Origin of the sequence: Pseudomonas sp. B40(2017) (assembly GCF_002112855.1) — a bacterium.
GTDB classification, from domain to species: domain Bacteria; phylum Pseudomonadota; class Gammaproteobacteria; order Pseudomonadales; family Pseudomonadaceae; genus Aquipseudomonas; species Aquipseudomonas pharyngis.
Genome location: NZ_NEIT01000004.1, coordinates 568,652 through 680,166 on the forward strand (window position 1 = coordinate 568,652; position 111,515 = coordinate 680,166).

Genomic DNA, 111,515 nt, shown 5'->3' on the forward strand with positions numbered 1-111,515 from the left:
GCGGTCTGCGTGGTTTACGCATGGTGCGGCCATCCCGACTTGATCGGGGGCGCGCTGGTTCTGGCTGCGGCTGTCGCCGGTTTTCTTTGCTGGAATTTCCCGCCTGCGCGGATCTTCATGGGGGATGCGGGTAGCGGGTTTCTCGGCATGGTGCTGGGAGTCATGGCGCTTCAAGCGGCGTGGGAGAAGCCGGAGCTGCTGTGGAGTTGGTTGATTCTGTTGGGTGTTTTCATTGTCGATGCTACCTGGACGCTGGTCCGGCGGTTGCTAAGGGGCGACAAGGTGTATCAGGCTCACCGTAGTCATGCCTATCAGCATGCCGCGCAACGCACTTCGAGTCATCTGGCCGTTACATCGGCTGTGGTGGTGATCAACGTGGTCTGGTTGTTGCCATGGGCGTTGCTGGCTGGAACCGGCGTTGTGCCAGGTGTTCTGGGCTGTATGATCGCCTATGTGCCGCTGGCATTTATCGCCTGGAAGTACAGGGCTGGCCTGGCAGCGTAAATCGCCGTACTGACGGGCGCGGGCCCGTCAGTCGTCCGCTTAGATCTTGTTCATCAGCGTAGCGACGATCAGGCTGATGTTGCCTTTGAGTGTCTGGCGGTGGACTCCGCTTTTCCGCATCCGGTAAAGCCGTGCCGGCAGGCTGCTGCGTCGAGCGGTTTCGAACAGCTCCAGTACCTGCCTGTTTCTGTCGGTCAACCGGTCGCGAACGGTATGCAGGATACTGAGGTTCTGGGTACTCCACTGGCTGAAGCGTCCCGTGAACATTTTGCGCAGTCGCAGGATCTGGTTTTTCAGGTCGGCGTTGGCGCCGATCAGATTCCCTTCATGCTGACGGTAATGGAGAGAGGGGGTCGGGTCGTAGATTACCCGTCCGCCGCAGCCGGTGACCAGCAGGTAGGTCAGCCAGTCATGTGCGACGACCGGAGCGTCATCGGCTACTCGCAGCAAAAGTGCGCGGGCCGCATTATTGATCAGCATTGTGTTGGCGCCGGCGATGCTTTGAACCAGTGCGTTCTCGAAGCAAGGCGTTCGCAGAAACAGAGGTGAATAGCCGATAGGCTCGAGGCTTGAATTGACCAGTGCAGTTCGAGAGCAGTACAGGGCGGGGGTATTCCCTTCTTCAGGCAGCAAGTCGAGACTTCGGCTAAGTTTGTTTTTAAACCATATATCGTCTTGGTCGCTGAAACAGAAATAGTCGGCAATGATTGAAGGGTTTTTCACAAGCGACAGAAAGTTTCTGGCAAACCCCTTTCGAGGTCCCTGCAGAATGACCAGTCGCTCATTGCCCAGTCGAAGTTGGTAGTCTTTCAATATATCCAGTGTTTCGTCAGACGAACCGTCATCCGAGACGTAGATTGCCCAGTTCTGATGGGACTGTTCAATAAATGAATCGAGTTGCTCTTTTAGAAAGCGCGCGCCGTTATAGGTACACACCAGAATTGCAATTTTCTTGTTGTTTTGATCAAGCGTACCGGGTGCTGAAGAGTGCTGTGTTTCAGGGTTTGATTCTTGGTTCGGCTTGTCCATGAATTTGATCTCTGGCTCCCTGATCATGCAGCGATTCGACATGAAGATATGACGGAAAGAAAAAGGCGGTAATGGCTGACTTTGATATCGGGAGGGGTCGCGGAGCAGCAGGCGTCGAGCGCCGGTAAAGGGTTGCAGCTTAACAGACGCGCCGGGGTGCTGACGAGCGGTCAGGGCGCAGATGGCGTAACGCGGGCGCCGGCCGGTCACTTGGCAGTCGTATTCTCTGGTTGAAGGAGGATACAATGCCGGTTGGTTTATAGTTCATGGAGTGGGACGGTGATCGGGCGATTCAATGGATAAAATGCGAGCATTTCTGCTGGGTTTGCCGCGTCGTCAAAAACGACTGCTGCAGGTGGCCACCGACGTTGTTCTCGTCTGGGGGGCGCTGTGGCTGGCATTCATCGTTCGCCTCGGAATCGATGACATGTACAACCCCATCAAAGTGCACGCCTGGCTTTTCGTCTGTGCCCCGCTTGTTGCAATCCCGCTGTTTATTCGATTTGGCATGTATCGCGCGGTCATGCGCTACTTCGGCAATGATGCACTAATTGCCATCATCAAGGCGGTCAGCCTTTCTTCACTGATACTCGCGGTAGTTGTCTACTGGTACAGCAATCATGAAAGTGTTGTCCCCAGATCCATCATTTTCAATTACTGGTGGCTCAGTCTGGTGATCATTGGCGGATTGCGCCTGTGCATGCGTCAGTATTTCATGGGTGACTGGTTCACCGCAGCCCAGCACGTACCGTTCACCAGTCGCGACGATGGCCTGACCAAGGTGGCGATCTATGGTGCCGGAGTCGCCGGTAATCAGCTGGTCGCGGCGCTGCGAATGGGGCGGGTGATGCGCCCGGTGGCATTCATCGATGATGATGCGAGTATCGCTGATCGGGCTATTTCTGGCCTGCAGGTCTATAAGCCCAAGCACATTCAGCAAATGATCGACGTGACGGGAGCACAGGAAATTCTCCTGGCGCTGCCTTCATCGACCCGTGCCCGTCGCCGGGAAATCCTCAACCTGCTGGAAGGATTTCCTCTGCATATTCGCAGTGTTCCAAGCTTTACCGACCTCGCCAGCGGCCGGGTGAAGGTCGATGACATTCAGGAAGTCGACATCGCGGACCTGCTGGGGCGCGACTCGGTGCCGGCCCAGTCCGATCTGCTGGCTCATTGCATTACTGGCAAAGTGGTGATGGTGACAGGCGCGGGCGGGTCAATCGGTTCGGAACTCTGCCGGCAAATCTTTCTGCTGGGGCCGATTACGCTTCTGCTGTTCGATCACAGTGAGTTCAATCTTTACAGCATCCTGTCCGAGCTTGAGCAGCGCATCGCGCGCGAGTCTGTCTCCATTCGTCTACTGCCGATTCTCGGTTCCATCCGACATCCCCACAAGCTCCTGGATGTCATGAAGACGTGGGGTGTGGACACTGTCTATCACGCGGCCGCCTATAAACACGTGCCCATGGTTGAACACAATATTGCCGAAGGTGTGCTCAATAACGTGATCGGCACCCTCAATACGGCGCAGGCAGCATTGCAGGCAGGTGTTTCCAACTTTGTTCTGATTTCCACCGACAAGGCTGTACGCCCCACCAATGTCATGGGCAGCACCAAGCGACTTGCCGAGCTGACCCTGCAGGCGCTGAGTCGTGAGCTGGCCCCTGTACTGTTCGGCGACAAGGCCAATGTGTCTCGCGTCAACAAGACGCGATTCACCATGGTGCGTTTCGGAAATGTGCTGGGTTCGTCGGGGTCGGTGATTCCGCTGTTCCATAGCCAGATCAAATCCGGCGGTCCGCTGACGGTCACTCATCCCAAGATCACCCGCTATTTCATGACGATCCCGGAAGCTGCGCAGTTGGTGATCCAGGCCGGCTCCATGGGGCAGGGGGGGGATGTATTTGTGCTGGACATGGGAGAGCCGGTCAAAATTGTCGAGCTCGCTGAAAAGATGATTCACCTGTCCGGGCTCAGTGTGCGTTCGGAAAAGAATGTGCACGGCGATATTGCAATCGAATTCACCGGGTTGCGACCAGGGGAAAAACTCTATGAAGAACTCCTGATCGGTGACAATGTTTCGGCGACGCCACACCCCATGATCATGAGTGCCAACGAGGACCTCATTCCCTGGGAGGCGCTCAAGGTTCGGCTGTCGGAATTGCTGGCCGCGGTCGAAAAGGACGACTACTCCCGCGTTCGGCAGATTTTGCGCGAAACCGTCAGTGGCTATGCGCCTGATGGAGAAATTGTCGACTGGATCTATCAGCAGCGTCGCCTCGACCCTTGAGCGTGCGGGTATGAGTAAAGAACGCGTTGCGAGTGATATCTGAATCCGGCCTGTAAGCGTCATTGCAGGGCGCCCCGTTGGTGGAACCCCAGCCGGTGCGGCGGTGTTCTTCGATGGCGTTTTACGGTATCCTCGGCGGGCATTTCTGGCTGGGGTCAGGGCGCTGTTTTTTATATTTGCACAGGATTGCGCGGATGTTCGGATTCAACAAATCTCATGCCTCTCATTGATATTGAAGGCATGGGTTTTTCATATTTCGAGAAACTTTCGAACTGTAAAACTTTAGATACTATTTCGTGGCCATGGACTGCAATCAATAGGGCGGCGTTGTTGTGATTGTCCCGTTTTTTGTCGTTCGTTTTTGTATTCAAAGAATGGAAGATGTTTAGTATGACGGGCAGTGCGGTCCAGCGTAAGTTTGGTGTCAATTCAGAGGCCATTGCCTGATGCAAGATTTTTCTACATTACCGCGTGAAATGGTTGCCAGTCTGGTTCGTAACCGGACATTGATAAGGGCATCTATCAAGCGGGAGGTACTGGGGCGCTATCGTGGATCGGTTCTGGGTGTGCTCTGGTCGTTTTTCAACCCGGTCTTCATGCTGGCTGTCTACACATTTGTGTTCAGTGTTGTATTCAAGGCGCGCTGGAGCGGTGGCAGCGATTCGAAAACCGAGTTTGCCCTGATCCTGTTCGCCGGTCTGATGGTATTCAGCCTTTTTGCGGAATGCATCAACCGGGCGCCGGGCCTTATCGTGTCCAATGCCAACTATGTGAAAAAGGTGGTGTATCCCCTGGAAATTCTTCCTTGGGTAAGCCTCGGCGCAGCCATGTTCCATGCGTTGATCAGCCTGGGTGTGTGGATGCTGGCCTACCTGATTTTCTTCGGTGTGCCACACCTGACGGCTCTGTATCTGCCCCTGGTGGTCATGCCCCTGGTATTGGTGATGATGGGGCTTTCCTGGGGATTGGCGTCTCTGGGAGTCTATTTGCGGGATATCGCGCAGTTCATCGGTATCCTCACTTCCGTACTGATGTTTCTGTCGCCTATTTTCTATCCGGCGAGTGCGTTGCCTGAGGCATATCGGCCGGTACTGATGCTCAATCCGTTGACGCCTGTCATCGAGCAGGCCCGGGACGTACTGTTTTTTGGCCGTGCTCCGGATTTTTCAATTATCGGTATCTATTTCCTTATAGGGCTGTTGGTCATGTGGTTAGGCTTTGCCTGGTTCCAGAAAACACGCAAGGGGTTTGCCGATGTCCTCTGATTCGGATATTGCGATCAAGGTTGAAAATCTGAGCAAGTGTTATCAGATTTACGACCAGCCCCACGATCGTTTGAAGCAATTCCTGGTGAAGGGCCGCAAATTCTATCGAGAGTTCTGGGCACTCAACGACGTTTCCTTTGAAATCAGGAAGGGTGAGACAGTCGGTATCATCGGGCGTAACGGCAGTGGCAAGTCCACGCTGTTGCAGATGATTTGCGGCACGCTCAATCCCACCAGCGGCAGTGTACAGACCCATGGTCGTATCGCCGCGCTTCTGGAGCTGGGTTCAGGGTTCAACCCCGAGTTCACCGGGCGCGAAAACATCTACATGAATGCTGCGGTGCTGGGTTTGAGCACCGAGGAAACAGACGCCCGCTACGACAGAATCGTCGAGTTCGCGGACATTGGCAGCTTTATCGAGCAGCCTGTCAAAACCTATTCCAGCGGGATGATGGTGCGCCTTGCGTTCTCGGTGGCGATTCACGTGGAACCGGACATCCTGATCGTCGATGAAGCGTTGTCGGTCGGCGACGCCTACTTCCAGGCCAAGTGCGCAAAAATGATCCAGGGGATCATCGCGGCTGGCTCGACGGTCCTGTTCGTCAGCCATGACACCGCCTCAGTCAAGTCACTTTGCAGCCGGGCCCTGTTGCTCGAATCAGGGCGAAGTCAGTATCTGGGCGATGTGAACACGGCAGTGGAAAAGTATTACTCTGCCCTGATCGAAAGCCAGCGTGTGGACCGAGGCCCCGAGGAAGCTGTCAAGCAGACTGCGGCAGTGGCGTCGGAATATACCGATGGGGTCGAGTCATTCCAGTCCATGGCCAGTTTTCAGCGGATACAGAACGGTGTTGCCGAGTTCATCAACGTAGCGTTGCTGAACGAAAGCGGTCAGATGATCGACGTGGTGGACTTCGGGCAGACGGTGGTGCTGCGCCAGGTGGTGCAGGTCCACAAATCTGTTCCCAGCCTTGGCCTGGCTTACCACATCCGTGACAAGAATGGACAGGACATCATCTACTCCGATACCGGTATCGAAGGTAACCGGCATCTGGTCGATGTCGAGGCCGGCAGTGTTCATGTGATTGAATGGAGGTTTACCGCGCATCTGAGAGAAGGGCACTACTCTGTTTCTTCCATGCTCGCAGAACCGGTGAATCTGAATATCGGTGAGGTCGTCGTGGCGGACTTTGTTCCCATTTCGACGAAGTTCTCACTTTCCAGCGCGGGACATCCACAGATTTACGGAGCCGCGTACTGGAGTAACAAGGTAAGCATGCGAGAAATCAAAAATGGCACAGACTGATCAGAAACTTCACCTCGGATGTGGCTCGGTCACATTCCCCGGCTGGATCAATATCGATCTTGACTCCCCCACGGCCGATCGATTGCTCGATCTCACTGAGCCGTTGCCGTTTGCGGATTCCTCGGTCAGCCATATTTTCAACGAGCATTTCATTGAACATGTCACTCGGGAACAGGCCGTAGCGTTCCTGAAAGAATGCTTTCGGGTACTGACGCCTGGTGGCGCGATTCGTATCACCACGCCCAACCTGCGCTTTCTGACCCACTCCTACTTTTCGGACAGCAAGAACGAGTGGGGTGATCTCTGGCAACCGAATTCGCGATGCCAGATGATGAACGAAGGAATGCGTTCCTGGGGGCATCAGTTTGTCTACGATGCGGAAGAGATGACCCGGGCGATTGGTGAGGCCGGATTCAAGTCCATTGTCTTTCAGTCGTATCGCAAGAGTGCCGATGAGGTCTTTTCCGGCCTTGAGTCCCGTCCGTTTCACAACGAACTGATTGTCGAGGCACGCAAGTCTTCGGCCGTTGACGTGGACGTCGATTTTTCCGCTGTCACTGAAAATGAAGCGACCTGGCTTTCAAGCGGCGCCGGCAGCGTACAGGCCAATGAACACGCTTCGGTGAAAACGGCGCTGGAGTCTGCTGCACGCGCGGAGTTCATCGAAGTTCAGTCCGCGCGCATCCGCGAGGTCGAAGCGGAGTTGCTTGCCCAGCAAGCGCTCGTTCAGCAACAGGCCGGCAATGCCGATGCAAGAGTTGCGGAAGTTGCGAGCATCTCCCAATCGCTTGCGGCTCAAGTGCAGGTGAACGAAGCGCTCAAGTCGCAACTCGATGAGGCCAGGGCGGAGCTGCAGGCCTGTCAGACGTCCTGGTGTGGACGCATCAAATCTTTCTTTAACAGAACTGCACAATAAGTTTCGATTTCGGGGCGCGCATGAATATTACTGTTACCAAGCCGTTTGTTCCTCCTTTCGACGAGTATGAAAAGTACCTGCGAGGGGTTTGGGGCCGTGAATGGTTCACCAACAATGGACCATTGGTTAACGAGCTTGAATTGAAGCTCAAGGAAAAGCTCGACGTCGATCATCTGCTGTTTCTGAGTAACGGTACCATTGCCCTGCAAATCGCAATTCGAGCTCTGGAACTGAAAGGTGAAATCATCACCACGCCTTTCAGCTACGTTGCCACGACGTCCAGCATCGTCTGGGAAAATTGCACGCCGATCATGGTGGATATCTGCCAGGACACGCTGAATATCGATCCGGCGAAAATCGAACAAGCGATCACTCCGCGAACCACGGCCATTCTGGCTACCCATGTATTCGGCAACCCCTGCGATGTCGAAGCGATTGATGCGGTGGCCAAAAAGCATGGCTTGAAAGTCATCTACGATGCCGCTCACGCCTTTGGCACGACCCATAAAGGGCGTTCCCTGCTGGCCTACGGCGATATTGCAACCTGCAGCTTTCATGCAACCAAGCTTTTTCACACCATCGAAGGTGGCGCGGTCGTTACTTCCGATCCTGAAATCCTGAAAAGCATGGCCATGAAGAGAAACTTCGGCCATACCTCGTTGACTGATTTCGGTGGCGTCGGCGTCAATGGCAAGAACTCGGAAGTTCACGCTGCCATGGGGCTGACGAATCTGAAGTACGTCGAAGAGATCCTGGAGAAGCGCAAGGAACTCTGCGACTACTACAAAGAGAACCTGACTGACCTGCCTGTCGAGTTCCAGAAGATTGCACCGGATACGCAATACAATAATTCCTACTTTCCGGTGATCTTCGAAAGTGAAAAGGTGCTTCTGGCTGTCATGGAAGTGCTCAACCTCCACAATATTTATCCTAGGCGCTATTTTTACCCGTCGCTTTCCGAGCTTCCGTACGTCGAGGGGCAAAGTTCTCCGATCTCGGAGGATGTTTCCCGCCGCATCATTTGCCTGCCGCTCTACCACACCCTGTCGCGGGAAGAGATCGACATGATCTGCCGACTCATCAAGCGCTCTGTCAGGTATTGAGTGAATTTTCGGATCAGGAGATTTTGATGAAAAAGTATTACGGAATCATCGGTGCAGGGGGGTATGGCAGAGAGGTCATTCCCCTGGCGCGTGCTTCTCTTTCAGCATCGCTTGCAAGCGGTGACGCGGAGCTGTTTTTCGTTGTTGAGGGCGAGGGTTCGGCCGAAACGGTCAACGGTTTTCCGGTGGTGAGCATGGACGCGTTCCTGGCGCTGCCCGGGGAGCGTTATTTCAGTATCGCCATTGGTGCTTCCGATGTCAGGGAACGTATCGCCCGGCTGTGCGAAGACCAGGGCGCGATGCCTTTTTCCGTGATTGCTCAAAACGTCGTGATCCTCGATGCCAATGAAATCGGTGAGGGGGCGGTGCTGTCCCCGTTCGTGACCGTGACATCGAACGCGAAGATCGGCAAACATTTCCACGCCAACCTCTATTCCTATGTGGCGCACGACTGTATGGTCGGCGACTTCGTGACCTTTGCCCCCGGCGTCAAATGTAACGGCAATGTCGTCATCGAAGATCATGCCTACATCGGTACTGGCGCCGTGATCAAGCAAGGCACGTCCAAGCGGCCCTTGACGATCGGGCGTGGGGCCATTGTCGGGATGGGGGCCGTGGTGACAAAGAGTGTCGCGCCAGGCGACACGGTCATCGGCAACCCCGCGCGGCCTCTGCGCGAGGCGCTGCGCAAATGACAACACTGAATGATTTTCTGAGCGGGCTCTCCATCGAGCAGATTGAAGTCGGGATGCAGGTTTCCTATTCCCAGACCATCACGGACGCCGATGTGAAAGCCTATGCCGGGTTGTCCGGAGACAATAACCCGGTGCACATGAGCGACGAGTACGCGAAGGACTCGCGGTTCAAGGCGCGTATTGCTCACGGGCTGTTTTCCGCCGGGTTCTTTTCCGCATTGTTCGGCACCCGATTGCCGGGTCCGGGTTGTGTGTATGTCTCGCAGAATCTGGTGTTCAAGGCGCCGGTCTATCTGCAGGACACCGTCGTTGCCATCGTCTGTGTCAAAGACGTCAACGTGCGCAAGAGAATTGTCACGTTCCGTACCTACTGCACGGTCAAGGACCAACTGGTCATTGATGGTGAGGCGCAAATCTATGTTCCGAAGAAACCAGCAGCTGCAGAGGGTTCGGTAAGTGCTTAAGGAAAAGGTTGCTCTCTCGGTTCTACTGGTTTCCTACAACCATGAAAACCATATCCGTCAGGCGTTGAATGCCTTGTTCGGGCAGGTTTTCGACGGGCCGATAGAACTGGTGGTCGCGGATGACAAATCGACGGACAGTACGCTTTCCATCATCAGGGAATATGAAGGAATCGACAGTCGCTTTACATTCAAGTATCTGGATTACAGCGAAAACCTCGGTATAACCAAAAACTATAAACGCGGCTTCAATGCCTGTTCCAATGAATACGTGGCAGTGCTTGAAGGCGACGATTACTGGGTCAGTCCGCACAAGTTGAGTCGCCAGGCAACATTCCTCTCGGAACATTGGGAATCCGACGTGTGCGGGGTCAACTACTTTGTCTACGAAGAAGACCGCGCACAGCTTACCCCGCGGGTGCCTGTTTCCACCGGGCACCGGTTCATCACCGCCAGAGAGCTGATTGCCGACAACATCATCGGCAATTTTTCCACTTGCATGTATCGCCGCTCGGCGTTTGCCAGGCTGCCGGACGCCTTGTTCGATATCAAATCCTACGACTGGATTACCAATATCGTACTGGCACGCACCAGCGTGATCGGTTTTCTACAGGAGCCCATGTCTGTCTATCGTCTGCACACCGCCGGCGTCTGGACGCAAACACCTCACGTGGAAAAGCTCAAGGCCCAGCTCGATGTGTTGCCTGCGTACGATGAACTGACCGACGGCGTTTTCCATGAGGACTTTGAACTGCTTGCCAGTCGTCTGCGCCACGTCATTACCGCGTCGCAGATCGGACACGTGGCCGAGACGGTCAGTCAGCCGGTCATTCGTGCCGTGCCGACGTTGCTCAACTTCATGCCGCCGATCCTGATTGTCGTGATCAAGGCGCTCATGCCTGTTGCGCTTAAAAATCTTATTGTCAGAGTTGTGAAACGGAGTCGGTCGGTATGAGTTCCCCTACAGTTTCCGTGATCATGGCGACCTATAATCACGCTCCTTTTGTGGCCGAGGCGATCCAGAGTGTCCTTGGGCAGGCCGGTGTGGATTTCGAGTTCCTCATCTCTGATGACGGCTCTGCCGACAACACGCGGGACGTGGTTGCGTCCATCAAGGACGAGCGGATCAGGTTCTATCCCAATGAAGTCAACCGCGGCGCCGGTGTCGTCACCAATGAACTGATCCAGCGTGCTTCGGGCGAGTTCATCGCACTGCTCAACTCGGACGATTACTGGTGCGACAGCGACAAGCTGGCTGTCCAGGTTCAGTTCCTTCGGGATAACCCACAGGTAGGCGCCTGCTTTGGCCGGGCTCGTTTTGTCGATAAGGACGGGCGCCCAATGGACAAGGCGAGCATTCCGTCCGGCGATGTATTCGACCAGCCGAACCGCTCTCAGGGTGAATGGCTGCGGCGGTTCTTCGAGCTGGGCAACTGCATCTGTCATCCGACCATGCTCATCCGCAAAGCGTGCTACGACGAGTTGGGCATGTACAGCAACAGGATGCGCCAGCTTCCCGACCTGGATATGTGGATTCGCCTGCTCAAGCATTACCAGATCCATATCTTCGACAAGGAAATGATTACGTTCCGTTTGATGCCGGGTGAAAACGCCAGCAGCCAGACCGTGACCAACTCGATCCGGACCATCAACGAACACTACCTGATTGCCGAGAATTTCTTTGACGACGTGACGGCCAAGCAACTGACTGAGGGATTCTCGGATCTGTTGCGCATCAAGACCATCGCGTCCGATATCCACCTTGATATCGAAAAGGCGCTTTTGTATCTGGCTCACAACCAGTGGCTCGGAAAGCCTTACCAGATGATCGGAATCCTGAAGCTCAATGCACTGCTGAACAGTCCTGAGCACCACAAGGTCATGGTCGAGCAATACGGGATGGATGACCGCTGGTACCAGAAGGAGCTGGGGGAAATCGATGTGCTGCGGCCCCGGGTCGTGGCGGTCATGAGTCAGCAGAAATCCCGGGCGAGACATTTTCTGCAGCGTTTTTTCCCCAAGGGATAAGTGCTGATGATCGGGTTTGCTTGAAGATCTGATTGTTACATAAGCGGTAACAGATGCGTTTTTGACATCGCCCAACCATCGCCTAAGTTTGAGAGGCAGCTTCGGAAAAGCTGCTTTCTCAAAACATGTCATGGAGCGTCAATTATGCGTACCGGTTATTTCTACTCGTTGCTCTTCGCTTTTCTCGCCAGCGCCTCGATTGCCGCCGTTGCGGCGCCAGGGGTGTCTTCCGAGAACATCAGGGCGCCATTGGTGCTTGACGCTGCCGCTTCATCCCAAAGCGAAAAGGTCGATCTCAACGGTGCCGATGCAGCGACGCTGCAAAAGGAGTTGGCCGGGGTGGGAGAGGCGAAGGCAAAAGCGATTGTTGCCTATCGTGAGGCTAATGGGCCTTTTGCATCGGTGGACGAATTGCTTGAAGTGAAAGGTATCGGCAAGGCGATCCTCGATCGCAATCGCGACAAGCTGGAAGTGAACTAAGCTGATTGTTCAACGCCAAGGGGCCGGTCATTGACCGGCCCTTTTTGCTTCCAGCTTCTTTGAAACGTCGCAGGAGGGCGATAGCCTTTCCGTCGAAGGATAGAAAATTACGGCTATCATATTGCTTTTAGATTATGCCTATAATAATTTCAGTCGCCACTGAAGCCCTCTGCTTTTTCAGCGGTCGCTCATTCCTCACGCATTCCAGGAGTATCGTCATGAATTCCCCGAAATCCCAAGGCACGGCGCTGGTCACTGGCGCTTCTTCCGGCATCGGTGCGGTGTATGCCGAGCGGTTGGCGGCACGTGGTTTTGATCTGTTGCTGGTGGCTCGCGATCAGGAGCGTCTGGAGTCCGCAGCCAGCAAGCTGCGGGATGCCCATGGCGTTCAGGTCGAAGTGCTGAAGGCCGATCTGACGCAAAAGGATGAAGTGATCAAGCTTGAGCAGCGCCTGCGCAGCGATTCCAGTATCAGCCTGCTGGTCAACAATGCGGGGGTGGCAGTCAATGGCTTGCTGGCCAACGCCGATCCCGATGTGCTGGAGCAACTGATTCAGTTGAACGTCACCACGCTGACCCGGCTGGCAGCCGCAGCCGCCTCGGCGTTCACCCGCGCCGGGCGTGGCACGATCATCAATATCGCGTCCGTGGTCGCCCTGTTCCCCGAACGTTTCAACGCCACCTACAGCGCCAGCAAGGCTTACGTGTTGAGCCTGACTCAATCGCTCAATACCGAACTGGAAGGCACCGGGGTCAAGGTGCAAGCGGTATTGCCCGGTGTGACCCGGACCGAAATCTGGGAACGCTCCGGTTTTGATGCCAGCGGCATTCCGGCGGAAATGGTCATGGAGGCGGGCGAGATGGTCGATGCCGCGCTGTCCGGCCTGGATCAGGGCGAATTGGTCACGATTCCTTCGCTGCCCGATGCCGGGGAATGGCAAGCCTTCGTCGCCGCGCGTCATGTGATGGCGCCCAATCTGTCCCATAGCTCTGCCGCCAGCCGATACAAGTAAATCAAGTCGAGAGAGGTCAACCCGATATGGATCAGCGTCGAGTAGTTGTCACGGGTATGGGCCTGGTATCGCCCTTGGGAAGTGGCGTCGAAGTCGTCTGGCAGCGCTTGCTGGCCGGGCGTTCGGGATTGCGTAACCTGCCGGAAGCGGTGATTGCCGATCTGCCGACCCGGGTCGGCGGCGTGGTGCCGACGATGGAGGAGGACGCCGAAGCGGGTTTCGATCCGGATCGCGCCACGCCGCCCAAAGAACAGAAGAAAATGGATCGGTTCATTCTGTTCGCGATGGAGGCTGCGCGGCAGGCGCTTGAACAGGCCGGCTGGCATCCGACCGAATCTCAGGCTCAGGAGCGCACCGCGACCATCATCGGCTCCGGTGTCGGCGGCTTCGGCGCGATCGCCGATGCGGTGCGCACCACCGACAGCCGTGGCCCGCGACGTCTGTCGCCGTTCACCATTCCATCGTTTCTGGTCAACCTTGCGGCGGGGCATGTCTCGATCCAGCACGGTCTCAAGGGGCCGCTCGGCGCGCCGGTCACCGCGTGTGCCGCCGGCGTGCAGGCGATCGGTGACGCTGCGCGATTGATTCGTGCCGGTGAGGCCGACATCGCGGTGTGCGGCGGCGCCGAGGCGTCAATCGATCGAGTCAGTCTCGCCGGCTTTGCGGCGGCGCGGGCTTTGTCCAGTGGCTACAACGACACGCCTGAGCGCGCCTCGCGTCCGTTCGACAGCGGACGTGACGGTTTCGTGATGGGCGAGGGCGCCGGGCTGCTGGTGATCGAGTCGCTGGAGCACGCACTGGCGCGCGGCGCACAGCCGCTGGTCGAACTGGTCGGATATGGCACCAGCGCCGACGCCTATCACCTGACCGCCGGGCCGGAAGACGGCAGCGGTGCACGGCGGGCGATGACAGTGGCGCTGGCCCAGGCCGGTATAGCGCCGGATCAGGTGCAGCATCTGAATGCGCATGCGACCTCGACCCCGGTGGGCGACCTCGGTGAACTGGCGGCGATCAAATCGGTTTTTGGCGCACAAAACTCAATTGCCGTGACCTCGACCAAATCCGCGACGGGGCATTTGCTCGGTGCGGCGGGAGGTCTGGAAGCGATCTTCACGCTGTTGGCGATCCGCGATCAAATCGTTCCGCCCACCCTTAATCTGGAAAATCCCGATCCGGCCAGCGAAGGCGTAGACATCGTTCACGGCCAGGCGCGGTCAATACCGATCGAATATGCGTTGTCCAACGGGTTCGGCTTCGGTGGGGTCAATGCCAGCGTGCTGTTCAAGCGCTGGCAGGCTTAGTCTTCCGAGCGTTTGAGGTGTTCGCGGGTGACGTCCAGAATCTGCTGCGCAAATTCAGGATCCGCGACACTGCGTGACAGCAGGAGCGCCCCGGCCAGTGTCGCCATGATGACGATGCTGCGCTCGGCGGCGTTCTCGCCTTCAAGGGTGCCTTCGATCTGGTCCAGGCGAGCCTTGAGCACTTCATCGCTGGTCGGGCTCGGCTGGCCGCGCAATCCCAGCTCCGATGAAATGGTCAGCAGCGGGCAGCCTTCATGCGGCGTGGTCTGGTGCCATTCGGACAGGTAGGTGTCGATGAACAGCTCCAGCGGGTTTTTCTGGGCGAAGATCTCCGCACACAAGCCAGCCACTTGATCTCCGGCCGCTTGCAGTGCTTTTTCAACGAGTTCGTCCTTGGACTTGAAGTGCGAGTAGAAACCGCCGTGCGTCAGGCCCAGCGCTTTCATCAATGGCTGCAGTCCGGTCGCACCGATGCCGTCCTTGCGAAAACGCTCGGAAGCTTCCTTGATGATGCGCTGATGGGTCTGGGCTTTATGATCCTGCGAGTAACGCATTTAAACTCTCCGCAACAAGATCGCCATCTTAACCAATGCAAATTGAATGGTGACTGTACTTCTACTTCTAAAAAAACGGCCGGTGACTCCGACATGTTCGTAACAGCCATCAACGGTTGGCACGGATAGTGGTTGCAGCTTGCAAAGTTGCCATCACTTGAGGAGCAGGAGAATCATGTACAAAGACTACCCGGCCGCCTATCAGGTCAGCAAAGGCTCGGCGTTACAGGTCAATACACCTTTCTATGAACGGATTCGCGATCGCAAGGACGGGCGCACGCTGATCGAACAATTCGAAGTGCCGATCCGCACCGGGCGGGCCTGGCACGTGCCGGCGGGGCATGTGTTTCGTGTCACCACACCGGTCGGGCCCCAGGTGGGCGATTTCAATGTGTGGAACGCACACGATCCACGTGAACGGATGTGGGCGGCGCGCACCCGGCAACTGCAGGGCGCGCATGTCAGCACCCACGACCGGTTGTGGTCGAACCTGCCTTTTCTGCGTCCGCTGGTGACAATCACTGATGACAGCCTCGCCGACTATGGCATCGACGAGCACGGTGGGCGCCTGCACGATTTGCTCGGCACGCGCTGCGATCCCTATGTAAACAAAATGCTCACTGGCGAGGATTTTCATCATCACTGCCATTCCAACCTGACCCGCGCCGTGTTGCCCCATGGCCTGACCGAGTTCGATGTGCATGACGTGCTGAACATCTTTCAGTGCACCGGCCTGAATCACGATGATCTGTATTTCATGAAGGCCTGTCCGGCGCAGAAAGGTGACTACCTGGAGTTCTTCGCCGAAATCGACTTGCTGTGCGCGTTGTCGACCTGCCCGGGTGGTGATCTGTCATTGGCGATGTGGGGGCCGGACGCGCAGGATCCATTGACCGTGTGCCGCCCGCTCGGTGTGGAAATTTATCGTCTGGATGAGGCGCTGCTCGAAGGCTGGAGCCAGCCGGAACGTGCAGCGTACAAAGGCCTGCATGGCTTGCACATTGCCAAGGCCGAGTGGGAAAAGTAACCGCGACAAAAAACAAACCCCGCCGATTCAGGCGGGGTTTTTCGTTCAGCGGTCCTGCGCGTCCTTGATGTCCGCTTCGGCGTTGCGTTCAGCGACGCGCTTGCGTTGTTCATCGGTCAGTTCGACCTTGTTGGCGGTGTCACGCAACATCATCAGACCGCCGACGATCGAGCCGATTGCAACGACCAGAATCAACCAGGCATACCAGGGCATAACGGCTCTCCTTAAGGGCAGGTCGACGGGCGAGGGTTTCGTCGTGCAACGCTGCATACCACTTTGAGCGAAGTGCATTCGCGGTGGTTCCATTCTAGGCCGGTTATGCCCGTCGAGGTTTACAGTCCGGTGAGCATGGCGTCTGCCGGGGCGTTGGCGCGCAATTGGCCGGTCAACAGGAAGTAGCCGAAACCGACGGCCATGAAACCGAGGAAGATCAGTCCGATCAACGCATTGAACCAGGCCATCGCCACCAGGCACACCAAGGCCAGCGCCAATGCAATCAGCGGAATCAGCGGATAGCACGGCGCACGGAAGGTACGCTCCAGATTCGGTTCGGACTTACGCAGTTTGAACAGGCTGAGCATGCTCATGATGTACATCACGATTGCGCCGAACACGGCCATGGTGATCATCGCGGCAGTGAGGGTCATGCCGCCGAGGTTGATCAGGCCGTCGCTGTAGATCGCTGCGATGCCAATCACGCCGCCGGCGATGATGGCGCGGTGCGGGGTCTGGAACCGCGACAGCTTCGCCAGCGAGGCGGGCAGATAACCGGCGCGGGCGAGGGCGAAGAATTGCCGCGAGTAGCCAAGAATGATCCCGTGGAAACTCGCCACCAGCCCGAACAGACCGATCCACACCAGCATGTGCAGCCAGCCGGAGTTGTCGCCGACCACCGCTTTCATTGCCTGAGGCAGCGGGTCGTTGATGTTCGACAGGGTGCGCCAGTCGCCGACACCGCCGGCAAAGAACATCACGCCCATCGCCAGCAGCACCAATGTCAGAATGCCGCTGATGTAGGCCTTGGGAATCGTGCGTTTCGGGTCCTTGGCTTCTTCGGCCGCCATGGCTGCGCCTTCGATGGCGAGGAAGAACCAGATCGCAAACGGAATCGCCGCGAACATGCCCGCAATCGCCGGAGCGCCGAAGATGTCCGAGCCGGCCCAGCCATTCAGCGCGAAGTTGCTGAAGCTGAACGCCGGGGCGACCACGCCCATGAACACCAGCAACTCGGCGACGGCCAGGACGCAGACGATCAGTTCGAAGGTCGCGGCCAGTTTCACCCCGAGAATGTTCAGACCCATGAACACGATGTACGCGCCGACCGCCGCGTGTTTCGGATCGAGGGCCGGAAACTGCACGTTCAGGTACGCACCAATCGCCAAGGCAATCGCCGGCGGGGCGAAGACGAATTCGATCAGCGTCGCCAGTCCGGCGATCAATCCACCTTTTTCACCGAACGCCCGGCGGCTGTAGGCGAACGGCCCGCCCGCGTGGGGGATCGCCGTGGTCAATTCGGTGAAGCTGAAGATGAAACAGGTGTACATGGTCGCGACCATGAACGAAGTCACCAGGAAACCCAGGGTTCCCGCGACGCCCCAGCCGTAACTCCAGCCGAAGTACTCCCCGGAAATCACCAGCCCCACCGCGATGCCCCACAGGTGCAAGGTGCCCAGCGTGGGTTTGAGTTGTGTGTTCATGTGTTTGCTCCCTGAACGGATTGGAAAGCTCGGGGGAAGGGCGTGTGCAGTGGCCGTGCCATTTTGTATTGGCGGGTCGTAATAGGCTGAAAGCTGTCGTATCGGGGATGTTCGCGGCGCAATGCCCACAAAATTGTGCGCCAGTTGGGTGCGATGTTGTCTGTGCTGCCGTCTTCGCGGGCAAGCCCGCTCCCACAGGTATCAGCGGTGTCTGGGCGCGCGCATTTCAAGTTGTGGGAGTGGGCTTGCCCGGGAAGCGGCCCGTCCACACGACGCAAAACTTTGCTGTAACGCCCGCGTAAACCCACTCTTTACGCTTTCTTTATGCCCCGCCCACACCCTCGCTCTCGTTCCTTTACAGCCTCCTTTCCGACAATGCCTCCACACGCGGCAATACGCCGTAACACGGAGATCTTCCATGAGCGTTCTGGACGGGGTGTCACTGCTGCTGGCAGTGGGGCTGTTCATTTATCTGTTGGTTGCGCTGTTGCGCGCGGATCGGACTTAGGAGCGGCTATGCACAGTTATGACTATTGGCTGATCCTCGCTTTCTTCGCGGTGGTCTTGCTGCCGGCGCCGTTCCTCGGGCGCTTCTACTACAAGGTGATGGAGGGCCAGCGCACCTGGCTGACGCCGATTCTTGGCCCGGTCGAGCGCGGCTGTTACCGCATCGCCGGGGTCAATCCGCAGGACGAACAGAGCTGGCAGAAGTACACGCTGGCGCTGCTGGCGTTCAACCTCGCCGGTTTTCTGCTGCTGTTCGCGATCCTGCTGTTCCAGGATCACCTGCCGCTGAACCCGCAAAACCTGCCGGGTCAGGAGTGGACCCTGGCGTTCAACACCGCCGTCAGTTTCATGACCAACACCAACTGGCAGGCCTACAGCGGCGAGGCGTCGCTCAGCTACCTGAGCCAGATGGTCGGGCTCACCGTGCAAAACTTCGTCAGCGCCGCCACCGGCCTCGCCGTGTTGGTCGCACTGTGCCGTGGCATCGGGCGCAAATCCACCAAGACCCTCGGTAACTTCTGGGTCGACATGACCCGCGCCACCCTCTACGGCCTGCTGCCGCTGTGCCTGCTGCTGGCGCTGTACCTGGTGTGGCAGGGCGTGCCGCAGACCTTCGCCCAATATGTGAATGCTGTGACGATGCAGGGCGTTGATCAGGTGATCCCGCTCGGCCCGGCCGCCAGTCAGATTGCGATCAAGCAACTGGGCACCAACGGCGGTGGCTTCTTCGGCGTCAACTCGGCGCATCCGTTCGAGAACCCGACCGCCTGGAGCAACCTGTTCGAAGTCGTATCGATCATTCTGATCCCGGTGGCGCTGGTGTTCACCTTCGGCCATTACGTGAAAGATTTGCGTCAGAGCCGCGCCATCATCGGTTGCATGCTCGCGCTGTTCATCATCGGCGGCGCCACTTCGCTGTGGGCCGAGTATCAACCGAACCCTGCCTTGAACAACGTCGCCGTCGAGCAGACCGCGCCGCTGGAAGGCAAGGAAGCGCGCTTCGGCACCACTGCCACTGTTCTTTGGTCGGTGACCACCACCGCGGCGTCGAACGGTTCGGTCAACGGCATGCATGACAGCCTCAACCCGCTCAGCGGCATGGTCGCGCTGGTGAACATGATGGTCGGCGAAGTGATCTTCGGCGGCGTCGGCGCGGGGCTCTACGGCATGTTGCTGAACGTGCTGATCGCGGTGTTCCTCGCCGGCCTGATGATCGGCCGCACCCCGGAATACCTCGGCAAGAAACTCCAGGCTCGTGAAGTGCAACTGCTGGTCGTCACCCTGCTGGTCATGCCGGTCGGCGTGCTGGTGCTGGGCGCGATTGCCGCGAGCCTGCCGGGCCCGGTGGCGGCGGTGAGCAACCCCGGCCCGCACGGTTTCAGTCAGTTGCTCTACGCCTACACCTCGGCCAGTGCCAACAATGGTTCGGCGTTCGGCGGCTTCGGCGCCAACACTGCGTTCCACAACCTGATGCTCGGCCTGGGCATGTTGATCGGCCGTTTCGGTTACATCCTCCCGGTACTGGCCCTGGCCGGCAGCCTGGCGATGAAGAAAACCGCACCGATCGGCCAGAACAGCTTTCCGACCCACGGCCCGCTGTTCGTGACCCTGTTGACCGTGACCATTTTGCTGGTGGGCGGCCTGACCTTTTTGCCGACCCTCGCATTGGGCCCAATCGCCGAACATCTGAGCATGGGCTTCTAAGGAGTCAATGATGAATATGCCCGCAATCAAACCCGCCGCCGTCAAGGCGCCGGAACAAGCGAAAACCGCGATCAGCGCCCTGTGGCGCCCAGCGCTGGTGCAAGCGTTCGTCAAGCTCGACCCGCGCCAGTTGCAGCGCTCGCCGGTGATGCTGGTGGTCGAACTGACGGCGATCCTGACCACCGTGCTGTGCTTCATTCCCGACAGCAGCGTGCCGACTTTCGTTGCCGCGCAAATCGCCCTGTGGCTGTGGTTCACCGTGCTGTTCGCCAACTTCGCCGAAGCGCTGGCCGAAGGTCGCGGCAAGGCTCGCGCCGACAGCCTCAAGGCTGGCAGCGAAGGCCTGAGCGCCCGACGCAAACTGGCCAACGGCAGCTTCCAGGTCGTACCGGCCACCAGCCTGCGCAAGGGCGATGTGGTGCGTGTCGAAGCCGGGGAAATGATCCCCGGTGACGGCGAGGTCATCGAAGGTATTGCGGCGGTCAACGAAGCCGCGATCACCGGTGAATCGGCTCCGGTGATCCGTGAGTCCGGCGGCGACCGTTCCGCCGTCACCGGCAACACACGGCTGGTGTCCGACTGGCTGCTGGTGAAGATCACCGCTAACCCTGGTGAATCGACTCTGGATCGGATGATCGCGCTGGTCGAAGGCGCCAAACGCCAGAAGACCCCGAACGAAGTCGCGCTGGACATCCTGCTGATCGGCCTGACCCTGATCTTTCTGCTGGTGGTCGTGACCCTGCAACCGTTCGCCCACTTCGCCAACGGCAGCCTGCCGCTGGTGTTCCTGGTGGCGTTATTGGTCACGCTGATTCCGACCACCATTGGCGGGCTGCTATCGGCCATCGGTATCGCCGGGATGGATCGTCTGGTGCGCCTGAACGTGATCGCCAAGTCCGGCCGTGCGGTGGAAGCGGCGGGTGACGTGCATGTGTTGCTGCTGGACAAGACCGGCACCATCACTTTCGGCAACCGTCGTTGCAGCGCGGTATATGCGGCGCCGGGCGTGAATGCCCGTGAGCTGGCCGAAGGCGCGCTGTTCGCTTCGCTGGCCGACGAAACTGCCGAAGGCAAGTCCATCGTCGAGTACCTGCGCGGCTCCAATCCGCAGCCGGAACCTTCGCCGGAAACCCTGACCGCCGTACCGTTCAGCGCGGAAACCCGCTTGTCCGGTGTTGACTACCAGGGCCGTGTATTCCGCAAGGGCGCGGTGGATTCGCTGCTGGCCTTCCTCGGTCAACAGCGCAAGGATCTGGCCCCGGCGCTGTCCCGGGAAATCGACAAGATCGCCCAGAGTGGCGGTACCCCGTTGCTGGTCTGCGCCGACGGCAAACTGCTCGGGGCGATCCACCTGAAAGACGTGGTCAAGCCGGGTATCCGCGAGCGTTTCGCCGAGCTGCGCAAGCTGGGAATTCGCACGGTGATGGTCACCGGCGACAACCCGCTGACTGCTGCCGCGATTGCTGCTGAAGCAGGCGTCGACGACGTGCTGGCCGAAGCGACACCTGAGAAGAAACTGGCGCGCATCCGTCACGAGCAGAACGACGGTCGGCTGGTCGCGATGTGCGGCGATGGCGCCAACGACGCACCGGCGCTGGCCCAGGCTGACGTCGGCATGGCGATGAACGACGGCACGCAAGCGGCGCGCGAAGCGGCCAACATGGTCGACCTCGACAGCGACCCGACCAAGCTGCTGGACGTGGTGCAGATCGGCAAGGAATTGCTGGTGACTCGCGGCGCGCTGACGACTTTTTCCATCGCCAACGACGTGGCCAAGTACTTCGCGATCCTGCCGGCGCTGTTTGCCGCGATCTACCCGCAACTGGGCGTGCTGAACATCATGCAGTTGAGCAGTCCGCAGAGCGCGATCCTGTCGGCCATCGTGTTCAACGCTTTGATCATCGTGGTGCTGATTCCGTTGGCCCTGCGTGGTGTGCGGGTGCAGGCGGCGAGTGCGGCGGCGCTGCTGCGGCGCAATTTGCTGATCTATGGTCTGGGCGGGATTCTGGTGCCGTTCGTGGGGATCAAGGCGATCGACATGCTGTTGACGGCGTTGCATCTGGTTTGAGTGAGCGGTGTTTGCTGGATCTCTACACGGCTTGAGATCCAGCCCTCATCGGAACGCCGCCCGCCTAACCCTCTCCCGGAGGGAGAGGGGACTGACCGAGGTATTTGTAAGAGCTACATCGACCTGAGATATCGAGCCGAACTCAGGATTTGAAAAGCACAAAGATTGGCTCCCTTTCCCCCTCGCCCCCTTGGGGGAGAGCGCTGGGGTGAGGGGGAGGGATCTTCCTGACACCCCACCAAAGTTTGCCCAATGAATTCGAGGATTTTGAAATGTCCACAATGATCCGTCCGGCCCTGAGCCTGCTGGTGCTGATGGCCCTGGTCACCGGCGTTGCCTATCCACTGGTGGTGACCGGCGTTGCCCAGGTTGCCTTCCCCGAGCAGGCCAACGGCAGTCTGGTGCGCGACGCCGAAGGCAAGGTGCGTGGCTCGTCGCTGATCGCTCAGGATTTTGTCGGCGATGCCTGGTTCCATCCGCGTCCATCGGCCGGTGCCTTTGCCACCGTGTCGAGCAGTGCGAGCAACCTGTCACCAAGCAATCCGGCACTGGCCACTCGGGTGATCGATGACGCCAACAAGCTGCAGGTGCCCGGCCAGGGCCCGGTGCCGCTGGCGCTGCTGACCACCTCCGGCAGTGGGCTCGATCCGCACTTGCCACCGCAGGCGATTGCCTATCAACTGGCGCGTGTTGCAGCCGCGCGTAATGTGCCGGTAGCGACTTTGCAGCAACTGCTCGACGCGCACATCGAACAGCCGTTGGTGGGCCCGCCGGTGGTGAATGTGCTGGCGCTGAACATGGCGCTCGAAAAGCTCTGAATCGGTGGCGCGGCCAATCGCTGGCAAGCCAGCTCCCACAGGAGCACGCATTCCCCATGTGGGAGCTGGCTTGCCAGCGATGACGGCAGTCCAGGCAATACACAAACATCAGGAAGAGAGCTTCAAGCATGAGTGACTCCGGCCGCGCCGACGCGCTGTTAGCAGACTTGCCCCGCGACGGACGCGGCCGGCTCAAGGTTTTCCTCGGCGCCGCGCCGGGTGTAGGCAAGACTTACGCAATGCTGCAGGCGGCCCATACCCAGTTGCGCCAAGGGGTGAAAGTCATTGCCGGCGTGGTCGAAACCCACGGCCGCGCCGAAACCGAAGCGCTGCTTGGCGGCTTGCCGCAACTGCCGCTGGTGCGCTCGGAATACCGCGGCGTGACGCTCGAAGAAATGGACCTCGACGGTCTGCTCGCGGCCAAGCCGAAGCTTGTGCTGGTGGATGAACTCGCCCACAGCAACGCCCCCGGCAGCCGCCACGCCAAACGCTGGCAGGACATTCAGGAACTGCTCGCCGCCGGCATCGACGTGTACACCACGGTCAACGTCCAGCACCTGGAAAGTCTCAACGATCAGGTGCGCGGCATCACCGGCGTGCAGGTGCGCGAAACCCTGCCGGACTGGGTGCTGCAAGAGGCCTACGAACTGCTGCTGATCGACCTGCCGCCCCGCGAACTGCTCGAGCGCCTGCGCGAAGGCAAGGTCTACGTGCCGGAGCAGGCACGCGCCGCGATCGATGCATTTTTTACCCAGACCAACCTCACCGCGCTGCGCGAACTGGCGATGCAGACCGCTGCCGCGCAAGTCGATAACGATCTCGCTCAGGGCTATCGTCAGCTTGGCCAGGCCGCGCCAGCGGTGCGCGGGCGCTTGCTGGTCGGCGTCGATGGCGATGCCCAGGCCGAACGGCTGGTGCGTCATGCCAGTCGGGTTGCCCAGCGTCGGCATTTGCCGTGGAGTCTGGTGCACGTCGACAACGGCAGTGTGCGTGACGAGCAATCGCGCCTGCGCCTGCAAAGCGCCCAGCAACTGGCCGAACGCCTCGGCGGCGAAGTGGTGCTGCTGCGGGCCGGCGAAGTGGCGAAAACCCTGATCCAGCATGCGGCGGAACGGCGGGCGAGTCTGGTGCTGGTTGGTCAGTCGCGGCCGCGCCTGCGCAGGCGTCTGTTCGGTGGTGGGCTGGCGGCGCGTTTGCTGCGTCAGGCCCATGGTCTGGAAATCAACGTGCTGGACAGTGATCAGGAACAGCATCAACCGCGCCCGCGTGTCGCGCCGACGCTGGTGTGGTTCGACTACGCGCTGGCGCTGGACGCGACGCTGTTGGCCAGTGCACTGGCGTGGGCGGTCTCCAGCGTGCTGCCGTTGCCGAATATCTCGCTGGTGTTTCTTGCGGCGGTGCTTCTGGTGGCGGTGCGCAGCAGTCTCGGCCCGGCGCTGGCCTGTGCGGCGCTGTCGTTTCTGACCTATGACTTTCTGTTCATCCCGCCGAATTTCTCCTTCAGCATCCAGCGCGAAGAAGACGTGCTGACCTTGCTGTTCTTCCTGCTGATGGCGGCGCTCACCGGCAATCTCGCGGCGCGTCAGCGGCGGCAATTGCAGGCGCTGCGCGATACCCAGGAAGAGACCACTGAACTGCTCGACCTGTCGCGCAAACTCACCGCCGCCACCGACCGTCAGGCCGTGGTCAGCGCCGCAGCCCAACACCTCAATGGCTGGAGCGATCTGCAGCTGTGCCTGCTCAATCGCGACGGGCAGGGCGGCTGGAAAGTCGAAACCGGCGGGCCGCTGCAATTCACTGAATCCGAGCGCGCCGCCGCCGACTGGGCCTGGCAACACGATCAACCGGCGGGCATGGGCACCGGCACGTTGCCGTTCGGGCGCTGGTGGTGGTGGCCACTGTCGGTGGAAGACGGGCCGCTGGCGCTGCTCGGTGTATGCGCCAAAGAAGGCCAGACCTTGAGCGGCCAACGCCGGCGTTTGCTGACCGCATTGAGTCAGCCGCTGGCGCAGGCACTGGCCCGGGCGCAACTGGCCGATGACCTGGAAGCCGCGCGCCTGCACGGCGAAACCGAACAACTGCGCAGCGCCTTGCTGGCCTCGGTGTCCCACGATCTGCGCACGCCGCTGACTTCGATGCGTGGCAGCATCGACAGCCTGCTGGCGCTCGGCGAAGCGATCCCGCTGGAGGATCGCCGCGAGCTGCTGGAAGGCACCCGCGATGAAGCCGAACGTCTCGACCGCTACATCCAGAACCTGCTGGACATGACCCGTCTCGGCCACGGCGCCCTGAAGCTGGCTCGGGACTGGGTGTTGCCGGCGGACATCGTCGGCAGTGCGCTCAATCGTCTGCGGGCGGTGTTGTCGTCGTTGCAAGTGAGCACCGATGTACCGGCCGAGTTGCCGCTGTTGTACGTGCATGCCGCGTTGATCGAGCAGGCGCTGGTCAACGTGCTGGAAAACGCCGCCCGATTCTCGCCATCCCACGGCCGTTTGCAACTGCGCGCCGGGGCGGATGACAGCGAAGTGTTTTTCTCGGTCAGCGATGAAGGGCCGGGGATTCCGGTTGATGAGCGGGCGAAGATTTTCGACATGTTCTACACCGCCGCCCGGGGTGATCGGGGCGGGCAGGGCACTGGCCTCGGGTTGGCGATCTGTCAGGGCATGGTCGGCGCCCATGGCGGGCGGATCAGTGTCGGCGACGGCATCGACGGGCGCGGCACCTGTATCACCTTGCACCTGCCGTTGCAGACGCAACCGGGGATGGACGGTGAAGCCTGATCCGCGCTGCGCTACTCTCTTGCCACTCTTTTGTGTTGATGTGAATTCATGAGCCAGACCGCGACCATTTTGGTCATCGATGACGAACCGCAGATCCGCAAGTTCCTGCGTATCAGCCTCGCTTCCCAGGGCTACAAAGTGCTGGAGGCAGGCACCGGCGCCGAGGGCCTGGCCCAGGCGGCGCTGAATAAACCGGACTTGCTGGTGCTCGACCTCGGCCTGCCGGACATGGACGGCCAGCAGGTACTGCGCGAGTTTCGCGAATGGGCCACGGCGCCGGTGCTGGTGCTGTCGGTGCGCGCCAGCGAAGGGCAGAAGGTCCAGGCGCTGGATGGCGGCGCCAATGACTACGTGACCAAGCCGTTCGGCATTCAAGAGTTTCTCGCCCGGGTGCGCGCGTTGCTGCGTCAGGCACCGGCCGGCGAAGCGCAGCAAGCCGCGTTGAATTTCGGCCCGCTGACCGTGGACCTGGCGTATCGCCGGGTGTTGCTCGACGGCGTCGAAGTCGCCCTGACCCGCAAGGAGTACGCGGTGCTGGCGCAACTGGCGCGGCATCCGGGGCGGGTAATCACCCAGCAGCAATTGCTCAAGGACATCTGGGGCCCGACTCACACCGAGGATAGCCACTACCTGCGGATCGTGGTCGGGCATCTGCGGCAGAAGCTGGCAGACGATCCGACCCGGCCACGCTTTATCGTGACCGAGGCGGGTGTCGGTTATCGGTTGTTGAGCGAGAGCGGCCTTTAGTTCTGCTCGCTCTCGTAGCGATCCAGCGTATCCCGGGCAATCTCCCGGCCCAGCGCGATCAATTCGGGCGCCTTGTAGAACTCGAAGAACCGGCATACCCGCTTCGGCACGTTGATCAGGATGTCCGGCGGATACCCGGCGATCTTGTACTGCGCCAGCGAGGTCTGCATCACCTCGAAACTCTGGTTGATCAGATCGAGCAATGAAGCCGGCCCGACGTTATCGACGATGAACGATCCGGTGGCGGATTTCGGTGCGCCATCGCGTTCCGGTGCGGCGGCCGGTTGCTGGGCTTCCGGCTCCGCGCCTTCGACCCAAGGATTGATGTCCGCCGCCTCGGCACGCAGCGCTTCCTGTTCCAGCATCAGCAATTGCTCGGCCTGTTTGCGGCGGAACGGCATCTTCGAGCCGAGCGAACTGATCAGGCTGTCGAAGCGCGTACGGAACGCGGCGGGCCGCTGGATCACCGGCAGTTTGTAATGGCGCTGGTTGGTCGAGTTGAGATTGACTGCGATGATCAGGTCGCAATGGCTCGACACCACCGGCACGATCGGCAACGGGTTGAGAATGCCGCCGTCCACCAGCATCCGGTTGCCCTGCATCACCGGAGTGAACAGGCTGGGAATCGCTGCCGAGGCGCGCATGGCCTGATGCAGGCAGCCTTCCTGAAACCAGATTTCCTGTTGGTTGGTGAGGTCGGCGGCCACCGCCGTGTAGGGAATGCGCAGATCTTCGATGTTGATCTCGCCGACAATCTTGCGGATCTGGCCGAAGACTTTTTCGCCGCGGATCGCACCGAGACGAAAGCTGACGTCCACCAGGCGCAGCACGTCGAGGTAATCCAAGCTTTCGATCCAGTTGCGGTACTCGTCGAGCTTGCCGGCGGCGTAGATCCCGCCGACCACGGCCCCCATGGAACAGCCGGCAATACAACTGATGTCATAGCCCCGTCGTTCGATCTCTTCAATGACCCCGATATGGGCATAGCCCCGGGCGCCACCGGAGCCCAGCACCAGTGCGACACGCTTTTTCATCAAACTTCCTCCCGACAAGGTTGCACAATGCACCCATCGAGGGCCGGGCTTCAATCGCCGGGGTCGCTCGGGGCGGCAATGGCGTCGTTTTTTCGATACTTCATGACCCGTTGGCGTTATCTTTTGCAGAGCGGTGCAAATGCGGGACACAAGGCACTTTTTCGCTGGCGCACCGTCTTACCTGCACGACTGTTGACCTATCTCTGAGGTGTGAGTGATGAAAGCCTGGATCTGTGTGCCGTTGATGGCGCTGGCATTGGCCGGTTGCGCCGGCAAGACCGCTTATCGTGACAGCTGCGGCAGCCAGCTCGACGCGGCGTGGCATGAACTGGATCTGGCCAAGGCCGAGGGTTTCGCCGGCACGGTCAGTTACTCCAAGGCGTTGTCTTTGCTGACAGCCGCCAAAACCCAGCAGCAATTCGAGGGCTTCGAAGGCTGCACCAAGAAAGCCGAAAAAGCACGTTTCTACATTCGCGAGTCCCGCGCCGGGCGCTAAGCTGCTGACGTAGCGCAAGGGCAGGTCGCTTGCGCTGGCGCACACTCGTGCAAAGTCATTGAATTCAGGAGCAAGCGATGTCTGCGTTGGTTGATCGGCTGGTGGCTCATGTCCTGAGCCTCGAAGTGCGGCTGCTGGCCTGTCAGGCGCGTCTGACCGCGCGGACCGACCCTGAAGCGCTGCACGACCTGCGCACCACCGTACGGCGCTTGCGCAGTCTGTTGCGACCGTTGCGCGGCTTGCCAGGTGTCGAACAGCTGGAAAGCGCGGCGGCCAGCGTCGGGCAACTGACCACGCCGTGGCGCGACCGCGAGGTGCTGGCGGCCTGGCTGATCAAACATGATCAGCCGGAAGCTGCACAGCGCCGAATGGTGCAGATGGCCGAGGCGTACCCGACGCTGGCGGCCAGCGCCGAAGTGGCGTCGCTGCTGATGATCCTCGATGCCTTTCCGCGTTTCCTGCGCGCGTCCCAGCGCCAGGGATTGCTCAAGCGCCTGGACAAGCGCATTGAAAAACGTCTGGGCAAACAATGGAAGAACCTCGACGTGGCGCTGCACGATCCGGCCCACGACCGTCATCGCCTGCGCCTGCTGATCAAGCGCGTGCGTTACGGCATCGAGGCCTACCCGGAACTGGATCGTCTGCCGGAAGCCGCATTGTCCCGTTTGAAATCCGCACAAGGCGCACTTGGTGACTGGCACGATTGCTGGCAATGGCTGGCCCGCGCCGAGCTGGAGCTGGATCTGCAACCCTGCGTCGCCACCTGGCAGGCGACCATGGCCAAGGCCGAAATCAAGGCCGACCGGGTGCTGGATAAGCTCAGCGCGGCCTGCTTCAAGTCCTGAAACCCGCTGGCGCGCAGCACCGCTGTCTTATCTGTCAGTCTCTTTGACCGGAATGGACGCTGCGCCGCTCTGCGGCGCTGGTTAAGATCCAGTCATTCCCTTTTTCGTGTCCGAGGTTTCCATGCGCTTTTGCGATCTGATCGATGCTGTCCGTCGTCAACCGGAGGTCACGATTCCGGCGGAGTGGGGCCAGGGCCGGGCCAGCTTTGGCGGCTTGGTGGCCGCGCTGCAATTTGAAGTGATGCGCACTAAAGTGTCGGCCGATCGACCGGTGCGTTCGCTGGCGATCACCTTTGTCGGCCCGGTTGAGCCCGAAGTGCCGGTGAGCTTTGAAGTCGAGGTGCTGCGCGAAGGCAAAGCGGTCAGCCAGGTGCTGGGGCGTGCGGTGCAGAACGGCCAGGTAGTGACGATGGTGCAAGGCAGCTTCGGGGCCTCGCGTCCATCGGAAGTGGCGGTTGAAGCCTATCCCGCGCCGGAGATGAAGCACTGGGACGACTGTCAGGAACTGCCGTACATCAAAGGCGTAACCCCCGAGTTCATGCGTCATCTGGCGATGCGCTGGAGTGTCGGCGGCATGCCGTTCACCGGCACTCAATCGCGGCTGATGGGCGGCTGGGTGCGCTTGCGCGGGGATGTGAAGGAAGAACCGGTCAACGAAGCGCACCTGTTGGCGCTGGTCGATGCCTGGCCACCCGCGCTGTTGCCGTACCTGAAGAAACCGGCACCGGGCAGCACCCTGACCTGGACCATCGAATTCGTTCAGCCGTTACGGGATTTGAGTACGCTGGATTTTTGCCAATACCTGGCGGACATCGAGTATGCGGCTGACGGTTACGGTCACGTCGCCGCCAAGCTGTGGAGCGCGAAGGGTGAACTGATTGCCATGAGTCGGCAGACGGTGACGATCTTCGCCTGACTCAATGGCGGCGATGGCGTTCACGCCAGGCGCGAAACCAGCCGCCACTGAGGAAGAACCGCGGAAACGTCAGGAACTGCTCGACCAGCAGCCGCGAAACGGCGTCCTTGCGATCACTGAACGGCTCGGAGGCTTGCGCCTCCAGGCTGTGACCATGGCGCTGCAGACCCAGCGCCGCGATGACGCCGATCACGCCGATCGCCACGCTGGCCAGACTCAGGCTGAACACACCCGAGACGATCAACAGAAACGCGACGATGAACAGCGGCACGGCAATCAGATGCAGCACCAGATTGGTCGGGTGCTGATGGTTGTTCGGGTACGCGCGCCATTGCCACGCGGGAAGGTTGGGGTGACGTTTGCCCATGTTGCTGCTCCTCGATCCATGTTTGGTACATGGTTGAAGAATAGGCCCGGGTAGCGAGGGCGGCGAATCAAGGTTGGCTATTGAAGTGATAGGGACAATGGTCTTATTTGATGCTGTTTCTGCTGACGCCATCGCGGGCAAGCCCGCTCCCACACGGGATTGTGAACGCCGCTGAGTCTACTGTGGGAGCGGGCTTGCCCGCGATGAGGCCCTTAAAGTTTCAACTGCCCAATCGCCTTGTTGAGTTCCCCGGCCAGCGTCGCTAACTCGTTACTGGTGGTCGCCGAATCCACGGTCTGTTGCACGGTGTTTTCGGTCACATCACGAATGCTCACTACCGCGCGGTTCATCTCTTCGGCCACCTGGCTCTGCTGCTCCGCCGCCACCGCAATCTGCGTGTTGCTCTCACGCATCTGCGCCACCGCCCCGGTGATTTCCGCCAGTGCTTCTCCCGCCTCTTGCGCCTGCTGCACGCAGTCGTCGGCCTTGTACGAACTCTCCTGCATGAAGTCCACCGCATCGCGGGTGCCGGCCTGCAACGCCGAGACCATGGTGGTGATCTCATCGGTGGAGGTCTGCACGCGTTTGGCGAGGTTGCGCACTTCATCGGCCACCACCGCAAACCCGCGACCCATTTCCCCGGCACGCGCCGCTTCGATCGCGGCGTTAAGTGCGAGCAGATTGGTCTGTTCGGCGATGCTGTGGATCACGCTGACCACGCCGTTGATCTTCTGGCTGTCCTCGGCCAGGCGCTGGATCATCTCGGCAGTCTGCTGCACGCCGCTGGACAGACCGGCAATCGAATGCTGGACGCGGGTCACCACTTGCTGGCCGCTGCCGGCCAGGCCATCGGCGGTCTGCGACAGGTCGCGTGTGGCGCCGGCATGCTGGGCGATGTGGTAGACGGTGGCGGTCATTTCGTTGATCGCCGTGGCGGCCTGATCGGTTTCGCTCTGCTGGCCGAGCATGCCGTGACGCACCTCGTTCATGCTCGACGCCAGTCGCGCGGCGCCGACGTCCAGTTGCCGCGCAGTGTTGGCCACGGTGGTCACCACGCGCTGATAACCGGCCTGCATCGCATTGAACGCATTGGCCATCTGCCCGACTTCGTCCTTGCAGGCCAGCGGCACCCGGGCGGCGAGGTCGCCGGTTTTCTCCACGTGCAGCATCACGTCCTTGAGGGTGTTGAGCTGGCTGAGCAGGAAACGGATCAGCAACTGCGAGGCACCGAGCATCGCCAGCATCAGGATGAATACTGCCACCGCATAGTTGGCGAAACGCTCACTGAACACCTGGCTGAGGCTGGGGGCGTAGGCGATCACGGCGACCTGCTGGCCATCGGCACGGCTGAAGACCTCCGCGCCGAGCAGCGGGTTTTCACCGAACAACGGCAAGTGACTGATCTCGATCCAGCCGTTGCTGTCGGTGATCTCCAGCAGCGGTTGATCGTTGAGGCGCGGCGCTTCACCGCGTTTGAAGGTCAGTACCTGATCGGATTTGGGCAGCGCCTGCCCGGCCGGCCAGGCCTTTAGCAATTGCGCCTGGGCCTGGGCCGAGGTTTGCGCGGCGTGGCTGCGGGCCTGTTGTTCGAGCTGCACGGCGTACAGCACCAGCAACAGGGTGGTGACAAAGGCGACCGCGTTGACCGCCCAGAATTTGTATTTCAGCGAGATATTGCTAAGCCAGGCACCCATGGAGGTCTTCTCTGATAGCGGAAACAGTTTTGGCAAGGTGCCATTATTGTGCCGCTACCCAGGTGCCCGGTTCTTGATATGCATCAACAACCGATGCATCTGCCTCTTTCAGGGCAGGGTAGGTAAACCGTAGAACGCCCGCGCGCAGGCGGTGGTGTGGGCCGCCAGGTCTGCTTCGGTTTCGCCTCGATGCAACGCGACCTCACGTAACACTTCGGTCAGGTACGCCGGCTCGTTGCGCCCGTTCTTCGGCTTTGGCCGCAGTGTGCGTGGCAGCAGATACGGCGCATCGCTTTCCAGCATCAGGCGACCGCGTTTGATCTCCTTCACCAACGGATGCAAATGGGTGCCGCGACGCTCGTCACAGATCCAGCCGGTGATGCCGATGTGCAGGTCCAGATCGAGGTAGCTGAACAAGGCTTTCTGCTCGCCGGTGAAGCAATGCACCACGGCGGCAGGCAATCGGTCGCGGAAGTCACGGAGGATTTCCAGCAGGCGCTGGCTCGCATCACGCTCATGCAGAAATACCGGCAATTGCAGTTCGGCAGCCAGGGCCAGATGTTCTTCGAGGACTTTTTCCTGCTGCGGGCGCGGCGAGAAATCGCGGTTGAAATCCAGTCCGCATTCACCCACCGCCATTACGTTCGATTCCTGCAGCAGGCTGCGCAGACGCCGTGCGCTGTCGGCGTTCCAGTCGCTGGCCGAATGCGGGTGAATGCCGGCGGTGGCAAACAGTCGCTGGCCGTCCGGATCCAGTTGCTGGCAGAGCTCCAGCGCCTGTTCGCTGCCCTCGACACTGGTGCCGGTCAGCACCAGTTGGCAGACCCCGGCAGCGTAGGCGCGGTCGAGCACGGCCTGGTGTTTGTCGGCGAAACTGGGGTTGGTCAGGTTGACGCCGATATCGATGAGTTGCATGGTGCTACCTCGGGCCGAAGGCCGGAAAGCATATCAGAGCTGTAGATTTATAAGAAAAGCCAAGAACTACAACGGCTTATGGCTGTCTGTTGAGGCCGCGTAGCAGGCCGGGTTGGCAGAATTGCCATCACTGTGCCAGTCTCTCGCACTTTATCAGCGCTCCAGGCGCTCTGTTTTCGTCGGTGTTTTACGACCGCTCAGCGGTGAAAACGCCCCGTATTCTTTCCGGAGAGTGGATGGTTCGTCCCTCGGTTTTGCTCCTGCTGTGTGGTTCGCTGCTGTTGCCGATGACGGCGGTCGCGCGGCTGCCCGGGCCGCTGCAAGCCGTGCCGGCCGCCAAGGTTCGCGACCTCACCGAAATCCGCAGCAGCCGCGTCTTGCGGGTGCTGGTCAACCAGAGCCGCAACAGCTCCGGCGAAGTCCAGGGCCAGGCGATCGGCATCGAATACCACCGGCTGCGCGCCTTCGAGCAATACCTCAATGGCCACGCCCGCGATGGCCAGGAAATCACCCTCAAGATCATTCCCAAAGCCAAGGATCAATTGCTCGGCGCGTTGCAGCGTGGCGAAGGCGATCTGGTGGCGCCGGGCGAACTGCTCGAGTTGCAACCGGGCCACGCAGTCGCCAGCAGCGAGCCGATTGCCAGCAACGTGCCGCTGGTGCTGGTCGGCATCAAGGGTGAAAAGCGCTACACCAAGGTTGAACAACTGGCCGGCAAAACCCTGGCGCTGCCCACCGGCAGTGCGGCGGGGGAGGCGGTCAGCCAGCTCAACCAGAAACTGGCGCTGCACAAACTGGCGCCGATCAAGATCGAATGGGTCGATCCGACGCTGGCGGTCGAGGATGTGCTGGAAATGGTCCAGGGCGGGATTTTCCACCTGACCATCGTCGAACAACCGATTGCCGAGCGTTGGGGCAAGATCCTGCCCAAGCTGCGTTTCGACCGTCAGGTGATGATCAGCGAACCGGGCGAGGAATACTGGTTCGTGCGCCGTGATGCCTCGATGTTGCGGGCCAGCATCGACCGCTTCCTGACCGGCTACAAAAAACCGTCTAACGAAGATGCGGCATTCCTGCGGATCTACCGCCGTCTCTATCAAGTGCACTATCCGTTGGCCAAGGCCGATCGCCAGCGCCTGGAAAAATTGCGTCCGACCCTGCAGAAGCACGCCGAAGCGCAAAACATGGACTGGCTCAACCTGGCGGCGCTGGCCTTCAAGGAATCGGCGCTGCAGCCCAACGCGCGCAGCGGCAGCGGGCCGACCGGGCTGATGCAGATCACCCCGTCGGCGGCACAGCGGGTTGGCGTCAACAACATCCAGAATCTCGATGCGAATGTGCAGGCCGGGGCCAAGTACCTGGCGATGATCCGCCGCAAGTTCTTCAACAGTCCGAAACTCAATGAGCGCGAGCGCATGGCGTTCACCCTGGCGGCCTACAACATTGGTCCGGAACGGGTGCAAGGCATGCGTGCCGAGGCGCGGCGTCGCGGCCTGAATCCAAACCAGTGGTTCTTCCAGGTCGAGCGCATTGCCATGGAGCAGGTGGGAATGGGCGCCGTCAGCTATGTTAATAGCGTGAACAAGTATTACTTGGCGTTCGACCGGGAGCGGGAGTCGTTGGAGCCCGGGGGGCAGAAAGTTGTCTCACGAAAATGATCAAATAAATTGATTGTTATGGCGGAATTTTTGCGCTTTTAACATGAAAATAACTGATTAATATAGCGGCCAACCAACAAGCACTTCTGACAACAAGGAAACGCAACATGAGCTCTCTGATCAACAAGGTTCTGTTCACCCGCGCCGGCTACGGTCTGACCATTCTGCGCATTGCCGTCGGCGTGATCTTCGCAGCCCACGGCTCGCAGAAACTCTTCGGTCTGTTCGGTGGCTACGGTCTGGCAGGCACCGCGCAATACATGGAAAGCATCGGCCTGACCCCGGGTTACCTGATGGCCACTCTGGCCGGCGGTACCGAGTTCTTCGCCGGTCTGGCGCTGATCATCGGCCTGCTGGTTCGCCCGGCGGCGCTGGGTCTGACCTTCCTGTCGTTGGTGGCGATCTTCACCGTACACATCAGCAACGGTCTGTTCATGGCCAACAACGGTTACGAGTTCGCCCTGGCTCTGCTTGGCGGCAGTCTGGCAGTACTGATCGAAGGCGCCGGCAAGCTCTCGGTGGATCGCGCCATCGCCGGTTGACCGCTCTGGCTCAAGCAAAAGGCCCGCATTCTGCGGGCCTTTTTTGTTGCGGCTGATTCTTGACACTGGCCGGTCACGTTCTCTAGGATGCCGCCCATGCGCCGATTTAAACAGCTACTTGCGGGGCGCCAGGTGACTATTCTTCAGTTGCCGTCAGAAGCCGGAACAGGGCTTCGAAATACCGCTAAAGCGCTGGTTCGGTGTTGCCTCTCACCTGCCATGCAGACTTTTGAGGCAGAGACACGACACGATGAATGCACTACGCCCTCCAGCACGTCCCGCGCCGATCACGGCACATATCACCCAGCGCAATCCGAAAATCCTGCTTGGCGGCAAACATCAGCCGACGCTGTTGCGTTATCTCGATGGCTGGCCACGTCGCAGCGGCGGTCCTGCCGCATTCCTGATCCAGTTCGTTGAAGACGGTGAGTCGCTGGCGCGTTTTGCCGATGACAGTTTCGATCTGGCCGTCATTCAGGCCCCGAGCCGTGAAGAGGCGCCGGAAATGATTCGCCAATTGACCCGCGTCGCACGCCAGGGCCTGATCACCCGGCGCTGAGCGTCAGGGATATTCGATCGCCACGATGTAGACGAACTGTTCGCCGGTCGGCGTCTGTACCCGAACTTCGGCATCCAGCGCCTTGCCGATCAAGGCGCGGGCCAGCGGTGAGTCGATGCTGATCAGGCCGAGTTTCAGGTCCAGCTCGTCCGGGCCGACGATGCGATAGCGCGACTGTTTGCCGTCTTCGTCTTCGATGGTCACCCACGCGCCGAAGTAGACCTTGTTCGGATCACTGGGTTTTTCGCTGACCACTTTCAACGCCTCAAGGCGTTTGGTGAGAAAGCGCACGCGGCTGTCGATCTCGCGCAGCATTTTCTTGCCATAGGTGTACTCGGCATTTTCCGAACGATCACCCTGAGCCGCCGCTTCGCTGACCGACTGCGTCACCTGCGGTCGGCGCACATGCCACAGCTCATGGAATTCGGCGCGCATCCGCGCTTCACCCTCGGGGGTGATCAGCGCGGTGCCGGCGGTGCGGGGAGGGCGATAACGGCTCATGGCAACTTCTTTTGATTAAGACGGCTGGAGTCTATCAACCCTCGCGCAACACTGTCAGCGGGCTGGCGTTGAGCGCACGCCGCGTGCCGAACACCCCGGCGCCACCGATCAGCGCCGCGCCGATCAACGGCAACAGCAGCAACCACGGATGGGGATGCCATGGCAGGTCGAAGGCGAAGCGATACAGCACCAGACTCACCACTTCCGAACCGATGGCCGCGAGCAATCCACTGACCGCGCCGAGCAAGCCGAACTCGATTCGTCGCGCCTTGATCAGCAACTGGCGCTCGGCACCCAGCGCACGCAGCAGTGCGCCCTGGCGAATGCGTTCGTCCAGCGTTGCCTGCAACCCGGAAAACAGCACCGCCATCCCCGCCGCCAATACAAACAACAACACATACTCCACCGCCAGGGTGACCTGGGCGAGGATGCTGCGCAGTTGTTCGAGCAAGGCTTCGACCTGCAGGATGGTCACTGCCGGGAATGCTCGCGACAGCTCGACAATCTGCTGATCGTGACCGGGCGCCAGATAGAAGCTGGTCAGGTAAGTCGCCGGCAGATCCTTCAGGGTGCCGGGCTGGAAGATCATGAAGAAGTTCGGCTGGAAGTTGTCCCAGTTGATCTCCCGCAGGCTGGTGACCTTCGCTTCGCGATTGACCCCGCCGACGCTGAATACCATGTGATCGCCCAGTTTGAGCTTGAGGCTTTCGGCCACCTTGCCTTCCACCGAGACGCCCGGAACATCGTCCGAAGGTTGGCCGGTCCACCACGAACCGGCGGTGATTTTGTTGCCCGCCGGCAGATCGGCCGCCCAGGTCAGGCTCAGGTCGCGCTGGATCGCGCGGTCGCCGGCCGAATCCTTGCTGACGATCTGCTGCACCGCTTCGCCGTTGATGCTGATCAGCCGTCCCGGCACCACCGGATACAACGGCGCGGCCTGGGCCGAGACATTGATCAGGTGATCGGTGAAGGCTTGTTTGTCGGCCGGCAGGATGTTCAGGGCGAAGTAGTTCGGCGCGTTTTTCGGCAACTGGTTCTGCCAGGTGTCGAGCAATTCGCCGCGCAGCAAGGCGATCAGCGCCATGGACAGCAGGATCAGCCCGAAAGCCAATGACTGGCCGGCTGCCGCCAAAGGATGGCGCAACAACTGACCCAATCCGAGACGCCACGGCAGGGACGCGCGTGCGAGCAGGCGACGCAGGCTTTGCAGCAGCAACAGCAGCAAGCCGCCGAGCACCAGCGCGGCGACCACACCGCCGCCGAGCAGGGCGAACGTCAGCAGCAGGTCCAGACTCAGGCGCCACATGATCAACCCGAGCGCGCCGAGTGCCGCGCCATAGACCATCCAGGTGCTCGATGGAATCGGCAGCATGTCCCGACGCAATACCCGCAGCGGCGGCACGCGGCCCAGCGCGGCGAGTGGTGGCAGGGCGAAACCGGCCAGCGCCACCAGCCCGGTGCCTATTCCGGCCAGTGCCGGCAACAAGCCACCCGGTGGAACGTCGGTCGGCAGCAGATCATGCAGCAACGCGAACAATCCCAATTGCGCGAGCCAGCCGAGCAGGGCGCCGCTGAGGCTGGCGAGCAGGCCGAGCACCGTCAATTGCAGACTGAACAGCACCAGGGTTTCCCGGCGTGACAGACCCAGACAACGCAGCAGGGCGCTGGCATCGAAGCGGCGACTGGCGAAGCGGTTGGCCGACAACGCCACCGCCACCCCGGCCAGAAGCACGGCGACCAGACTGGCCATGTTTAGATAACGTTCGGCCTTGCCCAGTGCACCGCCAATTTGTCGGTTGCCATCGCGGGCATCCTGAATCCGCTGATTGGCGGCGAGTCCCGGTTTGATCAGTTGGCGATAGGTTTCCAGCGCCTGCGGCTCTCCGCGCCACAGTTCGCGGTAACTCACCCGGCTGCCGGGTTGCACCACGCCGGTCGCAGCGAGGTCGTCGAGGTTGATCAGCACTCGTGGGGTCAGGCTGTAGAAGTTACCGGCGCGATCCGGTTCGTAGGTCAGCACTCGCGTCAGTTTCAGCGTCTTCATGCCGACGTCGATGCTGTCGCCAATCTTCAAGTCCAGCGCTGTCAGCAGGCGCGCTTCGACCCAGGCTTCACCGGGCTGCGGCTCGCCACCGGCTTCTTCTGTCGCGTAAGGGGCGGGAGCGCTTTTCAGTTCGCCGCGCAGCGGATAGGCGCGGTCGACGGCTTTGATACTGGAGAGCTGAATACCGTTGTCCGTGGCGATGACGCTGGAAAACTCCACCACCTGTGCATGATCCAGGCGCAACTCGGTGCCGCTCCTGATTTGTTCCGGGCGGGCGGGCGAGCTGCCTTCGAGCGACAGGTCGGCCCCGAGAAACTCGGTGGCGCGCAGCATCATCGCGCCGTTGAGGCGGGCGCCGAAATAGCCGATCGCGGTACTCGCCGCAACCGCCACCACCAAGGCGAAAAACAGCACCCGCAGTTCACCGGCGCGGGCATCGCGCATCAGTTGGCGCAGGGCGAGACTGAACAGACGCAACAGCGGCAGACGTGCCATCAAGGCTCCAGAGGGGCGACCAACAGGCCGGCTTCAAGACGGATCAGACGCCGGCAACGATGGGCCAGGCGTTCGTCGTGGGTCACCAGCACCAGGGTGGTGCCGCGTTCCTTGTTCAATTCGAACAGCAAGTCGCTGATGCGCTCGCCGGTGTGGCTGTCGAGATTACCGGTGGGTTCGTCAGCAAACAGCACGTCCGGCTCGGCGGCGAAGGCCCGGGCAATTGCCACGCGCTGCTGCTCACCACCGGAGAGCTGGCGCGGCGAGTGAGTCAGGCGCTGGCCGAGGCCGACCCGTTGCAGCAGTTCGGTGGCGCGGCTTCGAGCGTCTTTGCGGCCGTCGAGCTCCAGCGGCAGCATGACGTTTTCCAGCGCGTTGAGGCTGTCGAGCAACTGGAACGATTGAAAGACGAAACCCACGTGCTCGGCGCGAATGCGCGCGCGCTGGTCTTCATCGAGATTGCTCAGGCCTTGCCCGGCGAGCGTCACTTCGCCGCTGCTTGGCAGATCAAGGCCGGCGAGCAGGCCCAGCAGGGTGGATTTGCCGGAACCGGACGCGCCGACGATGGCCAGGCTGTCGCCCTTGTTCAGTTCCAGGCTGAGTTCGTGCAGGATGGTCAGTTCACCTTCCGCGCTGGGAACCACTTTGCTAAGGTTCTTCGCGGTGAGAATGCTTGCGCCCATGGAGAATCCGATGCGTGTGTGGTTTTTGAGTGCTGGCCTGGCCTTGATGTGCATGGCCCAGAACGCAGCGGCGGGTACAGTCCTGATCGTTGGCGATAGTATCAGCGCCGGTTTCGGACTGGATACCCGGCTTGGGTGGGTGTCGTTGCTCGAACAGCGGCTCAAGACCGAAGGTTTTGACGACAAAGTGGTCAATGCGTCCATCAGTGGCGACACCAGTGCCGGAGGCCAGGCACGGCTGCCGGCGCTGCTTGCAGAGCACAAACCGGAACTGGTGATCCTCGAGTTGGGCGGCAACGATGGCTTGCGCGGAATGCCGCCGACGCAATTGCAACAAAATCTTGCGTCGATGATCGACAGCTCCCGTCAAAGCGGTGCCAAGGTGCTGTTGCTCGGCATGCAATTGCCACCCAACTACGGCAAGCGCTATACCGATGCCTTTGCCGAGGTCTACGGCAAACTCGCCGAGGAGAAGAAAATCCCGCTGGTGCCGTTTTTCCTCGACGGCGTGGGCGGGCATCCGGACCTGATGCAGGCCGACGGTCTGCACCCGGCGGCCGGGGCTCAGGGCAAGTTGCTGGAAAATGTCTGGCCGACGCTAAAACCGCTGCTATGAGGCTTTTCTAGCGGCAGGCTTTCGGCTAATGTGGCGCCCCCTTATTTGGAGCCCCCGATGCCGCGTCCTGCCTGGTCCCTGTTCGCCTACCAACTGATCGAGCCTGACGAACAGCTGGATCTGTTCGCCTGCCAGGAAGTGCGGGTGCATCTGGTGACCCGTCAACTGGAGCTCGGTGGTTCGGCGGACCGCACCCTGTGCGGCAGTCTGCTGCCGGCGCAACCGCGCTGGTCGAGCGTGGATCGCCGGGTGTTTCAGGATCAGCGCCTGTGCTCGCTGTGCCGGGCAATCCTCGAATCGCAGAAGCGCGGCACCTCGCCGATCTGGCCTGAGCTGCGTTTCGAACTCTGAGTCCTTTTTCGTCGATATCGCGGTCTATCGGCGCATCTCCCCGAATTCCCTGGGCGCGGTGTACAATCGCGCTCTTATACCCTTGTCGATCTTGCGAAGGATTCTCCGGATGTTGCCGCGTTTTCCTGCCGTCACCCGCTGCCTGTCTCTTGCCGCCCTGTGTGTGGCCGGTCCCGTTGCCGCACTGGAGTTTCCCCTGCCACCACCCGGTGAGGACATCATCGGCCAGGTGCAGGTGATCAAGGCCAAGTACGAAGACACTTTTGCCGATCTGGGCACCACCTACGATCTGGGTTATTCGGAGATGGTCGCGGCCAACCCGGGCGTCGATGCGTGGCTGCCGGGCGCCGGCACCGAAGTGGTCCTGCCGACGCGTTTCATCCTGCCGCCGGGGCCGCGTGAAGGCATCGTGATCAACCTCGCCGAATACCGTCTCTACTACTACCCGAAAGGCCGGAACGTGGTGTACACCTTCCCGCTGGGTATCGGTCGTGAAGGCTGGGGCTCGCCGATCGCGCACACCACAATCACCGCCAAGACACCGAATCCAACCTGGACGCCACCTGCCTCGATCAAGGCCGAGCACGCCGCCGACGGTGATCCGCTGCCGAACGTGGTGCCGGCCGGTCCGGACAACCCGCTGGGTCCGTTCAAGTTCACCCTGGGTACGCCGGGTTACCTGATCCACGGTTCGAACAAGAAGTTCGGCATCGGCATGCGCACCAGTCACGGCTGCTTCCGCATGTTCAACAACAACGTGCTGGAAATGGCCAGCATGGTGCCGGTCGGTACCTCGGTACGTATCCTCAATGATGCGTACAAGTTCGGTCGCAGTGGCGGCAAGATCTACCTGGAGGCGCACACGCCGATCGATGACAAGGGCAACCCGTCGGTGGTCGACAAACACACCGCCGTGATCAACGCGATGCTCAAGCGCGAAGACATCACCAACAACCTGCGCATGAACTGGGATGTGGTGCGTGACGTGGTGGCGGCCGAAGATGGCCTGCCAACCGAAATCGGCACGCCGAACACTTCGGCGCCGATGGTCTCCAGCGCACCGATCGACCTGCAGCAATAAGCTGCAAGACAGAACCCGCCGAGGCTATTGCAGCGGCGGGTTTTTTGTTGCCCCAAGAAACGGCGGGCACAAAAAAGCCGACCCAAAAAATGGGTCGGCTTGATAACAATCCCGAAGGACTATTACTTGCGGCTAGCTTTTTCCAGCATGCGCAGAGCACGCTCGTTAGCTTCGTCAGCAGTCTGTTGTGCTTTTTGAGCAGCAGCCAGAGCTTCATCAGCTTTACGGTAAGCTTCGTCTGCACGAGCCTGGGCGCGAGCAGCTGCGTCTTCAGTAGCGGTCAGACGTGCTTCGGTTTCTTTCGATGCGCTGCTGCAACCGGTAGCCAGAACTGCGGCCAGAGCCAGAGCAGAGAATTTCAGAACGTTGTTCATCGTGTTCCCCTTCAAGGACTTTCAATTAAGTGGCTGTCTCCTCCGATTGAGGAAATAGCCGGCGTACATACTACCCATTACTTGTAGTAAGTAAACTGACGTAAGGCAAGAAGCAAAAAAAATTGTAGGCGTTGATTCTTTTTCGAGCAACTTTTAACTGCGCTGTATAAAAAATATCCAGCTGTAAGCCGCGAGATGAGCGAGTTAATGAGAAAAAGTTCCCGGTGCCGTGCGCTGTTTTGCAGGTAGTGGCCAAAGTCTGTCTATATGGATTCGTCCACACTTTTGTTGCGAATTTGCGCAGCGCCTCGCATATCTTTGTCCATGTTGAGGTGACTTTAAAACAGGCGGCTCGTCTTAAGTCTCAACATCCGGCGATGTTCAGCCTTTCGGCTCGGGAAGATCGTCTCCCGAACCGGCCCTGAGTCCACCGGAACTGCCCCGTCAATCCGCACGATGACGAGCGTACCTTGAGCATTTTCGCCAATGGTGCCTACTATTTGATACGTGCTCGGGTTGCGCGAGATCGGTGCAGTTCTTCTCGATGCCCATCAGGCACGGGGTGGCGTAGATGTTCCTTCGCCGGGAAAACATCGGTAAGGTAGGGGTCAGAATTCGAGACCCGCGAGGAGTAGTGATGAGCGAGGCGTTGTCCATCCACCATGACCAGGCTGGTCATCAGTTCGAGACCAATGTGGACGGTCATCGTGCCTACCTGACCTACATGGATCTGGGGAAACAGACCCTGGATATCTACCGCACCTTCGTGCCCAACGCTTTGCGTGGCCGAGGCATTGCGGCAGCCCTGACCGAGCGGGCGCTGCAATACGCCGATGAAATGGGCTACACGGTCATTCCTTCGTGCTCCTACGTGGAGCGCTACATGGAGCGTCATCAGCGGCGCACCGCCAAGATCTGACTGACCTCACCGCATACACAAAAACGCCGGGCAATGCCCGGCGTTTTTTTATGCCTGCGAAACGGCTGTCATCTGCGCTGACGTTTCGGCAGCACATCCTTGAGCTTGGCGTGCACGCTGCGCAAGGTGTTTTCGGTAGCGGACCAGTCGATGCAGGCGTCGGTGATCGACACGCCATATTGCAGGTCGGCGAGGTCTTTCGGGATCGCCTGGCAGCCCCAGTTCAGATGACTCTCGACCATCAGGCCGATGATCGACTGATTGCCTTCGAGGATCTGGTTGGCGACGTTCTCCATCACCAGCGGTTGCAGGGCCGGATCCTTGTTGGAGTTGGCGTGGCTGCAGTCGACCATGATGTTCGGTTTGATCTTCGCCTTGTTCAGCGCCTGCTCGCACAGGGCGACGCTGACCGAATCGTAGTTCGGCTTGCCGTTGCCGCCGCGCAGCACCACGTGGCCGTAGGCGTTGCCCTTGGTGGTGACGATCGACACGCCACCCTCCTGGTTGATGCCCAGGAAACGGTGCGGGCTGGAGACCGACTGCAAGGCGTTGATCGCCACGGTCAGGCCGCCGTCGGTGCCGTTCTTGAAGCCGACCGCCGAGGACAGGCCGGAAGCCATCTCGCGGTGGGTCTGGGATTCGGTGGTCCGTGCGCCGATGGCCGACCAGCTGATCAGGTCCTGCAGATACTGCGGGGAGATCGGGTCGAGGGCTTCGGTCGCGGTCGGCAGGCCTTTCTCGGCCAGGTCCAGCAGCAGCTGGCGACCGATGTGCAGACCGTCCTGGATCTTGAAGGAGTCATCCAGGTACGGGTCGTTGATCAGGCCTTTCCAGCCGACGGTGGTCCGTGGCTTTTCGAAATACACGCGCATGACCAGATACAGGGTGTCCGAGACTTCTGCCGCCAGCACCTTCAGGCGATCGGCATATTCATGGGCAGCCTTGATGTCGTGGATCGAGCAGGGGCCGATCACCACGAACAGACGATGGTCGGTGCCATCGAGAATGTTGCGGATGACTTCGCGACCCTTGGTGACAGTGCGCAAGGCAGCGTCGCTCAGAGGGATATCACGCTTGAGCTGATCGGGAGTGATCAGGGTCTCGTTGGAAGCGACGTTCAGGTCGTTGATCGGTAAATCAGCCATCGTTTACTCGTCAGGTCACGGGTGCCGGCCGCCAGCAATCCCCGCGCGGCGGAGCACAGCAGATTTAAGCGCGACGGGGAGCCGAACCTTATCGCGTTAGGCGCCTGCTAGACAATGGGCAAGTCACTGTTCAGTCCAGCACGGGCTGCGCGAAAGCCTTGCGAACGGTGTCGTGGGAGAACTCGTCGGCGTGTTGTTCGACCCATTGCAGGGCCAGGGCCTGAATATCCTGGAGGTCGTCGTGGGCGTCGTTGAGTCGGCAATAGCGTTCGATCTGACACACCTGCTCACCCATTCGCGCGCTGAACAGGGTCTGTTCGTCGGTGAAGGCGATGCCCACCAGATAGCCTTTTTTACGTCGCAGGCACCAGGCCACGTAGCCCGGATAACAGATGTCGGCGTTGAGGGTCGGCATGCGCACCTGCAATGCGGTGCCATGGCGCCAGGCACGATGGTAATTGCAAGCGATGCCGCCGAGGCTGATAGTGTGCAGCCGTTGACGCGAAATACACTCCGGTGTGAGCAAGGTCAATTCAACGGGCACATCATCCGGATGAGGAATAAACCGTCCCATGAGCACAGACTCCCTGTGTCGGCCATTTGACATTGTTTCCCCCAGTATAGTGGTCGAATCGCAGCTGACCGATTTCGACGCCGACCAACGGCTGCTGGCGATGAGCGGCGTTTCGCTGGTGATTTTCACCAGCGTCGGCTGCGCCAGTTGCCGCTATGCCCGCGAAGTGTTGCCGGGGCTCGATCTGGTTGTCGATCGCGTGTGCTGGATCGATGCCGGTGACAATGGCGGACTGGTCGAGCGTTATCAGGTCTTTCATTTGCCGGCGCTGTTTGTGGTGCGCGACGGCGAGTTCTTTGGGGCGGTACACACGCGCCTGAATGCCGATGAGCTGAACGCAGCCGTGGCGCAGGCGCTGGGTCGAATTGCAGAGGAGTTGCCGTGATGGGAGCAGTGAACAAACCGGTGGTGGGGATCATTGGCACCGGCGCCATCGGCGGGTTCTATGGGGTGATGCTGGCCCGGGCCGGGTTCGATGTGCACTTTCTGTTGCGCAGTGAATTTTCCGCGGTCGCCGAGCGCGGCTTGCAAGTGGACAGTGCCGTGCATGGTGTGTTGACGCTGAACCCGGTGCAGGCCTATTCGTCGGCTGAAGACATGCCGCCCTGCGACTGGCTGCTGGTCGGCGCCAAAACCACCAGCAATGCCGGATTGGCGCCGTCGATCATTCAGGCGGCGAAATCCGACGCGAAAGTGCTGGTATTGCAAAACGGCCTCGACGTCGAAGACAGCTTGCGGGCGTTGCTGCCCGATTCACTGCACTTGCTGGGCGGCTTGTGCCTGATCTGCGTCCACCGCGAAGGGCCGGGCCAGGTCACCCACCAGGCGCTGGGGGCGGTGAACGTTGGCTATCACAGCGGCCCGGCAGCGGATGACGCGGCGCGCATGGCAATTGTCGAGGAGGGCGCCGGTCTGTTTAGGGCCGCCGGTCTCGATTCCCAGGAGATGCCGAATCTGCATCAGGCGCGCTGGCAGAAACTGGTGTGGAACATTCCCTATAACGGGCTTTCGGTATTGCTCGGCGCCGGCACCACGCCGTTGATGGCCGACACAGACAGCCGCGCGTTGATTCAGGCACTGATGGCTGAAGTGGTGCAGGGCGCCAAGGCCTGCGGCCACGACATGCCGCCCGGTTACGCTGAATACCTGTTCATGATGACCGAGAAAATGCCCGACTATTGGCCGAGCATGTATCACGACTTCCTGCACAAACGACCACTGGAGCTCGAGGCGATCTACGCTCGTCCTTTGGCGGCGGCAAAAGCGGCAGGCTGCGAGTTGCCGCGTATCGAATCGTTGTATCGCACATTGAGCTTTATCGACCGGCGCAACGTTTAAACCGGTCGCATTGGGGGAAAGGCATGGCCAAGAACATCGATGACAAACTGGTGCTGGCGATCTCGTCCCGTGCCCTGTTCGACCTCAGTGAGAGTCACAAGGTCTACCTGTCGAGCGGCGTCGAAGCCTATCGGCAATATCAGATCGAACACGAAGACGAAATCCTCGCGCCGGGTGATGCCTTTCCGCTGGTGGAAAAACTGCTCAATCTCAACAGTCGCCTCGGTCGCGCCCGGGTCGAGGTGATTCTGGTGTCGCGCAACAGCGCCGACACCGGCCTGCGCGTTTTCAACTCCATTGGTCACTACGGCCTGGCGATCTCCCGTGCGGCGTTCGTTGGCGGGCGCAGTCCTTATCCGTACCTGAAGGCTTTCGGTTGCGACCTGTTTCTCTCCACCCATGCCGAAGACGTACGCGCCGCGCTGGATGCCGGTTTCGCGGCGGCGACCATTCTGTCCGGCGGCGCCAGTCGTGCGGCCAGCGACGAATTGCGCATCGCCTTCGACGGTGATGCGGTGCTGTTTTCCGACGAGTCGGAGCGCGTCTATCAATCCGGTGGCCTCGAAGCCTTCCAGGCCAAGGAGCGTGAATCCGCTCGCGAACCGTTGCGCGGCGGGCCGTTCAAGGGTTTTCTCGCGGCGCTCAATCTGTTGCAGCGCGAGTTCTCCGATGAGGAGTGCCCGATCCGCACCGCACTGGTCACCGCGCGCTCGGCTCCGGCCCACGAGCGGGTGATCCGTACCTTGCGCGAGTGGGACATTCGTCTGGACGAGTCGCTGTTCCTCGGCGGTCTGACCAAATCGGCGTTCCTCGAAGCCTTCGCCGCCGACGTGTTTTTCGACGATCAGGCCGGCCACTGCGAGCTGGCCCGGGAAGTGGTGGCGACCGGTCACGTGCCCCACGGCATCAGCAACGAACCGGCGGTCTAAAGCCCTCGTGGTTCAAGACGTTGCGTCGCACGTCGTACTCGCCAAGGCACTGCTAAGCTGAATCAAATCTCCGCCATGTTGGCACGCGAGGAGGTCATATGATTCGTTCGATGCTGTATGCCACTGACCTCGGTCTGTACGCACCGTTAGTGATGCAGCATGCCCTGGCGATGGCGCGAACGTTCAATGCCGATCTGTACGTGGTCCACGCGGTGGAGCCCATGGGGCTGTTTGCCGAATCGGTGTTGCAGAGCTATCTCGACGAACAGGCATTGAACGAATTTCACAGTCAGGGTCTGAAAACGGTCATTGCCAATATCGAGCAGCGGGTGCTCGATAGTTTTCGCGAAGAACTGGGGGACGAGGGCGAGCAGGACCTGCAGCGGATACGCGCGGTACGGGTGCTGCAGGGCGATCCGTCACAGGTGATTCTCGATCAGGTGCAGAAACTCTCTGTCGATTTGCTGATCGTAGGAAGTCATAGCCACGGGGTCGGGGCGGAAACACCTTTGGGGCGAACGGCGGCCCGGCTGCTGCAATTGTCCAAGGTGCCGGTTTATCTGGTGCCGCTGGTGGAGCGTCGGCGTCGAGAGGATCGCTGAAGCAGGAATAATGGCACTTTGATAAAAAAGTTCTAGATTTATTCTTCAAACCATTAATATAGTTATATACCGTCGCTGATGCCCGTGGCGTCTACCTGCTTTGAGGGATTCATATGAAGCTTCAACAACTGCGCTACATCTGGGAAGTGGCGCACCACGACCTCAACGTTTCCGCTACAGCCCAAAGCCTCTACACCTCGCAACCGGGCATCAGTAAACAAATCCGTCTGCTGGAAGACGAACTGGGCGTCGAAGTGTTCGCCCGCAGCGGCAAGCACCTGACCCGTGTCACGCCGGCCGGCGAGCGCATCATCACCACTGCCGGTGAAATTCTGCGCAAGGTCGAAAGCATCAAGCAGATCGCCCAGGAATTCTCCAACGAGAAGAAGGGCACCCTGTCGATCGCCACCACCCACACCCAGGCACGTTATGCGTTGCCGCCGGTGATCAGCAATTTCATCAAGCAATACCCGGACGTGGCGCTGCACATGCACCAGGGCTCGCCGATGCAGATCGCCGAGATGGCAGCTGACGGCACCGTCGATTTCGCCATTGCCACCGAAGCGCTGGAGCTGTTCGGCGATCTGGTAATGATGCCGTGCTATCGCTGGAACCGTTGCGTGGTCGTGCCCCAGGGCCACCCGCTGACCAAACTGCCGAAGCTGACCCTTGAAGCGCTGGCCGAATACCCGATCGTGACTTACGTGTTCGGTTTCACCGGCCGTTCGAAACTCGACGAAGCCTTCAGCCATCGCGGCCTGACGCCGAAAGTGGTGTTCACCGCTGCCGACGCCGACGTCATCAAAACCTACGTACGTCTGGGCCTGGGTGTTGGCATCGTGGCGAAAATGGCGGTCGACACCAAACTGGATAACGATCTGGTGGTGCTCGATGCCAGCGAACTGTTCGAGTCCAGCGTGACCAAGATCGGTTTCCGTCGCGGCACCTTCCTGCGCGGCTTCATGTGCGACTTCATCGAGAAGTTCGCACCGCACCTGACCCGCGAAGTCATGGCCAAGGCCATTCAGTGCCACAACAAGCAGGAACTGGAAGAGCTTTTCGATGGTGTCGAACTGCCGGTCCACTAAGCCCCTGTCTACAGCACCTCGGTGACAGCAAACTGTTGCCGGGTGCCTGCTACCAGAATCTCCACCTCGTCACCCGCGAACTTGCCCAGCAGGCTTTTGCCCAGCGGCGAGCGCGGGGTGATGACGGTAATCGGCTGACCCACCACATCGACTTTCAGACCCGCCGCATCCGGCGCCAGAAACAGCCATTGCTCGCGACCCTTTTCGTCTTCCAGGCCGAGCAGGGCGCCGATTTCAATCCCTCGCTGATCGTCATACGCGCGCAGCGTCAGGTTCTGGCAGAGCGCCAGTGACTGACGAATTTCCTCGACCCGTTTCGCCTGGCCCGCCGCCAGATACGACGCCTCGAGGCCCAGAGTGTCGTACTTGTTTTCGGCGATGTTCTCTTCGTGGGTCGCGGTTTCGTAAGCGGTTTGCGCCGCGCGTTCGGCGATGTCGAGGTCGACGCGCAGCTTGTCGAGAATCAGTTGGTGAACCGTCTGTTTATTCATGATCAATCGCAGAATTGCAGGACATTGGCGCGGCTTTTTTCGCTCGGGGCCGTCTGATCCTGTTGCAGCCAGAACTGGCATTTGGGGTTCGACAGATTGCGCGTGCTGCCACGGGCCTGGTCCAGGCGTGCCTGCTGTTCGTTCTTGCGCAGGTTTTCTTCGTACTGCTCGAACAGGCGGTTTTGTGGCTCAGGTTCTGGCTGCGGCTGGGCCGCCACTGGAGATTTGCTCAGTTGTTGCACCGCCTCCGCCACCGGCTGCAGTTGACGGCTGAACACCAGCGAGGCGAGCCAGCAAGTCAGTGCAATGGCCAGGAAACCCAGCCACAGACCCAGGGCAATGCTGCCGGTCAATTGCAGCGCGCTAAGCTGAACAGGCAACGGACGACGCGGGTTGGGACGATAGGGCATGGCTGCCTCCTGGCGGATGTATGCGGGCGAGCGGCGATTGTCGCACGAAGATTAATTGTCGTCGGCTCTTCTGCATTGAGACATTTATGCGGACAATCGGCGCTTTTGCCAACGGGAGCCTTGAATGCCGCCACTGAACACCCGCTGGGACATTTTTTGTACGGTCGTCGATAACTACGGCGACATCGGCGTGACCTGGCGTCTGGCCCGGCAACTGGTCAGCGAGCAGGCAATGACGGTGCGATTGTGGGTCGATGACCTGCGCGCTTTCGAACGCATTTGCCCGGAAATCGACATCGGCCTCGATCAGCAATGGCAGCAGGGCGTCGAAGTCCGGCACTGGCCGGCTGACTGGCAGGAATCAGCAGCGGCCGACGTGGTGATCGCGGCTTTTGCCTGCCAGTTGCCGAGCATTTACATGGACGCCATGGCCGCACGGGAAAAGCCGCCGTTGTGGATGAACCTCGACTATCTCAGCGCTGAAGACTGGGTGGTTGGCTGCCACGGTCTGCCGTCGGTGAAGTACAAGTCGGTGCAGAAGTACTTTTTCTTTCCGGGATTTCAGCCGGGGACCGGTGGCTTGCTGCGTGAGAGCGGTTTACTGGAGCGGCGTCAGCAGTTTCAACAGGACCCCGAGGCGCAGCGACAATTCCTGCACGGTCTGGGGATCGCTCCTGCGCCCGGTGCGCAGCTGATTTCGCTGTTTGCCTACGAGAATGCCGGACTCGCCAGTTGGCTGGATGTGCTCGCGGCGGACGCTACGCCTACCCATCTGCTGGTGCCGGAAGGACGGATTCTCGGCGATGTCGCCCGTTGGCTTGGAGTCGAGTCGCTGCCGGTCGGTGCAATGCACGTTCGTCAGTCGCTGACAGTGCAGGTGCTGCCGTTCGTCCGTCAGGATCAATACGATCAATTGCTCTGGTGCTGCGATTTCAACGCGGTGCGCGGCGAGGATTCGTTTGTCCGGGCGCAGTGGGCGGGGCGGCCGATGCTGTGGCACATCTATCAGCAGGACGAAGACATCCACCTCGACAAGCTGGACGCCTTCCTTGCGCTTTACACAAAACGCCTTTCGCCCGCTGCTGCCGAGGCGATGAACGGTCTGTGGCGCGCGTGGAGTGCCGGGCAGCCTATCGGCGACCACTGGCTTGAGGCCCGAAAATACTGGCCTGAACTGCAGAAAAACGCCGAGGCATGGTGTCTGGAACAGGCCTTGCAGGCCGATCTTGCGACGGCGCTGGTACAGTTTTACCGAAATTGGATATGATACGCGGCCTAGATTTTTGTAAATCCCATCCAAATTCGGATATTCGCAATGAAAACTGGTAAAGAACTCAAACCCGGTACCGTGATCCGTATCGACAACGATCCTTGGCTGGTTCAGAAAGCTGAATTCACCAAGTCGGGCCGTAACAGCGCGATCATGAAGACCAAGCTGAAGAACCTGCTGACCGGTTACAAGACCGAAACCGTTTACGGTGCGGACGACAAGCTGGACGACGTGATCCTGGACCGCAAAGAAGCGACCCTGTCCTTCATCAGCGGTGACTCCTACACGTTCATGGACACCACCGACTACACCATGTACGAGCTGAACGCCGAAGACATCGAAAGCGTTCTGCCATTCGTGGAAGAAGGCATGACCGACGTTTGCGAAGCCGTATTCTTCGAAGGCCGTCTGGTTTCCGTAGAGCTGCCGACCACCATCGTGCGTCAGGTTGACTACACCGAAGGTTCCGCTCGCGGCGACACTTCCGGCAAGGTGATGAAGCCTGCCAAACTGAAGAACGGTACCGAGCTGTCGGTTGCTGACTTCATCGAAATCGGCGACATGATCGAAATCGATACCCGCGAAGGCGGTTCCTACAAAGGCCGTGCCAAATAAGCACTGTTTTTTGCGGAAAGAAAAAGCCCGACCATTGAGTCGGGCTTTTTTGTGCCTGATGTCTCGTCCTGAATAAGGCTTACTTCTTCAGGTGCTGCTTCAGTTCTTCCGAGGCCTGCAGCATCGCCGAACGCACTGCCGGCACCTGGCTGACCACGTTGAGCAAACCGTAGTCGTGGATCATGCCGTTGTAGCGCACCGAGGTCACCGGCACGCCGGCTTCGTCGAGTTTGCGGGCGTAGGCTTCACCTTCGTCACGCAGCACGTCGGCCCCGGCGGTCTGCACCAGCGCAGGCGGCAGACCTTTCAACTGCGCAGTGGTGGCCCTCAACGGTGAGGCGTAGATCTCGTTCCGCTGGTTGGCGTCAGTGGTGTAGTTGTCCCAGAACCACTTCATCATGTTGCGAGTGAGGAAGTGCCCCTCGGCGTACTGGTTATACGAACCGGTATCGAAATTGGCATCGGTCACCGGCCACAGCAGCACCTGGAATTTGATCGCTGGCGTGCCTTTGTCTTTGGCCATCAGGGCGACGACTGCCGCCATGTTGCCGCCGACGCTGTTGCCCGCCACCGCCAGACGCTTGCCGTCGACGTTGATCTCTTTACCGTGTTCGGCCACCCACTTGGTGGCGGCGTAAGCCTGGTTGATCGCCACCGGGTAATGCGCTTCCGGCGAAGGGGTGTAGTTGACGAACACCGCCGCCGCACCCGAGCCGACCACCAGATCCCGCACCAGACGTTCGTGGGTCGGGAAATCCCCCAGCACCCAGCCGCCGCCGTGGAAAAACATGAACACCGGCAGCTCGCCCTTGACCCCGGCCGGCCGGACGATGGTCAGGCTCAACGGTTGGCCATCGACCTGGATGGTTTTCTCGCTGACGTCCGCTTTGGGTAGCGTCAGTTTGACCCCGGACTGCGCGCCCGTCAGCACGGCGCGGGCATCCTTGGGCGTCATCTGTTCCATCGGTTTGCCGGTGCCGGCATTCAGCACATCAAGGAACGCCTGGGTGTTGTGTTCAACCTCCCCGGCGAATGCGCTGTGGATGGACAGGGCGAGAAGAGTACCGGTCAAGACTTTGCTGAAAGTGTTCATGTTCATTTCCTGTACGGGCCTGAGTGTCAGTGATTACACGGTGACGTGCAGACGCACATCGACGTTGCCGCGAGTGGCGTTGGAGTACGGGCAGACCTGGTGGGCAGCGTCGACCAGGCTTTGTGCGTCAGCCTGTTCCAGGCCCGGCAGGCTGATGTGCAGGTCGATGTCCAGACCGAAACCGCCAGGAATCTGGCCGATGCCGACGTGAGCGGTGATCGAGGCGTCGTCCGGGATTTTGCGTTTGGTCTGACTGGCGACGAATTTCAGGGCGCCGATGAAGCAGGCCGAGTAGCCGGCGGCGAACAGTTGCTCAGGGTTGGTGGCTGCGCCGCCGGCACCGCCGAGTTCTTTCGGGGTGGCCAGTTTGACGTCGAGGACGTTGTCACTGGAGATTGCACGACCGTCACGGCCGCCAGTGGAAGTTGCGATTGCGGTGTAGAGAGTTTGCATGATGTGAGCCTCATAAAGTGTGGTTTGTTGCGCTAATTGTTTGCGCGCTAACTAGGTGCGAAGTAAATATACTGCGCGAATATTTAGTGCGCAAGATAAATTTTTGAAGAAAGCAGGAATTCACGCTTGGATTGGAAAGTGGCGTGATCTCAAGCTTTTGATATTTAAGGATTTTTTAATGTAAAACGAGATGAAAATTTTTTCGGTGATAAGCGGGGAAGGGGCGATGCGCCTGCAGGCGCAAGGCTGCGCCCACAGGAAAAGGGGGAGTTTTAAGTGAGGCTATCCTGCAAATGACCACGCAAGGCCTGCAACTCGGCTTGCAGGTTTTGCAGGCGCTCCAGCGTGAAGCCACTGGCCCCCAGGATGCATTGTGGAACGGTCCGGGCCTTGTCTTTCAAGGCGCGTCCCTGGGCAGTCAGTTCAACGATCACCACACGCTCATCCTCACGGCTTCGCGTACGGCTGAGCAAACCTTCACCTTCCAGCCGCTTGAGCAACGGGGTCAGTGAACCCGGGTCGGTCAGCAGGCGCGTGCTGATTTCTCCGACGGTCAAACCATCCTTCTCCCACAGCACCATCATCGCCAGGTATTGCGGATACGTCAGGCCAAGCGCTTGCAACAGTGGCTTGTAGACTTTGGTCATCATCAGCGAAGTGGAATGCAGGGCGAAGCAGGCCTGATTGTCGAGCAGCAGGTCTTCGCAGTGATCGGAGGTGTTGCGGTCGGTGGTCATGTCAGTGCCTTGAACGGTGATGCAGATGAATCTAGCGCTCGAATCTTTAATGCGCCAGACAATTGTGCCCGGTGGCGAATCGGTCAGTGCCGGCCCAGCTCCCGTTGCAATGCCAGATCCCAAGGCGGCACGGGGCTGAACCGGGTCTTCAGGTATTCCAACAGCAGACGGCTGCGGGAGCTGGCCTGTTGCTCCAGCCGCAGTGCATAGATGCCGGTGCTTTCCGGTTTCGGCAGGCCGTTTTCACAGAAAAGCGGCAGCAACTCGCCACGCAACAGGTATTCGCTGGCCAACCAGGTTGGCAGATGCGCGATCCCGAGTCCCGCGAGCGCTCCGCACACCAGCGCCTCGGCGTTATTGGCGCTCATGCGCACCCGCGCCGGGCGGTGCAATTGCATCTGCCCGTTCTGTTCGAAGCGCCAGGCGAAGGGCGGGGCGAGGCCGTCCCAATCCAGGCCGTCATGCTCGCTCAATTGCGCGGGTTCGCTCGGTACGCCGCGGCGCTTGAGATAGTCGGGGCTGGCGCAGGCAATGCGCACCATGCTCGCCAGAGGGGTGGCCACCAGCCGGGTGTCAGCCATTTGCCCGGCGCGCAACACCAGATCGACTTTACCCAGGTTTGAACCGTCCATGTCGACGAAGCTGTCGATCAAATGCAGTTGTACGTCCAGCCCCGGATACAACACCAGAAAATCGGCAATCACCGGCGCCAGATGCCGCCGTCCGAACGCCGCCGGCGCATCCACCCGAATCAGACCCTCCGGCGCACTGCTCAGGGATACCGCTTCAGCCCGGGCCAGTTGCAACTCCGCCACAATCCGCCGCGCTCGTTCGGCAAATGCCAGACCCGCCGGCGTGGCGCGCACTGCGTGAGTACTGCGGATAAACAACTGGCTGCCGACCGCGCTTTCCAGACTGTCGATACGCCGGGCAACGGCGGATGGCGTCAGAGGATGTCGGCGCGAGGCAGCGGAAAAACTGCCACTCTCCAGCACGTCGAGAAACAGCCCGAGTTGTTCGGTCAATTGATTGGGATTCATGAGTCGACTCAGTGCCTATGCGGATTTGGCACAGCCATTGTGCGTTGCTGTGCGTTTCCGTGCCAGCGCCGACTGCGTAGGATGAGTCGACTGACGTTTGAGGAATTCTGCTGTGATCGAGTTTTTGCTGTACCTGTTGTTTGGCGCCGCCCTTGGCACCCTGGGTGGGATCTTCGGCATTGGCGGCGGGCTGATCGCCATTCCGCTGCTGGGCGTGTGGTTCGGGCTCGATCAGCAGATCGCCCAAGGCACAGCGCTGGTGATGGTGGTGCCGAACGTAATGTTGGCGCTGTGGCGTTATCACCAGCGTAACCGCATCGAACTCCAGCATGCGTTGCCGCTGGCGGTGATGGGATTCTGTTTCGCGTGGATCGGCTCGATCTGGGCCGTGGGCATCGACGAGCAAACCATGCGCATCGGTTTTGTCGCGTTCCTCGTGGCGTTGTCGGCCTACAACCTGGTGCGCATGTTTGGCGCGCGTCCGGCAGCGACTTCCGAGATGCGTTATTCATGGCCGTGGCTGGGTGTGCTCGGCGCGGCGTCGGGCACCATGGGCGGCTTGTTCGGTGTCGGCGGGGCGGTGGTGGCGACGCCGGTGCTGACCAGTCTGTTCGGCACTACTCAAGTGGTCGCTCAGGGGCTTTCGCTGGCGCTGGCATTGCCGAGCACCGGCGTCACGCTGGTGACGTACGCGGTGCACCACGAAGTGGACTGGATGATCGGCCTGCCGCTGGCCATTGGCGGGCTGGCCAGCATCAGTTGGGGCGTGAAAGTCGCCCACGCGATGCCGGAAAAACTCCTGCGCGGGCTGTTCTGCGGGTTTCTGGTGCTGTGCGCGGTGATGCTCGCCTTTAAAGTTTGAAGCCTTCGACGATGTGCTCGGCCAGGCATTCGGTGATCGGCGACGGATTGTTGAGGTTGCGGATCAGCATGATGCTGGCCTCGGGCAGCAGCGGCAGATTTTCGGCATCTCCAAGAATCCGCATGTCGGGGGTAATCAGGCTTTCCAGCTGCGCGGTGATCGCCAGACCCGCGCTCACCACTGCCATCAGCGCCGACAGGCTGGTGCTGTTGTAGGCGATCCGGTATTCGCGGCCCATCGCGTCCAGCGCATTGCAGGCCCACAGGCGGCAGAAGCAATCACTGTTGAACATCGCCAGCGGCAACGGCGTCTGCTCGTGGGCGCTGAAATTCTGCGCCTCGGCCCACACGAAGCGTTCCTTGCGCAGCAACTGGCCAATTTCGTTGCCCGGCTCGCGGGTGACGATCGACAGATCGAGGTCCGTGCGTTGCAGCAATTGTTTGGTTGACTCGCAGTGCACTTCGATCTGGATCAGCGGATAGAACTGCGCAAAACGCGACAGAATCCCCGGCAGAAAGCGCATCACGTAATCGTCCGGCGTGCCGATCCGCACGGTGCCGACCATGTGTGGCTCGCGCAGGGTGTTGAACACTTCGCTGTGCAATTTCAGGATGCGCCGCGCATAACCGAGCAACACCTGGCCTTCAGCGGTCAGGCGCACCTGACGCCCGTCGCGCTCGAACAACTGGCGCTGCAGCACGTCCTCTTCCAGACGTTTCATCTGCATGCTCACCGCCGATTGGGTGCGGTTGACCATTTCGCCGGCGCGGGTAAAACCGCCCTGATCGGCAATCGCGACAAAGGTGCGCAGGACATCGGTATCGATACTGGGATATGCCGACAATTGATGAATCTCCGTGATGCATGCCATCAGAAACATTCGTTGGATTGATCGTAGCTCTGGCGGGAGACTTGAGCCATCCCAAAAAGGAGGCAACACGATGAAAGGTCAAAGAGAGTACGCAGGCGAAGAAAAATTTTCCGGCCATATCGTTTCCGATCTGCTGCACAAGTTTAGCCGCTGGTACGAATTGCACCGTGAGCGCGAGCTGCTCGCCAGCCTGAGCGACGAAGCGCTCAAGGACATCGGGGTCAGCCGTGCCGATGTCGAACACGAGTCGGTGCGGCCGTTCTGGGACGATCCGATGCATAAATGATGAGGCCATCGCTACACAAACCCTCTTGCAGTGAGGTAGGTTGCGAGCAGACATGGAGGTACACATGCCCGCGACACTGTCCTTTTCCCTTAAACAGGCTCGACGTCTGGCACTGGCTGCCCAAGGGTTTCACGGGCGCCAGCCGCCGGCTGTCAAGGCCATGCACCTCAACCGGCTGATCGAACGCCTCGGTCTGTTGCAGATCGACTCCGTCAACGCCGTGGTGCGCTCGCACTACCTGCCGCTGTTCTCCCGTCTCGGTTCCTATTCTGCTGACTTGCTCGACCAGGCTGCCTGGAGTTCGGGGCGACGTCGTTCGCTGTTCGAATACTGGGGCCATGAAGCGTCGCTGCTGCCGTTGTCGATGTACCCGTTGATGGGCTGGCGCATGCAGCGGGCCAGGCGCGGTGAAGACATCTATCAGCAATTGGCGCGCTTCGGTCGCGAGCAGCAGGACACCATTCGCCGGGTGCTGGCGTCGGTCGAAGAGCAGGGCGCATTGGGCGCCGGCAGCCTGTCGACCCGCGAGGAAAAGGCCGGGCCGTGGTGGGACTGGAGTGCGGAAAAACATGCATTGGAATGGCTGTTTGCTGCTGGCGAAGTCACCGTCGCCGGACGCCGTGGCTTCGAGCGGTTGTATGACTTGCCGGAGCGGGTGATTCCGGCTTCCGTGCTGCACCAGCCATTGCTCGATGAGGCCGAGGCGCAGCGCGGTTTGCTGCTGCATGCAGTGCAGGCGCTGGGTGTCGGCACGGAAAAAGACCTGCGTGATTACTTCCGACTGAATCCTTCCGATGCCCGCCCGCGTCTGGCCGAACTGGTCGAGGACGGGCAGCTGCTGACTTGCGAAGTCGCCGGATGGCGGCAGATCGCTTATTGCCTGCCCGAGCCGAAAATCCCTCGAAAAGTCGAAGCCAGCGCGCTGCTGTCACCTTTCGATTCACTGATCTGGGAGCGCAGCCGGACCGAGCGGCTGTTCGATTTTCGCTATCGGCTAGAGATCTACACGCCGCAGGAAAAGCGGGTCTACGGCTATTACGTGCTGCCGTTCCTGCACAACGAACGGATTGCCGCGCGGGTTGATCTGCGCGCCGAACGGGTGGCGGGGCGGTTGGCGGTGCATGCGGTGCACGAGGAAGAAACGGGGCTGGACGAGGCGGGGATGCTGGCCCTGGCGCTGAACCTGCGGCGCATGGCGGACTGGTTGGGGCTTGAGCGGGTGCAGCTCAATTGTCAGCGGGAAAGTGCAGGGCGGTTGCGGATGGCGCTGGCTCAAATTGACTGAGCCAGCGCCCTCGCGATTTAGCGTTTGACCTGTTTCAGCGTTTCTGCGATCAAGAACGCCAGTTCCAGCGACTGATCGGCATTCATCCGTGGGTCGCAGTGAGTGTGATAGCGATCCGACAAGCCATCTTCAGTGATTGGCCGCGCGCCACCGATGCACTCGGTGACGTTCTGCCCGGTCATCTCGATGTGGATGCCGCCAGCGTAGCTGCCTTCCGCTTCGTGGACCTGGAAGAACTGCTTCACCTCACCAAGGATTTGCGCGAAGTCGCGGGTCTTGTAGCCGCTGCTGGCCTTGATGGTGTTGCCGTGCATCGGGTCGGAACTCCACAGCACCTGCTTGCCTTCACGTTGCACCGCACGGATCAGCGCCGGCAGGTGATCGCCGACCTTGTTCGCGCCCATCCGTGCGATCAGGTTGAGGCGGCCCGGATCGTTGTCCGGGTTGAGCACGTCGATCAGGCGGATCAGGTCGTCGGGGTTCATGCTCGGGCCGACTTTGACACCGATCGGGTTGTTCACCCCGCGCAGGAATTCGACGTGGGCGCCGTCGAGCTGACGGGTGCGGTCGCCGATCCACAGCATGTGCGCCGAGCAATCGTAGTAATCGTTGGTCAGGCTGTCGCGGCGCACGAAGGCTTCTTCGTAGTTCAGCAGCAGCGCTTCGTGGGCGGTGAAGAAACTGGTTTCGCGCAGTTGCGGCGAGCTGTCCATGCCGCAGGCGCGCATGAATGCCAGGGTTTCATCGATGCGGTCGGCGAGGTGGCTGTACTTTTCGGCCAGCGCCGAATTGGCGATGAAGTCCAGGTTCCACTTGTGCACCTGATGCAGGTCGGCAAAACCGCCCTGGGCGAAGGCGCGCAGCAGGTTGAGGGTGGCGGTGGACTGGTGATAGGACTGCAGCAGACGCTCAGGATCCGGTACGCGGCTGGCGGAGTCGAAACCGATGCCGTTGACGATGTCGCCCCGGTAGGCCGGCAGGGTCACGCCGTTGATGGTCTCGTCGTTGGCCGAACGTGGCTTGGCGAACTGACCGGCCATGCGCCCGACCTTGACCACCGGGCAACCGGCGGCGAAGGTCATGACGATTGCCATTTGCAGCAGCACTTTGAAGGTGTCGCGAATCTTCGCGGCGGAGAACTCGGCGAAGCTTTCGGCGCAGTCGCCGCCCTGCAGCAGGAACGCCCGGCCCTGGGTGACTTCGGCAAACTGACGGCGCAGCTCGCGCGCTTCGCCGGCAAACACCAGCGGCGGATAGCTGGCCAGCGTCTGCTCGACCTGGCGCAGATGCGCGGCGTCGGGGTATTGGGGTTGTTGCTGGATCGGCAGGGCGCGCCAGCTGTCAGGGCTCCAGGGTTGGCTCATCACGGTCTCTAAGGTTCTACGCACGGACGGCCATGTTAGCAGCAATTAGTGCGTGACCTGCTCCCGCCGCTTCGCCGACAATCGCCGCTTTGCCACGGCACCGCAGCGGTGCCATCGCGTCACCGCGCCCGGTGACCACCAGGAGACGAAATGACTGAGGAGCGCGTCGAGCTGTTGCTCGCCGAGGTACAGGATGAGTTCGGCGTGATTCGCGTGCTGGAAGTGGCCGACTACCGCTTTCTGGAGTTCGGCGATGCCATCGAGCAAAGCTGTGTGTTTACCGCCGACCCGAGCTGGCTGGAGTACGACTACACCCGGGCGATGCTGATCGGCGCGTTGTGCCATGAGCAGCCGGAGAGCGCGCTGTTTCTCGGGCTGGGCGCGGGCACGCTGACCCAGGCCTGCCTCAAGTTCCTGCCGCTGGAAGATGTCGAAGCCATCGAGTTGCGCCCGGACGTGCCGCGTCTGGCCATCGAATACCTCGGGCTGGATGACGATCCACGGCTGTACATCCGCGTCGGTGATGCCCTCGAACTGCTGCCGACCGCTGAACCTGCAGATCTGATCTTCGTCGACCTGTACACCGATGTCGGCCCCGGCGCCGGGCACCTTGCGTGGAATTTCCTCGGGGACTGTCAGAAACGTCTGAATCCCGGTGGCTGGCTGGTGATCAACCAATGGGCCACCGACGACGGCAAACCGTTGGGCGCGGCGCTGTTGCGCGGGCTCTATCACCGGCATTACTGGGAACTGCCGGTGAAGGAGGGCAACGTGATTCTGATCGTGCCGGCGGATCTGGATCAGGTGCTGGACATGCAGGCGCTGACGGCACGGGCTGAAGCGCTGGCGCCGAAGCTGGGCTACTCGTTGCAGTCGTTGATCAACTGCATCCGTCCGGCGACCTGATCTTCAAAGGCCTTTGAAAACCCCTGGTCTGCGCTCCACCAGCGAGCGCACACCTTCCTTGGCATCTTCAGTGGCCAGCAACTTCTTCACCAGCGGCGGCAAGCTCTGCGCCGCTGCGGTCTCACCTGCGTAGCGTGCCTGCCGCGCTGACATCAGCGTCGCCTGTACGCCAAGCGGCGCCTGGCGGGCAATGCGCTCGGCCAGTTCGATGGCGCGTGGCAGCAAATCTTCAGTGGCCATGATTTCCTGCACCAGCCCCAGGCGTAGCGCATCGTGGGCATCGAATTCGTCGCCGGTCAGCAGCCAGCGCATCGCGTTGCCCCAACCGGCGATCTGATGAAAGCGTAGCGTCGCACCGCCGAACGGAAAGATCCCACGCTGCACTTCCATCTGGGCGAAGCGGGTGTTGCTGGCGCACAGGTTGATGTCAGCAGCGAGCATCAGCTCGATGCCGATGGTCAGGCAATAACCCTGCGCAGCGACGATCACCGGTTTGCTGACCCGCGGCCCGACGAACACGCCCCATGGATCGCAACCACCGGGCGGCACCTGCCAGCCCTGGGCGAGGGCGGAACTGGCGTTGACCAGATCGAGCCCGGCGGTGAAATGCTCGCCATGCCCGAACACCACCGCCACCCGTGCGTCGCTGTCGGCCTCGAATTCGCCGTAGGCCAGGGCCAGGTCGTTGAGCAGGTCGAGGTCGAAGGCATTGCGCTTGGCGGCGCGGTCCAGGCCGATCAAATGCACGTGACCGTGACGCGCACGGCTCACGCGGCCGGGGCAGGGCTGATTCATGGGTGTTTCCTCGCAGGGGAAGAAAGGGTGCAGCGACCAGATGCCGCACATCGGTGAATCGTTTAAGCGCCATCGCCCGCAGGGCCGGGGTCTTTGAAAAATAGACCTTTGCCCGATTATCCGCAAAACCCCGTTACACAGCGGTGACAACTGCATTTCGCCGATAAAAAAAGCTCCCTTTTTGGGCAAATTCCGGTATAGTGCGCGCCGGCCTTTAACCGGGCCGCGTTTAGGTAGCGCAATTCCCCGAAGTCAGCTTCGGCTGCACGTCCGCACTGCGGGCTCTTCCTTGACGATTCTTTTTCATTCATTCGTTTTCGCAAATCCCCGCCGACAAAGCTGCCAGGGCGACTCTTGAGTCTCAACACGGCATGTGCAGCTTTGGAGCATGGGTCTTTGCGGATGCACTTAGAGGCAGACCCATGACCCAGGAAATCGGCGGCTTCGCCGCTCTTGAACTTCATCCCAATATTGTCGCTGCAGTAGTCGCTACCGGCTATGAAGAGCCTTCGGCCATTCAGCAGCAGTCGATCCCGATCATCCTCGCCGGTCACGATATGATTGGTCAGGCGCAAACCGGTACCGGTAAAACCGCTGCCTTTGCCCTGCCTATCCTGCACCGCATTGATCCGTCCAAGCGCGAGCCGCAAGCTCTGATCCTGGCCCCAACTCGTGAGTTGGCGCTACAAGTTGCAACCGCTTTCGAAACCTACGCCAAGCAAATGCCGGGCGTGACTGTTGTGGCTGTCTACGGCGGCGCGCCGATGGGCCCACAATTGAAAGCAATCCGTAATGGCGCACAGATCGTTGTCGCCACTCCGGGCCGTCTATGCGACCACCTGCGTCGCGACGAAAAAGTACTGCAGACCGTGAACCACCTGGTTCTCGACGAAGCAGACGAAATGCTCAAACTGGGCTTCATGGACGACCTCGAAGTCATCTTCAAGGCCATGCCGGAAACCCGTCAGACCGTATTGTTCTCGGCGACCCTGCCGCAATCGATCCGTGCCATCGCCGAGCGTCACCTGCGCGATCCAAAGCACGTGAAGATCCAGAGCAAGACCCAGACCGTTACCGCGATCGAACAGGCTCACCTGTTGGTTCACGCTGACCAGAAGACCTCTGCCGTTCTCAGCTTGCTGGAAGTGGAAGATTTCGACGCTCTGATCATGTTCGTGCGCACCAAGCAAGCGACCCTGGATCTGGCCAGCGCCCTCGACGCCAAAGGCTACAAAGCCGCCGCGTTGAACGGCGACATCGCCCAGAACCAGCGTGAGCGCGTGATCGACTCGCTCAAGGATGGCCGTCTGGACATCGTTGTAGCGACCGACGTTGCCGCCCGTGGTCTGGACGTTCCGCGCATCACCCACGTGTTCAACGTGGACATGCCGTACGATCCGGAATCCTACGTACACCGTATCGGCCGTACCGGCCGTGCCGGTCGCGAAGGCCGCGCGCTGCTGCTGGTGACGCCACGTGAGCGCCGCATGCTGCAGGTAATCGAGCGTGTAACCGGTCAGAAAGTTGCCGAAGTGCGTCTGCCGGACGCTCAGGCCGTTCTCGATGCCCGCATCAAGAAACTGACCAACAGCCTGTCGCCGCTGGTGGCTGACGCCGAATCGACCCACGGTGATCTGCTGGATCGCCTGACCGCCGACATCGGTTGCACCCCGCGTGCCCTGGCTGCCGCACTGCTGCGCAAGGCTACCAATGGTCAGGCGTTGAACCTGGCAGCGATCGAGAAGGAACGTCCACTGGTGCCGAACAGCGCGCCGCGTGGCGACCGTCCTGAGCGTTCCGGTGATCGTCCGGACCGTGGTGATCGTGAGCGTCGTGCGCCAATGCCTTTGGGCGAAGGCCGTGCTCGTTGCCGTACCGCGCTGGGCGCGCGTGACGGTATCGCGGCGAAAAACCTGCTGGGCGCCATCCTCAACGAAGGTGGTCTGGCACGTGAAGCCATCGGTCGCATTCAGGTGCGTGACAGTTTCAGCCTCGTCGAGCTGCCGGAAGATGGTCTGGACAAACTCCTGACCAAGCTGAAGGACACTCGCGTTGCCGGTAAGCAGCTGAAACTGCGTCGCTACCGCGAAGATTGATCCGCTCTAGGGCTGATTGATCGAACATAAAAAATCCCCGACTGGTTCGGGGATTTTTTTTGCCTGCGATTTGGGCATCAGCCGAAGCGGTAGATGTCCATGCCCAGCGCGCCCATGGTGAAACCTTGATGGGCAATGCTGAAATCACCGCCGGCACCTCGGGCGAAGTACAGCGGCAACAGGTGCTCGTCGCTTGGATGGTTGCGTGCTGCGTTCGGTGCCTGCTGGCGGTAATCGTGCAGGGCGGCTTCGTCGTTGGCGGCCAGTTTGTCGACTATCCAGTCGCGGAAATCCCGGGCCCACGGCTCGACACTCTCCGGGCCGGCGCGCCAGTCCAGTTCTCGTAGGTTGTGGGTGATGCTGCCGGAGCCGATCAACAGAATGCCCTGTTCGCGCAGCCTGGTCAGCGCCTGGCCGACGCGGTTCTGCAGCGCCGGACCGCCACGACTCGGTAGGGAAACCTGCACCACCGGGATGTCAGCCTGCGGGTACATCAGCGACAGCGGCACCCACACACCGTGATCGAACGGTCGTTGTGGATCGAGGCGTGCCGGCAGGTCGTTGGCGGTCAGCAGATCGGCAACCTCACGAGCCAGTTGCGGATCGCCCGGGGCCGGATACTGCACTTCAAACAGCGCGCGGGGGAAACCGCCGAAGTCGTGCCAGGTTTCCGGTTGCGGATGGCTGCTGACCAGCAGCTCATGGCTTTCCCAGTGGGCGGAAACGATCACGATGGCTTTCGGGCGTGGCAGTTCGGCCGCCAACCGGGTCAGGGCCGGGCCGCTGGCGCCGGGCTCAAGTGCCAGCATGGGCGAACCGTGGGAGATAAACAGGCTGGGAAACATGGAAGGGTTCCTGAGCGTTAAGATGGTTCATCTTCAGTCAGTTCATTGATCTAATTCCAATATAAGTTTTAACGCCTTTTGATCGAATTCTTAGGAGGATGCATGCAGCCGGAGTTTTGGCACAAGAAGTGGGAATCGAACCAGATCGGCTTTCACCAGCCGGAGGTGAACCCGTATTTGCAGCGGCACTGGCCCGATCTGGCCATCCCGGCGCAGGCGCGTGTGTTGGTGCCGTTGTGTGGGAAAAGCCTGGATCTGCTGTGGCTTGCCGGGCGTGGGCATCGGGTGCTCGGCGTCGAGCTGTCGGAGAAGGCCGTGGAAGACTTCTTCCGTGAGCAGCAATTGCAGCCGCAGGTGAGCGAGCAGGGCGACTTCAAGGTTTATCGCGCTGACGCGATCGAGTTGTGGTGCGGGGATTTTTTTTCGCTGACTGCGGCTGACGTGGCGGGTTGCACCGCGCTGTATGACCGTGCGGCAGTGATTGCCTTGCCGCAAGCGATGCGCGAGCGTTATGCGGCGCACTTGCAGGGTCTTTTGCCGACATGCCGAGGGCTGTTGGTGACGCTGGATTACGATCAGTCACAGATGGCAGGGCCGCCATTTTCCGTAGACGATGCCGAAGTGCAGCGTTTGCTGGGCAGTACCTGGCGTGTCGAGATGCTGGAGGAGCAGGATGTGCTCGGTGACAGCTGGAAGTTCGTACAAGCCGGCGTAACTCGGCTGGAAGAGCGGGTTTACCGGATTTGCGGGGAGTAATCGACAGGCAAAAAAAGGCCCGCATCACTGCGGGCCTTTTGGTTGGTGCGCCGGTTTGATCAACCGCGACGACGCAGGGCGTCGATACGCTCTTCCAGCGGCGGGTGGCTCATGAACATGCGAGCAAACCCCTGTTTGATACCGCCGTTGATGCCGAAGGCATTCAGGGTGTCAGGCATGTGCACCGGCAGGCCCTGTTCGGCGCGCAAGCGTTGCAAGGCGTTGATCATCGCCCCCGTACCGGCCAGGCGGGCGCCGGCATCGTCGGCACGGAACTCGCGTTTGCGCGAGAACCACATCACGATTGCGCTGGCCAGAATGCCCAGCACCAGCTCGGCGAAGATGGTCGCGATGTAGTAGGCCATGCCCTGGCCTTCTTCGTTCTTGAAAATCACCTTGTCGACGAAGTTGCCGATGATCCGCGCGAAGAACATCACGAAGGTGTTCACGACGCCCTGGATCAGCGCCAGGGTGACCATGTCGCCGTTGGCCACGTGGCCGATCTCGTGGGCCAGCACGGCCCGCACTTCATCTTCCTTGAAACGCTCGAGCAAGCCCTGGCTGACCGCGACCAGTGCGTCGTTCTTGTTCCAGCCGGTGGCGAAGGCGTTGGCTTCATAGGCCGGGAAAATCCCGACTTCGGGCATCTTGATCCCGGCTTCCCGGGACAGTTGCTCGACGGTTTGCAGCAGCCATTGTTCGTGGCGAGTACGTGGCTGGGTGATGATCTGGGTGCTGGTGCTCATCTTCGCCATCCACTTGGAGATGAACAGCGAGAACAGGGAACCGGCGAAACCAAAGACTGCACAGAAAACCAGCAGCTGATTGAGGTTGAGATCAACCCCGTTGGCCGCCATGAACCCGTTGAACCCGAAAAGGCTCAAGGTGATGCTGGCTATCAGCACGACCGCCAGGTTAGTGGCCAAAAACAGCAGAATGCGCATCATGGTTGTAGAAATCTCCTCAAGCTAAAGATGTAGCGTACTGCGGGGTATATAAGGTGCGGCACCTGGCGATTCAACCGAGTGACTATTTCAAACTGTGTCCTACACCGGATTCGCCCTGCCATGGGACATTTCCCACCGGTGAAATCGCTATGGATGACAGGCACGCACCACCCGCCCTGATTGCGTCAGGCACGCATGATTGGTATGAATCGCAAGTGTAGAAGGTGCTGGAGGAGGGGCGCAGCAGAAGTGTTGCTGAATCAGACAGTGCGCAACGTTCGGGCCGTTGCGCACCGAGCGCCGGTTACTGGCGGTAGGACTTGAGGAAGTTGCCGATGCGACCGATGGCCATGTCCAGGTCATCGACCCGCGGCAGGGTCACCACACGGAAGTGGTCAGGCCACGGCCAATTGAACGCCGTACCTTGCACCACCAGCAGCTTCTCGGAGAGCAGCAGATCGAGCACGAATTTTTCGTCGTTATGGATCGGGCAGACTTTCGGGTCAATCTTCGGGAATGCGTACAGCGCGCCCATCGGCTTCACGCAGCTCACGCCGGGGATGTCGTTGAGCAACTCCCAGGTGCGGTTACGTTGCTCCAGCAAACGGCCTTGCGGCAGTACCAGATCGTTGATGCTCTGATAGCCGCCCAAGGCGGTCTGGATCGCATGCTGGCTTGGCACGTTGGCGCACAGGCGCATATTGGCCAGCATGTCGATGCCTTCGATGTAGCTGTGAGCGTTGTGTTTCGGCCCGGAGATGGCGATCCAGCCGGAGCGGAAACCGGCCACGCGATATGATTTGGACAGACCGTTGAAGGTCAGGCACAGCAGGTCCGGGGCCAGGGATGCGGTGCAGATGTGCACGGCGTCGTCGTAGAGGATCTTGTCGTAGATCTCGTCGGAGAACACCACCAGGTTGTGCTGACGGGCCAGCTCGAGCATGCCCAGCAGCACTTCCTTCGAATACACCGCGCCAGTCGGGTTGTTCGGGTTGATGATCACCATCGCCTTGGTGTTCGGGGTGATTTTCGCCTTGATGTCGGCCAGGTCCGGGAACCAGTCGGCGCCTTCGTCGCACAGGTAATGCACCGCGTTACCACCGGCCAGGCTCACGGCAGCGGTCCACAGCGGGTAGTCCGGCGCCGGCACCAGCACTTCGTCACCGTTGTTGAGCAGCGCTTGCAACGACATTACGATCAGCTCGGACACGCCGTTGCCCAGGTAGATGTCTTCGATGCCGACACCTTCGACCTGCTTCTGCTGGTAGTACTGCATCACCGCCTTGCGCGCGCTGAACAGGCCTTTGGAATCGCTGTAGCCCTGGGCGGTCGGCAGGTTGCGGATCACATCCTGGAGAATTTCGTCCGGCGCCTCGAAACCAAAGGGTGCCGGATTGCCGATGTTCAGCTTGAGGATGCGATGGCCTTCCTCTTCCAGGCGTTTGGCGTGCTTGAGCACCGGGCCGCGAATGTCGTAGCAGACGTTGGCGAGCTTGTTCGATTTGCTGAACTGCATGGCGATGTGATCCCGAAAATGAACGATCCAGGCGGCGGGTGGACAACCGTGCTGGGAATCCTGCGTCTTCACACAGGCAAGTGTCTCGAGCGGCGGTTTCCAACAATCCGTTTGAATGCGCAGGAACCCGCTGCCAGACTGGCGTGTGACGAGGCGCAATCATACGTGCCGCCCGATCCGTGGAAAAGGTACAGATCGGGCTTTTTCAGCCGCTGAGGTGTGATGATGGAAAAGATTGAAAAGACCCTGGAAGAATGGCGGGCGATGCTCGACCCCGAGCAGTTCAACGTGTGCCGCCTGAGCGCCACCGAGCGGCCGTTCTCCGGCAAGTACAACGCCACCAAGACCGATGGCGTCTACCACTGCATCTGCTGCAATGAGCCGCTGTTCGACTCCAGGACCAAATTCGACTCAGGTTGCGGCTGGCCAAGCTTCTACGCGCCGATCGGCGACAACGCGATGACCGAAATCCGTGACACCAGCCACGGCATGATCCGCACCGAAGTGAAATGCGCCAAGTGCGATGCACACCTTGGCCACGTGTTCCCGGACGGTCCGCCGCCGACCGGCCTGCGTTACTGCATCAACTCGGTGTGCCTGGACCTGGTGCCGCGCGAATAACCGATACGGGCGATCCTCGGGTCGCCTTTCGGATAATTAAATTGCACACAATTCAATTGCTCGCTATTTTTGCCGTCTACCCATTTCTCAAGAGTGCGCACCATGAGCGATAACCTGCTGAACATTCCGTGCACCACCATCAAGGGCGAGCAGAAGACCCTCGCCGATTTCGCCGGCAAGGCGGTTCTGGTGGTCAATACCGCCAGCAAATGCGGTTTCACGCCGCAGTACAAAGGCCTTGAGGAGCTGTGGCAGACCTACAAGGATCAGGGCCTGGTGGTGCTGGGCTTCCCGTGCAACCAGTTCGGCAAGCAGGAGCCGGGCAACGAGGGCGCCATCAGCGAGTTCTGCGAACTGAACTACGGCGTCAGCTTCCCGCTGTTCAAGAAGATCGAAGTCAATGGGACCGGTGCGCACCCGCTGTTTGTGCAATTGAAGAAACGCGCGCCGGGCGTGCTGGGCTCCCAGGGCATCAAGTGGAACTTCACCAAATTCCTGATCGGCAAGGACGGCCAGTTGGTCAAGCGTTTCGCCCCGGCCACCAAGCCGCAGGATTTGAGCCGCGAGATCGAAGCCCTGCTCAAATGAACAACCTGTCCGCCGATTCGCTGAGGCTCGACAGCCAACTGTGCTTCAAGTTGTATGCCGCATCGCGGGCGGTGATCCGTGGCTACAAGCCGATGCTTGATCGGCTTGGCCTGACCTACCCGCAATATCTGGCGATGCTGGTGTTGTGGGAATGGCAGCAAACCGCGCCGGAGCAACCGACCGTCAAGGCGCTGGGTGAGCGGTTGGCACTGGACTCAGGAACGCTGACGCCGCTGCTAAAGCGTCTGGAGCAACTTGAACTGGTTCAGCGTCAACGCTCGGCCCGTGACGAGCGCGAGGTTCATCTGAGCCTTACTCCACAAGGGCAGGCGCTGCGTGAACAGGTCGGGCCATTGAAGGCGCAGCTGTTGTGCGAGAGCGGGCTGGATCTGGACCGGCTCAACGAGTTGCGTGAGGGACTCGATCACCTGCTGGGCCAGATCAAAGCGTTGTCGTAGTTGGTATCCACTGATCCAGCAGCGCCGCCAGCTCTTCACGGCGAAACGGCTTGGCCAGGTAGTCGCTCATGCCCGCCGCCCGGCAGCGCTCCCGTTCCTCGGACATCGCGTTGGCGGTCAGGGCGACAATCGGCAAGTGCGGCCAGCGACCGCTCTGGCGGATCTGGCGGCTGGCTTCGTAGCCGTCCATCACTGGCATGTTGCAGTCCATCAGCACCAGATCGAACTCGTCGTGTTCCAGCTGATCCAGTGCCTCCACTCCATGGGCGGCAACCACGACATCGCACCCCAGTTTGCCCAGCATGCCCTTGGCCACCAACTGGTTGACCGGGTTGTCTTCCACCAGCAGCACCCGACCGCGCCGCTGCGACGGCACGCTCTCAAGGCGTGCACGGTCGATGGTGGTGAGGTCCGGCAACAGCGTCCGACGCAGATTCTGATACAGCGCGTTGCGAGCCAGCGGTCGGGCCTGCTGCTGCAACGGGGCGAGGGCCGCGGCTTCTTCACCCGGCAAGAAGCTGCCGTAGGCGGTCACCAGCAGAATCGGCGCCGTCATCACCGGGCGCAGGCCGAACAGGCATTCGGGGCAATCGGTGATGATGACGTCGGGGGACAGACCGAGCAGCGGATCGTCGAGGGTTCGCTGCTCGTAGGTCAGCCCCCAGACCGGCAGCAGGCTTTCCAGCAGTTCCGCCAGCCCGCTGACCGCGTTGGTGATCGCCAGCACCTTGCCGTGCAACGGTGGCGGAATCACCGCGCGGGTGTGGCAGGGCAGTGGCAGTTCGGCGCAGAACTGGCTGCCGAAACCCACTTCGGAACTGATCGTCAGACGTCCCTGCATGGCGTCGCACAGGTTGTAGGTCAGCGCCAGACCGAGCCCGGTGCCGCCGTACTGACGAGTGATGCCGGCCCCCGCCTGGGTGAACGGCTGGAAAATCTTCACCTGGGCTTCCTGGGCGATACCGATGCCGGTGTCGCAGACTTCGATTCGAACGCCGTCCTTCCAGGTGGACAGACGCACATCGACCCGACCGAAGCGGGTGAATTTCAGCGCATTGGACAGCAGGTTGCTGACGATCTGCCTGACCCGGGTCGGATCGCCGAGCACCAGCGCCGGAAAGTATGGATCGATCAGGCATGTCAGCTCGACGCTCGGTGCCGCGTTCTGTGACAGCAGGTTGGCGGTGTCTTCGATCAGTGAACCGAGATCGAAGGGAATGTGTTCGAGTTCAAGTTGCCCTGCATCGAATTTGGACAGGTCGAGAATGTCGTTGAGCAGCTCCACCAGCACTTTGCCCGAGTCGTGGGCGATGGACAGTTGCTGCTGCTGTTCGGCATTCAGCGGGCCGTCGAGCGAGAGGGCGATCATCCCCAGCAGGCCGTTGAGCGGAGTGCGGATCTCGTGGCTCATGTTGGCGAGAAATGCCGAGCGTGCTTCGGCCATGTCCAGCGCCGTACTGCGAGCCACTTCAAGCTCCTGGTTGGACTGGCTTAGTCGTGCATTGATCGCCTTGAGCTCTGCGGTACGCGCCGACACGATGTCTTCGAGTTGTGCGAGGTATTCAGTGAGGCGGTTTTCCGCATTGCGTCGCTGCTGGATTTCCGTGGCGATGTTCTCGAACTGCTGGTTGGCGACCTTGACCAGCACGCCGATCTCGTCATTGGCATGCCCGGCTGGACATTCCAGGGTGGTCGGCTCGGCGCTGCGCGGGTCGCGACCGCTGAGTTCGCGGATTACCCGTACCAGCGGTTTGGTCAGCATCACATAGAACAGCGCGAGCAGAATTCCGGTGAGAATCAGGCTGCGGGCGAAGCCGTTGAGCAACGTGACCTCGGCACGGCGCAGGAAGCGGCTGCCGAACGCGTAGGTGTCGACTTCCAGTTTCAGGGTGCCTAGGGATTCGTTGGGCAAGTGATCGAGATAGAGGCGGTCTTCAAACTGACGTTTGGCGCCGAACAGGAAGTCGCTGATCATCCGGTAGCCGCTTTGCAGCTCCGGCCGTTTGACGTTGGCCAGCACCGTCTGATTGTTGTCGGTCAGTTGCGCCGAGATGATCGCTGGCGAGCGCAGCAGGCCCAGGGTCAGTTCTTGCGCCAGTTCGGCGTCGATGTTGTAGGCGATGCGCGAGGCCGGGTTATGGCTGATTTCCAGCAACGACAGGATTTCACGGTTGATGGACGCGTCTTCACTGGCATAATCGATGCCGATTTGCAGCAGGCTGAGCAGCGTGCCCAGAATGAACCCGACCAGCACGGTAAGCCGGGCCTGTTTGTACGACAGCCGGTGGGTGAATTTGATATCCATGGGGTGTTGAACCACTTCCGTTTCCCTTCGCTGCTCAAGCATAGTCGATCATGCACGGATTCCGGGGTTCCCGAAGCGCCTTGTAACAAGGCCTGGGACAGGTTTCGAACGCTGTCTGTCGTCGCTGCACCGCCATCATTACTGTGAACGAGCCCGAGGAGAAGACGTGGATTCCCGATTGAATGCTTTTCTTGAGCGCGCCGAGTCGGTTCTGGCGCGGATCGAACCACTGCTGCCGGCGCCACGCCCGGTCATCGATTGGGGCACCTGCCTTGCCGCTCGCTGGCAACGTGACGGTCGCAGCGGTTATCTGCTGCCGCTGGAAGTCAGCCTCGACATGCGCCTGTCGGACCTGATCGGCGTCGACCGGCAGCTGGAGCAACTGGGCCGCAACACTCAGCAATTTCTCGACGGCATGCCGGCCAACCATGCGCTGCTGTGGGGGTCGCGCGGTACCGGTAAATCGTCGCTGGTGCGCGCGTTGCTGGCTGAACACGCCAAGGCCGGTTTGCGTCTGATCGAAATCGAGCGTGATCACCTGGCGGACCTGCCACGGGTGGTGGAGCAGATCGCCAAGCTGCCGCAGCGTTTTGTGCTGTTCTGCGATGACCTGTCGTTCGAGTCCGGCGAAGGCGACTACCGCGTGCTGAAAAGTGTGCTGGACGGCTCCCTCGAACAGGCGCCGGACAACGTGTTGTTGTACGCCACCTCCAACCGCCGCCATCTGGTGCCGGAGAAGGAAAGCGACAACGAAAACTGGAAGCGCGTCGATGGCGAACTGCATCCGAGCGAAGCGGTGGAAGACAAGATCGCGCTGTCGGATCGCTTCGGCCTGTGGCTGTCGTTCTATCCGTTTACCCAGGAACATTTCCTCAACGTCGTCGAGCACTGGATCGGCCAGTTGGCCGCCAAGGCCGGCCTGAGCTGGGAACGCGACGAACAACTGGACATCCTCGCCGTGCGCTGGGCAACCGGCCGCGGCAACCGCAACGGACGTTGCGCCTACCAATTCGCCCGTTATTGGGTGGGACTGAAATTGTTGGAGCACAAGGCATGATTGATTTGCAGCAGAGCGGCCAGGGCCTCGAAGGCTATGGCATGTTGGCCGCGCAACTGGAGTCGCTGCTGGCGGACGAGCGCGATTTCATCGCCAACGCCGCGCAGTTTTCGGCGTTCCTGTTCAACCAGCTCGATGACCTGAACTGGGCCGGTTTCTACCTCAATCGCAATGAAGAGCTGGTGCTCGGCCCGTTCCAGGGCCAGATCGCCTGCGTGCGCATTCCGTTCGGTCGGGGCGTTTGCGGCGCGGCGGCTGCCAGCCTGCAGACGCAGCGGGTCGAAGACGTTCATGCGTTCCCCGGCCATATCGCCTGCGACAGCGCGTCGAACAGCGAACTGGTGGTCCCGTTGGTCAAGGACGGTCGCCTGATCGGTGTGCTCGACCTCGACAGCCCGAAGCTCGCGCGTTTTGGTACGGACGATCAGACCGGTATCGAACAACTGGCGGCGATCTTCCTGCGTCTGACCGATTGCTGATCACGTCGTCAGGCCTGCCTTGAGCAGCACGGCCGCCGGGTCCACGGCATCGATCTGCCGTGGATCGAGAAAACGCGTGGCGTATTGCAGATACACGCCATCGCGAATGAACAGCTCGAACAGCTCGGCATCGATGTGCGCGTCGCGGCACATGGTGGCCATGATCCCCAGTGCTTCGCTCAGGGACTTGGCCTTTTTGTACGGGCGATCGGCGGCGGTCAGCGCTTCGAAAATATCGGCAATCGCCATCATGCGCGCCGGCAGGCTCATGTCTTCGCGCTTCAGGCGCTTGGGATAACCGGTGCCGTCCATTTTTTCGTGATGCCCGCCGGCGATTTCCGCGACGCTGTTCAGGTGTCCGGGGAAGGGCAGGTGGCTGAGCATCAGGATCGTCTGCACCATGTGGTGGTTGATGATGTAGCGTTCTTCGCGGGTCAGGGTGCCCCGGGGGATGCAGAGGTTGTACAGCTCGCCGCGATTGTATTTGTAGGGCGGCACGTCGAGTTTGAAACCCCACGGATTGTCTTCCGGGATCAGCTCGCTTTCGGCGCGCTCCAGCAGATGTTCGGGCTTGTCCGCCAGCAGCGGTTCGGTGACCGGCAGGGTCGGTGCCGGGGTGCGTGCCTGACGCCGGTTCTCCTCCCATGACAGGCCCAAGCGATCATCCAGCGTGCGCGTCCAGGTGCGTTGCGCGATGCCTTGCAGACGTTGCAGGTCAACCTCGAGCATGGTTTCACTGCCCAGATTGCAGCGGGCGACGAACGCAAAATCATCATCCAGTGCTTTCAGGGTGGCCTCGCGTAGACCGGCCAGTTGCTGTTCTTCACCGCCCAACGCCAGGGCTTGCCAATAGTTGATCCAGGCGTCGCGCTTGAGCACTTCGAAGCGGGTGCGGATTTCGTGAAGGCGATCGTTCAGGGTCTCCAGCTTGGTGGCTTTGTCGACCACGTATTCCGGGGTCGTGACCTTGCCGCAGTCGTGCAGCCATGCAGCGATGTGCAAGGCTTCCCATTCGTCTTCGCTCGGCTGGTAATCGCTGAAGGCCGGGGCCTGACTGGCTGCAGCGGCACGGGCGAGCATCAGGGTCAGTTCCGGCACGCGCTGGCAATGCCCGCCGGTATAAGGACTCTTGGCATCAATGGCGCCGGCCAGCAGTTGAATGAACGCATCCAGCAGTTGTTTCTGTCTGGCTTGCAGGCGTTGACTCTCGATACTCACCGCGGCCGCCCCGGACACCGCTTGCAGAAAGGCGATGCGATCTGGCCGGAGTTTTTCCAGGTCACTCGGCGTGCCGCCATCGTTGATCAACAGCACCAGCACGCCGACGGTTTCGTTGTGCCGGTTATGCAGACGGATTCCAACCAAATGCACCCTCGGCGAACCCATGGCCAGCAGCACTTTCTGCAGGTCGGTGGCCTGTTCGAAACCCAGGTTGCTCACGACCGTGTCGGCGTTGGCCAGTTGCCGGAACCATTCGGGGCTTTGCGAGGCTTCTAGACTGCGGCTTTGCAGATCGAATGTCGCCAACGGTTGAGACGAGTCTGCGACCACCAGGCCGTAGGGCTCCATGCGATTGCCATCGTTTTCACGCAGATAAATCAGCCCCGCCTGGGCCTGGGCGATCTGCACTGTCTCGAACAGTACCCGTTGCAGCAGCGGGTCGAAGCGGGTTTCGGCGGTCAGGCTGTCAGTGATGCGAAAGAAGCTGGCCAGGGTGTCTTTCATGCGAGCCATCGACAGGCTCAACTGGTCAATCTCCAGCACCAGCGATCGGCGGGTCACCGGGAAATTGAAGTCGAAGCTGCGAATTGCATCGGCTTCCTTGACCAAGGCATGCAAGGGCGTCACCAGCACCCGCGAGATCAGCCAGCCCAGCGGCAGACATAGCAGCAAGGTAGCCAGCGTGATGAGCGCTCCTTGCCAGCGCAGGCGATAGGCATCGACCAGCAGTTCGTCTTCGGGCACCAGTAAAGCCATCTGTAAACCTTTCGGTCCGCCTTCCTGCAGCTGGCTGCGGGCGACGATCCATTGTCGGCCGTCTACTTCGAGCCGATTGCCCTGGTGCCCGGACAACAAGGTGTGCAAGGCGGGGCTCAAATCGGCAGCCTTGGCCAGGCGCGCCGTGCGGTCATCGACGATCAGCCGGCGGCTGTCGGGGTAAGCCACGGCGTTGCCGTCGGCGTCGAACAGGACGATTTCCGTGGCCGGTGTCACCACGTGTTTGATCAGGGTCGCGGAGAGTGCATCAAGGGTCAGGTCGGCGCCGATCACGGCGTACTCGCCGCTGCGTCGGGCCAGCGTCGTGCCAACGTTGTGGGTGGAGAAAAAGACGTAGGGTTCGGTGGTGATCTGTTCGGCCTGCTGCCGTGCGTTGATGTACCACGCCCGGCTGCGAGGATCATAAGGATCATCGGGGTGGTCCTGTCGGCCGACCAGGGACAGTGCCTGGTCGAAGAACAGTGATTGTGAATGTGTCTGACCGCTGGCGTCATGTTCGATGCTCCAGACTTGAAACGCTGCTGCGTCCGGTGCCTTGAGCAGGGTTTTCAGCGCTGACGTGCGCAACGGACGAACCATGAAAAAATCGCCATTGCCATAACCCAGATACAGCGAGGCCAGATCCGGGTTGTTCGTCAGGGATTGACTGAACGGCTTGAGCAGCGCCATGCGCGATTCGAGGTTGAAAGATCCGGCGGCGGGGGTCTCTGCCAGCAGGCTCAGCAGGTGCCGGATCGGTGCATAAGTGGCCTGCAGGTCGAGACGTACATCCTGTTCGATCCGGCTGAACAGCTTTTCACTGCTCGACAGAATGATGTGTGTGGTCTGGTGGTAGTTGAACAAGCCCAGCACCACCCCGGTGAGCAACAGCAGAAAGGTGAACATGACGCTGATGTGTACATGCAGCGGAAACCGGCGTCTTTCCGGGCGCAGTGGGCTGGGCATTGCAGACTCTCCGTGTAGGTTAAGCACACTGCTCAGCCTTCAAGCATAGTTAAGCCCCGGCCATTTTGCTTTTGGCGATCCGCGCCAGTTGCTGTTCCAGTGCCTGCTCCAGTTCCAGGATAGCGAGGCGACTGGCCTGGCAATGACGCTCGATTTCTTCCCACGGCAGTGCTTGCAGACAAGCCTGCTCAAGCGCATCACAGCAGTCGATCAGACGCGAGGCCTGGGCAATGCGTGCGGCACCTTTGATCTTGTGTGCGATGACGGCCAGCGCGGAGGGATCCCGGGTGAGGGACAGTGCTTGTAACTCCTGCCGATCGAGGCGACTGCTGTTGAGCAGTTCTGCCAGCAGTCGGTGGGTTTGCGAGGGGTTGTCACCGGTCAGCTGCGCCAGCCCCTGCAAGTTGAACGCCGGTGCACGAAATAGCGGCTGAACACCGTTGACCCATTGGCTCAGGCTGTTGAGGCTCAGGGGTTTGAACAGGCATTCGTTCATGCCTGCCTGTTTGCAGCGCAGGATCTCTTCCGGCTGGGCATTGGCGGTGAATCCCAGCACTGTGCAGGCCGGGCGACTGGTAAGCTTTTCGTGCTGACGAATCGCCCGGGTCAGCTCATAACCGTTCATGACGGGCATGTTGCAATCGGCGATGACCAGATCGAATTCGCCGTTCTTCCATTGTTCCAGCCCGCGCTGGCCATCTTCGGCGATACAGAATCGATGGCCGAGGTATTCCAGTTGCTGGCACATCAGCAGTCGATTGGCCGGATGGTCATCGACCACCAGAACCGTCAACGGAATCAGGGATGTCTGAATCTGTGGTTCATCTTCAGCTCTCGCCACTTGTGCAGGCAGAATGGTCACCGGTAGCGATACCCGAACCTGGGTGCCAATTCCGGGCAGGCTGCTCAATCGCAGTTTTCCACCCATCATTTCGCACAGGTTGCGGCTGATGACCAGCCCGAGCCCCGCGCCGCTGACGGTTCGTTGCCCATCCTGGCCGGCCTGGGCAAAAGGTTCGAATAACCGCAACTGATCCTGCGTCGTGATCCCGATGCCACTGTCCTGTACGGTCAGCTGCACCATCGAGCCTTCGCTATCATCCGTGGGCAGAACATCCAGAGTGATTCTGACCTGTCCTGCCTCGGTGAACTTGATCGCATTGCTGATCAGGTTCGACAGCACCTGTTTGAAGCGCAGAGGATCGAGTTCCACATCGACATTCAGTTCAGGAGGCGAGACGGACACTGTCAGTGACAGCTGTTTCTGCCGGGCGAGCCCTTCGAAGATTCGCACCACCGAACCCACGGTGTCGATCAGGTTGATTCGCTCGGGATTCAGGCTCAGTCGCCCGGATTCGATGCGGGCAATGTCCAGAATGTCACCGATCAGGCCCAGCAGATCCCTGGCCGAATGGTAGGCCGTTTCGATGCCGGAGCGGTCCGGGTGGGTATGATCCATGCGTTTGAGCGTCAGCTCGAGCATGCCGATCACTGCGTTCATCGGCGTGCGGATCTCGTGACTCATGGTTGCCAGAAACGTACTCTTGGCCCGGTTGGCTTCGTCTGCCCGTTCCTTGGCCGCGCGAAGTTCATCGAGCAGTTCGCGGCGTTCACTGATGTCGATCCAGCCGCCGATGATCCCCTGGACTTCGCCGCTGGAGTCCCGGTACGGCAGGATCCAGTGATAGATCGTCAGTCGTCGGTTGCCTATATGCAACGGCCGGTCGAGCACCAGTGGTTTGCCTTCGGTCACTACCCGCTGATAGTCGGCCTGATACGCCTGTGCCTCGAAAGCGTTGTTCAGTGCTCCCTGCATGACATCTTTGCCGATGACGTCTTCGCGCCGGGCATTGAAGGCCTGAAGATAACTGTCATTGCAGCTTTGCAGCAGGCCCTGTCGGTCACGCACGTAGATTGGGTGGGGCGTCCCGTTGACCAGTGAACCCATGAACTCCAGTTGGTCGTTCAAGGCCCGTTCGGCCGATTTGCGTTGTTTGATCTGGCGCCGCATGTAGGCATTCCAGAGCAACGACAGCAACAACAGCAGGCAGGCGCCGCCGATCAACTGAAAGAAGAAACGCTGGTATTGATGCCAGGTGCCTTGCGAAATGTTTGAGTAGCCCCGCCAGCGACCATTGATGATGCCCAGTTCTTCGGGTGTGATGCTCATCAGCGTCTTGTCGATGATCGAGCCCAGTTCCGTGTTGTCCCGGGCAGTCGCCAGAGAGAACGCTGCCTGCCGGGTGCCGATGGTGGTGGTGATCTGCAGGGGATGTTCGAAGGTTCGCGAGGCAATGAAGTAGTTTGCGATGACGAGGGAATTCACTGCGCCTTCGACCTGACCTTCGTCGAGCAGCGCCACTGCACTGAAGGTGTCCGGCGTTTCGATCAGATGGATGCGTGGAAACTCGCTGCGCAGGTATTCGATCATCGGATTGCCCTGAGCAATCGCCAGGCGCTTGCGTTTGAGTTGACCCAGGTGAGTAGGGCTGTCGGCGGCTTTTCGGGTCAGCAGTACGTATGAATTTTCCAGGTAGGGACGACTGAACTTCAGGGTTTCCTCGCGCTGGGCAGTAGGGAGCAAGGCTGCGATCAGGTCAGCCTGGTGGTGTTCGACCTGCTTGACCATTTCGGCGTCGCTGCGGCTGCGACGGATTTCGAAGCGCAGTCCGGTGCGCAGACGGATGAGTTCCAGCAAGTCGGCGCTGATGCCGCGAAAGTTGCCGTCACTGTCAAAAAACGTCAGGGGCGCGAAAGCCTCGTTGACGACCACGCTCAGCACCGGATGTTTTTTCAGCCACTGCTCTTCACGTTTGGTCAGTTGCAGCCTCTGGTCGGTCAGAAGTACGTCGCTGCCCACGCTCCACCGTTTGGCGATATTTTCGCGCTCGCTGCCCGGCACGGCCTTTAGCGCAGTATTGATGATGGCGAGCAGCTGTGGATTGTTGCGATGTACGGCGAAGCTGAAACCGTGAGCCTCATGCTTGCCGAAACTGGCCATGCGGATGTTGTTCAGGTAACCCTTGTTGATCATGTAGTGGGTGGAAATGGTGTCGCCGAGAAACACGTCCGCCTGGTCGAACGCGACTGCGTTGATTGCGTTCTGGTAGGACGGATAAGAGGTGATGAGGGCCTTGGGATACATGGCCTTGACATCATCCAGCGGCAGGTAGTGATACAGCATGCTGAGTCGCAGGCCTGCCAGACCTTCGGTCAGCGTGCGGGTTTCGCCCTCACGTGTCACAAGGACCGGTTGATCGATGGCGTAAGGCCTGGACAGTACTATTTCGGCGTTTCCTGCCTCGAATCCGTTGGCAGTGCCGATCATGTCGATCTGGCCGTCGATCAATGCCCGTATGGCGACCTCCCGCGTGGCGAAGCGTTTGACCCTGATCGGCAGACCGGTCGCCTGACCAATCAGTACTGCGTAATCCGCCGTGTAGCCTTCGTAGTCTTGTCCGCTGGCCGTCATGTCGAAGGGAGGATAGTCTGGCGCGGAAGTCCCCAGAACCAGCTCATTGCGAGTGTGCAGCCACGCCACTTGCGATGGATCGAACAAGGCCTGCACCGTCGGTTCGCTCGAGCGACCGAGCAGGGTGAAATCTTGCGAGGTGGGTGATGCGGCTGTTGCAGAGGTGCAGAAACCCAGGCATGCACTCAATGCAATCAGGAGACTCACTAAACGGCTGGGCATGTTGGCTCTCACACGAGTGCGTTACGTTTGGCCATTTCGATAAGTTCTACGAGAGACTTGGCCTTCAGTTTTTGCATCAGTCGTTTTTTATAAGTGCTTACTGTTTTGTTGCTGAGAAACATGCCTTTGGCAATTTCCTTGTTTGTGCGGCCTTGGGCGAAAAGTTGCAAAACCATGAGTTCCCGATCATTGACTGATTTGAAAAGTTCCAGCTCGGCATAACGCACGTCATCATGACGAACAGGGTTCAAAGCCTGGCTTGGAAAGTAGTTGTAACCGGAAAGGACCGCTTTGATCGCACTGACCAGTTCACTCAGGTCTTCCTGCTTGCACACGTAACCCGATGCACCCGACTGCATACAGCGAATGCCGAACAGGGTCGGGCATTGCGCAGTCAGTACCAGTGTCTTGAATGGCGAGCTCATGGCGTTGAAGCGGGCCAGGACTTCCAGGCCATCGAGCTTGGGAATGCTGATGTCGAGAACGATCAGGTCGGGCATGCATTCGCGAATCATCTGCATGGCATCGACACCGTTATCGGTTTCTCCGACGACTTTATAACCTTCATGCTCCAGCAGCATTCGAACGGCGAGGCGGATGACCGGGTGATCGTCGACAATAAAAACGGAGTTCATAATCAAATCCCATACGAGCGCAAATAAAGGGCGAACCTTAGCTCAGTTGCATGAACACTCGCATGAACCGACAGGGTATTAGCAGCAATCTAGGATAAGTCCTACAAATAAAGAAGAATCAGACTACGTGTTAACTAGGTTTGGCGTAGGTAGGCGCGTGAGATGTTCGATGGCTGGACTTGATGAAGTTTACGGCGCACGGAAAAATTTATCGGGTAAAGGCTTTCAATGATTGTTGTTAGTTGATTTCAGGTTTTATTTTCAGCCCTGCCGACTGCACAGACTTTGGAAGAGGTTCAGTCGTCGGCGCCCGACCGATCCATTGCGGATCGGTCGGGCAGCAGACGTCAATGGCTGGAACGTCCGGTCATTTCCAGCGCCATGTCACTGGCGTAGCTGTCGGTCATGCCGGCGATGAAGTCGATCATGCGCAGGAACGATGCGTGCAGCGGACCGCGCGGATCCGGTGCATTGTTGCCCAACAGGTCGAGGATCCGGCGGCTCTTGAAGGACGGCGTGCGGCCGTTGTGCTGTTCCAGGGCGGCACCGCAGAAGGCGTTGAGCAGGATCTCCAGGGTCGTGTAGGCGCCGATCTCATGCAACGTCTTGCGCTTGTCCTGGAAAATTTTCTTGCGGGCGATGTCCTTGGCGTTCAACACGCAACGTTTGGCCGGACCGTGCATGTGTTCCACCAGATCCCCCGGCAGCGTACCGGCCAGCAGTGCGTCCTGTTGTTCGACGAAAGCCCGGGCGGCGGCGTTGGTCAGGTGCTCGATGGCTTTGCCGCGCAGGATCGCCAGTTTGCGCCGGCGCGAATCCTGCGGGCCGAGCTGGCGATAGGTTTCCGGCAGGTCATCGCCCACCAGACCGAGCAGCAGCGACTCGACTTCGGCGTAATCGAGCAGCTCCATTTCCAGGCCATCTTCCAGATCGATCAAGGCGTAACAGATGTCGTCCGCCGCCTCCATCAGATACACCAGCGGATGGCGCGCCCAGCGCTGTTCTTCGAGTTGCGGCAGCCCCAGTTTGTGGGCGATCTGTTCGAGCAACGGCAGTTCGCTCTGGTAGCAGCCGAATTTGTGCTTTTTGTAACCGAGGGAGTCGGCGTGACGGGCGGTCCACGGATACTTCAGGTAAGTGCCGAGGGTGGCGTAGGTCAGCCGGGTACCGCCGTCGAACTGGTGATACTCGAGTTGCGTGAGTACCCGGAAGCCTTGGGCGTTGCCTTCGAAGTTCAGGAAATCCCCTCGTTCGGCATCGCTCATCGCATCCAGCCAGCCGCGGCCCGCAGCCTGCTGGAACCAGTGACGGATCGCGTCTTCGCCGGAATGGCCGAACGGCGGGTTGCCGATGTCGTGTGCCAGACAGGCCGATTGAACCACCATGCCCAGATCGCTCGGATCGCACCATTCAGGCAAGGCGCGACGCAGGGTTTCGCCGACGCGCATGCCCAGAGAGCGGCCGACGCAACTGACTTCCAGCGAGTGGGTCAGGCGGGTGTGAATGTGGTCGTTGCTCGACACCGGATGCACCTGGGTCTTGCGCCCCAGACGGCGGAAGGCGCCGGAGAAGATGATGCGGTCATGGTCTTTATGGAACGGGCTGCGGCCAAGTTCCTGCGGGCTGTGCAACGGTTTGCCGAGACGTTCGCGGTTGAGCAGGGTATGCCAATCCAAGGCTGATTCTCTCCGTCTGGTGACTGATTCCCTAGCTTCCCGGTTCAGGCTGGCATCTGCAAGCGCAACTACAGCCCCGCCGCATCGATGTCGATCAACAGCAGGCGCTCGCCGTTATCGAAAAACTGTCCGGCGGTCAGGCAATACTGGTTGCTGGTGGCGTCGCGGTAGGTGTTGGAAAGGGTCAGGCGCCGTTCCTCCCAGCCTTCGGCCAGCAGGTGATAGAAGTAGGGGCGCCACGACCAGTTGTGACCCAGATAGCGATTGTCGGCGACCCAGCCGCTGGGGCGCCACTCCAGGTTTGGCGTCAGTTGGGTGCCGTGGCGGTCACATTGATAAAAACGCAGCAGCCAGGGGAAGGCGTCGAGCTGTGGCAGGGCGCTGAGCGGAGCGCGGGCCTGGGCCCAGGTTTGGAGGATGGTCATGAGTTCGCTGAGCTGCTGGCGCATGAACATCAGCTTGCTGCGCTCGGCCAGCTTCTGACGCACGTAAGACTGGCGCAGCTCGGCAAAGCGCTCCACGAAGTCATTCGTACCGAAAAGCGCCTCCTGCGCCCGGGCGAACAGAAAACCCTGCACGTAGCGCGATCCGCATTCCAGCGCGAAATTCAGTTGCGCCGCAGTTTCCACGCCTTCGGCAATGATCCAGCAGCCGGTCTTTTCGGCCATTTGCGCGAGGGCCTTGACCACGTCACTGCTCGGCCCGCCCAGTGCGGCGGCCTGGAACAGACGCATGTCGAGTTTGAGAATATCCGGTTGCAGCGCCAGCACACGATCGAGCTGCGAATAACCTGCGCCGAAATCGTCGATAGCGATCCGGGCGCCGGCATCGCGGTAGCGCGCCACGACTTCGGTCAGGCGCTGGCTGTTACCGCCCAGTTCAGTGATCTCGAAAACAATCCGTTGCGGGTCGATACCGTGCCGCGCGAGTTGCTTCAGGCTGGGCAGTGCCTGATCGGCACGCAAGCGGCTGATCCAGCGCGGTGACATGTTCAGGCTGAGAAACCAGTCCGGCGGGGCTTCGTGCAGTCGACTCAGCGCATTGTCGCGGATCTGCCGGTCCATTCGGCGCAGCGCGATGGCCGGGGTGCGCGGGTCGGCGAACAGCGGTCCGACCGACGCCAGTTGGCCATCGGCCTGGCGCAGACGGCCCAGTGCCTCGACCCCGGCAATGCGTCCGGTGGCGGTATCGATGAAAGGTTGAAAGCAGGCGAGCGGTTGCCCGTCGATCACGGGGCCTCCTTGTCGTTCTTGTTCTGGTCGAATTCTGCCGGCCGGACAGGCAAGCGGGATTGAACCTCCGGATAAGAGATTCAATCCCGCCGGTGTTGCAAGAATGCAGCCAGATGCGTGGGGATCAGCGCTTGCTCGAACTCTGCATGACCAGCTTGATCAGCGGAGCGAGGCTGGTGCCCAGGCGGATCAGTCGGGTCAAACCGCCGACGCCACCACTCTTGGCCCCTTTACCCGTGATGAAACCCAGTAGCGTCACAGCCGCCACGCCCCACAACGGCGCGTGCTTGATGCCGAAACCACCCTGCAGGTTTTGCGTCATGCCACGCATGCGTTGCAGTGGTTGCAGGACCTGGCCGGTTTCATGGCGGATTTCCTGACGATGCATTTCCATGCGCAGGCGGATCAGTGCCTTGCGCATTTCCCGGCGTGAGCTGTTGTGCGGAAGTTCAGGCAGGCTCATGGCAGCAGGCGCTCCCGATCATTGGCCAGTTCTTCCAGCGTGCCGTGGAAGGGCGAGGATTCATCGAAGATCGCGGCTTTGAGACGCAGCGCGCAAAAAATTGCCGCCAGGGTGTAAAACACGCACAGACCAATGATTGCGGCGAGGCGATAGGTGTCCCAGAACACGATCAGTACGAGGGTCGACAGGCCGACCAGCAACAGCAGCGCAAACACCAGCGCCAGGCCGGCGAACAGCAACAGGCTGACGGTGCGTGCTTTCTGTTCCTGCAGTTCGATGCCGAACAGTTCGACGTGGCTGTGCAGCAGGCCGAGAACGGCAGCACCCAGACGACGCGTGGAGGAGGCGGTGCCCGAGTTCGGGCCGGATTCACCGATCGACATGATCAGCGCCGCGTGGCCAGCAGGCCAATCAGAAAGCCGACGCCGGCGGCGATGCCCACCGATTGCCACGGGTTGGCCGACACATATTCCTCGGTGGCGGTGACCGCCGCCTGACCGCGCTCGCGCAGGGTGTCTTCGGTCAGCTTCAGGGTTTCCCGCGCGCGCAGCAGGCTTTCGTGGATCTGTTCGCGCAACTCATCGGCCTGATCACCGGCCAGCGTGGCGGTGTGCTCCAGCAAGCGTTCAGTGTCGCTGACCAGGGTCTGGAAGTCGTTCATCAGGATTTCTTGAGCAGTCTTTGCCTTGATGCTGGCCATGGGGGATCTCCGTAAGTGGCGTTCTGAAGCGGTGTTCTGAAGCGTTCGAGTATGAGCCAAGAGTGAAGGTTCAGTACAAATGACTGGTACAAACTTTGCTGTGTCGTGGTGCGTCGATCGGTGGCAGTGCGCTGTTGCCGGGCGTGAAACCGGGCAAACCTTGTCCCGGATGATGAAGGTTCATGTCAGCCCATCGACCTTGTGCGCCAAAGCGGTTCACCGACCTGCCGGATCAGTGACTGCGTGGTCGCAACTTGGTGCATGAAATGTGCGCATGAACCGCTTTGGTGCCTTTTTCAGCCTCGGGTCTGCCTCCTCATGGAAAATCTGCAAAGCGCTGTGGACACGCTGGTCCACAGTTCCAACACGTTGTTCATTCTGATCGGTGCGGTCATGGTGCTGGCCATGCACGCCGGTTTCGCGTTTCTGGAGGTCGGAACGGTTCGCCAGAAAAACCAAGTCAATGCACTGTCGAAGATTCTCAGCGACTTCGCGGTGTCGACCCTGGCCTATTTCTTTATAGGCTACTGGCTCTCGTACGGGGTGACCTTCCTGCAACCGGCGGCGGTACTCAGTGCTGATCATGGTTATGGACTGGTGAAGTTTTTCTTCTTGCTGACCTTTGCTGCGGCGATCCCGGCGATCATTTCCGGCGGCATCGCCGAGCGAGCGCGGTTTGTGCCGCAACTGTGCGCCACGGCGCTGATCGTTGCGTTCATCTACCCGTTTTTCGAAGGCATGATCTGGAACGGCAACTACGGTGTGCAAGCCTGGCTGACCGCGCAATTCGGTGCAGCCTTCCATGACTTTGCAGGTTCGGTGGTGGTGCATGCCATGGGCGGCTGGCTGGCGTTGGCGGCAGTGCTGCTGCTCGGGCCGCGTAACGGACGCTATCGCGATGGCAAGCTGGTGGCGTTCGCGCCGTCGAGCATTCCGTTTCTGGCATTGGGGTCGTGGATTCTGATCGTCGGCTGGTTTGGCTTCAACGTGATGAGCGCGCAAACCCTGCAAGGGGTCAGCGGGCTGGTGGCGGTCAACTCGCTGATGGCCATGGTGGGCGGAACGGTGGCGGCGTTGATCGTCGGTCGCAACGACCCTGGCTTCCTGCACAACGGCCCGTTGGCGGGGTTGGTGGCGGTGTGCGCCGGTTCCGACCTGATGCATCCGGTCGGTGCGCTGGTAACCGGCGCGATTGCCGGTGCCCTGTTTGTCTGGTGCTTCACAGCGGCGCAGGTCAAATGGCGCATCGACGACGTGCTCGGTGTCTGGCCGTTGCACGGTCTGTGTGGCGTGTGGGGCGGCATTGCCTGCGGGGTCTTCGGCTCGACCGCGTTGGGCGGACTCGGCGGCGTCAGCCTGATCAGCCAGTTGATCGGCACCGCCCTTGGTGTGGCGGTGGCGCTTATCGGCGGTTTCGCCGTCTATGGTTCGATCAAGGCACTGCATGGTCTGCGCCTGAGCCAGGAACAGGAGTACTACGGCGCCGACCTGTCGCTGCACAAGATCGGCGCGGTGAGCCAGGACTAGGTCTCCTCATCGTCGGCTCCGGGGTAAAAACCGTGAAGCAGGCGATAACGATCGATACGCACCTGATCGACTTTCTCCTGCACCCGGTGCGCGGGGAACCCCAGCAGGATCAGGGCATGGGAACCGAGCATCAGGCTCGACTCCAGCAGTTCCGGCACCACTTCACTGGCGCCGGCTGCTTTCAGCTCGGCCGACTGGCTGTCGTCCCGGGTGCGCACCAGGATCGGCACTGTCGGGTTGAGGCGTCTTGCCTCCTTGAGAACCCGCAGAGCCACGTCGGCTTGATCCACAGCAATCACCAGCAACCTGGCGCGCAGCAAACCGACGGCGGTCAACAGATCGCCGCGGGTTGAATCGCCGTAGTGGACGTCGCGCTCGGCGTTGGCGGCTTCCTGGATCCGCACCGGATCGTTGTCCAGCGCGACGTAGGTTTGCCCGGCATTGCGCATGAAACGCCCGATCGACTGACCGACACGGCCGTAGCCACAAATCACCACATGCCCGTCGAACCCCGCATTGAGGGCGCTGATTTCCTCGATCTGCGCTTCCTGGTTGGGTTTGCGGTGCAGGGCGGCGGCGATGCGCGGTGCGGCGCGTAACAGCAGGGGCGTCAGCAGCATCGAGCAGAAGGTGGCGGCGAGCAGCAGCGCACCGAGTTCGGCGGGGAGCAACCGGGTTTGCTGCATCTGTGCCATCAGGGCGAAGCAGAATTCACCGCCCTGGGCGAGGGCGAGGCCGCTGCGCCAGGCCGTTTCACTGTCGCTGCCGCGCCATTTCACCAGCAGCGCCACCACCAGGCCTTTGATCACCAGTAAACCCAAGGTCATCCCGATAATCAGCAGGCTGTGGCTGGCGAACAGTTGCAGGTCGATCAGCATGCCGATGCTGACGAAAAACAATCCCAGCAGAATGTCGCGAAACGGCCGGATATCGGCCTCGATCTGATGTCGGTAATGGCTCTCGCCCAGCAGCATGCCCGCGAGGAACGCGCCGAGGGCCGGTGACAGGCCCAGCAGGTGGGTCAGCCAGGCCGTCAGCAGCACAATTACCAGTGCCAGCAGTACGAACAGCTCCGCCGAGCGGGACGCCGCGACTTCCTGAAACAGGCGGGGAAGCAGCCAGCGGCTGGCCAGCAACAAACCGAAAAACAGCAACACGGTCTTCAGCAAGGTCAGAGGCAACGCCCAGTACCAGGCCTGATCACTGCTGCCGGCGAACACCGGCACCAGCGTCAGCAGCAATACGGCCACCACGTCCTGGAACAACAGGACACCTACCGCGTTCTGGCCATGGCTGCTGAAGATTTCGCCGAGGCTGCTCAGTTCCTTGGTCACAATTGCCGTGGATGACAACGACAGGCCGGCGCCCAGCAGCAAGGCCGGTGTGGTGGGCATGCCCAGGAGCATCAGCACGCTCCCAAGCAGCAGGGTGGTTATCAGCACCTGCTGGCTGCCCAAGCGGAAAACCACCTTGCGCAGGGCAATCATTTTCGACAGGGAGAATTCCAGCCCCAGGGAAAACAGCAGAAAAACCACGCCCAGCTCGGCAAGATCCGGCAAGTGTTCGCTTTCATTGATCCAGTCGAACGCCTTCGGCCCGACCATCAATCCCACGCACAGGTAGCCCAGCACAGGTGGCAGGCGCAGGCGACGGAACAGGGCAATCATCACCAGGGATGACGCCAGAATGATCAGCAGATTGGCAAACACAAGACACTCCGGAACAGGTCAGGCTCTTCAAGCGTAGAGGTAAAAAACACCGGAGCATCGCGTAAACGGCAATTTTGTGGGCTGATTTACATCAGGGTTTTGCGAAGAGCGGATTTGAGCCCGGTGGGCAGGTCGACGGGCCTTGCGGGCAGGCCTAGAATGATCACTCGATTTTTGGGGTTGAGCGCACATGCTTCCTGAATGCCAGTTGTTCGGCACCCTGGGGTGCCATTTGTGTGAAGTCGCCGAGGCTGAACTGATGCCTTTTGTCGAGCATGGTCTGCTGGTGGAACTGGTGGATATTGCTGACGATGAGTCGTGGTTCGAGGCCTACAGCCTGCGGATCCCGGTCTTGCGCAGGGTCGATACCGGCGCGGAACTGGGATGGCCGTTCAGCGCCGATCAGGTAGTGGCATTCCTGCGTTAATGGTCTTCTTCCTTCTGCATTGATGGCGCTCGTCACCTTCGCTCAATCACGACTTGGCACTTTTCGGGTTATTCGGTTACTGTATGCGCATACAGTAATTGAGTTGGCCTGCCATGCCGTTTTCGGGCATTCGCCAGGGCAAGCCGGATGTCAGAGGGAGTCACCGTGGTCAATGTCGAACAGTTGAAAAGCAGCGTGAACGGGATGTCGGTTGACGTGGTGCGCGAGGCCGTCCACGAATTGCGCCTGGACGGTCTGGTCACGGAAGGCAAGACTCCCTTCAACAAGCTGCATTTCAATACGTGCTTTGCCGAGATCGAGGCCTTGTTTCAGCGCGCCGGTTATCACAAGCAACTGGATGTGGTCGGTTATCAGGGACTGTTGTACGCCTTGTACGACCCAGGCCGCTGGGAGGCCGTCGATGTTCTGCGCTGGCTCAAGGAATTCACCGAGGCGGCGGCGCTCAAATCGATCCCCGCCTGATTCTGCGCTAGGTCTGCTGCGCCCGGTGTTGGATAATGCCGCTCTGCTTTGAAGGTTCGAGTTCTCTGTATGTCCAGCACCCCCACGTTTTCCGCCGCACTGAATCAGGCCAGCACGCTGTATCTGCCCCCCGGCAACTGGCGGACAGTGCTCGACTGCCTGTGTGAGCATTTCAGTGCCATCGGGCGCGATCAATGGCTGGATCGGATTGCCCGGGGCCGGGTGCTGGATGGTCAGGGGCGGCCGATCGCGCTGGATTTGCCCTACAGGGAAGGGCTGCGCATTCACTACTTTCGTGAAGTGCCGGATGAAAAACCGATTCCGGTAGTTGAGTCGATTCTGTATGCGGACGATCATCTGGTGGTGGCCGACAAGCCGCATTTCCTTCCGGTGACCCCGGCAGGCGAGTACGTCGAACAGACGTTGCTTCGCCGATTGATCCGGCGCCTGAACAATCCCCATCTGGTGCCGCTGCATCGGATTGACCGGCACACGGCCGGGCTGGTGATTTTCTCGGCCAACCCACAGACGCGGTCGGCATATCAGTCGCTGTTCCCCACCCGGCAGATTGAAAAACGCTATGAAGCCATTGCGGCCGCGTTACCTGGGCTGGACTTTCCGTTGGTACACAAAAGTCGTCTCGTCGATGGCGAACCTTTCTTCCGCATGAAGGAGGGGGCGGGTGCAAGTAACACCGAAACGGCGGTGGAGGTGCGTGAAAGGAATGGTGATCTCTGGCGCTACGGCCTGTATCCGGTGACCGGCAAGAAGCATCAGCTGCGAGTACACATGACGGCGCTGGGGGCGAGCATCTGCAATGATCCGTTTTATCCCGACGTGCTCAAAGACGTTGAGGATGACTACGCCAATCCGCTGAAACTTCTGGCGCAAGGTCTGCGATTCATCGATCCGGTTACGGGGCAGCCCCGCGAGTTCGAGAGCCGCATCACGCTGGACTGGTGATCCCGCTATCGATTGTTTTCGGTCAGACACGAAAAAGCCCGCATATTGCGGGCTTTTCTGTATCGGGTGTCGAACTGAAGAATTAAAGCTCTTTGACAGTACGAACCTGATCCTTGTTGATGCGAGTGTGCTTGCCGTCCAGTTGTTCGAACTCGTAGAAGCCCGAATCTTCATCATATTTAGGGGCGTCGACAGCCTGGATTTCGCGACCGTCATTCAAGGTGATCACTGTTGGCGAGGCGCAACCGGCGAGGGTGGCGAGGCCCAGTGCGAGCATGAAAGTGGCGAGGGTCCGTTGAGTCATGAGTGTGTCTCCGAAGGGAAATTCTTTTGGTTACTGAGCTTGAGACGTATACAAGGCGTGCAAGTTCCTTGAGTGCTGTCAGTCTGACACAGTGTTGTGCGAACTCAACAGTTCAGGGGTGTTGAGATTGGCCAGGCGTGGGTCGTTGTCAGGGCAAACCAGGGCTTGGGCATCAAGAGTGCGCATCAGCCGGCCGGGGCTGCGTTCTCCAGCGTTCCAGGCGTTTTCGAAGGCGGGCAGGAGTGCCACGGGGATTACGCAAAGCAGCGGTTCCCAGTGATCGTCATGGCGCAACATTAAAGGTTTTTCAGAATTCAGACTGGCCGCCTCGCGCATGCTCTGCAGCAACGCAAGGTCGATGCGCGGGACATCGCAGGGCAGTACCAGCAGGTGGGTGTGGCGCGCGGCTTTCAAGCCGGCACGAATGCCGGCCAGCGGACCGGGAAAATCTTCCTCGTCATCGCCTACCAACTGGTCGGCAAATGGCGCATAGCGTTCACGATTGCGGTTGCAGGAGATGATCAGATCATCGGTCAACGACCGAACTTTACGATGAAGATGCGCGATCAACGGTTCACCGTGCCATTCCACGAGCCCCTTGTCCTTGCCGCCCATGCGCTGGCCGCGCCCACCTGCCAGTAACAGAATGGAGCAAGGTGGTAATGGCGTGTTCGAGGTCATGGCAACTCTCCGCGGGGGCGGCGAAAAAAGGGGGCGCTGTGATATAACACCGGGCTGTTTCTCCTACAACTGGACGAGCCTATGAAAGCCAAGGCTGATGTACCTTTCGCACCGCTCAATATCGCAGTGCTGACAGTCAGCGACACCCGAACCCTGGAAACCGATACCTCCGGCCAGGTCTTCGTCGACCGTCTGACGGCCGCCGGCCATCATCTGGCGCAGCGCGTGCTGCTCAAAGATGACCTGTACAAGATCCGTGCGCAAGTTGCCCACTGGATTGCCGAAGACGTCGTGCAAGTCGTGCTGATTACCGGAGGCACCGGTTTTACCGGTCGCGACAGTACACCGGAAGCCGTTGCCTGCCTGCTGGACAAACAGGTCGATGGTTTTGGTGAGCTGTTTCGCCAGATATCGGTTGCCGACATCGGCACCTCCACCGTGCAATCCCGAGCTCTGGCGGGATTGGCCAATGGCACGCTGGTCTGCTGCCTGCCAGGTTCGACCAATGCAGTGCGCACCGGTTGGGATGGCATCCTGGCCGAGCAACTGGACTCACGTCACCGCCCTTGCAATTTCGTTACTCATTTGAAAAAGGCAGCGCCTTGTGAATCCCGTGGGTAAGCCGGGCAAGACCGGCAGCCTCATGCCTGTTGAAGAGGCATTGGCGCGTTTGCTGGAAATGGCCGAAACCTCGCGGATTGTCGAGTGCGAGTCTTTGCCACTGGCGCAGATTCACGGGCGGGTGCTGGCGCAGGATCTGATTTCGACGCTGGATCTGCCGCCATGGCCGAACAGCGCCATGGACGGATATGCCTTGAATCTGGTCGACTGGACCGGCGAGCCGTTGCCGGTCAGTCAGAAGATTTTCGCCGGTCAGGCACCGGAACCTTTGAAACCGGGCACCTGTGCCCGGATCTTTACCGGCGCGCCGGTGCCTGCGGGGGCCGACTGTGTCGAGATGCAGGAAAACGTCGAGATTCATGCCGATGAGCGCGTGAGTTTCATCGAAACGATGGTGGCCGGGCAGAACATTCGTCCACAAGGCCAGGAAACGACCGTCGGTGAATTGGTCTTGTCCGCAGGAACTCGGCTCGGTCCGATCGAGCTGGGGCTGGCTGCATCGCTGGGTTGTGCAGGGCTTGAGGTCGTTCGACAGGTTCGTGTGGCGGTTTTGTCCACCGGAGACGAGTTGGTCGAGCCCGGCACGACATTGGGGCCGGGACAGATCTACAACAGCAACCGGGTGCTGTTGTGCAGCTGGTTGCAGCGCCTGGGATATGAAGTGGTTGATGCCGGCATTCTGCCTGATGACCTGCCCACTACCCGTGCGAAACTCGGGGAGCTTCAGGATGTAGACCTGATTCTGTCGACCGGTGGGGTATCGGTCGGAGAGGCGGATTTCCTCGGAATTGCATTGCGGGAAGAGGGCGAGCTGACGCTTTGGAAGCTGGCAATCAAACCCGGAAAGCCGCTGACGGTCGGGCACTTTCGCGGTGTCCCGGTGATTGGATTGCCGGGTAATCCTGCCTCGACACTGGTGACTTTCGCCTTGTTGACCCGACCTTATCTGTTACGTCGCCAGGGCGTGCAGGATGTCGAGCCGCTGAAGTTTTCGGTGCCCGCAGGATTTGTCTGGCCCCATGCTGGTAACCGCCGTGAATTTCTGCGAGGGCGCCTGGAGCAGGGGCAAGCGATTATCTACCGTAACCAGAGTTCGGGCGTTCTGCGCAGCGCTGCCTGGGCCGAGGGGCTGGTGGAGGTACGGGAGGGAGAAGTCCTGGCCGAAGGAGACCTGGTGCCATTCATTCCACTCAGCGAGCTTCTCGGTTGATCGCAGGTATTTGAAAGGCAGGCACAGTGGTTACACGATGCCTGCCTTTCTGCCAGTCAACGACTGATCAGTGCAACGAGCTGGTCGAACCGGCTATTGGCAATCCAGCCCACCAGTCCGAGCACCATCGCTGTCGCACCTGCCGAGTAGGCAAGGCGGTGCTTGATGGCTTTGACGTCTCCTCTGACTTCGTCCATGTCGCGTCGAATGTACTTGAGGTGAGTTTCCAGCTCGGTGATACGCGGTTCCATATTGTTTTCTCCGGTATTTCTGGCGCTGCATTTGAATTCGTCTTTGAGGCTGGCGCGACTTTCGGAGAGAGAGGCAACCGGACTCACGGCTAGTCCTGCTTCATGGCTTTGCATGGAAACGTCCACCTGCTGCAGTGGGGGTCTCTTGGCAAATGCCGAAATGCAAAATATCGAAAGTCCTGAACCTGTTTCCACTCATTACATGCACATCCTTGTGTAATTGAATTGAAGATCACTAACGCCGACACACGTTGTACCAATGGCCGGGCCGGGTCAATTGAGCCGATTCCTTACGTTCTGTACGAAAAAGTACCGGTATGTAGGACAAGGAGGGCGAGCTTCAGGAATTAATCAGAAAGAGTGCGACTTTTTTATCCCTCTTGAGGGTCAAGATGTTCCGTACCGATTTAATTCCGGGAGTAACCGCAATGAGTGAACGCAAGGCATTGTTGATTCTGCATGGCAAGCAGGCGCTCAACGAGGCGGTTCGTGCCGCTGTCGAGAACAAGCGAGAGCAAGGCTGGGAGCTGGCTGTACGTCTGACCTGGGAGGCCGGCGATGCGCAGCGGTTGGTGGAGGAGGCGCTGGCGGCGGGATACCGCCAGATCATCGCCGGCGGTGGGGATGGCACCCTGCGTGATATCGCCGAAGCGCTGGCGGCGCATCCGGGCAAAGCCAGTCTGGTGCTTTTACCGCTGGGAACTGCCAACGACTTTTCCCACGCGGCGAGTATCCCGTTGGAGCCGACCGAGGCGCTTGAGTTGCTTGAAGCGCCCGCCCACGACATCGATCTGGGTGAAGTCGGTGGGCAGATCTTCCTGAACATGGCGACTGGAGGATTCGGCAGCCAGGTAACGGCCAACACGTCGGAAGATCTGAAAAAGGTATTGGGTGGCGCAGCTTATCTGTTCACCGGTTTGACGCGGTTCAGTGAGCTGCATGCCGCGTACGGTGAGTTGCAGGGGCCGGATTTCCATTGGCAGGGCGAGTTGCTGGCCCTCGGGATCGGCAATGGCCGTCAGGCCGGCGGCGGACACGTGTTGTGCCCCGAAGCGCTGGTGGACGATGGTCTCTTGGATATCAGCATCCTGCCGGCGCCGCAGGAGTTGGTTGGCACCCTGAAAAATCTGCTCAGCGACGGCTTCGGCATTGACAACATGTTTGTGCGCGCCCGTTTGCCATGGGTTGAAATCAAGGTCGCCGAAGGGCTTTACATCAATCTCGACGGCGAGCCCCTGGAGGGCGAAAGTTTGCGGTTTGCGGCGCGCCCCGGGGCGTTGCGTGTGCATTTGCCGAAGGGCTCGCCGCTGTTGAGTGCAACTCGTCGGCTCAGTCGTCCAGACTGATGATCTGTTCCCGCACGGCAAACAGCACCAGGCCTGCCACATCGTAGATCTGCAGGCGCTTCATGATCTGCGAGCGGTGGGTTTCGACTGTTTTGATGCTCAGGCCCAGGCCGTTGGCGATTTCCCGTGTGGACTTGCCACGCACGATCAGGCGCAGGATTTCCAGCTGGCGTGCGGTCAGGTTGTGCGACTCGGCGACTTCCGGCTGCTGTTTCAGATTGCGGGTCAGCGCCTGATTGATCACGGTATGGGCGATGGCGGGGCTCAAGTAGCGCTCGTTGTTGCGCAGAGCTTCGAGTGCATGTTCGAGTTCGGTGGCCGTGGTGTCCTTGAGCAGATAACCGTGAGCACCGGACTCCAGCGCCTGCATGATCAGCGCGGGGTCGGTGTGCATCGAAAGAATCAGCACTTTGGCGTGCGGACGCACTCGTTTGAGTCGCTGCAGGGCTTCCAGGCCGCCGGTTTCTTTCATGGAAATGTCCAGCAATACGATATCGGGGGACAGCAGCTCGACCATCTCGAGCAGCTGCGAGCCATCATTGGCCTCGCCGATGACTGCATAGCCGGGAATATCCAGCACCAGGGCACGCACGCCGGCCCTGATCAGCGAGTGGTCATCCACCAGAAGTAAGTTACAAGTCAACGCATAACCTTATTCGTACTGGCCCGCTCGAGTGCCCGGGGCGCCCAGGGGAATAGTGCTTCGATTTGAGTGCCTTTGCCCGGCTCGCTGGTCACATTGAGTGTGCCGCCCAGTTGCTCAATGCGCTCGGCCATCCCGGCCATGCCCCGCTGTCCTTCGCGGCCGGGATTCGCCGCCGGGGAAAAGCCCAGGCCATCATCGCTGATAAGCAGGGTCAAGCCCTGTGGCAGGCGTTGCACGCGAATCAGCAGGTTTTTGGCCTGTGCGTGACGAAGGATGTTGGTCACGGCTTCCTGAGTGATGCGAAAGGCTGCGACGGCCATCTCTTCGGGGATTCCATTCAGGCGCTGCTGGCAGTCCAGACTCCAGTGCACCGAAGTATTGGCCAATACCTTGACCAGGTGCGCACGCAGGCTCGCTTCCAGACCCAGACTGGTCAGTTGCCGCGGGTTGAGAATGGCCGAAACGTCGCGCACCTTGTTGAGGGTTTCTTCCAGCGTCTCGCAAAGTACCGAACAGTGTTCCTGCATCTCCGCGGGCAAGCGACGCTTGAGCCATTCGCTTTGCAGCTTGGCGGCGGTCAGCAACTGGCCGATATCGTCATGCAGTTCGCGGCTCAGGCGATGACGCTCGTTTTCCTGGACTTCCAGCAAACGGTCGGCCAGTTCCTGAGGCTGGAATTTGATGGATTTGCGCGACAGGCGATGTTGTGTCCAGACGCAGCCGGCAACCGCCACGTTGATCAGCAACAGGCCGAGTGACAGCGGCGCGGAGACGCCATAGCTCAACAGACTGCCCAAGGCTGAAACCGTGCACAGCAGGAGTGTGAACCTGCGGGCATTTTCTCGGGAGGGAGGCCATGTGGTGATCGACTTGAGACTGGCGTACATAGCGGATGGAGCCAATGGATGTTCGCTGCGGGCAGACCGTCAGAAGGGCTGGCGGTCTCTGTCTGGAAAACGTTTGCTCAGGTTGTTGATTTCAAAACGGTTCAGTGATCGATAATTGAGCGCCAACTTCGGTGGCAACCCATCATTGAAGTCACAATGCCATTAATTGAAGCAACTAACGGGCTGCATAATACCACTTAACATACCGTTGGTCGCGTTTGCCAATATGTCCAAAGAGTCAGGAAACAGGCCATGTTGGACGAGAGTTCCATAATGGAAAAGTTGAAATATCCGACTCGATATTATCGATGCAGCAGCAAGTTACTTTTGCACAGGAAAACCCTGACATCAGCAGAAGGCAGTCAGCATTCATCAAGCGTAATTATTTATTGGAGGATGTCGCAGGCAGGCATGAACTATTCAATTGCGACTTTCGTCTGTGAGAAATGACGGGCCCGAACAGCCCACGGTATGCCCGATTACGCTTGGCGCTCCGACCAGGTTACGAGGGACATCGGCTTGCCATTGAGCGGCAATTGGAAGTGAGTCTGCCCCACCTGGCAGGCAAAGGCTTCGATCAGCGTCACCTGTTCGCTTTCATCCAGGCCCAATTGGCCGGTGCTTGGGTCGATCAGTTCCAGTTGCCAGGCCATCAGGGTGAAGCAATCCTTCAGTGCTTCCAGGGCCTGTGCATGCAAATCCACGTGACCCTGCACCTGGTTGAGCAAGCCATGCAGGTGCAGGGAGAATTCGGATACCGCCTCCAGCCCCAGGGCATCGGCCTTGTTCGCCAGCTTGAGGAGGGTGCTGAGCATGCAGTCGATGGCGTCCTTGTCATTGCTGATCAGCTGCAGATGGCTGAGGCATTCTTCGGACTTGGCCAGGAGCGTTTCAGCCTCGACAAGGAATTCGGGGAAGCGCTGCGTCCAGTCACTACGGTCGTTCGGCATGCTTATCTCCACCACGTCATGTCTGATGAGGGAATGCCGTGTGTGTCGACGATCATGAACCGTCGCGAGACCGCGCCCCGGTGTGCATTGGCACAGACCTGGGGTTTCAAGAGGATGTGTTTCCACTGAACTGCGATCGCACACAATAGCCTGACTCCGTTCATGCAATGAGAATGGCGTCACATTAATGGCTATTGGATATCGCGAACATCAGGTTGGGCCTGATTGTTCCTAGGGGATTCCCTTAGGCACGGGAACCTGTGGCGCAAATCGGGGTCGCGCCGAGAAGAATGTAGCAGATGATTTCACCGGGCCAGTAAAGCATGATGTTAATGTGACATCAATGCCTGCCAATGGCATTTTTGTTGGTGATTTTGGACGGGATCAAGATCCGCCAGATTCAGCCGATAACCCCCAATAGTGAATTCATCAGAACAAGCCCAGGAGTCATTGATGGCCGGCATTCTCGACACGGTAGACCAACGCACGCAACTGGTGGGTGAGAATCGCCTGGAAATTCTCATGTTTCGACTGGCCGGGCGCCAATTGTTCGCGATCAACGTGTTCAAGGTGCAGGAAGTCCTGCAATTGCCGAAGCTGACTTTGATGCCCCAGCGTCACCCGTTTGTCTGCGGTGTGGTCAACCTGCGCGGCCAGACGCTGCCGGTGATCGACCTGTCCCAGGCGATCGGCATGCGACCGTTGGTGCCGGGTCCGAACAGCACGATCATCGTCACCGAGTACAACCGCTCGGTGCAGGCGTTCCTCGTCGGTGGCGTGGACCGCATCGTTAACATGAATTGGGAAGCCATTCTGCCGCCGCCGACCAGTGCCGGTCGCCAGCACTACCTGACTGCCATCAGCAAGGTCGACGATCAACTGGTGGAAATCATCGACGTCGAGAAAGTCCTCGCCGAAATCGTGCCGTACAACGCCAAGGTCTCCCGGGACAAACTGGACGACCCGGTGCTGGAACGTGCCCGTGGCCGCGAAGTGTTGCTGGTGGACGACTCCAACGTGGCGCTCTCGCAATTGCGCGACACCCTCGGCCAGTTGGGCGTGAAGATGCACATCGCCAGCGATGGCCTGAAAGCCCTGAACATGCTCAAGGCCTGGGCCGATACCGGGGTGAACATGACCGACAAACTGCTGATGGTGTTCACCGACGCCGAAATGCCGGAAATGGACGGCTATCGCCTGACCACCGAAATTCGCAACGACCCGCGCCTGCGTGGCCTGTACGTGGTGTTGCACACTTCTCTGTCCGGCAGTTTCAACGACTCGATGGTGAAAAAGGTCGGCTGCGACAATTTCCTCTCCAAGTTCCAGCCGGACAAACTGGTGGATGTGGTGCGCCAGCGTCTGATGCTTGACGAAGTGCCGGCCTGATCCACAGGTCGAGGCTGACCCTGCGTCAGCCTTTGATTCGCTGACAAAGCTCGTATAGGGTGGCGTTTTTGACCCACCAGGGAGCTGGCCATGCTGCGTCTGAGCGCGCTTTATCGTTACCCGTTGAAATCCGCCAAGGGTGAGGTCCTGCAAGGGATCGGCCTGGACAAACTGGGGCTTGAGGGTGACCGACGCTGGATGCTGGTGGATGAGGCCAGCGGGCGATTCCTGACCCAGCGTGCCGAAGCGAAAATGAGCCAGCTCTCCGCGTTGTGGAATGCCAGCGGCGGGCTGACGCTCAGCGCGCCGGGGCATTCGGCAATGGATGTCGCCTTGCCCGGCAGCGACGACAACCTGCGTGGCGTGACCATCTGGCGTGACACCCTGCGTGTGCCGGATGCCGGTGAAGAGGCGGCCCGCTGGGTCAGCGATTTCATCGGCAAGCCAACCCGACTGGTGCAAGTGCCGCTGGATCGCGCCCGGACGACCCAGGCCGGATACGGCAACGACGATGACCAAGTGGCATTCGCCGATGGTTTCCCGCTGTTGCTGATTGGTGAGGCCTCGCTGCAACACCTGTCGCAGGAAGTCGGGCGTCCGCTGGAAATGCTGCGGTTCCGGCCGAATCTGGTGATCGAAGGCAGTGACGCATACGCCGAGGATGGCTGGAAGCGGATTCGTATCGGCGATGTCGAGTTCCGCGTGGTCAAGTCCTGCTCGCGGTGCATTCTCACCACGATCGATCCGCAGACCGGTGAGCGCAGCGCTGACCGTGAGCCACTGGCGACACTTCAGAAGACCCGTGCCCAGGCCGACGGCGCGATGTTCGGCCAGAACCTGGTCAACGACAGCAACGGCCGGCTTGAAGTCGGCATGCCGGTGGAAATCCTCGAATAACCGGTCCTGAAACGAAAAATGCCCGTGTCCTTGGACACGGGCATTTTTTATGACCGCCGGAAACCGGGGTATTAGCCGCGGTATTCGCACAGGTAAGCGGTGTCGACGGCCACTTTCAGCTGGAACTTGCTGTTGGCGGGCACGTTGAACTGGCTGCCGGCGGCGAAGGTTTCCCAGTTGCTGCTGTCCGGCAGTTTGACGGTCAGTGCGCCCGAAACCACGTGCATGATTTCACGCTGGCTGGTGCCGAATTCGTATTCGCCCGGGGCCATGACGCCGATGGTCGCAGGGCCTTCAGCGGTGCCAAAAGCGATCGACTTGACGGTGCCGTCGAAGTACTCGTTGACTTTAAACATGGGCGATTCCTCTCGAAAAGGGCTTAAAAGGGTCAAAAAGGGTCGGCCAGTATGCACAAGGCTCATGGCGCCGTCACCTGCGCTAGAGCGGCAGCACCAACGGCAATAATCGGGCGGTATTGCGCGCATCTTCCAGCGCCCGATGCTGCTGACCGCTGAATTGCATCCCCGCCAGTTGCAACGCGCCATTGAGGCCCAGAGGCCGTTCGAGGCGCCGGGCCTTGGCAAAGCGCTGTTTGAGGTTCATGTGCGGCACCCGGCTCAGGGCGCTGTCGAGTTGCAGACGCTGCCATTCCTGAAGCAATTGCTTGCGGTCGTAATCGCCCCAGCTGGCCCAGCCTTCAAGGCGCGTCTGGTGCTGACCGAGCCAGCGCTCGAAGGCCGGCCAGACCTCGCTCAACGGCTGCGCCGCGTCGATGTTGGCCTGGGTGATGTGCGTGAGTTCGCGGCAAAACGGCGTCAACAAGGGGCGCCGCGTCGGTTTGACGAAGCGCTGAAAGTGATCCTGCTCGCGACCCGCGCGATCCACCAGGGTCGCGCCGATCTCGATGATCTCCATTTCCGTAACCGGCCAGCCACCCTCATCGGTGGTGGCTTCCAGATCTATGACCAGCCAATGGGGCATCGCAGGGTTCCTGATTTCCGCGTCCTGATTATTCAGAGCGTAGTCAAACCTTGCGGATGCGCGCGGCGACTACTCGACCTGCAACAGAACCTGACGATTTTTTACCTGATCGCCGACCTTGACCTGCACCCGCTTGAGCACGCCGTCGATGCCGGCCTTGAGCGGGTGCTCCATTTTCATCGCTTCCAGCACCACCAGCAGCTGGCCCTTGCTGACCGGGCTGCCTTCGCTGACGAGCACATCGATGATGGCGCCATCCATCGGCGCTTTCAACGTGCCGGAACTGACGCTGGTCTGACTGTCGATCACCGCATGAGTTCGGTCCACCAAATGCAGGCTGCCGGGGTGGGTGAACAGCCAGAGCTGGTCGTTGTGCAGGCGATAGGCATGGCGCTGGCGCAGGCCATCGATTTCCAGTGTCACGGCCCCGGCGGTGTGCTCGACCAGCGTGAGTTTGATGACACGTTCGGCGACCTGCACTTCAAACGCCTTGTCCGGACTGGTACGCAGTTGCACATTCCAGTCGCGGGCGTCGAGGCCGATTCGATAGAGCAACGGCGCGCCGGCGTTGTTGCGCCATCCGGACAGCGGTGCGCGGTGTTGCTGCGCGGCGGATTGGTAAAACAGCACCGCCGCGATGGCCAGCTCTTCGGCACTGGGCGAATAGGCGTGCAGGCAATCGTGATCGGCGAAATGTTGAGGGATGAAGCCAGTGCCGAACTCCCCGCTGATGAACTGCGGATGCTGCAACAGGCTGGCGAGCAAACGCTGATTGCTCTGCACGCCCAGCAACACGCTGTCCTGCACCGCACACAACAGTTTGCGCCGGGCCTCTTCGCGGGTCGCACCATAAGCGATCAGTTTGCCGAGCATCGGGTCGTAGAACGGTGAAATCGACTGTCCTTCAATCAGGCCGTGATCGATCCGCGCACCGCGATCCAGTGCCGGCGCCCAGGCTTCGACACGCCCGGTCTGCGGCAGAAAACCCTGGGCCGGATCTTCGGCGTAGAGACGCACTTCCATCGCGTGACCATCGAGTTTCACCTGCGCCTGCGTCAGCGGCAGCGGTTGGCCCTCGGCGACCGACAGTTGCCACGCCACCAGATCCAGCCCGGTGATCAATTCAGTCACCGGATGCTCGACCTGCAACCGGGTGTTCATCTCCAGAAAGTAGAACTGGCCGCTGGCGTCGAGGAGAAATTCCACGGTGCCGGCACCCACGTAGTTCACCGCACGCCCTGCCTTGAGTGCCGCTTCGCCCATCGCCTGGCGCAGTTCTTCGGTCATCACCGGGCACGGCGCTTCTTCGATGACTTTCTGGTGGCGACGCTGTATCGAACAGTCGCGCTCGCCGAGGTAGATCAGGTTGCCGTGATGGTCGCCGAACAGCTGCACCTCGACATGGCGCGGCTCGATCAACGCCTGTTCGAGGATCAGTTCATCACTGCCGAAACCGTTCAATGCTTCCGAGCGGGCGGTGCGCAATTGCGCCGGCAGTTCCTCGGCGCTGTGCACCAGACGCATGCCGCGCCCGCCACCGCCGGCGCTGGCCTTGATCATCAGCGGGTAACCGATGCGCTCGGCTTCTCGGGTCAGGGTCGCATCGTCCTGCTCGGCGCCTTGATAGCCGGCGATGCAGGGGACGCCGGCGGCGAGCATGGCGATTTTCGATTGGCGTTTGCTGCCCATCAGTTCGATGGCTTCGACGCTGGGGCCGATGAAGGTCAGGCCGGCCTGTTTGCAGGCGCGGGCGAATTCGGCATTTTCCGAGAGAAAGCCGTAGCCTGGGTGGATGGCGTCGGCGCCGCTGCGCCGGGCGGCGTCGAGAATGGCCGGGATGTTCAGGTAGGACTGTTGCACGGGTGCCGGACCGATGTTCACGGCGTCGTCCGCCATTTGGACATGCAGTGCGTCAGCGTCGGCATCGCTGAAAACGGCGACGGTGCGATAACCGAGGGCCTGGGCGGTGCGCTGGATGCGGCAGGCGATTTCACCGCGGTTGGCGATCAGGATTTTGTGGAGGGCTGGCATGAGAATTTTCCTGAGTTTTTGGCGGTGAATTGAAGGGCCTCATCGCGGGCTTGCTCCGGGCGGCGTTCCGACGAAGCTTTCAGGAGGCCCACCTCGGTTTGCGCTTTTGCACAAACGCCATCGTGCCTTCGATGCCTTCGGCGCCGGTCACCGCTGCGCTGAACCACTGCGCGGCTTCGTCCAGCAATTCACTTGACGGCTGGCCGGCGCTGGCCAGCAGCAGTTTTTTCGTCATGGCATTCGCTTCCGGGGCGCAGCACAAGACGTGGTCGAGCACTTCATCCAGTCGCTCGGCGAGCGCCTGCGGGTCCTGCTCGACAAAATGCACCAGCCCCAGGCGTCGGGCCTGATGGCCGTCGAAACGGGCGGCGGTCAGGGCCAGGCGTCGGGTCTCGGTCAGGCCGATGCGCTGCACCACAAACGGCGCGATCTGCGCCGGCAGCAGGCCGAGGCTGGTTTCCGGCAAACCGAATTGCGCCTGGTGATCGGCTATCGCGATATCGCTGACACAGGCCAGCCCGAAGCCACCCCCGAGCACTGCGCCTTGCAGCACGGTGATCAGCACTTGCGGTGCGTGCTGCGCTTCTTCCAGCAACGACCCGAACGCTCGGTTCAGGTCGCGATAGGCATCACTGCCCTGAGCGCGGGCGTTGGCCATGTCCTTGATGTCGCCGCCGGCGCAGAAATGCCCGCCGGCACCGCTGAGCACCAGTGCGCGGACGCTGCGGTCATCGCACACGCTGGCCAGCACGGCGCGCAACTCGCCGACCATTTGCAGGCTCATGGCGTTGCGGCTGTCCGGGCGATTGAGGGTGATGTGCAACACGCCGTTGTGCCGCTCCAGCAGCAGCGTCTGGCAATCGGGCAGGGCGCTCATTTCTTTTTCCCCGGCAGGATGCCCATCAGTTTGCAGATGATCCCCAGCATGATTTCGTCGGCGCCGCCGCCAATCGACACCAGCCGCACGTCGCGGTAGGCGCGGGCTACCGGGTTGTCCCACATGAAGCCCATGCCACCCCAATATTGCAGGCAACTGTCGCTGACTTCACGACCGAGGCGCCCGGCCTTGAGCTTGGCCATCGAGGCCAGTCGGGTGACGTCCTGGCCTTTGACGTATTGCTCGGTGGCCTGATAGACCAGCGCCCGCAGGCATTCGATTTCGGTCTGCAATTCGGCGAGGCGGAAGTGGATCACCTGGTTGTCGATCAGCACGTTGCCGAAGGTTTTACGTTCCTTGCAGTACTCGATGGTGCTGTCGACGCAGTATTCCAGGCCCTTGATCATGTTGGCCGCGCCGAACAGGCGTTCTTCCTGGAACTGCAGCATCTGCATCATGAACCCGGCGCCTTCATGGCCGATGCGATTGCGCTGGGGCACGCGCACGTTGTCGAAAAACACCTGGGCGGTTTCCGAGCTGCGCATGCCGAGCTTGTCCAGGTGCGAACTGAGGCTGATGCCCGGCGTGTTCATCGGCACCATGATCAGCGATTTGTTGATGTGCGGTTTGTCGTCCGAGGTGTTGGCCAGCAGGCAGATGAAGTCGGCGCTCGGCGAGTTGGTGATCCACATTTTGCTGCCGTTGATCACGTAGTCGTCGCCATCCTTGCGCGCGGTAGTCTTGAGCCCGGCGACATCGGAGCCGGCGCCGACTTCCGAGACGCCGATGCAACCGACCTGCTCTCCGGTGATGGCCGGGCGCAGGAATTCTTCGCGCAGTTCATCGGAGCCGAAACGGGCGAGGGCGGGAGTGCACATGTCGGTTTGCACGCCGATCGACATTGGAATGCCGCCGCAGTGGATGGTGCCGAACTCTTCGGCGGCGACGATCGAATAGCTGTAATCCAGACCCATGCCGCCGAATTTTTCCGGCTTGGAAATCCCCAGCAGACCGAGGTCGCCGGCCTTGCGGAAAATCTCGTGGATCGGAAAGCGCCCGGCCTTTTCCCATTCATCGACATGGGGGTTGATCTCGTGCTCGACGAACTGGCGGACTGTACGGCGCAGTGCTTCGTGTTCCGGGGTGAAGATCATTTTTATTGTTCTCCTTTAATCCGTGGCGATCAGAACCGGCTGACGCCGAAGCTGTTGGGTTGCAACGTGCGGATATCGGCTTCGTGGCAGATGTCCAGCAGGTAACCGAGCAGGGTGCGGGTGTCGCGTGGATCGATCAGCCCGTCGTCCCACAGGTTGGCGCTGCCGTAGAGGGCGGTGGACTGGCTGTCGAGTTTCTGCGCGGTGACCTGCTCCAGCATGTCGAGCATTTTCGGATCGGGCACCAGACCGTCCTTGAGCTGTTTGGCTTCGGTGACGATGCGCAGCACCTTGCCGGCCTGGGCGCCACCCATCACCGCCGTGCGGCTGTTGGGCCAGGCGAAGATGAAGCGCGGATCGAGCCCGCGTCCGCACATCGCGTAGTTGCCTGCGCCGTAGGAGCCGCCGACCACGATCGTCAGTTTCGGCACCCGTGCATTGGCCACGGCCTGGATCAATTTGGAGCCGTGCTTGATCACGCCGTGCTGTTCCGATTCGGTGCCGACCATGAACCCGGTGGTGTTGTGGAAAAACAGCAGCGGCGTCTGGCTCTGGTCACACAGTTGAATGAACTGCGCCGCCTTGCTCGCGCCGTTGGGCGTGATCGGGCCGTTGTTGCCGATGAAACCGCAGGCGCGCCCCTGAATCTTCAGGTGGCCACAAATGGTCTGCTGATCGAACTCGCCCTTGAACTCCAGGAAGCGCGATTCGTCGGCGATCCGCGCAATGATTTCGCGCACGTCGTAGGGTTTTTTCGGGTCGTCCGGGATCAGCCCGAGCAGTTCGTCGATGGGGTACAACGGCTCCTTGAATGGCGGCTCAGGCAGCCACGGCAGTTGCTCGTTCCAGTTCAGCAGGCTGACGATTTCCCGCACCTGACGCACGCCGTCGGCATCGTTTTCGGCCAGGTATTCGGCGGTGCCGGCGACTTGCGCGTGCATCTCGGCGCCGCCCAGTTCTTCGTCGGTGGCGACTTCACCGGTCGCCGCTTTAAGCAATGGGGGACCGGCGAGAAACAGCTTGGCCTTGCCGCGCACCACCACCACATAATCCGACAGCCCCGGCTGATAGGCACCGCCAGCGGTGGCCGAACCGTGTACCACGGTGATCTGCGGCAAACCCATGGCCGACATCCGCGCCTGATTGGCAAAACTGCGCGCGCCTTCGACGAAAATTTCCGCCGCGTAGTTGAGGTTGGCGCCGCCACTTTCGGCGAGGGTGATCACCGGCAGTTTGTTTTCCTGGGCGATCTGTTGCAGGCGCAGGGATTTTTCCAGGCCTGACGGGGAAATCGTTCCGCCCTTGATCGCGCTGTTGTTCGCCACGATCAAGGCGCGCACGCCGGACACGTAACCGATGCCGGCGATCAAGCCGCCACCGGCCGAACTGCCGTCCTTGTCGTCGTGCAGTTTATAGCCGGCCAGGCTCGCCAGTTCGAGGAATGGCGCGCCGGGGTCGAGCAACAAATTCAGGCGTTCGCGGGGCAACAGTTGTCCACGTTTATCGAATTTCGGCTTGGCCTCGGTCGCCTTGTTCAGCAGGTTCTGTTCGAGTTGCTGGACTTGCTCGATGGCGGTGAGCATCGCTGCGCGGTTGCGGGCGAAGGCTTCGCTGTGCGGGTCGAGTCGGGATTGAATGACCGGCATGGCTTACTCCTTGTCCTTCAAGACATCCGGCATATAGGCCCGGTGAAAACCGTTGAAGGATTCGCTGTGGGTCGCCTTGTGCAACGGCCAGGCGCGACTGCCCAGGCTGGCCGCACCGTCGATGCGCAAGGTGCTGCCGCTGATGAACGCGGCAGCCGGGCTGAGCAGAAACACGATCGCCGCGCTGACTTCCGATTCGGTGCCGATGCGCTTGAGCGGCACGTGTTCGCGCAAGGTCGGGATCACCGCTTTGAACGCGCCTTCATAGGTGTCCATGCCGCTGGAAGCGATCCAGCCCGGCGCCACTGCATTCACCCGAACACCGGCATAACCCCATTCGAAGGCTGCGGTTTTGGTGAAATTGTCCATGCCCGCACGCGCGGCGCCGGAGTGGCCCATGCCCGGCATACCGCCCCACATGTCGGCGAGCATGTTGACGATGTTGCCGCCGTGTTTGCTCATCGACTGATTGAATACCTCGCGGGCCATCAGGAAACCGCCGACCAGATTGGTGCGCAGCACGGTTTCGAAACCTTTCTGATTGATCGAGGCCAGGGGCGAGGGGTACTGGCCACCGGCATTGTTGACCAGCCCGTGGATCGGCCCGTGTTCACGGATCAGTTCGCTGACCAGCGCCTTCACCGCTTCTTCGTCACGGATATCGCAGGCCTTCCAGTGGGCGCGACCGCCATCCTCGGCGATTTCGGCGGCGACGGTTTGCAGCTTTTCCGGCTTGCGTCCGACCAGCACCACGTTAGCCCCGAGCGCCGCCAGTTCATGGGCGGTGCAACGCCCGATGCCACTGCCGCCGCCGGTGACGATGACGGTCTGGCCGCTGAACAGGTCAGCCCTGAAAATCGATTCGAACGCCATGGTGCCAATCCTCTAGTCGAACTGTTCGGCGATGCTCTGCGGCACCGGGATCTGGATTTCCAGTAGTTGTTGGGCGAAAGCCTTGCCTTGCGGGTCGATGCGCAGACTCGCCACGCCGCCGCCACCGAGGGCGTTTTCCAGCAGGAAGTTGAGGCTGTGGGTGCCCGGCAGATACCAGCGTTCGACCCGGCCGTGAATCGGATCGAGGACATGGTTCATCCAGTCGACGACCACCGCCGGGGTCAGCGCCTCGGCGATCCACGGCAGGTATTCGGGACGGCGCGGCATGACGCCGATGTTGCTGTGATTGCCCTTGTCGCCGGAGCGCGCCACGGCCAGTTTCACCAATGGCACGCTCGCGTCGGCGCGGCCCTGGGGCTTGGGCGTTTCATGGGGCAGGGGCAGATCCTGACTGTCGAGGGCGGTGGGGGCGGGGAGGGCGAACGGGTGAGATTCGCCGGCGATGTCGATCTGCAATGTGCAGGCGCTTTTGTCGATCAGGAACGAGAACAGCCGGATCAGCGGATACACCGTCGGCCGCCCGCCGACGATACCGGTGAGGCCCGGCGCCATGCCGGTGGCGGCCTGTGCGATCTCCCGGGAGAACAGGATCAAGGCTTGTTTGTTCGGGTGACGCACGGCGAGTTTGATCACCACTTCGCGACTGTCCCGGCGCTGACCGTGAGGACCGTAGGTGGCTTCGCTGCCGAGCAGTTCGACGTGGGTTTCGGTGTAGGGCCCCAATCCTTTCTGGTCGAGCATTTCCGAGGTCTTGTCGAGGATCGCCTGGCTGACGCGCCGGGCTTTTTCCACCGCATCGATGCCGGCGATCAGGCAACTGGCGGTGCAACGGAAACCGTCCGGATACGTTGCGCTGACCTTGTATTGGTCGCTGGGTGGCAAGCCTTTGGCGCCGTGGACCCGAACGGCGTTCTTGCCTTGTTGCTGGAGTTTTACCTGGCTGAAATCGCAGACCACATCGGGTAGCAGATAAGCCTGCGGATCGCCGATTTCGTAGAGCATTTGCTCGCCGACCGTCAGCGGCGTGACCAGTCCACCGGAGCCCTCGGGTTTGCTGACGATGAACTGACCGTCGGCGCTGACCTCGACGATCGGGAAACCGATGTGTTCGTAGTCCGGCACGTCGCGCCAGTCGGTGAAATTACCGCCGGTGCACTGCGCGCCACATTCGATGATGTGCCCGGCCAGGGCGGCTTGCGCGAGTTTGTCGTAGTCGTGCCACGACCAGTCGAATTCATGCACCAGCGCGGCGCTGACCACTGCGCTGTCGACCACCCGGCCGGTGATGACGATGTCGGCGCCCAGGCGCAGTGCTTCGACAATGCCCGGCGCGCCGAGGTAAGCGTTGGTCGACACGCACATCGGCGGCAGCGGGGCGCCGCTGAACATTTCCGTGATGCCTTGGGTGGCGAGTTGTTTGAACTGGGGTTGCAGGTCATCGCCTAGAAGCACGGCGATCTTCAGCGCCACGCCAGCCTTGTCGCAGGCCGCTTGCAGCGCGGCGGCGCAGGCCTTTGGATTGACCCCGCCGGCATTGCTGATGACGCGAATGTTCTGTTCGGCCAGTTGCGGCAGCAGGGGCGCGAGGACTTCGATGAAATCGCCGGCGAACCCGGCCTGCGGATCCTTCATGCGGGCGCCGGCCATGATCGACATGGTGATTTCGGCGAGGTAGTCGAAGACCAGATAATCCAGCTGTCCTCCGGCCACGAGCTGCGCGGCAGCGGTGGAAGTGTCTCCCCAGAATGCGCTGGCGCATCCGATGCGAACCGTGGTGGGCATTTTGATCTCCGACTCAGGAACCTGTGACAGAAGTGCATCGAGGCTACCAAGCAAGCGCTTGGTTTGTAAACAGCTGAAATTATCTTCTGCCCAAGCGCTTGCTTGGTCACCGCCGGCGGCTTAAATTGCCCGCGCAACCCCGCCGTTTCTGCGGCGTGCGGCGCATTTGACTGATCGACTGTAGGAGAGAACGGGTGGACGAGCAAAAAGCCCTGAGGGTCATGCGTGAACTGGTCGACGCCGGCCAGCTGACCGATCCGGACAGCGCTCGCGGCAAATTGCTGCAAGTGGCGGCCCACCTGTTCCGCAACAAAGGCTACGAGCGCACCACCGTGCGCGATCTGGCCGGTGCCGTGGGGATCCAGTCCGGCAGTATCTTTCATCACTTCAAGAGCAAGGATGAAATCCTGCGGGCGGTGATGGAGGAAACCATCCGCTACAACACCGCGCTGATGCGCGCAGCCCTTGCCGATGCCGCCGATGTGCGCGAGCGGGTGCTGGCGCTGATCCGCTGCGAATTGCAGTCGATCATGGGCGGCAGCGGCGAGGCGATGGCGGTGCTGGTGTATGAATGGCGCTCGCTGTCCGAGGACGGTCAGGCCAAAGTGCTGGCGCTGCGCGACATCTACGAAGACCTCTGGCTGCAAGTGCTGGGCGAGGCCAAGGAGGCGGGGTTCATCCGTGGTGACGTGTTCATTACCCGACGTTTTCTCACGGGTGCGCTGTCCTGGACCACCACCTGGTTCCGTGCCGGCGGCAGCCTGAGCCTGGATCAACTGGCCGAAGAAGCGCTGATTCTGGTGCTCGAAGAGCGCTAGGCGCTTTCTATCGGGCCGGGAAACTGGCTAACTTGGCGAAACCGCCTAGCTTGAATGCAATGATCGGTACTTTTTCGGGGAGTGGGGTGTTTTGAAGTCTTCGCCAATTCGGACGGCCGCCGGGCTGATGCTCGCAGCGCTGGCTGCACTATGGGTATTGCCCGCTCCGGCGGCGCAGGTGGTTCGAGTGGGCGCGGCGCATTTTCCGCCCTATACCATTCGCCCGGAAAATGGCGCCGACACCGGCCTGCTGCCCGAACTGGTCGCGGCTTTGAACAGCGCCCAGAGCGACTATCGCTTCGAACTGGTGCCCACCTCGATTCCTCGCCGGTTCGGCGATTTCAAGGACAGCCGCACTGACATGGCGATCTTCGAAAACCCTGAGTGGGGCTGGAAAGACATTCCCCACATCACCGTCGACATGGGGCTTGAGGACGCAGAGATTTTCGTCGCGCAGAACAAGCCCGGTCGCCAGCAGAATTACTTCGCCGATCTCAAGGGTAAACGGCTGGCGCTGTACAGCGGCTATCACTACGAATTCGCCAACTTCAATGCCGATCCCAAGTACCTCGCCGAAACTTACAGCGCCACGCTGACCTATTCCCACGACAGCAACCTGCTGATGGTCTTGCGCGGGCGCGCAGACATTGCGCTGGTGACCCGCTCGTATCTGTTCGATTACCTGCTGCGCAACGAAAAAGTGCGCGACGAGTTGCTGGTGTCCCAGCGCATCGACCAGATCTACCACCATTACGCGATTCTCAGGCCAGAGGCACCGATTACCGGCGAGGCGTTCGGCAAACTGCTGCAAGGCCTGCGCGACAACGGGCAGATGCTGAAGATCTTCGATCCGTACAAGATTGCGGTGGTGCCGGTGCCGCATCAATGAGCTGCGGTTTTTCGCGTCCGGCCTAAATTTCCCGCCCCGGCTCACGTCCCATCGTTGAACTGTCGACGATTATCGTGAGCCCGACCCATGTCCAATCTGAATGACCTGACTGCCCTGGCCCTGCCTTCGGGCAGCCAACTGGTAGCCGATGCCACCGAAAGCCGTCTGAGCCTGAGCCTGGACGGGCAACCGCTGATTCGCCTGCGCCTCGATCGTGAAGGTCAGGGGCCGATCCAGATCGATGAACGCTACGCGCTGCCGCCAGGCCAGGCGCTGTGGGCAGCCTGTTATTGGCTGTTTGCCCGGGAGCCGGCGCGTCAGCAATTGATCTGGCAACTGGACCAGGCGCCGACCGAAGCCTTGCTCAGCGGCTTGCTGGTGAGCACTGAAGTGGCGGGCGAATATCGCTGCGAGCGCACGCTGTTCTGGCAACTGCCGCAACCGTGGCTGGGGGCCTCGCTGACCGGCAGTTATCCGCAGCAGATGGTCATCAGCAACGGCAAGCGTCATCCGCTACGACCGGTGAAACCGCGTGGTGAGGTTTATCGGCGCTTCGATGCGCGCCTCGGTGCCTGGATTTCCCTGCGAACGGTGGAGATCGAGCAGGATCTGGCGCGTTTCAATCGCTGGCAGAACAGCCCGCGAGTCGCCAGTTTCTGGCAGGAAGAGGGCAGCCTCGAACAGCATCGCGAGTACCTGAGCAAGCTCGACGCCGATCCGCACACGCTGACCCTGATCGGTTGTTTCGATGATCAGCCGTTTGCCTATTTCGAAGCCTACTGGGCCAAGGAAGATCGCATCGCACCGTTCTACGATGCCGACAATTACGATCGCGGCATTCACATGCTGGTCGGGGAAGAAGACCATCGCGGCCCGCACAAGGTGGCGAGCTGGCTGTCGGCGCTGGTGCATTATCTGTTCCTGGATGATCCGCGCACGCAGCGGGTGGTCGCCGAACCCCGTGCCGACAACGCGAAAATGATTGGCCACATGCACAACCAGTGCTTCCACTGCGAGAAGGAATTCGACTTCCCGCACAAACGCGCGGCGCTGATGATTCTCGGGCGCGAGCGCTTTTTCGACCGCTGCACGCTGGTGTGATATTTCGCTGAAGACAAAAAAGATCGCAGCCCTTCGACGAAGGCTGCGATCTTTTTTTGCGGCCGATTTTTATCAGCGACGGTTTGCGGTCACCGTATCGGCGCGGCTGCTGGACACCTTGCGGCAATGCACCAGCGCATCGCGAATCATGAAGTTGACCAGGGTCGGCGAAACGCCGAGTTCCTTTGCAATGTCCTTCTGCGGCACGCCGTGCAGGCGATACATCTCGAACGCATAGCGGGTGCGGCTGGGCAGCTCGGTCAGCGCGTCGGCAATGTGTTCCAGGGTCGAAAAGTTGATGTGTGAGGTTTCCGGCGAAGCGCCCTGAATGACCACGTTCAACCCTTCCTCCTCGGGGCCGGCGTACTTCTGCTCCAGCGCCTGTTTGCGGTAGTGATCGATCGCCAGATTGCGCACGATCTGGAACAGATAACTCAGCTGGGCCTTGATCGACGACGTGATCGGCGGTGCCGATTGCAGTCGGAAGAACGCATCCTGCACCACATCTTCGGCGCGTGACCGGCAGCCGGTAATGCGGGCTGCAATCTTGACCAGAATCAGTCGATTGTCGACGAATGCCTGAAGTAGCGGTGAATCGCACCTGCTTGTGGATACTTGTTCCGTCATGGAAATCACCTTGCTGCCAATAGGTTAGTGGGACGCCTGGGGGCGGGGCCGTCCTACACATCGAGCGACAAATTATGTTGAATGATAATGATTGTCAATTGAGAAAGAGAACTAATGATCCATAACAGTGCGATCTGAGAACTGCGACACGCCGCCGCACTTGCCCAAGCGCCCAGCCCCGTTGGCGATCCAGCCTGCCGACTAATTATTTCAAGACGTCATCCGTTCTCATTGGTGAATGGCTCCGGGTACGCAGCCCCGGACCTACCGCATTCCAATGCCTTGCACGGTCGGCGAAGACCGTGTCCCGCATGCCTTGCACGGGCATGCCGCAGCCAACCCGATTCCACCAGCAAGCCGAATTCAGGCAGGAAACCTCATGACCGACGCGTTCGAACTCCCCAGCACCCTGGTCCAAGCCCTTCAGCGCCGTTCGGCCCTGACGCCGGATCGGCTGGCCTTGCGCTTTCTCGCCGAAACCGAGGAGCAGGCTGTGGTGCTCAGTTATCGCGAACTCGATCAGCGCGCGCGCACCATCGCCGCCGCGTTGCAGGCCGAGGCCGGATTCGGTGATCGCGCGGTGTTGCTGTTTCCCAGCGGCCCGGATTACGTCGCGGCGTTCTTCGGTTGCCTGTATGCGGGGGTGATCGCGGTGCCAGCCTATCCGCCGGAATCGGCCAAGCGTCACCATCAGGAACGCCTGCTGTCGATCATCGCCGACGCCGAGCCGCGCCTGCTGCTGACCAGCGCCGACCTGCGCGACGCCCTGCAGCAAATCGAAGGCGCGCCGCCGCTGTTGTGCGTTGACACCCTCGATGCTTCGCTGGCCGAACGCTGGGTCGAGCCGGCCCTGCCGACAGACCATATCGCCTTCCT

The 111,515-nt window shown here is 60.4% G+C and carries 112 protein-coding genes (2 of these 112 running past the window's edge); 61 read left to right on the plus strand and 51 right to left on the minus strand.

All coding sequences use genetic code 11. The features are described 5' to 3' along the window. Positions 1-504 carry the final stretch of a glycosyltransferase family 4 protein gene (locus tag CAF76_RS13360; RefSeq protein ID WP_085647538.1) on the plus strand. Its footprint begins 507 nt before the window's first position, so only the last 504 of its 1,011 coding nucleotides appear in the window; its start codon lies beyond the left edge, outside the window; it ends in the stop codon at positions 502-504. A 39-nt stretch (positions 505-543) separates the two neighbouring features. Here CAF76_RS13360 and CAF76_RS13365 read toward each other — a convergent pair whose 3' ends face one another. Further along, entirely contained in the window at positions 544-1,533 is a 990-nt protein-coding gene (locus tag CAF76_RS13365; RefSeq protein ID WP_085647620.1) for a glycosyltransferase family 2 protein, read from the minus strand. A 295-nt stretch (positions 1,534-1,828) separates the two neighbouring features. Here CAF76_RS13365 and CAF76_RS13370 point away from each other — a divergent pair, with 295 nt between their 5' ends. The 12 genes from CAF76_RS13370 (at position 1,829) to fabF (ending at position 14,391) form a co-directional block, all read left to right on the plus strand. Then, on the plus strand, positions 1,829-3,823 hold the full coding sequence (locus tag CAF76_RS13370; protein ID WP_085647539.1) for a nucleoside-diphosphate sugar epimerase/dehydratase: 1,995 nt from the start codon (positions 1,829-1,831) through the stop codon (positions 3,821-3,823). 446 nt (positions 3,824-4,269) lie between these two features. Continuing rightward, entirely contained in the window at positions 4,270-5,088 is an 819-nt protein-coding gene (locus tag CAF76_RS13375) for an ABC transporter permease (protein ID WP_085647540.1), read from the plus strand. Continuing rightward, the gene (locus tag CAF76_RS13380) at positions 5,078-6,394 is read left to right on the plus strand and encodes an ABC transporter ATP-binding protein (protein ID WP_085647541.1); all 1,317 of its coding nucleotides are present in this window, start codon (positions 5,078-5,080) and stop codon (positions 6,392-6,394) included. Before CAF76_RS13375 ends, CAF76_RS13380 begins: the two co-directional genes overlap by 11 nt. Continuing rightward, positions 6,381-7,310 (plus strand): methyltransferase domain-containing protein, encoded by a 930-nt coding sequence (locus tag CAF76_RS13385; RefSeq protein WP_085647542.1) that lies wholly within the window; start codon positions 6,381-6,383, stop codon positions 7,308-7,310. The genes CAF76_RS13380 and CAF76_RS13385 overlap by 14 nt, the downstream gene beginning before the upstream one ends. Positions 7,311-7,330: 20 nt before the next feature. Then, positions 7,331-8,413, plus strand: a complete 1,083-nt coding sequence (locus CAF76_RS13390) for a DegT/DnrJ/EryC1/StrS aminotransferase family protein (RefSeq protein ID WP_085647543.1) — start codon at positions 7,331-7,333, stop codon at positions 8,411-8,413. A 26-nt stretch (positions 8,414-8,439) separates the two neighbouring features. Beyond that, positions 8,440-9,108, plus strand: coding sequence for an acetyltransferase (locus CAF76_RS13395; protein WP_085647544.1), 669 nt, complete (start codon positions 8,440-8,442; stop codon positions 9,106-9,108). Continuing rightward, the gene (locus CAF76_RS13400) at positions 9,105-9,572 is read left to right on the plus strand and encodes a MaoC family dehydratase (RefSeq protein ID WP_011335340.1); all 468 of its coding nucleotides are present in this window, start codon (positions 9,105-9,107) and stop codon (positions 9,570-9,572) included. Before CAF76_RS13395 ends, CAF76_RS13400 begins: the two co-directional genes overlap by 4 nt. After that, on the plus strand, positions 9,565-10,524 hold the full coding sequence (locus tag CAF76_RS13405) for a glycosyltransferase (RefSeq protein ID WP_011335339.1): 960 nt from the start codon (positions 9,565-9,567) through the stop codon (positions 10,522-10,524). The genes CAF76_RS13400 and CAF76_RS13405 overlap by 8 nt, the downstream gene beginning before the upstream one ends. A gap of 17 nt (positions 10,525-10,541) precedes the next feature. Further along, positions 10,542-11,597, plus strand: coding sequence for a glycosyltransferase (locus CAF76_RS13410; RefSeq protein ID WP_256579612.1), 1,056 nt, complete (start codon positions 10,542-10,544; stop codon positions 11,595-11,597). 144 nt (positions 11,598-11,741) lie between these two features. Continuing rightward, positions 11,742-12,077, plus strand: coding sequence for a ComEA family DNA-binding protein (locus tag CAF76_RS13415; protein WP_011335337.1), 336 nt, complete (start codon positions 11,742-11,744; stop codon positions 12,075-12,077). Positions 12,078-12,295: 218 nt separating this feature from the next. Further along, a complete protein-coding gene (locus CAF76_RS13420; protein ID WP_085647546.1) occupies positions 12,296-13,090 on the plus strand; it encodes an SDR family oxidoreductase in 795 nt (264 codons plus the stop codon). A 26-nt stretch (positions 13,091-13,116) separates the two neighbouring features. Further along, positions 13,117-14,391, plus strand: coding sequence for a beta-ketoacyl-ACP synthase II (gene fabF / locus CAF76_RS13425; RefSeq protein ID WP_085647547.1), 1,275 nt, complete (start codon positions 13,117-13,119; stop codon positions 14,389-14,391). Here the strand turns inward: fabF and CAF76_RS13430 are convergent. Then, complete coding sequence (locus CAF76_RS13430; RefSeq protein ID WP_085647548.1) at positions 14,388-14,945, minus strand: TetR/AcrR family transcriptional regulator; 558 nt, start codon at positions 14,943-14,945, stop codon at positions 14,388-14,390. The two genes, fabF and CAF76_RS13430, sit on opposite strands and share 4 nt — an antisense overlap. Before the next feature lie 175 nt (positions 14,946-15,120). On the opposite strand from CAF76_RS13430, the gene CAF76_RS13435 reads away from it, so the two are divergent. Next, on the plus strand, positions 15,121-15,972 hold the full coding sequence (locus CAF76_RS13435) for a DUF1989 domain-containing protein (RefSeq protein WP_007950937.1): 852 nt from the start codon (positions 15,121-15,123) through the stop codon (positions 15,970-15,972). 45 nt (positions 15,973-16,017) lie between these two features. On the opposite strand, the gene CAF76_RS13440 is transcribed toward CAF76_RS13435, so the two are convergent. Together CAF76_RS13440 and eat are read right to left on the minus strand one after the other, a co-directional pair. Continuing rightward, complete coding sequence (locus tag CAF76_RS13440; RefSeq protein ID WP_007950938.1) at positions 16,018-16,185, minus strand: DUF2897 family protein; 168 nt, start codon at positions 16,183-16,185, stop codon at positions 16,018-16,020. A 119-nt stretch (positions 16,186-16,304) separates the two neighbouring features. Further along, a complete protein-coding gene (eat, locus tag CAF76_RS13445; protein WP_085647549.1) occupies positions 16,305-17,669 on the minus strand; it encodes an ethanolamine permease in 1,365 nt (454 codons plus the stop codon). Between the two features lie 418 nt (positions 17,670-18,087). Between eat and kdpF the strand changes: the two genes are divergently transcribed. The 6 genes from kdpF to CAF76_RS13475 all read left to right on the plus strand — a co-directional run bounded on the left by kdpF (position 18,088) and on the right by CAF76_RS13475 (position 26,293). Then, positions 18,088-18,177 carry a K(+)-transporting ATPase subunit F gene (gene kdpF / locus CAF76_RS13450; protein ID WP_007950940.1) on the plus strand — a complete coding sequence of 30 codons (90 nt, stop codon included), beginning with the start codon at positions 18,088-18,090 and terminating at the stop codon, positions 18,175-18,177. A gap of 8 nt (positions 18,178-18,185) precedes the next feature. Next, positions 18,186-19,880 (plus strand): potassium-transporting ATPase subunit KdpA, encoded by a 1,695-nt coding sequence (gene kdpA, locus CAF76_RS13455; RefSeq protein ID WP_085647550.1) that lies wholly within the window; start codon positions 18,186-18,188, stop codon positions 19,878-19,880. 10 nt (positions 19,881-19,890) lie between these two features. Further along, complete coding sequence (kdpB, locus tag CAF76_RS13460) at positions 19,891-21,948, plus strand: potassium-transporting ATPase subunit KdpB (RefSeq protein ID WP_085647551.1); 2,058 nt, start codon at positions 19,891-19,893, stop codon at positions 21,946-21,948. A 272-nt stretch (positions 21,949-22,220) separates the two neighbouring features. Next, the gene (gene kdpC, locus CAF76_RS13465; RefSeq protein ID WP_085647552.1) at positions 22,221-22,766 is read left to right on the plus strand and encodes a potassium-transporting ATPase subunit KdpC; all 546 of its coding nucleotides are present in this window, start codon (positions 22,221-22,223) and stop codon (positions 22,764-22,766) included. A 128-nt stretch (positions 22,767-22,894) separates the two neighbouring features. Continuing rightward, a complete protein-coding gene (locus CAF76_RS13470; protein ID WP_085647553.1) occupies positions 22,895-25,546 on the plus strand; it encodes a sensor histidine kinase KdpD in 2,652 nt (883 codons plus the stop codon). Between the two features lie 48 nt (positions 25,547-25,594). Further along, positions 25,595-26,293, plus strand: a complete 699-nt coding sequence (locus tag CAF76_RS13475) for a response regulator (RefSeq protein ID WP_085647554.1) — start codon at positions 25,595-25,597, stop codon at positions 26,291-26,293. Here CAF76_RS13475 and CAF76_RS13480 read toward each other — a convergent pair. Next, positions 26,290-27,327: a patatin-like phospholipase family protein gene (locus tag CAF76_RS13480; RefSeq protein ID WP_085647555.1), complete on the minus strand. Its 1,038-nt coding sequence runs from the start codon at positions 27,325-27,327 to the stop codon at positions 26,290-26,292. The two genes, CAF76_RS13475 and CAF76_RS13480, sit on opposite strands and share 4 nt — an antisense overlap. Before the next feature lie 217 nt (positions 27,328-27,544). Here CAF76_RS13480 and CAF76_RS13485 point away from each other — a divergent pair, with 217 nt between their 5' ends. The 3 genes from CAF76_RS13485 (at position 27,545) to CAF76_RS13495 (ending at position 29,584) form a co-directional block, all read left to right on the plus strand. Further along, positions 27,545-27,823, plus strand: a complete 279-nt coding sequence (locus CAF76_RS13485; protein WP_007950948.1) for a hypothetical protein — start codon at positions 27,545-27,547, stop codon at positions 27,821-27,823. 77 nt (positions 27,824-27,900) lie between these two features. Further along, a complete protein-coding gene (locus CAF76_RS13490; RefSeq protein ID WP_085647556.1) occupies positions 27,901-28,668 on the plus strand; it encodes a CHAD domain-containing protein in 768 nt (255 codons plus the stop codon). A gap of 121 nt (positions 28,669-28,789) precedes the next feature. Then, positions 28,790-29,584, plus strand: coding sequence for an acyl-CoA thioesterase II (locus CAF76_RS13495; RefSeq protein WP_085647557.1), 795 nt, complete (start codon positions 28,790-28,792; stop codon positions 29,582-29,584). A 1-nt stretch (position 29,585) separates the two neighbouring features. Here the strand turns inward: CAF76_RS13495 and CAF76_RS13500 are convergent, their stop codons facing one another. The 3 genes from CAF76_RS13500 to CAF76_RS13510 form a co-directional block, all read right to left on the minus strand. Then, the gene (locus CAF76_RS13500) at positions 29,586-29,951 is read right to left on the minus strand and encodes an Mpo1-like protein (protein ID WP_085612198.1); all 366 of its coding nucleotides are present in this window, start codon (positions 29,949-29,951) and stop codon (positions 29,586-29,588) included. 212 nt (positions 29,952-30,163) lie between these two features. Continuing rightward, on the minus strand, positions 30,164-31,645 hold the full coding sequence (locus CAF76_RS13505; protein WP_085647558.1) for a methyl-accepting chemotaxis protein: 1,482 nt from the start codon (positions 31,643-31,645) through the stop codon (positions 30,164-30,166). A 108-nt stretch (positions 31,646-31,753) separates the two neighbouring features. Next, positions 31,754-32,560: a TatD family hydrolase gene (locus tag CAF76_RS13510; protein WP_064598360.1), complete on the minus strand. Its 807-nt coding sequence runs from the start codon at positions 32,558-32,560 to the stop codon at positions 31,754-31,756. Between the two features lie 236 nt (positions 32,561-32,796). Here CAF76_RS13510 and CAF76_RS13515 point away from each other — a divergent pair, with 236 nt between their 5' ends. The 3 genes from CAF76_RS13515 to CAF76_RS13525 all read left to right on the plus strand — a co-directional run bounded on the left by CAF76_RS13515 (position 32,797) and on the right by CAF76_RS13525 (position 35,319). After that, complete coding sequence (locus CAF76_RS13515; RefSeq protein ID WP_064598358.1) at positions 32,797-34,218, plus strand: transglycosylase SLT domain-containing protein; 1,422 nt, start codon at positions 32,797-32,799, stop codon at positions 34,216-34,218. Positions 34,219-34,325: 107 nt separating this feature from the next. Beyond that, the gene (locus CAF76_RS13520) at positions 34,326-34,760 is read left to right on the plus strand and encodes a DoxX family protein (protein ID WP_007950955.1); all 435 of its coding nucleotides are present in this window, start codon (positions 34,326-34,328) and stop codon (positions 34,758-34,760) included. 250 nt (positions 34,761-35,010) lie between these two features. Then, entirely contained in the window at positions 35,011-35,319 is a 309-nt protein-coding gene (locus CAF76_RS13525) for a hypothetical protein (protein WP_011335317.1), read from the plus strand. Between the two features lie 3 nt (positions 35,320-35,322). Here the strand turns inward: CAF76_RS13525 and greB are convergent, their stop codons facing one another. From greB to CAF76_RS13540, 3 genes are read right to left on the minus strand one after another with little or no spacing between them, the layout of a single operon-like run. Continuing rightward, entirely contained in the window at positions 35,323-35,820 is a 498-nt protein-coding gene (gene greB / locus CAF76_RS13530; RefSeq protein WP_039770483.1) for a transcription elongation factor GreB, read from the minus strand. 34 nt (positions 35,821-35,854) lie between these two features. Beyond that, positions 35,855-38,359, minus strand: a complete 2,505-nt coding sequence (locus CAF76_RS13535; protein WP_085647559.1) for an ABC transporter permease — start codon at positions 38,357-38,359, stop codon at positions 35,855-35,857. Further along, the gene (locus CAF76_RS13540; RefSeq protein WP_007955651.1) at positions 38,359-39,042 is read right to left on the minus strand and encodes an ABC transporter ATP-binding protein; all 684 of its coding nucleotides are present in this window, start codon (positions 39,040-39,042) and stop codon (positions 38,359-38,361) included. The genes CAF76_RS13535 and CAF76_RS13540 overlap by 1 nt, the downstream gene beginning before the upstream one ends. Positions 39,043-39,052: 10 nt before the next feature. On the opposite strand from CAF76_RS13540, the gene CAF76_RS13545 reads away from it, so the two are divergent. From CAF76_RS13545 to CAF76_RS13555, 3 genes are all read left to right on the plus strand, one after another. Then, positions 39,053-39,658 carry an arylesterase gene (locus CAF76_RS13545; protein WP_007955652.1) on the plus strand — a complete coding sequence of 202 codons (606 nt, stop codon included), beginning with the start codon at positions 39,053-39,055 and terminating at the stop codon, positions 39,656-39,658. 57 nt (positions 39,659-39,715) lie between these two features. Then, positions 39,716-40,009, plus strand: coding sequence for a hypothetical protein (locus CAF76_RS13550; protein ID WP_003226812.1), 294 nt, complete (start codon positions 39,716-39,718; stop codon positions 40,007-40,009). 109 nt (positions 40,010-40,118) lie between these two features. Beyond that, the gene (locus tag CAF76_RS13555; RefSeq protein ID WP_011335312.1) at positions 40,119-41,090 is read left to right on the plus strand and encodes a L,D-transpeptidase family protein; all 972 of its coding nucleotides are present in this window, start codon (positions 40,119-40,121) and stop codon (positions 41,088-41,090) included. A 122-nt stretch (positions 41,091-41,212) separates the two neighbouring features. On the opposite strand, the gene oprI is transcribed toward CAF76_RS13555, so the two are convergent. After that, positions 41,213-41,464: an outer membrane lipoprotei OprI gene (gene oprI / locus CAF76_RS13560; protein WP_011335311.1), complete on the minus strand. Its 252-nt coding sequence runs from the start codon at positions 41,462-41,464 to the stop codon at positions 41,213-41,215. A 637-nt stretch (positions 41,465-42,101) separates the two neighbouring features. On the opposite strand from oprI, the gene CAF76_RS13565 reads away from it, so the two are divergent. Next, on the plus strand, positions 42,102-42,383 hold the full coding sequence (locus tag CAF76_RS13565) for a GNAT family N-acetyltransferase (RefSeq protein ID WP_007955658.1): 282 nt from the start codon (positions 42,102-42,104) through the stop codon (positions 42,381-42,383). Between the two features lie 68 nt (positions 42,384-42,451). Here the strand turns inward: CAF76_RS13565 and CAF76_RS13570 are convergent, their stop codons facing one another. After that, entirely contained in the window at positions 42,452-43,528 is a 1,077-nt protein-coding gene (locus tag CAF76_RS13570) for a 3-deoxy-7-phosphoheptulonate synthase (protein ID WP_085647560.1), read from the minus strand. 130 nt (positions 43,529-43,658) lie between these two features. Continuing rightward, a complete protein-coding gene (locus CAF76_RS13575; protein WP_011335308.1) occupies positions 43,659-44,102 on the minus strand; it encodes a PilZ domain-containing protein in 444 nt (147 codons plus the stop codon). On the opposite strand from CAF76_RS13575, the gene CAF76_RS13580 reads away from it, so the two are divergent. The 5 genes from CAF76_RS13580 (at position 44,101) to cysB (ending at position 48,059) form a co-directional block, all read left to right on the plus strand. Then, complete coding sequence (locus CAF76_RS13580; protein ID WP_085612203.1) at positions 44,101-44,487, plus strand: co-chaperone YbbN; 387 nt, start codon at positions 44,101-44,103, stop codon at positions 44,485-44,487. The genes CAF76_RS13575 and CAF76_RS13580 overlap by 2 nt on opposite strands. Continuing rightward, positions 44,484-45,440 carry a putative 2-dehydropantoate 2-reductase gene (locus CAF76_RS13585; RefSeq protein ID WP_178076174.1) on the plus strand — a complete coding sequence of 319 codons (957 nt, stop codon included), beginning with the start codon at positions 44,484-44,486 and terminating at the stop codon, positions 45,438-45,440. The genes CAF76_RS13580 and CAF76_RS13585 overlap by 4 nt, the downstream gene beginning before the upstream one ends. Positions 45,441-45,463: 23 nt before the next feature. Then, the gene (locus CAF76_RS13590) at positions 45,464-46,369 is read left to right on the plus strand and encodes a 5'-nucleotidase (RefSeq protein WP_039770472.1); all 906 of its coding nucleotides are present in this window, start codon (positions 45,464-45,466) and stop codon (positions 46,367-46,369) included. Between the two features lie 98 nt (positions 46,370-46,467). Beyond that, entirely contained in the window at positions 46,468-46,971 is a 504-nt protein-coding gene (locus CAF76_RS13595; RefSeq protein WP_007955683.1) for a universal stress protein, read from the plus strand. Positions 46,972-47,084: 113 nt separating this feature from the next. Then, positions 47,085-48,059 (plus strand): HTH-type transcriptional regulator CysB, encoded by a 975-nt coding sequence (gene cysB, locus CAF76_RS13600; RefSeq protein ID WP_003183769.1) that lies wholly within the window; start codon positions 47,085-47,087, stop codon positions 48,057-48,059. Positions 48,060-48,067: 8 nt separating this feature from the next. Here the strand turns inward: cysB and CAF76_RS13605 are convergent, their stop codons facing one another. Together CAF76_RS13605 and CAF76_RS13610 are read right to left on the minus strand one after the other, a co-directional pair. Continuing rightward, a complete protein-coding gene (locus CAF76_RS13605; protein ID WP_085647562.1) occupies positions 48,068-48,550 on the minus strand; it encodes a GreA/GreB family elongation factor in 483 nt (160 codons plus the stop codon). A gap of 2 nt (positions 48,551-48,552) precedes the next feature. Continuing rightward, a complete protein-coding gene (locus CAF76_RS13610; protein ID WP_085647563.1) occupies positions 48,553-48,960 on the minus strand; it encodes a hypothetical protein in 408 nt (135 codons plus the stop codon). Positions 48,961-49,084: 124 nt separating this feature from the next. On the opposite strand from CAF76_RS13610, the gene earP reads away from it, so the two are divergent. Both earP and CAF76_RS13620 read left to right on the plus strand, forming a co-directional pair. Next, on the plus strand, positions 49,085-50,227 hold the full coding sequence (gene earP / locus CAF76_RS13615; protein WP_085647564.1) for an elongation factor P maturation arginine rhamnosyltransferase EarP: 1,143 nt from the start codon (positions 49,085-49,087) through the stop codon (positions 50,225-50,227). Between the two features lie 48 nt (positions 50,228-50,275). Beyond that, positions 50,276-50,845: an elongation factor P gene (locus tag CAF76_RS13620; RefSeq protein ID WP_007955690.1), complete on the plus strand. Its 570-nt coding sequence runs from the start codon at positions 50,276-50,278 to the stop codon at positions 50,843-50,845. A 79-nt stretch (positions 50,846-50,924) separates the two neighbouring features. Here the strand turns inward: CAF76_RS13620 and CAF76_RS13625 are convergent, their stop codons facing one another. The 4 genes from CAF76_RS13625 to CAF76_RS13640 all read right to left on the minus strand — a co-directional run bounded on the left by CAF76_RS13625 (position 50,925) and on the right by CAF76_RS13640 (position 54,168). After that, positions 50,925-51,938, minus strand: a complete 1,014-nt coding sequence (locus tag CAF76_RS13625) for an alpha/beta hydrolase (RefSeq protein ID WP_085647565.1) — start codon at positions 51,936-51,938, stop codon at positions 50,925-50,927. A 33-nt stretch (positions 51,939-51,971) separates the two neighbouring features. Next, positions 51,972-52,391: an organic hydroperoxide resistance protein gene (locus CAF76_RS13630; protein ID WP_007940002.1), complete on the minus strand. Its 420-nt coding sequence runs from the start codon at positions 52,389-52,391 to the stop codon at positions 51,972-51,974. A 272-nt stretch (positions 52,392-52,663) separates the two neighbouring features. Further along, a complete protein-coding gene (locus tag CAF76_RS13635; RefSeq protein ID WP_039770460.1) occupies positions 52,664-53,128 on the minus strand; it encodes a MarR family winged helix-turn-helix transcriptional regulator in 465 nt (154 codons plus the stop codon). Positions 53,129-53,211: 83 nt separating this feature from the next. Further along, a complete protein-coding gene (locus CAF76_RS13640; protein ID WP_039770458.1) occupies positions 53,212-54,168 on the minus strand; it encodes a LysR family transcriptional regulator in 957 nt (318 codons plus the stop codon). A 112-nt stretch (positions 54,169-54,280) separates the two neighbouring features. Here CAF76_RS13640 and CAF76_RS13645 point away from each other — a divergent pair, with 112 nt between their 5' ends. Next, positions 54,281-55,030, plus strand: a complete 750-nt coding sequence (locus tag CAF76_RS13645; protein ID WP_085647566.1) for a sulfite exporter TauE/SafE family protein — start codon at positions 54,281-54,283, stop codon at positions 55,028-55,030. Here CAF76_RS13645 and CAF76_RS13650 read toward each other — a convergent pair. Beyond that, a complete protein-coding gene (locus CAF76_RS13650; RefSeq protein ID WP_170844876.1) occupies positions 55,020-55,874 on the minus strand; it encodes a LysR substrate-binding domain-containing protein in 855 nt (284 codons plus the stop codon). The two genes, CAF76_RS13645 and CAF76_RS13650, sit on opposite strands and share 11 nt — an antisense overlap. 97 nt (positions 55,875-55,971) lie before the next feature. On the opposite strand from CAF76_RS13650, the gene CAF76_RS13655 reads away from it, so the two are divergent. Continuing rightward, positions 55,972-56,187, plus strand: coding sequence for a DUF1127 domain-containing protein (locus tag CAF76_RS13655; RefSeq protein WP_039770454.1), 216 nt, complete (start codon positions 55,972-55,974; stop codon positions 56,185-56,187). A 64-nt stretch (positions 56,188-56,251) separates the two neighbouring features. After that, positions 56,252-57,472, plus strand: coding sequence for a winged helix-turn-helix domain-containing protein (locus CAF76_RS13660; protein WP_085647567.1), 1,221 nt, complete (start codon positions 56,252-56,254; stop codon positions 57,470-57,472). Positions 57,473-57,489: 17 nt separating this feature from the next. Here CAF76_RS13660 and CAF76_RS13665 read toward each other — a convergent pair whose 3' ends face one another. Further along, complete coding sequence (locus CAF76_RS13665; RefSeq protein WP_064598326.1) at positions 57,490-58,836, minus strand: class II 3-deoxy-7-phosphoheptulonate synthase; 1,347 nt, start codon at positions 58,834-58,836, stop codon at positions 57,490-57,492. A 150-nt stretch (positions 58,837-58,986) separates the two neighbouring features. On the opposite strand from CAF76_RS13665, the gene CAF76_RS13670 reads away from it, so the two are divergent. Then, a complete protein-coding gene (locus CAF76_RS13670; RefSeq protein WP_085647568.1) occupies positions 58,987-59,742 on the plus strand; it encodes a spermidine synthase in 756 nt (251 codons plus the stop codon). A gap of 3 nt (positions 59,743-59,745) precedes the next feature. On the opposite strand, the gene CAF76_RS13675 is transcribed toward CAF76_RS13670, so the two are convergent. Next, complete coding sequence (locus tag CAF76_RS13675; RefSeq protein WP_085647569.1) at positions 59,746-60,537, minus strand: crotonase/enoyl-CoA hydratase family protein; 792 nt, start codon at positions 60,535-60,537, stop codon at positions 59,746-59,748. A 422-nt stretch (positions 60,538-60,959) separates the two neighbouring features. On the opposite strand from CAF76_RS13675, the gene CAF76_RS13685 reads away from it, so the two are divergent. After that, positions 60,960-62,633: a DEAD/DEAH box helicase gene (locus tag CAF76_RS13685; protein ID WP_007955707.1), complete on the plus strand. Its 1,674-nt coding sequence runs from the start codon at positions 60,960-60,962 to the stop codon at positions 62,631-62,633. A gap of 77 nt (positions 62,634-62,710) precedes the next feature. Here CAF76_RS13685 and CAF76_RS13690 read toward each other — a convergent pair whose 3' ends face one another. Beyond that, positions 62,711-63,478 (minus strand): class III extradiol ring-cleavage dioxygenase, encoded by a 768-nt coding sequence (locus tag CAF76_RS13690; RefSeq protein ID WP_085647570.1) that lies wholly within the window; start codon positions 63,476-63,478, stop codon positions 62,711-62,713. A gap of 102 nt (positions 63,479-63,580) precedes the next feature. On the opposite strand from CAF76_RS13690, the gene CAF76_RS13695 reads away from it, so the two are divergent. After that, positions 63,581-64,234 carry a thiopurine S-methyltransferase gene (locus CAF76_RS13695; RefSeq protein WP_064598314.1) on the plus strand — a complete coding sequence of 218 codons (654 nt, stop codon included), beginning with the start codon at positions 63,581-63,583 and terminating at the stop codon, positions 64,232-64,234. A gap of 59 nt (positions 64,235-64,293) precedes the next feature. Here the strand turns inward: CAF76_RS13695 and htpX are convergent, their stop codons facing one another. Further along, the gene (htpX, locus tag CAF76_RS13700) at positions 64,294-65,181 is read right to left on the minus strand and encodes a protease HtpX (protein WP_064598312.1); all 888 of its coding nucleotides are present in this window, start codon (positions 65,179-65,181) and stop codon (positions 64,294-64,296) included. A 304-nt stretch (positions 65,182-65,485) separates the two neighbouring features. Then, complete coding sequence (locus CAF76_RS13705; RefSeq protein ID WP_007955711.1) at positions 65,486-66,697, minus strand: pyridoxal phosphate-dependent aminotransferase; 1,212 nt, start codon at positions 66,695-66,697, stop codon at positions 65,486-65,488. A 225-nt stretch (positions 66,698-66,922) separates the two neighbouring features. On the opposite strand from CAF76_RS13705, the gene msrB reads away from it, so the two are divergent. The 3 genes from msrB to CAF76_RS13720 all read left to right on the plus strand — a co-directional run bounded on the left by msrB (position 66,923) and on the right by CAF76_RS13720 (position 68,364). Beyond that, entirely contained in the window at positions 66,923-67,318 is a 396-nt protein-coding gene (gene msrB / locus CAF76_RS13710) for a peptide-methionine (R)-S-oxide reductase MsrB (protein WP_064598308.1), read from the plus strand. A 102-nt stretch (positions 67,319-67,420) separates the two neighbouring features. Beyond that, the gene (locus tag CAF76_RS13715; RefSeq protein WP_011335290.1) at positions 67,421-67,906 is read left to right on the plus strand and encodes a glutathione peroxidase; all 486 of its coding nucleotides are present in this window, start codon (positions 67,421-67,423) and stop codon (positions 67,904-67,906) included. Further along, entirely contained in the window at positions 67,903-68,364 is a 462-nt protein-coding gene (locus CAF76_RS13720) for a MarR family winged helix-turn-helix transcriptional regulator (protein ID WP_064598306.1), read from the plus strand. The genes CAF76_RS13715 and CAF76_RS13720 overlap by 4 nt, the downstream gene beginning before the upstream one ends. Here the strand turns inward: CAF76_RS13720 and CAF76_RS13725 are convergent. Continuing rightward, complete coding sequence (locus CAF76_RS13725; protein WP_371857909.1) at positions 68,348-70,711, minus strand: response regulator; 2,364 nt, start codon at positions 70,709-70,711, stop codon at positions 68,348-68,350. The genes CAF76_RS13720 and CAF76_RS13725 overlap by 17 nt on opposite strands. Positions 70,712-70,835: 124 nt before the next feature. Between CAF76_RS13725 and CAF76_RS13730 the strand changes: the two genes are divergently transcribed. Both CAF76_RS13730 and CAF76_RS13735 read left to right on the plus strand, forming a co-directional pair. Further along, the gene (locus CAF76_RS13730; RefSeq protein ID WP_007955716.1) at positions 70,836-71,726 is read left to right on the plus strand and encodes an ATP-binding protein; all 891 of its coding nucleotides are present in this window, start codon (positions 70,836-70,838) and stop codon (positions 71,724-71,726) included. Next, positions 71,723-72,205 (plus strand): GAF domain-containing protein, encoded by a 483-nt coding sequence (locus tag CAF76_RS13735; protein ID WP_085647572.1) that lies wholly within the window; start codon positions 71,723-71,725, stop codon positions 72,203-72,205. The genes CAF76_RS13730 and CAF76_RS13735 overlap by 4 nt, the downstream gene beginning before the upstream one ends. Here CAF76_RS13735 and CAF76_RS13740 read toward each other — a convergent pair whose 3' ends face one another. From CAF76_RS13740 to CAF76_RS13775, 8 genes are all read right to left on the minus strand, one after another. Next, complete coding sequence (locus CAF76_RS13740) at positions 72,206-75,148, minus strand: HD domain-containing phosphohydrolase (RefSeq protein WP_085647573.1); 2,943 nt, start codon at positions 75,146-75,148, stop codon at positions 72,206-72,208. 49 nt (positions 75,149-75,197) lie between these two features. Then, a complete protein-coding gene (locus CAF76_RS13745) occupies positions 75,198-78,842 on the minus strand; it encodes a transporter substrate-binding domain-containing protein (RefSeq protein ID WP_085647574.1) in 3,645 nt (1,214 codons plus the stop codon). Between the two features lie 8 nt (positions 78,843-78,850). Beyond that, positions 78,851-79,477, minus strand: coding sequence for a response regulator transcription factor (locus CAF76_RS13750; RefSeq protein ID WP_064598296.1), 627 nt, complete (start codon positions 79,475-79,477; stop codon positions 78,851-78,853). Positions 79,478-79,824: 347 nt separating this feature from the next. Then, positions 79,825-81,153 carry a deoxyguanosinetriphosphate triphosphohydrolase gene (locus tag CAF76_RS13755; RefSeq protein ID WP_064598294.1) on the minus strand — a complete coding sequence of 443 codons (1,329 nt, stop codon included), beginning with the start codon at positions 81,151-81,153 and terminating at the stop codon, positions 79,825-79,827. A gap of 68 nt (positions 81,154-81,221) precedes the next feature. Then, positions 81,222-82,385 (minus strand): EAL domain-containing protein, encoded by a 1,164-nt coding sequence (locus tag CAF76_RS13760; RefSeq protein WP_039770425.1) that lies wholly within the window; start codon positions 82,383-82,385, stop codon positions 81,222-81,224. A gap of 124 nt (positions 82,386-82,509) precedes the next feature. Then, positions 82,510-82,848, minus strand: coding sequence for a hypothetical protein (locus CAF76_RS13765; RefSeq protein WP_064598290.1), 339 nt, complete (start codon positions 82,846-82,848; stop codon positions 82,510-82,512). Further along, positions 82,845-83,231: a phage holin family protein gene (locus CAF76_RS13770; protein ID WP_011335280.1), complete on the minus strand. Its 387-nt coding sequence runs from the start codon at positions 83,229-83,231 to the stop codon at positions 82,845-82,847. The genes CAF76_RS13765 and CAF76_RS13770 overlap by 4 nt, the downstream gene beginning before the upstream one ends. Before the next feature lie 2 nt (positions 83,232-83,233). Further along, positions 83,234-83,548 carry a YqjD family protein gene (locus CAF76_RS13775; protein WP_007955729.1) on the minus strand — a complete coding sequence of 105 codons (315 nt, stop codon included), beginning with the start codon at positions 83,546-83,548 and terminating at the stop codon, positions 83,234-83,236. Between the two features lie 318 nt (positions 83,549-83,866). Between CAF76_RS13775 and CAF76_RS13780 the strand changes: the two genes are divergently transcribed. Next, positions 83,867-85,075 carry an ammonium transporter gene (locus CAF76_RS13780; RefSeq protein WP_085647575.1) on the plus strand — a complete coding sequence of 403 codons (1,209 nt, stop codon included), beginning with the start codon at positions 83,867-83,869 and terminating at the stop codon, positions 85,073-85,075. Here the strand turns inward: CAF76_RS13780 and CAF76_RS13785 are convergent. Then, positions 85,072-86,784 carry a monovalent cation:proton antiporter-2 (CPA2) family protein gene (locus CAF76_RS13785; protein ID WP_085647576.1) on the minus strand — a complete coding sequence of 571 codons (1,713 nt, stop codon included), beginning with the start codon at positions 86,782-86,784 and terminating at the stop codon, positions 85,072-85,074. The genes CAF76_RS13780 and CAF76_RS13785 overlap by 4 nt on opposite strands. Before the next feature lie 190 nt (positions 86,785-86,974). Between CAF76_RS13785 and CAF76_RS13790 the strand changes: the two genes are divergently transcribed. The 3 genes from CAF76_RS13790 to CAF76_RS13800 all read left to right on the plus strand — a co-directional run bounded on the left by CAF76_RS13790 (position 86,975) and on the right by CAF76_RS13800 (position 88,657). Next, positions 86,975-87,211 carry a glutaredoxin family protein gene (locus CAF76_RS13790; RefSeq protein ID WP_007955734.1) on the plus strand — a complete coding sequence of 79 codons (237 nt, stop codon included), beginning with the start codon at positions 86,975-86,977 and terminating at the stop codon, positions 87,209-87,211. 165 nt (positions 87,212-87,376) lie between these two features. Beyond that, on the plus strand, positions 87,377-87,694 hold the full coding sequence (locus CAF76_RS13795; protein ID WP_064598282.1) for a hypothetical protein: 318 nt from the start codon (positions 87,377-87,379) through the stop codon (positions 87,692-87,694). Positions 87,695-87,763: 69 nt separating this feature from the next. Beyond that, a complete protein-coding gene (locus CAF76_RS13800; RefSeq protein ID WP_085647577.1) occupies positions 87,764-88,657 on the plus strand; it encodes a pseudouridine synthase in 894 nt (297 codons plus the stop codon). An 82-nt stretch (positions 88,658-88,739) separates the two neighbouring features. Here the strand turns inward: CAF76_RS13800 and CAF76_RS13805 are convergent, their stop codons facing one another. Together CAF76_RS13805 and mobA are read right to left on the minus strand one after the other, a co-directional pair. Continuing rightward, positions 88,740-88,961, minus strand: a complete 222-nt coding sequence (locus CAF76_RS13805; RefSeq protein WP_039770418.1) for a YgdI/YgdR family lipoprotein — start codon at positions 88,959-88,961, stop codon at positions 88,740-88,742. A gap of 78 nt (positions 88,962-89,039) precedes the next feature. Beyond that, positions 89,040-89,642, minus strand: coding sequence for a molybdenum cofactor guanylyltransferase MobA (gene mobA / locus CAF76_RS13810; protein WP_064598277.1), 603 nt, complete (start codon positions 89,640-89,642; stop codon positions 89,040-89,042). A gap of 81 nt (positions 89,643-89,723) precedes the next feature. On the opposite strand from mobA, the gene moaB reads away from it, so the two are divergent. Both moaB and glp read left to right on the plus strand, forming a co-directional pair. Further along, positions 89,724-90,263, plus strand: coding sequence for a molybdenum cofactor biosynthesis protein B (gene moaB / locus CAF76_RS13815; RefSeq protein ID WP_064598275.1), 540 nt, complete (start codon positions 89,724-89,726; stop codon positions 90,261-90,263). After that, entirely contained in the window at positions 90,247-91,473 is a 1,227-nt protein-coding gene (gene glp, locus CAF76_RS13820) for a gephyrin-like molybdotransferase Glp (RefSeq protein ID WP_085647578.1), read from the plus strand. The genes moaB and glp overlap by 17 nt, the downstream gene beginning before the upstream one ends. A gap of 56 nt (positions 91,474-91,529) precedes the next feature. Here the strand turns inward: glp and CAF76_RS28740 are convergent, their stop codons facing one another. Beyond that, positions 91,530-91,838, minus strand: coding sequence for a hypothetical protein (locus tag CAF76_RS28740; RefSeq protein WP_172829499.1), 309 nt, complete (start codon positions 91,836-91,838; stop codon positions 91,530-91,532). Between the two features lie 314 nt (positions 91,839-92,152). On the opposite strand from CAF76_RS28740, the gene yegS reads away from it, so the two are divergent. Continuing rightward, complete coding sequence (yegS, locus tag CAF76_RS13830; protein ID WP_064598268.1) at positions 92,153-93,070, plus strand: lipid kinase YegS; 918 nt, start codon at positions 92,153-92,155, stop codon at positions 93,068-93,070. Here yegS and CAF76_RS13835 read toward each other — a convergent pair. The 3 genes from CAF76_RS13835 to CAF76_RS13845 all read right to left on the minus strand — a co-directional run bounded on the left by CAF76_RS13835 (position 93,054) and on the right by CAF76_RS13845 (position 95,553). After that, positions 93,054-93,713, minus strand: coding sequence for a response regulator transcription factor (locus CAF76_RS13835; protein ID WP_064598266.1), 660 nt, complete (start codon positions 93,711-93,713; stop codon positions 93,054-93,056). The genes yegS and CAF76_RS13835 overlap by 17 nt on opposite strands. Further along, a complete protein-coding gene (locus CAF76_RS13840) occupies positions 93,710-94,603 on the minus strand; it encodes a sensor histidine kinase (RefSeq protein WP_085647579.1) in 894 nt (297 codons plus the stop codon). Before CAF76_RS13840 ends, CAF76_RS13835 begins: the two co-directional genes overlap by 4 nt. Before the next feature lie 479 nt (positions 94,604-95,082). Further along, entirely contained in the window at positions 95,083-95,553 is a 471-nt protein-coding gene (locus CAF76_RS13845; protein WP_064598262.1) for a hypothetical protein, read from the minus strand. Between the two features lie 453 nt (positions 95,554-96,006). Between CAF76_RS13845 and CAF76_RS13850 the strand changes: the two genes are divergently transcribed. Together CAF76_RS13850 and CAF76_RS13855 are read left to right on the plus strand one after the other, a co-directional pair. Continuing rightward, positions 96,007-96,942 carry a chemotaxis protein CheV gene (locus CAF76_RS13850; protein ID WP_003226705.1) on the plus strand — a complete coding sequence of 312 codons (936 nt, stop codon included), beginning with the start codon at positions 96,007-96,009 and terminating at the stop codon, positions 96,940-96,942. A 90-nt stretch (positions 96,943-97,032) separates the two neighbouring features. Next, on the plus strand, positions 97,033-97,839 hold the full coding sequence (locus CAF76_RS13855) for an MOSC domain-containing protein (protein ID WP_085647580.1): 807 nt from the start codon (positions 97,033-97,035) through the stop codon (positions 97,837-97,839). Positions 97,840-97,910: 71 nt separating this feature from the next. Here the strand turns inward: CAF76_RS13855 and CAF76_RS13860 are convergent, their stop codons facing one another. From CAF76_RS13860 to CAF76_RS13895, 8 genes are all read right to left on the minus strand, one after another. Beyond that, complete coding sequence (locus CAF76_RS13860; RefSeq protein WP_085647581.1) at positions 97,911-98,195, minus strand: pyrimidine/purine nucleoside phosphorylase; 285 nt, start codon at positions 98,193-98,195, stop codon at positions 97,911-97,913. 82 nt (positions 98,196-98,277) lie between these two features. Continuing rightward, positions 98,278-98,820: an exonuclease domain-containing protein gene (locus CAF76_RS13865; protein ID WP_039770400.1), complete on the minus strand. Its 543-nt coding sequence runs from the start codon at positions 98,818-98,820 to the stop codon at positions 98,278-98,280. A 69-nt stretch (positions 98,821-98,889) separates the two neighbouring features. Continuing rightward, on the minus strand, positions 98,890-100,851 hold the full coding sequence (locus CAF76_RS13870; protein ID WP_085647582.1) for an acetyl/propionyl/methylcrotonyl-CoA carboxylase subunit alpha: 1,962 nt from the start codon (positions 100,849-100,851) through the stop codon (positions 98,890-98,892). A 79-nt stretch (positions 100,852-100,930) separates the two neighbouring features. After that, complete coding sequence (locus CAF76_RS13875; RefSeq protein ID WP_085647583.1) at positions 100,931-101,728, minus strand: enoyl-CoA hydratase/isomerase family protein; 798 nt, start codon at positions 101,726-101,728, stop codon at positions 100,931-100,933. Beyond that, on the minus strand, positions 101,725-102,882 hold the full coding sequence (gene atuD / locus CAF76_RS13880; protein WP_085647584.1) for a citronellyl-CoA dehydrogenase: 1,158 nt from the start codon (positions 102,880-102,882) through the stop codon (positions 101,725-101,727). Before atuD ends, CAF76_RS13875 begins: the two co-directional genes overlap by 4 nt. 29 nt (positions 102,883-102,911) lie before the next feature. Next, on the minus strand, positions 102,912-104,528 hold the full coding sequence (gene atuC, locus CAF76_RS13885) for a geranyl-CoA carboxylase subunit beta (RefSeq protein WP_085647585.1): 1,617 nt from the start codon (positions 104,526-104,528) through the stop codon (positions 102,912-102,914). 3 nt (positions 104,529-104,531) lie between these two features. Then, complete coding sequence (locus CAF76_RS13890; protein ID WP_085647586.1) at positions 104,532-105,401, minus strand: SDR family oxidoreductase; 870 nt, start codon at positions 105,399-105,401, stop codon at positions 104,532-104,534. 12 nt (positions 105,402-105,413) lie between these two features. Continuing rightward, on the minus strand, positions 105,414-107,204 hold the full coding sequence (locus CAF76_RS13895; protein ID WP_085647587.1) for an acyclic terpene utilization AtuA family protein: 1,791 nt from the start codon (positions 107,202-107,204) through the stop codon (positions 105,414-105,416). A gap of 194 nt (positions 107,205-107,398) precedes the next feature. On the opposite strand from CAF76_RS13895, the gene CAF76_RS13900 reads away from it, so the two are divergent. The 3 genes from CAF76_RS13900 (at position 107,399) to CAF76_RS13910 (ending at position 110,012) form a co-directional block, all read left to right on the plus strand. Continuing rightward, the gene (locus tag CAF76_RS13900) at positions 107,399-108,022 is read left to right on the plus strand and encodes a TetR/AcrR family transcriptional regulator (RefSeq protein WP_007955773.1); all 624 of its coding nucleotides are present in this window, start codon (positions 107,399-107,401) and stop codon (positions 108,020-108,022) included. A gap of 91 nt (positions 108,023-108,113) precedes the next feature. Then, positions 108,114-108,911 (plus strand): ABC transporter substrate-binding protein, encoded by a 798-nt coding sequence (locus CAF76_RS13905; protein WP_085647588.1) that lies wholly within the window; start codon positions 108,114-108,116, stop codon positions 108,909-108,911. An 87-nt stretch (positions 108,912-108,998) separates the two neighbouring features. Then, positions 108,999-110,012, plus strand: coding sequence for a GNAT family N-acetyltransferase (locus CAF76_RS13910; protein WP_064598244.1), 1,014 nt, complete (start codon positions 108,999-109,001; stop codon positions 110,010-110,012). A 72-nt stretch (positions 110,013-110,084) separates the two neighbouring features. On the opposite strand, the gene CAF76_RS13915 is transcribed toward CAF76_RS13910, so the two are convergent. Then, positions 110,085-110,639 (minus strand): RNA polymerase factor sigma-70, encoded by a 555-nt coding sequence (locus tag CAF76_RS13915; protein WP_085647589.1) that lies wholly within the window; start codon positions 110,637-110,639, stop codon positions 110,085-110,087. 379 nt (positions 110,640-111,018) lie between these two features. Between CAF76_RS13915 and CAF76_RS13920 the strand changes: the two genes are divergently transcribed. Next, positions 111,019-111,515: the 5' end (the start) of a non-ribosomal peptide synthetase gene (locus tag CAF76_RS13920; protein ID WP_085647590.1), read on the plus strand. It continues 12,505 nt past the right edge of the window; the window shows 497 of its 13,002 coding nt (coding positions 1-497); the start codon lies at positions 111,019-111,021; the stop codon falls past the right edge of the window.

Coding starts and splice junctions, on each gene's coding strand:
- CAF76_RS13365 (WP_085647620.1), bottom strand. CDS start 1,533: ATGGACAAGCCGAACCAAGAATCAAACCCTGAAACACAGCACTCTTCA.
- CAF76_RS13370 (WP_085647539.1), top strand. CDS start 1,829: ATGGATAAAATGCGAGCATTTCTGCTGGGTTTGCCGCGTCGTCAAAAA.
- CAF76_RS13375 (WP_085647540.1), top strand. CDS start 4,270: ATGCAAGATTTTTCTACATTACCGCGTGAAATGGTTGCCAGTCTGGTT.
- CAF76_RS13380 (WP_085647541.1), top strand. CDS start 5,078: ATGTCCTCTGATTCGGATATTGCGATCAAGGTTGAAAATCTGAGCAAG.
- CAF76_RS13385 (WP_085647542.1), top strand. CDS start 6,381: ATGGCACAGACTGATCAGAAACTTCACCTCGGATGTGGCTCGGTCACA.
- CAF76_RS13390 (WP_085647543.1), top strand. CDS start 7,331: ATGAATATTACTGTTACCAAGCCGTTTGTTCCTCCTTTCGACGAGTAT.
- CAF76_RS13395 (WP_085647544.1), top strand. CDS start 8,440: ATGAAAAAGTATTACGGAATCATCGGTGCAGGGGGGTATGGCAGAGAG.
- CAF76_RS13400 (WP_011335340.1), top strand. CDS start 9,105: ATGACAACACTGAATGATTTTCTGAGCGGGCTCTCCATCGAGCAGATT.
- CAF76_RS13415 (WP_011335337.1), top strand. CDS start 11,742: ATGCGTACCGGTTATTTCTACTCGTTGCTCTTCGCTTTTCTCGCCAGC.
- CAF76_RS13420 (WP_085647546.1), top strand. CDS start 12,296: ATGAATTCCCCGAAATCCCAAGGCACGGCGCTGGTCACTGGCGCTTCT.
- fabF (WP_085647547.1), top strand. CDS start 13,117: ATGGATCAGCGTCGAGTAGTTGTCACGGGTATGGGCCTGGTATCGCCC.
- CAF76_RS13430 (WP_085647548.1), bottom strand. CDS start 14,945: ATGCGTTACTCGCAGGATCATAAAGCCCAGACCCATCAGCGCATCATC.
- CAF76_RS13435 (WP_007950937.1), top strand. CDS start 15,121: ATGTACAAAGACTACCCGGCCGCCTATCAGGTCAGCAAAGGCTCGGCG.
- CAF76_RS13440 (WP_007950938.1), bottom strand. CDS start 16,185: ATGCCCTGGTATGCCTGGTTGATTCTGGTCGTTGCAATCGGCTCGATC.
- eat (WP_085647549.1), bottom strand. CDS start 17,669: ATGAACACACAACTCAAACCCACGCTGGGCACCTTGCACCTGTGGGGC.
- kdpF (WP_007950940.1), top strand. CDS start 18,088: ATGAGCGTTCTGGACGGGGTGTCACTGCTGCTGGCAGTGGGGCTGTTC.
- kdpA (WP_085647550.1), top strand. CDS start 18,186: ATGCACAGTTATGACTATTGGCTGATCCTCGCTTTCTTCGCGGTGGTC.
- kdpB (WP_085647551.1), top strand. CDS start 19,891: ATGAATATGCCCGCAATCAAACCCGCCGCCGTCAAGGCGCCGGAACAA.
- kdpC (WP_085647552.1), top strand. CDS start 22,221: ATGTCCACAATGATCCGTCCGGCCCTGAGCCTGCTGGTGCTGATGGCC.
- CAF76_RS13470 (WP_085647553.1), top strand. CDS start 22,895: ATGAGTGACTCCGGCCGCGCCGACGCGCTGTTAGCAGACTTGCCCCGC.
- CAF76_RS13475 (WP_085647554.1), top strand. CDS start 25,595: ATGAGCCAGACCGCGACCATTTTGGTCATCGATGACGAACCGCAGATC.
- CAF76_RS13480 (WP_085647555.1), bottom strand. CDS start 27,327: ATGAAAAAGCGTGTCGCACTGGTGCTGGGCTCCGGTGGCGCCCGGGGC.
- CAF76_RS13485 (WP_007950948.1), top strand. CDS start 27,545: ATGAAAGCCTGGATCTGTGTGCCGTTGATGGCGCTGGCATTGGCCGGT.
- CAF76_RS13490 (WP_085647556.1), top strand. CDS start 27,901: ATGTCTGCGTTGGTTGATCGGCTGGTGGCTCATGTCCTGAGCCTCGAA.
- CAF76_RS13495 (WP_085647557.1), top strand. CDS start 28,790: ATGCGCTTTTGCGATCTGATCGATGCTGTCCGTCGTCAACCGGAGGTC.
- CAF76_RS13500 (WP_085612198.1), bottom strand. CDS start 29,951: ATGGGCAAACGTCACCCCAACCTTCCCGCGTGGCAATGGCGCGCGTAC.
- CAF76_RS13505 (WP_085647558.1), bottom strand. CDS start 31,645: ATGGGTGCCTGGCTTAGCAATATCTCGCTGAAATACAAATTCTGGGCG.
- CAF76_RS13510 (WP_064598360.1), bottom strand. CDS start 32,560: ATGCAACTCATCGATATCGGCGTCAACCTGACCAACCCCAGTTTCGCC.
- CAF76_RS13515 (WP_064598358.1), top strand. CDS start 32,797: ATGGTTCGTCCCTCGGTTTTGCTCCTGCTGTGTGGTTCGCTGCTGTTG.
- CAF76_RS13520 (WP_007950955.1), top strand. CDS start 34,326: ATGAGCTCTCTGATCAACAAGGTTCTGTTCACCCGCGCCGGCTACGGT.
- CAF76_RS13525 (WP_011335317.1), top strand. CDS start 35,011: ATGAATGCACTACGCCCTCCAGCACGTCCCGCGCCGATCACGGCACAT.
- greB (WP_039770483.1), bottom strand. CDS start 35,820: ATGAGCCGTTATCGCCCTCCCCGCACCGCCGGCACCGCGCTGATCACC.
- CAF76_RS13535 (WP_085647559.1), bottom strand. CDS start 38,359: ATGGCACGTCTGCCGCTGTTGCGTCTGTTCAGTCTCGCCCTGCGCCAA.
- CAF76_RS13540 (WP_007955651.1), bottom strand. CDS start 39,042: ATGGGCGCAAGCATTCTCACCGCGAAGAACCTTAGCAAAGTGGTTCCC.
- CAF76_RS13545 (WP_007955652.1), top strand. CDS start 39,053: ATGCGTGTGTGGTTTTTGAGTGCTGGCCTGGCCTTGATGTGCATGGCC.
- CAF76_RS13550 (WP_003226812.1), top strand. CDS start 39,716: ATGCCGCGTCCTGCCTGGTCCCTGTTCGCCTACCAACTGATCGAGCCT.
- CAF76_RS13555 (WP_011335312.1), top strand. CDS start 40,119: ATGTTGCCGCGTTTTCCTGCCGTCACCCGCTGCCTGTCTCTTGCCGCC.
- oprI (WP_011335311.1), bottom strand. CDS start 41,464: ATGAACAACGTTCTGAAATTCTCTGCTCTGGCTCTGGCCGCAGTTCTG.
- CAF76_RS13565 (WP_007955658.1), top strand. CDS start 42,102: ATGAGCGAGGCGTTGTCCATCCACCATGACCAGGCTGGTCATCAGTTC.
- CAF76_RS13570 (WP_085647560.1), bottom strand. CDS start 43,528: ATGGCTGATTTACCGATCAACGACCTGAACGTCGCTTCCAACGAGACC.
- CAF76_RS13580 (WP_085612203.1), top strand. CDS start 44,101: ATGAGCACAGACTCCCTGTGTCGGCCATTTGACATTGTTTCCCCCAGT.
- CAF76_RS13575 (WP_011335308.1), bottom strand. CDS start 44,102: ATGGGACGGTTTATTCCTCATCCGGATGATGTGCCCGTTGAATTGACC.
- CAF76_RS13590 (WP_039770472.1), top strand. CDS start 45,464: ATGGCCAAGAACATCGATGACAAACTGGTGCTGGCGATCTCGTCCCGT.
- CAF76_RS13595 (WP_007955683.1), top strand. CDS start 46,468: ATGATTCGTTCGATGCTGTATGCCACTGACCTCGGTCTGTACGCACCG.
- cysB (WP_003183769.1), top strand. CDS start 47,085: ATGAAGCTTCAACAACTGCGCTACATCTGGGAAGTGGCGCACCACGAC.
- CAF76_RS13605 (WP_085647562.1), bottom strand. CDS start 48,550: ATGAATAAACAGACGGTTCACCAACTGATTCTCGACAAGCTGCGCGTC.
- CAF76_RS13610 (WP_085647563.1), bottom strand. CDS start 48,960: ATGCCCTATCGTCCCAACCCGCGTCGTCCGTTGCCTGTTCAGCTTAGC.
- earP (WP_085647564.1), top strand. CDS start 49,085: ATGCCGCCACTGAACACCCGCTGGGACATTTTTTGTACGGTCGTCGAT.
- CAF76_RS13620 (WP_007955690.1), top strand. CDS start 50,276: ATGAAAACTGGTAAAGAACTCAAACCCGGTACCGTGATCCGTATCGAC.
- CAF76_RS13625 (WP_085647565.1), bottom strand. CDS start 51,938: ATGAACACTTTCAGCAAAGTCTTGACCGGTACTCTTCTCGCCCTGTCC.
- CAF76_RS13630 (WP_007940002.1), bottom strand. CDS start 52,391: ATGCAAACTCTCTACACCGCAATCGCAACTTCCACTGGCGGCCGTGAC.
- CAF76_RS13635 (WP_039770460.1), bottom strand. CDS start 53,128: ATGACCACCGACCGCAACACCTCCGATCACTGCGAAGACCTGCTGCTC.
- CAF76_RS13640 (WP_039770458.1), bottom strand. CDS start 54,168: ATGAATCCCAATCAATTGACCGAACAACTCGGGCTGTTTCTCGACGTG.
- CAF76_RS13655 (WP_039770454.1), top strand. CDS start 55,972: ATGAAAGGTCAAAGAGAGTACGCAGGCGAAGAAAAATTTTCCGGCCAT.
- CAF76_RS13660 (WP_085647567.1), top strand. CDS start 56,252: ATGCCCGCGACACTGTCCTTTTCCCTTAAACAGGCTCGACGTCTGGCA.
- CAF76_RS13665 (WP_064598326.1), bottom strand. CDS start 58,836: ATGAGCCAACCCTGGAGCCCTGACAGCTGGCGCGCCCTGCCGATCCAG.
- CAF76_RS13670 (WP_085647568.1), top strand. CDS start 58,987: ATGACTGAGGAGCGCGTCGAGCTGTTGCTCGCCGAGGTACAGGATGAG.
- CAF76_RS13675 (WP_085647569.1), bottom strand. CDS start 60,537: ATGAATCAGCCCTGCCCCGGCCGCGTGAGCCGTGCGCGTCACGGTCAC.
- CAF76_RS13685 (WP_007955707.1), top strand. CDS start 60,960: ATGACCCAGGAAATCGGCGGCTTCGCCGCTCTTGAACTTCATCCCAAT.
- CAF76_RS13690 (WP_085647570.1), bottom strand. CDS start 63,478: ATGTTTCCCAGCCTGTTTATCTCCCACGGTTCGCCCATGCTGGCACTT.
- CAF76_RS13695 (WP_064598314.1), top strand. CDS start 63,581: ATGCAGCCGGAGTTTTGGCACAAGAAGTGGGAATCGAACCAGATCGGC.
- htpX (WP_064598312.1), bottom strand. CDS start 65,181: ATGATGCGCATTCTGCTGTTTTTGGCCACTAACCTGGCGGTCGTGCTG.
- CAF76_RS13705 (WP_007955711.1), bottom strand. CDS start 66,697: ATGCAGTTCAGCAAATCGAACAAGCTCGCCAACGTCTGCTACGACATT.
- msrB (WP_064598308.1), top strand. CDS start 66,923: ATGGAAAAGATTGAAAAGACCCTGGAAGAATGGCGGGCGATGCTCGAC.
- CAF76_RS13715 (WP_011335290.1), top strand. CDS start 67,421: ATGAGCGATAACCTGCTGAACATTCCGTGCACCACCATCAAGGGCGAG.
- CAF76_RS13720 (WP_064598306.1), top strand. CDS start 67,903: ATGAACAACCTGTCCGCCGATTCGCTGAGGCTCGACAGCCAACTGTGC.
- CAF76_RS13725 (WP_371857909.1), bottom strand. CDS start 70,711: ATGCTTGAGCAGCGAAGGGAAACGGAAGTGGTTCAACACCCCATGGAT.
- CAF76_RS13735 (WP_085647572.1), top strand. CDS start 71,723: ATGATTGATTTGCAGCAGAGCGGCCAGGGCCTCGAAGGCTATGGCATG.
- CAF76_RS13740 (WP_085647573.1), bottom strand. CDS start 75,148: ATGCCCAGCCCACTGCGCCCGGAAAGACGCCGGTTTCCGCTGCATGTA.
- CAF76_RS13745 (WP_085647574.1), bottom strand. CDS start 78,842: ATGCCCAGCCGTTTAGTGAGTCTCCTGATTGCATTGAGTGCATGCCTG.
- CAF76_RS13750 (WP_064598296.1), bottom strand. CDS start 79,477: ATGAACTCCGTTTTTATTGTCGACGATCACCCGGTCATCCGCCTCGCC.
- CAF76_RS13765 (WP_064598290.1), bottom strand. CDS start 82,848: ATGAGCCTGCCTGAACTTCCGCACAACAGCTCACGCCGGGAAATGCGC.
- CAF76_RS13770 (WP_011335280.1), bottom strand. CDS start 83,231: ATGTCGATCGGTGAATCCGGCCCGAACTCGGGCACCGCCTCCTCCACG.
- CAF76_RS13775 (WP_007955729.1), bottom strand. CDS start 83,548: ATGGCCAGCATCAAGGCAAAGACTGCTCAAGAAATCCTGATGAACGAC.
- CAF76_RS13780 (WP_085647575.1), top strand. CDS start 83,867: ATGGAAAATCTGCAAAGCGCTGTGGACACGCTGGTCCACAGTTCCAAC.
- CAF76_RS13790 (WP_007955734.1), top strand. CDS start 86,975: ATGCTTCCTGAATGCCAGTTGTTCGGCACCCTGGGGTGCCATTTGTGT.
- CAF76_RS13800 (WP_085647577.1), top strand. CDS start 87,764: ATGTCCAGCACCCCCACGTTTTCCGCCGCACTGAATCAGGCCAGCACG.
- CAF76_RS13805 (WP_039770418.1), bottom strand. CDS start 88,961: ATGACTCAACGGACCCTCGCCACTTTCATGCTCGCACTGGGCCTCGCC.
- mobA (WP_064598277.1), bottom strand. CDS start 89,642: ATGACCTCGAACACGCCATTACCACCTTGCTCCATTCTGTTACTGGCA.
- moaB (WP_064598275.1), top strand. CDS start 89,724: ATGAAAGCCAAGGCTGATGTACCTTTCGCACCGCTCAATATCGCAGTG.
- CAF76_RS28740 (WP_172829499.1), bottom strand. CDS start 91,838: ATGCAAAGCCATGAAGCAGGACTAGCCGTGAGTCCGGTTGCCTCTCTC.
- yegS (WP_064598268.1), top strand. CDS start 92,153: ATGAGTGAACGCAAGGCATTGTTGATTCTGCATGGCAAGCAGGCGCTC.
- CAF76_RS13840 (WP_085647579.1), bottom strand. CDS start 94,603: ATGTACGCCAGTCTCAAGTCGATCACCACATGGCCTCCCTCCCGAGAA.
- CAF76_RS13845 (WP_064598262.1), bottom strand. CDS start 95,553: ATGCCGAACGACCGTAGTGACTGGACGCAGCGCTTCCCCGAATTCCTT.
- CAF76_RS13850 (WP_003226705.1), top strand. CDS start 96,007: ATGGCCGGCATTCTCGACACGGTAGACCAACGCACGCAACTGGTGGGT.
- CAF76_RS13855 (WP_085647580.1), top strand. CDS start 97,033: ATGCTGCGTCTGAGCGCGCTTTATCGTTACCCGTTGAAATCCGCCAAG.
- CAF76_RS13860 (WP_085647581.1), bottom strand. CDS start 98,195: ATGTTTAAAGTCAACGAGTACTTCGACGGCACCGTCAAGTCGATCGCT.
- CAF76_RS13865 (WP_039770400.1), bottom strand. CDS start 98,820: ATGCCCCATTGGCTGGTCATAGATCTGGAAGCCACCACCGATGAGGGT.
- CAF76_RS13870 (WP_085647582.1), bottom strand. CDS start 100,851: ATGCCAGCCCTCCACAAAATCCTGATCGCCAACCGCGGTGAAATCGCC.
- CAF76_RS13875 (WP_085647583.1), bottom strand. CDS start 101,728: ATGAGCGCCCTGCCCGATTGCCAGACGCTGCTGCTGGAGCGGCACAAC.
- atuD (WP_085647584.1), bottom strand. CDS start 102,882: ATGATCTTCACCCCGGAACACGAAGCACTGCGCCGTACAGTCCGCCAG.
- atuC (WP_085647585.1), bottom strand. CDS start 104,528: ATGCCGGTCATTCAATCCCGACTCGACCCGCACAGCGAAGCCTTCGCC.
- CAF76_RS13890 (WP_085647586.1), bottom strand. CDS start 105,401: ATGGCGTTCGAATCGATTTTCAGGGCTGACCTGTTCAGCGGCCAGACC.
- CAF76_RS13895 (WP_085647587.1), bottom strand. CDS start 107,204: ATGCCCACCACGGTTCGCATCGGATGCGCCAGCGCATTCTGGGGAGAC.
- CAF76_RS13910 (WP_064598244.1), top strand. CDS start 108,999: ATGTCCAATCTGAATGACCTGACTGCCCTGGCCCTGCCTTCGGGCAGC.
- CAF76_RS13915 (WP_085647589.1), bottom strand. CDS start 110,639: ATGACGGAACAAGTATCCACAAGCAGGTGCGATTCACCGCTACTTCAG.